Annotated in this window: 119 protein-coding genes, 4 tRNA genes and 1 pseudogene; 75 read left to right on the top strand and 49 right to left on the bottom strand. The window is 60.4% G+C overall.

Annotated elements, in window-relative coordinates; translation table 11 throughout:
- Positions 1–137: 137 nt before the first annotated feature.
- Entirely contained in the window at positions 138–1,430 is a 1,293-nt protein-coding gene (locus QN222_RS17050; protein WP_283963076.1) for a DNA polymerase IV, read from the bottom strand.
- 75 nt (positions 1,431–1,505) lie between these two features.
- Between QN222_RS17050 and QN222_RS17045 the strand changes: the two genes are divergently transcribed.
- Complete coding sequence (locus QN222_RS17045) at positions 1,506–2,093, top strand: GNAT family N-acetyltransferase (protein ID WP_283963075.1); 588 nt, start codon at positions 1,506–1,508, stop codon at positions 2,091–2,093.
- A gap of 83 nt (positions 2,094–2,176) precedes the next feature.
- Here QN222_RS17045 and QN222_RS17040 read toward each other — a convergent pair whose 3' ends face one another.
- Complete coding sequence (locus QN222_RS17040) at positions 2,177–2,833, bottom strand: hypothetical protein (protein WP_283963074.1); 657 nt, start codon at positions 2,831–2,833, stop codon at positions 2,177–2,179.
- Between the two features lie 2 nt (positions 2,834–2,835).
- Complete coding sequence (locus QN222_RS17035) at positions 2,836–3,108, bottom strand: DUF3572 domain-containing protein (RefSeq protein ID WP_283963073.1); 273 nt, start codon at positions 3,106–3,108, stop codon at positions 2,836–2,838.
- Positions 3,109–3,264: 156 nt separating this feature from the next.
- On the opposite strand from QN222_RS17035, the gene QN222_RS17030 reads away from it, so the two are divergent.
- Both QN222_RS17030 and QN222_RS17025 read left to right on the top strand, forming a co-directional pair.
- Positions 3,265–3,636 carry a response regulator gene (locus QN222_RS17030; RefSeq protein ID WP_037382972.1) on the top strand — a complete coding sequence of 124 codons (372 nt, stop codon included), beginning with the start codon at positions 3,265–3,267 and terminating at the stop codon, positions 3,634–3,636.
- A 17-nt stretch (positions 3,637–3,653) separates the two neighbouring features.
- Positions 3,654–5,021, top strand: a complete 1,368-nt coding sequence (locus QN222_RS17025) for a PleD family two-component system response regulator (RefSeq protein ID WP_283963072.1) — start codon at positions 3,654–3,656, stop codon at positions 5,019–5,021.
- A gap of 553 nt (positions 5,022–5,574) precedes the next feature.
- Here QN222_RS17025 and rpmG read toward each other — a convergent pair.
- The 10 genes from rpmG to QN222_RS16975 all read right to left on the bottom strand — a co-directional run bounded on the left by rpmG (position 5,575) and on the right by QN222_RS16975 (position 17,546).
- Complete coding sequence (rpmG, locus tag QN222_RS17020) at positions 5,575–5,742, bottom strand: 50S ribosomal protein L33 (protein WP_153436600.1); 168 nt, start codon at positions 5,740–5,742, stop codon at positions 5,575–5,577.
- Between the two features lie 93 nt (positions 5,743–5,835).
- Positions 5,836–7,020 (bottom strand): MFS transporter, encoded by a 1,185-nt coding sequence (locus QN222_RS17015; protein ID WP_283963071.1) that lies wholly within the window; start codon positions 7,018–7,020, stop codon positions 5,836–5,838.
- A 13-nt stretch (positions 7,021–7,033) separates the two neighbouring features.
- A complete protein-coding gene (locus QN222_RS17010) occupies positions 7,034–7,750 on the bottom strand; it encodes an NUDIX hydrolase (RefSeq protein WP_283963070.1) in 717 nt (238 codons plus the stop codon).
- Complete coding sequence (locus QN222_RS17005) at positions 7,747–8,202, bottom strand: DUF983 domain-containing protein (RefSeq protein ID WP_283963069.1); 456 nt, start codon at positions 8,200–8,202, stop codon at positions 7,747–7,749. Before QN222_RS17005 ends, QN222_RS17010 begins: the two co-directional genes overlap by 4 nt.
- A 41-nt stretch (positions 8,203–8,243) precedes the next feature.
- Positions 8,244–10,613: a ribonuclease R gene (gene rnr, locus QN222_RS17000; protein ID WP_283963068.1), complete on the bottom strand. Its 2,370-nt coding sequence runs from the start codon at positions 10,611–10,613 to the stop codon at positions 8,244–8,246.
- 2 nt (positions 10,614–10,615) lie between these two features.
- Positions 10,616–13,291, bottom strand: a complete 2,676-nt coding sequence (gene topA / locus QN222_RS16995; RefSeq protein WP_283963067.1) for a type I DNA topoisomerase — start codon at positions 13,289–13,291, stop codon at positions 10,616–10,618.
- A gap of 227 nt (positions 13,292–13,518) precedes the next feature.
- A complete protein-coding gene (gene dprA / locus QN222_RS16990; RefSeq protein WP_283963066.1) occupies positions 13,519–14,676 on the bottom strand; it encodes a DNA-processing protein DprA in 1,158 nt (385 codons plus the stop codon).
- Positions 14,673–15,284 carry a glycerol-3-phosphate 1-O-acyltransferase PlsY gene (plsY, locus tag QN222_RS16985; protein WP_283963065.1) on the bottom strand — a complete coding sequence of 204 codons (612 nt, stop codon included), beginning with the start codon at positions 15,282–15,284 and terminating at the stop codon, positions 14,673–14,675. The genes dprA and plsY overlap by 4 nt, the downstream gene beginning before the upstream one ends.
- Before the next feature lie 31 nt (positions 15,285–15,315).
- Complete coding sequence (locus tag QN222_RS16980; RefSeq protein WP_284005507.1) at positions 15,316–16,608, bottom strand: dihydroorotase; 1,293 nt, start codon at positions 16,606–16,608, stop codon at positions 15,316–15,318.
- Positions 16,605–17,546 (bottom strand): aspartate carbamoyltransferase catalytic subunit, encoded by a 942-nt coding sequence (locus tag QN222_RS16975; protein WP_283965919.1) that lies wholly within the window; start codon positions 17,544–17,546, stop codon positions 16,605–16,607. The genes QN222_RS16980 and QN222_RS16975 overlap by 4 nt, the downstream gene beginning before the upstream one ends.
- A 250-nt stretch (positions 17,547–17,796) precedes the next feature.
- Here QN222_RS16975 and QN222_RS16970 point away from each other — a divergent pair, with 250 nt between their 5' ends.
- On the top strand, positions 17,797–19,449 hold the full coding sequence (locus QN222_RS16970; protein WP_284005506.1) for an acyl-CoA dehydrogenase family protein: 1,653 nt from the start codon (positions 17,797–17,799) through the stop codon (positions 19,447–19,449).
- 194 nt (positions 19,450–19,643) lie between these two features.
- Here QN222_RS16970 and QN222_RS16965 read toward each other — a convergent pair whose 3' ends face one another.
- Positions 19,644–19,919 carry a hypothetical protein gene (locus QN222_RS16965; protein WP_283965920.1) on the bottom strand — a complete coding sequence of 92 codons (276 nt, stop codon included), beginning with the start codon at positions 19,917–19,919 and terminating at the stop codon, positions 19,644–19,646.
- An 11-nt stretch (positions 19,920–19,930) separates the two neighbouring features.
- Here QN222_RS16965 and QN222_RS16960 point away from each other — a divergent pair, with 11 nt between their 5' ends.
- A complete protein-coding gene (locus tag QN222_RS16960) occupies positions 19,931–20,563 on the top strand; it encodes a calcium-binding protein (RefSeq protein WP_283965921.1) in 633 nt (210 codons plus the stop codon).
- A 55-nt stretch (positions 20,564–20,618) separates the two neighbouring features.
- Here QN222_RS16960 and QN222_RS16955 read toward each other — a convergent pair whose 3' ends face one another.
- Positions 20,619–21,437, bottom strand: a complete 819-nt coding sequence (locus QN222_RS16955) for a hypothetical protein (RefSeq protein WP_283965922.1) — start codon at positions 21,435–21,437, stop codon at positions 20,619–20,621.
- A gap of 397 nt (positions 21,438–21,834) precedes the next feature.
- Here QN222_RS16955 and QN222_RS16950 point away from each other — a divergent pair, with 397 nt between their 5' ends.
- A complete protein-coding gene (locus tag QN222_RS16950; protein ID WP_283965923.1) occupies positions 21,835–21,978 on the top strand; it encodes a hypothetical protein in 144 nt (47 codons plus the stop codon).
- Entirely contained in the window at positions 21,975–22,313 is a 339-nt protein-coding gene (locus tag QN222_RS16945; RefSeq protein WP_284005505.1) for a DUF6105 family protein, read from the top strand. Before QN222_RS16950 ends, QN222_RS16945 begins: the two co-directional genes overlap by 4 nt.
- Here QN222_RS16945 and ruvX read toward each other — a convergent pair.
- The gene (ruvX, locus tag QN222_RS16940; protein ID WP_284005504.1) at positions 22,262–22,744 is read right to left on the bottom strand and encodes a Holliday junction resolvase RuvX; all 483 of its coding nucleotides are present in this window, start codon (positions 22,742–22,744) and stop codon (positions 22,262–22,264) included. The genes QN222_RS16945 and ruvX overlap by 52 nt on opposite strands.
- 151 nt (positions 22,745–22,895) lie before the next feature.
- On the opposite strand from ruvX, the gene QN222_RS16935 reads away from it, so the two are divergent.
- The 4 genes from QN222_RS16935 (at position 22,896) to QN222_RS16920 (ending at position 27,495) form a co-directional block, all read left to right on the top strand.
- Positions 22,896–23,600 carry a metal-dependent hydrolase gene (locus tag QN222_RS16935; RefSeq protein ID WP_283966027.1) on the top strand — a complete coding sequence of 235 codons (705 nt, stop codon included), beginning with the start codon at positions 22,896–22,898 and terminating at the stop codon, positions 23,598–23,600.
- A 105-nt stretch (positions 23,601–23,705) separates the two neighbouring features.
- A complete protein-coding gene (gene gatC, locus QN222_RS16930) occupies positions 23,706–23,993 on the top strand; it encodes an Asp-tRNA(Asn)/Glu-tRNA(Gln) amidotransferase subunit GatC (protein ID WP_283966028.1) in 288 nt (95 codons plus the stop codon).
- A gap of 50 nt (positions 23,994–24,043) precedes the next feature.
- A complete protein-coding gene (gene gatA / locus QN222_RS16925; RefSeq protein ID WP_284005503.1) occupies positions 24,044–25,522 on the top strand; it encodes an Asp-tRNA(Asn)/Glu-tRNA(Gln) amidotransferase subunit GatA in 1,479 nt (492 codons plus the stop codon).
- Positions 25,523–26,049: 527 nt separating this feature from the next.
- Positions 26,050–27,495, top strand: coding sequence for a diguanylate cyclase (locus QN222_RS16920; protein WP_283963391.1), 1,446 nt, complete (start codon positions 26,050–26,052; stop codon positions 27,493–27,495).
- A 75-nt stretch (positions 27,496–27,570) separates the two neighbouring features.
- On the opposite strand, the gene QN222_RS16915 is transcribed toward QN222_RS16920, so the two are convergent.
- Together QN222_RS16915 and QN222_RS16910 are read right to left on the bottom strand one after the other, a co-directional pair.
- Complete coding sequence (locus QN222_RS16915) at positions 27,571–27,825, bottom strand: YjhX family toxin (RefSeq protein ID WP_180940811.1); 255 nt, start codon at positions 27,823–27,825, stop codon at positions 27,571–27,573.
- A gap of 277 nt (positions 27,826–28,102) precedes the next feature.
- Entirely contained in the window at positions 28,103–30,256 is a 2,154-nt protein-coding gene (locus QN222_RS16910) for a DUF3857 domain-containing transglutaminase family protein (RefSeq protein ID WP_283963392.1), read from the bottom strand.
- A gap of 226 nt (positions 30,257–30,482) precedes the next feature.
- On the opposite strand from QN222_RS16910, the gene gatB reads away from it, so the two are divergent.
- The 5 genes from gatB (at position 30,483) to QN222_RS16885 (ending at position 34,300) form a co-directional block, all read left to right on the top strand.
- Entirely contained in the window at positions 30,483–31,985 is a 1,503-nt protein-coding gene (gatB, locus tag QN222_RS16905) for an Asp-tRNA(Asn)/Glu-tRNA(Gln) amidotransferase subunit GatB (protein ID WP_283963393.1), read from the top strand.
- 2 nt (positions 31,986–31,987) lie between these two features.
- Positions 31,988–32,485, top strand: coding sequence for a GNAT family N-acetyltransferase (locus QN222_RS16900; protein WP_283963394.1), 498 nt, complete (start codon positions 31,988–31,990; stop codon positions 32,483–32,485).
- 187 nt (positions 32,486–32,672) lie between these two features.
- Positions 32,673–33,137 (top strand): GNAT family N-acetyltransferase, encoded by a 465-nt coding sequence (locus QN222_RS16895; protein WP_283963395.1) that lies wholly within the window; start codon positions 32,673–32,675, stop codon positions 33,135–33,137.
- Positions 33,138–33,245: 108 nt separating this feature from the next.
- A complete protein-coding gene (locus QN222_RS16890) occupies positions 33,246–33,641 on the top strand; it encodes an NADH:ubiquinone oxidoreductase subunit NDUFA12 (RefSeq protein ID WP_283963396.1) in 396 nt (131 codons plus the stop codon).
- Between the two features lie 206 nt (positions 33,642–33,847).
- Positions 33,848–34,300, top strand: a complete 453-nt coding sequence (locus QN222_RS16885) for a DUF2155 domain-containing protein (protein WP_283963397.1) — start codon at positions 33,848–33,850, stop codon at positions 34,298–34,300.
- Between the two features lie 42 nt (positions 34,301–34,342).
- Here the strand turns inward: QN222_RS16885 and aat are convergent, their stop codons facing one another.
- From aat to QN222_RS16860, 5 genes are all read right to left on the bottom strand, one after another.
- Positions 34,343–34,957: a leucyl/phenylalanyl-tRNA--protein transferase gene (gene aat / locus QN222_RS16880; RefSeq protein WP_283963398.1), complete on the bottom strand. Its 615-nt coding sequence runs from the start codon at positions 34,955–34,957 to the stop codon at positions 34,343–34,345.
- A 9-nt stretch (positions 34,958–34,966) separates the two neighbouring features.
- On the bottom strand, positions 34,967–36,310 hold the full coding sequence (accC, locus tag QN222_RS16875; protein ID WP_283963399.1) for an acetyl-CoA carboxylase biotin carboxylase subunit: 1,344 nt from the start codon (positions 36,308–36,310) through the stop codon (positions 34,967–34,969).
- A 12-nt stretch (positions 36,311–36,322) separates the two neighbouring features.
- On the bottom strand, positions 36,323–36,799 hold the full coding sequence (gene accB, locus QN222_RS16870; protein WP_283963400.1) for an acetyl-CoA carboxylase biotin carboxyl carrier protein: 477 nt from the start codon (positions 36,797–36,799) through the stop codon (positions 36,323–36,325).
- Positions 36,800–36,823: 24 nt separating this feature from the next.
- Complete coding sequence (gene aroQ / locus QN222_RS16865; RefSeq protein WP_283963401.1) at positions 36,824–37,270, bottom strand: type II 3-dehydroquinate dehydratase; 447 nt, start codon at positions 37,268–37,270, stop codon at positions 36,824–36,826.
- Between the two features lie 156 nt (positions 37,271–37,426).
- Entirely contained in the window at positions 37,427–38,191 is a 765-nt protein-coding gene (locus tag QN222_RS16860; RefSeq protein WP_283963402.1) for a DsbA family protein, read from the bottom strand.
- Positions 38,192–38,505: 314 nt separating this feature from the next.
- Here QN222_RS16860 and QN222_RS16855 point away from each other — a divergent pair, with 314 nt between their 5' ends.
- A complete protein-coding gene (locus QN222_RS16855; protein ID WP_283963403.1) occupies positions 38,506–39,663 on the top strand; it encodes a pyridoxal phosphate-dependent aminotransferase in 1,158 nt (385 codons plus the stop codon).
- Positions 39,664–39,803: 140 nt separating this feature from the next.
- Here QN222_RS16855 and QN222_RS16850 read toward each other — a convergent pair whose 3' ends face one another.
- Positions 39,804–42,584 (bottom strand): ribonuclease E/G, encoded by a 2,781-nt coding sequence (locus QN222_RS16850; RefSeq protein ID WP_283963404.1) that lies wholly within the window; start codon positions 42,582–42,584, stop codon positions 39,804–39,806.
- Positions 42,585–43,403: 819 nt separating this feature from the next.
- Here QN222_RS16850 and QN222_RS16845 point away from each other — a divergent pair.
- The 3 genes from QN222_RS16845 to prfB all read left to right on the top strand — a co-directional run bounded on the left by QN222_RS16845 (position 43,404) and on the right by prfB (position 48,669).
- Complete coding sequence (locus tag QN222_RS16845; protein WP_283963405.1) at positions 43,404–44,561, top strand: N-acetylmuramoyl-L-alanine amidase; 1,158 nt, start codon at positions 43,404–43,406, stop codon at positions 44,559–44,561.
- Positions 44,562–44,930: 369 nt separating this feature from the next.
- Complete coding sequence (locus QN222_RS16840) at positions 44,931–47,384, top strand: penicillin-binding protein 1A (protein ID WP_283963406.1); 2,454 nt, start codon at positions 44,931–44,933, stop codon at positions 47,382–47,384.
- Positions 47,385–47,537: 153 nt separating this feature from the next.
- Positions 47,538–48,669 (top strand): peptide chain release factor 2 gene (gene prfB, locus QN222_RS16835; protein ID WP_283963407.1). Its coding sequence is split into 2 segments (ribosomal slippage): positions 47,538–47,606 and positions 47,608–48,669, totalling 1,131 coding nucleotides; the frame shifts between segments, so codons are not numbered across the junction.
- A gap of 68 nt (positions 48,670–48,737) precedes the next feature.
- On the opposite strand, the gene QN222_RS16830 is transcribed toward prfB, so the two are convergent.
- Together QN222_RS16830 and QN222_RS16825 are read right to left on the bottom strand one after the other, a co-directional pair.
- A complete protein-coding gene (locus QN222_RS16830) occupies positions 48,738–49,247 on the bottom strand; it encodes a hypothetical protein (protein WP_283963408.1) in 510 nt (169 codons plus the stop codon).
- Positions 49,248–49,359: 112 nt separating this feature from the next.
- Entirely contained in the window at positions 49,360–50,133 is a 774-nt protein-coding gene (locus QN222_RS16825) for an NAD kinase (protein WP_283963409.1), read from the bottom strand.
- A 153-nt stretch (positions 50,134–50,286) separates the two neighbouring features.
- Here QN222_RS16825 and QN222_RS16820 point away from each other — a divergent pair.
- The 4 genes from QN222_RS16820 to QN222_RS16805 all read left to right on the top strand — a co-directional run bounded on the left by QN222_RS16820 (position 50,287) and on the right by QN222_RS16805 (position 52,860).
- Positions 50,287–50,362, top strand: a tRNA-Thr gene (locus QN222_RS16820).
- A 120-nt stretch (positions 50,363–50,482) separates the two neighbouring features.
- A complete protein-coding gene (locus QN222_RS16815; protein ID WP_283963410.1) occupies positions 50,483–50,692 on the top strand; it encodes an XRE family transcriptional regulator in 210 nt (69 codons plus the stop codon).
- Positions 50,693–50,884: 192 nt separating this feature from the next.
- Positions 50,885–52,192 (top strand): hypothetical protein, encoded by a 1,308-nt coding sequence (locus tag QN222_RS16810; RefSeq protein WP_283963411.1) that lies wholly within the window; start codon positions 50,885–50,887, stop codon positions 52,190–52,192.
- Positions 52,193–52,227: 35 nt separating this feature from the next.
- On the top strand, positions 52,228–52,860 hold the full coding sequence (locus tag QN222_RS16805; protein ID WP_283963412.1) for a hypothetical protein: 633 nt from the start codon (positions 52,228–52,230) through the stop codon (positions 52,858–52,860).
- A gap of 215 nt (positions 52,861–53,075) precedes the next feature.
- On the opposite strand, the gene QN222_RS16800 is transcribed toward QN222_RS16805, so the two are convergent.
- The 11 genes from QN222_RS16800 to QN222_RS16750 all read right to left on the bottom strand — a co-directional run bounded on the left by QN222_RS16800 (position 53,076) and on the right by QN222_RS16750 (position 61,775).
- Complete coding sequence (locus QN222_RS16800; protein WP_283963413.1) at positions 53,076–53,288, bottom strand: hypothetical protein; 213 nt, start codon at positions 53,286–53,288, stop codon at positions 53,076–53,078.
- Entirely contained in the window at positions 53,285–53,707 is a 423-nt protein-coding gene (locus tag QN222_RS16795; RefSeq protein WP_283963414.1) for a hypothetical protein, read from the bottom strand. The genes QN222_RS16800 and QN222_RS16795 overlap by 4 nt, the downstream gene beginning before the upstream one ends.
- Before the next feature lie 12 nt (positions 53,708–53,719).
- A complete protein-coding gene (locus QN222_RS16790) occupies positions 53,720–54,766 on the bottom strand; it encodes a hypothetical protein (RefSeq protein WP_283963415.1) in 1,047 nt (348 codons plus the stop codon).
- Between the two features lie 588 nt (positions 54,767–55,354).
- Positions 55,355–55,591 carry a hypothetical protein gene (locus QN222_RS16785; protein ID WP_283963416.1) on the bottom strand — a complete coding sequence of 79 codons (237 nt, stop codon included), beginning with the start codon at positions 55,589–55,591 and terminating at the stop codon, positions 55,355–55,357.
- 532 nt (positions 55,592–56,123) lie between these two features.
- Positions 56,124–56,372: a hypothetical protein gene (locus QN222_RS16780; RefSeq protein ID WP_283963417.1), complete on the bottom strand. Its 249-nt coding sequence runs from the start codon at positions 56,370–56,372 to the stop codon at positions 56,124–56,126.
- Between the two features lie 95 nt (positions 56,373–56,467).
- Positions 56,468–57,676 carry a DUF3631 domain-containing protein gene (locus QN222_RS16775; RefSeq protein WP_283963418.1) on the bottom strand — a complete coding sequence of 403 codons (1,209 nt, stop codon included), beginning with the start codon at positions 57,674–57,676 and terminating at the stop codon, positions 56,468–56,470.
- The gene (locus tag QN222_RS16770) at positions 57,663–58,556 is read right to left on the bottom strand and encodes a toprim domain-containing protein (RefSeq protein WP_283963419.1); all 894 of its coding nucleotides are present in this window, start codon (positions 58,554–58,556) and stop codon (positions 57,663–57,665) included. Before QN222_RS16770 ends, QN222_RS16775 begins: the two co-directional genes overlap by 14 nt.
- On the bottom strand, positions 58,556–58,756 hold the full coding sequence (locus QN222_RS16765) for a hypothetical protein (protein ID WP_283963420.1): 201 nt from the start codon (positions 58,754–58,756) through the stop codon (positions 58,556–58,558). Before QN222_RS16765 ends, QN222_RS16770 begins: the two co-directional genes overlap by 1 nt.
- A 235-nt stretch (positions 58,757–58,991) precedes the next feature.
- Positions 58,992–59,210: a hypothetical protein gene (locus QN222_RS16760; RefSeq protein WP_283963421.1), complete on the bottom strand. Its 219-nt coding sequence runs from the start codon at positions 59,208–59,210 to the stop codon at positions 58,992–58,994.
- A gap of 174 nt (positions 59,211–59,384) precedes the next feature.
- Positions 59,385–60,584 carry an integrase family protein gene (locus QN222_RS16755; RefSeq protein ID WP_283963422.1) on the bottom strand — a complete coding sequence of 400 codons (1,200 nt, stop codon included), beginning with the start codon at positions 60,582–60,584 and terminating at the stop codon, positions 59,385–59,387.
- Positions 60,585–60,833: 249 nt separating this feature from the next.
- Positions 60,834–61,775, bottom strand: coding sequence for a LysR family transcriptional regulator (locus QN222_RS16750; RefSeq protein ID WP_283963423.1), 942 nt, complete (start codon positions 61,773–61,775; stop codon positions 60,834–60,836).
- 134 nt (positions 61,776–61,909) lie between these two features.
- Between QN222_RS16750 and QN222_RS16745 the strand changes: the two genes are divergently transcribed.
- Together QN222_RS16745 and QN222_RS16740 are read left to right on the top strand one after the other, a co-directional pair.
- Entirely contained in the window at positions 61,910–62,530 is a 621-nt protein-coding gene (locus QN222_RS16745) for an FMN-dependent NADH-azoreductase (protein WP_283963424.1), read from the top strand.
- Between the two features lie 109 nt (positions 62,531–62,639).
- The gene (locus QN222_RS16740; RefSeq protein ID WP_283963425.1) at positions 62,640–62,912 is read left to right on the top strand and encodes a hypothetical protein; all 273 of its coding nucleotides are present in this window, start codon (positions 62,640–62,642) and stop codon (positions 62,910–62,912) included.
- Positions 62,913–62,933: 21 nt separating this feature from the next.
- Here QN222_RS16740 and QN222_RS16735 read toward each other — a convergent pair whose 3' ends face one another.
- Complete coding sequence (locus QN222_RS16735; RefSeq protein WP_283963426.1) at positions 62,934–63,809, bottom strand: RNA methyltransferase; 876 nt, start codon at positions 63,807–63,809, stop codon at positions 62,934–62,936.
- Positions 63,810–64,023: 214 nt separating this feature from the next.
- On the opposite strand from QN222_RS16735, the gene QN222_RS16730 reads away from it, so the two are divergent.
- From QN222_RS16730 to rpoC, 14 genes are all read left to right on the top strand, one after another.
- Positions 64,024–64,108, top strand: a tRNA-Tyr gene (locus QN222_RS16730).
- A 23-nt stretch (positions 64,109–64,131) separates the two neighbouring features.
- Positions 64,132–64,205, top strand: a tRNA-Gly gene (locus tag QN222_RS16725).
- Between the two features lie 263 nt (positions 64,206–64,468).
- Positions 64,469–65,644: an elongation factor Tu gene (tuf, locus tag QN222_RS16720; protein WP_153442062.1), complete on the top strand. Its 1,176-nt coding sequence runs from the start codon at positions 64,469–64,471 to the stop codon at positions 65,642–65,644.
- 333 nt (positions 65,645–65,977) lie between these two features.
- Positions 65,978–66,640 carry a hypothetical protein gene (locus tag QN222_RS16715; protein WP_283963211.1) on the top strand — a complete coding sequence of 221 codons (663 nt, stop codon included), beginning with the start codon at positions 65,978–65,980 and terminating at the stop codon, positions 66,638–66,640.
- Between the two features lie 113 nt (positions 66,641–66,753).
- Positions 66,754–67,647 (top strand): NAD(P)-dependent oxidoreductase, encoded by an 894-nt coding sequence (locus QN222_RS16710; protein ID WP_283963210.1) that lies wholly within the window; start codon positions 66,754–66,756, stop codon positions 67,645–67,647.
- A 169-nt stretch (positions 67,648–67,816) separates the two neighbouring features.
- A tRNA-Trp gene (locus QN222_RS16705) sits at positions 67,817–67,892 on the top strand.
- Between the two features lie 199 nt (positions 67,893–68,091).
- Positions 68,092–68,292 (top strand): preprotein translocase subunit SecE, encoded by a 201-nt coding sequence (gene secE / locus QN222_RS16700; protein ID WP_136504339.1) that lies wholly within the window; start codon positions 68,092–68,094, stop codon positions 68,290–68,292.
- 16 nt (positions 68,293–68,308) lie between these two features.
- Positions 68,309–68,839 (top strand): transcription termination/antitermination protein NusG, encoded by a 531-nt coding sequence (gene nusG / locus QN222_RS16695; RefSeq protein WP_283963209.1) that lies wholly within the window; start codon positions 68,309–68,311, stop codon positions 68,837–68,839.
- A gap of 214 nt (positions 68,840–69,053) precedes the next feature.
- A complete protein-coding gene (rplK, locus tag QN222_RS16690) occupies positions 69,054–69,482 on the top strand; it encodes a 50S ribosomal protein L11 (protein ID WP_283963208.1) in 429 nt (142 codons plus the stop codon).
- 4 nt (positions 69,483–69,486) lie between these two features.
- The gene (gene rplA, locus QN222_RS16685; protein WP_180940837.1) at positions 69,487–70,185 is read left to right on the top strand and encodes a 50S ribosomal protein L1; all 699 of its coding nucleotides are present in this window, start codon (positions 69,487–69,489) and stop codon (positions 70,183–70,185) included.
- 327 nt (positions 70,186–70,512) lie between these two features.
- Positions 70,513–71,031 carry a 50S ribosomal protein L10 gene (gene rplJ, locus QN222_RS16680; RefSeq protein WP_136504343.1) on the top strand — a complete coding sequence of 173 codons (519 nt, stop codon included), beginning with the start codon at positions 70,513–70,515 and terminating at the stop codon, positions 71,029–71,031.
- Between the two features lie 58 nt (positions 71,032–71,089).
- Entirely contained in the window at positions 71,090–71,473 is a 384-nt protein-coding gene (gene rplL / locus QN222_RS16675) for a 50S ribosomal protein L7/L12 (protein WP_012707747.1), read from the top strand.
- Positions 71,474–71,738: 265 nt separating this feature from the next.
- Positions 71,739–75,881: a DNA-directed RNA polymerase subunit beta gene (gene rpoB, locus QN222_RS16670; RefSeq protein ID WP_180940838.1), complete on the top strand. Its 4,143-nt coding sequence runs from the start codon at positions 71,739–71,741 to the stop codon at positions 75,879–75,881.
- Positions 75,882–76,065: 184 nt separating this feature from the next.
- The gene (gene rpoC / locus QN222_RS16665; RefSeq protein WP_283963207.1) at positions 76,066–80,271 is read left to right on the top strand and encodes a DNA-directed RNA polymerase subunit beta'; all 4,206 of its coding nucleotides are present in this window, start codon (positions 76,066–76,068) and stop codon (positions 80,269–80,271) included.
- 113 nt (positions 80,272–80,384) lie between these two features.
- Here the strand turns inward: rpoC and QN222_RS16660 are convergent, their stop codons facing one another.
- Positions 80,385–80,681, bottom strand: a complete 297-nt coding sequence (locus QN222_RS16660) for a transcriptional regulator (RefSeq protein ID WP_153439692.1) — start codon at positions 80,679–80,681, stop codon at positions 80,385–80,387.
- A gap of 574 nt (positions 80,682–81,255) precedes the next feature.
- On the opposite strand from QN222_RS16660, the gene rpsL reads away from it, so the two are divergent.
- The 31 genes from rpsL to rplQ all read left to right on the top strand — a co-directional run bounded on the left by rpsL (position 81,256) and on the right by rplQ (position 100,413).
- On the top strand, positions 81,256–81,627 hold the full coding sequence (gene rpsL / locus QN222_RS16655; protein WP_003507760.1) for a 30S ribosomal protein S12: 372 nt from the start codon (positions 81,256–81,258) through the stop codon (positions 81,625–81,627).
- Positions 81,628–81,684: 57 nt separating this feature from the next.
- Positions 81,685–82,155 carry a 30S ribosomal protein S7 gene (gene rpsG / locus QN222_RS16650; RefSeq protein WP_153439690.1) on the top strand — a complete coding sequence of 157 codons (471 nt, stop codon included), beginning with the start codon at positions 81,685–81,687 and terminating at the stop codon, positions 82,153–82,155.
- A 30-nt stretch (positions 82,156–82,185) separates the two neighbouring features.
- A complete protein-coding gene (gene fusA, locus QN222_RS16645; RefSeq protein WP_283963206.1) occupies positions 82,186–84,285 on the top strand; it encodes an elongation factor G in 2,100 nt (699 codons plus the stop codon).
- 71 nt (positions 84,286–84,356) lie between these two features.
- Positions 84,357–85,532: an elongation factor Tu gene (tuf, locus tag QN222_RS16640; RefSeq protein WP_153442062.1), complete on the top strand. Its 1,176-nt coding sequence runs from the start codon at positions 84,357–84,359 to the stop codon at positions 85,530–85,532.
- 145 nt (positions 85,533–85,677) lie between these two features.
- Entirely contained in the window at positions 85,678–85,986 is a 309-nt protein-coding gene (rpsJ, locus tag QN222_RS16635; RefSeq protein ID WP_003507767.1) for a 30S ribosomal protein S10, read from the top strand.
- A gap of 121 nt (positions 85,987–86,107) precedes the next feature.
- Positions 86,108–86,794, top strand: a complete 687-nt coding sequence (gene rplC / locus QN222_RS16630; RefSeq protein ID WP_180940841.1) for a 50S ribosomal protein L3 — start codon at positions 86,108–86,110, stop codon at positions 86,792–86,794.
- A 12-nt stretch (positions 86,795–86,806) separates the two neighbouring features.
- Positions 86,807–87,427, top strand: coding sequence for a 50S ribosomal protein L4 (rplD, locus tag QN222_RS16625; protein ID WP_283963205.1), 621 nt, complete (start codon positions 86,807–86,809; stop codon positions 87,425–87,427).
- The gene (locus QN222_RS16620) at positions 87,424–87,717 is read left to right on the top strand and encodes a 50S ribosomal protein L23 (protein ID WP_012707756.1); all 294 of its coding nucleotides are present in this window, start codon (positions 87,424–87,426) and stop codon (positions 87,715–87,717) included. The genes rplD and QN222_RS16620 overlap by 4 nt, the downstream gene beginning before the upstream one ends.
- Positions 87,718–87,760: 43 nt before the next feature.
- A complete protein-coding gene (rplB, locus tag QN222_RS16615; protein ID WP_283963204.1) occupies positions 87,761–88,600 on the top strand; it encodes a 50S ribosomal protein L2 in 840 nt (279 codons plus the stop codon).
- A 15-nt stretch (positions 88,601–88,615) separates the two neighbouring features.
- Positions 88,616–88,894: a 30S ribosomal protein S19 gene (gene rpsS / locus QN222_RS16610; protein ID WP_018239488.1), complete on the top strand. Its 279-nt coding sequence runs from the start codon at positions 88,616–88,618 to the stop codon at positions 88,892–88,894.
- Positions 88,895–88,896: 2 nt separating this feature from the next.
- Positions 88,897–89,286, top strand: a complete 390-nt coding sequence (rplV, locus tag QN222_RS16605) for a 50S ribosomal protein L22 (RefSeq protein WP_136504353.1) — start codon at positions 88,897–88,899, stop codon at positions 89,284–89,286.
- On the top strand, positions 89,286–90,017 hold the full coding sequence (rpsC, locus tag QN222_RS16600) for a 30S ribosomal protein S3 (protein WP_180940843.1): 732 nt from the start codon (positions 89,286–89,288) through the stop codon (positions 90,015–90,017). The genes rplV and rpsC overlap by 1 nt, the downstream gene beginning before the upstream one ends.
- Before the next feature lie 38 nt (positions 90,018–90,055).
- The gene (gene rplP, locus QN222_RS16595) at positions 90,056–90,469 is read left to right on the top strand and encodes a 50S ribosomal protein L16 (protein WP_011975175.1); all 414 of its coding nucleotides are present in this window, start codon (positions 90,056–90,058) and stop codon (positions 90,467–90,469) included.
- A gap of 12 nt (positions 90,470–90,481) precedes the next feature.
- Complete coding sequence (gene rpmC, locus QN222_RS16590; RefSeq protein WP_173512613.1) at positions 90,482–90,682, top strand: 50S ribosomal protein L29; 201 nt, start codon at positions 90,482–90,484, stop codon at positions 90,680–90,682.
- A gap of 12 nt (positions 90,683–90,694) precedes the next feature.
- A complete protein-coding gene (gene rpsQ, locus QN222_RS16585; protein WP_283963203.1) occupies positions 90,695–90,931 on the top strand; it encodes a 30S ribosomal protein S17 in 237 nt (78 codons plus the stop codon).
- 178 nt (positions 90,932–91,109) lie between these two features.
- A complete protein-coding gene (gene rplN, locus QN222_RS16580) occupies positions 91,110–91,478 on the top strand; it encodes a 50S ribosomal protein L14 (RefSeq protein ID WP_012707761.1) in 369 nt (122 codons plus the stop codon).
- Positions 91,479–91,492: 14 nt separating this feature from the next.
- Complete coding sequence (gene rplX / locus QN222_RS16575; RefSeq protein WP_136504356.1) at positions 91,493–91,804, top strand: 50S ribosomal protein L24; 312 nt, start codon at positions 91,493–91,495, stop codon at positions 91,802–91,804.
- The gene (rplE, locus tag QN222_RS16570; protein WP_136504357.1) at positions 91,797–92,354 is read left to right on the top strand and encodes a 50S ribosomal protein L5; all 558 of its coding nucleotides are present in this window, start codon (positions 91,797–91,799) and stop codon (positions 92,352–92,354) included. The genes rplX and rplE overlap by 8 nt, the downstream gene beginning before the upstream one ends.
- 34 nt (positions 92,355–92,388) lie before the next feature.
- Positions 92,389–92,694, top strand: coding sequence for a 30S ribosomal protein S14 (gene rpsN, locus QN222_RS16565; RefSeq protein WP_153442056.1), 306 nt, complete (start codon positions 92,389–92,391; stop codon positions 92,692–92,694).
- Positions 92,695–92,706: 12 nt separating this feature from the next.
- Positions 92,707–93,105 (top strand): 30S ribosomal protein S8, encoded by a 399-nt coding sequence (gene rpsH, locus QN222_RS16560; RefSeq protein WP_136504358.1) that lies wholly within the window; start codon positions 92,707–92,709, stop codon positions 93,103–93,105.
- 40 nt (positions 93,106–93,145) lie between these two features.
- The gene (gene rplF / locus QN222_RS16555; RefSeq protein WP_136504359.1) at positions 93,146–93,679 is read left to right on the top strand and encodes a 50S ribosomal protein L6; all 534 of its coding nucleotides are present in this window, start codon (positions 93,146–93,148) and stop codon (positions 93,677–93,679) included.
- A gap of 12 nt (positions 93,680–93,691) precedes the next feature.
- A complete protein-coding gene (gene rplR, locus QN222_RS16550) occupies positions 93,692–94,054 on the top strand; it encodes a 50S ribosomal protein L18 (RefSeq protein ID WP_136504360.1) in 363 nt (120 codons plus the stop codon).
- Between the two features lie 133 nt (positions 94,055–94,187).
- Positions 94,188–94,757 (top strand): 30S ribosomal protein S5, encoded by a 570-nt coding sequence (gene rpsE / locus QN222_RS16545; protein WP_280659414.1) that lies wholly within the window; start codon positions 94,188–94,190, stop codon positions 94,755–94,757.
- Positions 94,758–94,769: 12 nt separating this feature from the next.
- On the top strand, positions 94,770–94,973 hold the full coding sequence (rpmD, locus tag QN222_RS16540; RefSeq protein WP_026617379.1) for a 50S ribosomal protein L30: 204 nt from the start codon (positions 94,770–94,772) through the stop codon (positions 94,971–94,973).
- A gap of 13 nt (positions 94,974–94,986) precedes the next feature.
- Positions 94,987–95,457, top strand: a complete 471-nt coding sequence (gene rplO / locus QN222_RS16535; RefSeq protein WP_283963202.1) for a 50S ribosomal protein L15 — start codon at positions 94,987–94,989, stop codon at positions 95,455–95,457.
- A gap of 234 nt (positions 95,458–95,691) precedes the next feature.
- Positions 95,692–97,032, top strand: coding sequence for a preprotein translocase subunit SecY (secY, locus tag QN222_RS16530; RefSeq protein ID WP_180940846.1), 1,341 nt, complete (start codon positions 95,692–95,694; stop codon positions 97,030–97,032).
- The gene (locus QN222_RS16525; protein ID WP_283963201.1) at positions 97,029–97,607 is read left to right on the top strand and encodes an adenylate kinase; all 579 of its coding nucleotides are present in this window, start codon (positions 97,029–97,031) and stop codon (positions 97,605–97,607) included. The genes secY and QN222_RS16525 overlap by 4 nt, the downstream gene beginning before the upstream one ends.
- Before the next feature lie 233 nt (positions 97,608–97,840).
- Entirely contained in the window at positions 97,841–98,209 is a 369-nt protein-coding gene (gene rpsM, locus QN222_RS16520) for a 30S ribosomal protein S13 (RefSeq protein WP_136504365.1), read from the top strand.
- Positions 98,210–98,437: 228 nt separating this feature from the next.
- Positions 98,438–98,827: a 30S ribosomal protein S11 gene (rpsK, locus tag QN222_RS16515; RefSeq protein ID WP_003536496.1), complete on the top strand. Its 390-nt coding sequence runs from the start codon at positions 98,438–98,440 to the stop codon at positions 98,825–98,827.
- A 103-nt stretch (positions 98,828–98,930) separates the two neighbouring features.
- On the top strand, positions 98,931–99,941 hold the full coding sequence (locus QN222_RS16510; protein WP_180940848.1) for a DNA-directed RNA polymerase subunit alpha: 1,011 nt from the start codon (positions 98,931–98,933) through the stop codon (positions 99,939–99,941).
- Between the two features lie 46 nt (positions 99,942–99,987).
- Entirely contained in the window at positions 99,988–100,413 is a 426-nt protein-coding gene (rplQ, locus tag QN222_RS16505) for a 50S ribosomal protein L17 (protein WP_136504367.1), read from the top strand.
- A 44-nt stretch (positions 100,414–100,457) separates the two neighbouring features.
- On the opposite strand, the gene msrQ is transcribed toward rplQ, so the two are convergent.
- Together msrQ and msrP are read right to left on the bottom strand one after the other, a co-directional pair.
- Positions 100,458–101,114 carry a protein-methionine-sulfoxide reductase heme-binding subunit MsrQ gene (msrQ, locus tag QN222_RS16500; protein ID WP_283963200.1) on the bottom strand — a complete coding sequence of 219 codons (657 nt, stop codon included), beginning with the start codon at positions 101,112–101,114 and terminating at the stop codon, positions 100,458–100,460.
- A gap of 2 nt (positions 101,115–101,116) precedes the next feature.
- Entirely contained in the window at positions 101,117–102,058 is a 942-nt protein-coding gene (gene msrP / locus QN222_RS16495) for a protein-methionine-sulfoxide reductase catalytic subunit MsrP (RefSeq protein WP_283963199.1), read from the bottom strand.
- Between the two features lie 184 nt (positions 102,059–102,242).
- Here msrP and QN222_RS16490 point away from each other — a divergent pair, with 184 nt between their 5' ends.
- From QN222_RS16490 to sugE, 3 genes are all read left to right on the top strand, one after another.
- Positions 102,243–103,640 (top strand): DegQ family serine endoprotease, encoded by a 1,398-nt coding sequence (locus QN222_RS16490; RefSeq protein WP_283963198.1) that lies wholly within the window; start codon positions 102,243–102,245, stop codon positions 103,638–103,640.
- Positions 103,637–104,947 carry a replication-associated recombination protein A gene (locus QN222_RS16485; protein ID WP_283963197.1) on the top strand — a complete coding sequence of 437 codons (1,311 nt, stop codon included), beginning with the start codon at positions 103,637–103,639 and terminating at the stop codon, positions 104,945–104,947. The genes QN222_RS16490 and QN222_RS16485 overlap by 4 nt, the downstream gene beginning before the upstream one ends.
- Before the next feature lie 160 nt (positions 104,948–105,107).
- The gene (gene sugE / locus QN222_RS16480; protein ID WP_283963196.1) at positions 105,108–105,422 is read left to right on the top strand and encodes a quaternary ammonium compound efflux SMR transporter SugE; all 315 of its coding nucleotides are present in this window, start codon (positions 105,108–105,110) and stop codon (positions 105,420–105,422) included.
- A gap of 48 nt (positions 105,423–105,470) precedes the next feature.
- Here the strand turns inward: sugE and QN222_RS16475 are convergent, their stop codons facing one another.
- The 4 genes from QN222_RS16475 to crcB form a co-directional block, all read right to left on the bottom strand.
- Positions 105,471–106,256 carry an ATP12 family chaperone protein gene (locus tag QN222_RS16475; RefSeq protein WP_283963195.1) on the bottom strand — a complete coding sequence of 262 codons (786 nt, stop codon included), beginning with the start codon at positions 106,254–106,256 and terminating at the stop codon, positions 105,471–105,473.
- The gene (locus tag QN222_RS16470) at positions 106,249–106,914 is read right to left on the bottom strand and encodes an HAD-IA family hydrolase (protein WP_283963194.1); all 666 of its coding nucleotides are present in this window, start codon (positions 106,912–106,914) and stop codon (positions 106,249–106,251) included. The genes QN222_RS16475 and QN222_RS16470 overlap by 8 nt, the downstream gene beginning before the upstream one ends.
- A complete protein-coding gene (locus tag QN222_RS16465) occupies positions 106,914–107,906 on the bottom strand; it encodes an RluA family pseudouridine synthase (RefSeq protein WP_284005502.1) in 993 nt (330 codons plus the stop codon). The genes QN222_RS16470 and QN222_RS16465 overlap by 1 nt, the downstream gene beginning before the upstream one ends.
- An 80-nt stretch (positions 107,907–107,986) precedes the next feature.
- Entirely contained in the window at positions 107,987–108,364 is a 378-nt protein-coding gene (gene crcB / locus QN222_RS16460) for a fluoride efflux transporter CrcB (protein ID WP_283963192.1), read from the bottom strand.
- Positions 108,365–108,504: 140 nt separating this feature from the next.
- Between crcB and QN222_RS16455 the strand changes: the two genes are divergently transcribed.
- Positions 108,505–108,816, top strand: coding sequence for a DUF1883 domain-containing protein (locus tag QN222_RS16455; protein WP_283963191.1), 312 nt, complete (start codon positions 108,505–108,507; stop codon positions 108,814–108,816).
- Positions 108,817–108,835: 19 nt separating this feature from the next.
- Here QN222_RS16455 and fghA read toward each other — a convergent pair whose 3' ends face one another.
- The 4 genes and pseudogenes from fghA to QN222_RS16435 form a co-directional block, all read right to left on the bottom strand.
- On the bottom strand, positions 108,836–109,669 hold the full coding sequence (gene fghA / locus QN222_RS16450; RefSeq protein WP_283963190.1) for an S-formylglutathione hydrolase: 834 nt from the start codon (positions 109,667–109,669) through the stop codon (positions 108,836–108,838).
- Positions 109,670–109,696: 27 nt separating this feature from the next.
- On the bottom strand, positions 109,697–110,344 hold the full coding sequence (locus QN222_RS16445; RefSeq protein WP_283963189.1) for a DUF1345 domain-containing protein: 648 nt from the start codon (positions 110,342–110,344) through the stop codon (positions 109,697–109,699).
- A 28-nt stretch (positions 110,345–110,372) separates the two neighbouring features.
- Positions 110,373–110,813, bottom strand: coding sequence for a YaiI/YqxD family protein (locus tag QN222_RS16440; protein WP_283963188.1), 441 nt, complete (start codon positions 110,811–110,813; stop codon positions 110,373–110,375).
- A 77-nt stretch (positions 110,814–110,890) separates the two neighbouring features.
- A pseudogene (locus QN222_RS16435) lies at positions 110,891–111,131 on the bottom strand (S-(hydroxymethyl)glutathione dehydrogenase); the annotation flags it as partial.

Raw genomic sequence — 111,131 nt, 5'->3', positions numbered from 1 at the left:
TCCGCCAATATTTAAGGAATTCAATCACTGCGAGCGGGCCTGCAGCGCCCATGCGTCTTTCAGACCCACAAAGGTCGCTGCAGCACTTTGCATTGCTGCATGTTTCGGCTCCGATTTAAGGAAACAGGCGGTCCGCGCTATTGATCGCGACGTCGGTGACCGAAGGTGTAGCCGGTCTCGACGGTCGTCTTGCCGAACTTGTCGCGCAGCTTGTTGATGGCGTCTTCGGCGGCCGCGCGCCTCGTCGCCGCCGGATCCACCAGATCCGGCGGGTCGGCAAGTCCGGGATCGGACAGGTCGCTGACGCCGATGCCAATCAGCCTGTATCGCGTGCCGTCAAGTTCCCTTTCCAGAAGCTGGAGGCCGGTGCGGAAGATACGATCCGCCAGACGTGTCGGGCTGTCGAGACGCCGATTGCGCGTGCGAAGCTTGAAGTCGGCGGTCTTGAGCTTGAGGACGACGGTTTGTCCGGCAAGCTCTGCCTTGCGCAGCCGCAGTGCCACCTGTTCGCTGAGCCGCCTCAGATGCGGCACCAGTTCTTCCGGGCGTGAGAGGTCGTCGTTGAACGTGTTTTCCGACGACACGCTCTTGGCTTCTCCGTCCGTCTCCACGGTCCGCTCGTCCTGGCCGCGCGACAGGCGGTAGAGCCTTTGGCCCATCGTGCCGTAGCGGCGCATCAGGTCGGCCTCCTCCATCATCTGCAATTGGCCGATCGTGCGGATGCCGTCGCGTTCGAGTGTCGCGGCAAAGGCCTTGCCGACGCCCCAGATCAGCGTCACCGGACGCTCCTTCAGGAAGTCGACGGCCTCGGCCTGACCGATAACGGAAAATCCTCGCGGCTTCTGCAGGTCGGAGGCGACCTTGGCGAGGAACTTGCAGTAGGACAGACCGACCGAGACGGTGATGCCGATCTCCTGCTCCACGCGCTTGGCAAGTCGGGCGAGTGTTCGGGCCGGCGGATCATGATGAAGCCGCTCGGTGCCGCTGAGATCGAGGAAGGCTTCGTCGATCGACAGTGGCTGCACAAGCGGCGTCAGTTCCAGCATCAGCGACCGCACCTCACGTCCGACGCGCGAATATTTCTCCATGTTAGGCTTGATTACGACCGCCTGCGGACAGGCTTCGAGCGCCTTGAACATCGGCATGGCGGAGCGGACACCGTGAATGCGGGCGATGTAGCAGGCGGTCGAAACGACGCCGCGTTTGCCGCCGCCGATGATCACCGGCTTGTCGGCAAGCTCCGGATCGTCACGTTTCTCGATCGAGGCATAGAAGGCGTCGCAGTCGATATGCGCGAGCGTCAGTTTGTAGAGTTCGGAGTGGCGAAGAAGCCGCGGGCTGCCGCAGGAGGAGCACCGTCGCGCCCCGGCAGCCTGCTCCTTGAGGCAGTCTCGGCAGAAGCCAGGAATCGATGCAGCGCTGTCGGGCATATCCGGAACAAATGTTGAACGCGGCGACTTTACGCTCTACGCTACTGAGTCTCAAGGCGGAGATCGGAGGCCGTTTTGGATATCACCCTTGAATTCGAACCGGTCACCGCGCGGCGCTGGCCGGACTTCGAGCAGCTCTTCGGCCGACAGGGCGCCTTCTGCGGCTGCTGGTGCGTCGCCCTGCGATTGCCGCACGCGATCCGCACCCGCATGTCCTCCGACGAGCGCAAGGGCTTCATCAAAGATCGGATCGCAACCGGACCACCACCTGGCATCCTCGGATATTACGAGGGCGCGCCGGTCGCCTGGGTACAGGTGGGCCCGCGCCATGACGTCCCGCAATTCAATTCGCCGCGCACGGTCTCGCGACCGCTTGACGATCATGAGGCCGAGGATCCATCGGTTTGGGCGCTGAGTTGCCTGTTCCTTCTGCCGCGCCTGCGCGGCAACGGCTTGAGCCATTGCCTGCTTGGCGCGGCGATCGACCACGCGCGGGCCGGGCATGCCCGCTTTCTCGACGCATGCCCGATCGACGACGCCAAGCAATCGAAGTCCGCGACGCTCTGCATCGGCTCCACGGCGATCTTTGACGGTGCCGGTTTCGAGACCGTTGCGCGGCGCAAGGACGGCAGACCACTGATGCGATTGGATTTGAGCCGATGAGCATAGTCGCTGCAAATCAGCGTGCATTGGCTTCGGCGGGCGACGCAGTGACGGCGCATCGACAGAGCCGCTTGAAGCGCGGCTCAGCTCCGTGGCGCCCAGCGTTGGAAGTGACCGCGGATCAGTGGCGCGGCCTCCGCCCAATCCGTAGCCGCATGGATGCCAAGACCGGGCACCGGGGCGAGAGCGCGAAATTCTGCATTCGCCATCAGGTTTATGAGAAGACAGGAAGGTGCGTGATCTCTTACCGAGTGGAGATTGCGCAGAATGTCGTCGATGAAGACAACAGGGAGTTCCCGGCCGCCGTGCAGCTGCTCGACAAGCGGGCCCTTGGGCTCCTCGGAGGCGAGCAGCGGATAGGGGAGGCCGACGGCGTCGAGCAGCGCGCGCCGTCTGGCCGCGTGCCGCGGTGGCATCGCGGTCAGAAACACGATGTCCGCCTCGGTGGAGAGTTCCGCAAGCGTCTTGACCACCTGCGCGGCCGGTGTCTGCCACTGCTCCTGCGCATCGTAGAAGGCGTCGAGCAGCGCCTGCACAGCGGCGTCGCCCGCTGCTTCGCCGTTTTTGAGATCGATGATGTTGCCGGTCAGGCGGAAAGAACGGGGCAACAGTCTGTGCTGTCGGCTTTCGAGGAAGAGTTTGAACGGTGTCAGAAACTCAAGGACGACTTCATCGACATCGCTGACGATCAGGGGCCTGTGCCCCAGACGGACGACGTCTTCGGGCCGGTCGGCGGCCATGCTCAACTGTCCTCGAAGTCCGACGCACCGGAGAGTAGGTGGTGCGCCCGGACAACCTCCTCCGGCCGCGTTTGCGTCGCAGTGCAAAAAGCCATCAGTGTCGGTTCGTGGTCCATCAGGAAAGCAATCAAGCCGCCCATGAAACCCGGCTCGCCGATTGCCGTGCGCAGTGAATCGGGATCGGTGCCGGTCAGGGCGAGGAAACGGGACAGAAGTTCCGGTTCGTTGGCGAGCCAAGCGAGGATGGCGATTGCTGTTTCGTCGGCGCTCTTCATGGTGTCGAACCTCTCGTCATCTTTCGCCCGAAATTACCTATTTTTCAACCAAATAGCGCTAGCCTTGCGACTGAGGAAATGGGCCGAGTCGTTGATTATGCAACATATATGCCCTCAGTGGACTTGCAAGGCGGCGGCGGACAGCAAGGTATCGACATGCCCAAACAGGTGATGATTGTTGAGGACAACGAGCTGAATATGAAGCTCTTCCGCGACCTGATTGAGGCCTCCGGCTATCAGACGATCCAGACGCGTAACGGCATGGAGGCGCTCGAGCTTGCGCGCAAGCACCGGCCTGACCTCATCCTGATGGACATCCAGTTGCCCGAGGTTTCCGGCTTGGAAGTCACGAAGTGGCTCAAGGAAGACGATGAGCTTCACGTCATTCCGGTCATCGCCGTGACCGCATTCGCCATGAAGGGCGATGAGGAGCGTATTCGCCAGGGCGGTTGCGAGGCCTATGTGTCCAAACCGATTTCGGTTCCGAAATTCATCGAAACAATCAAGACCTATCTGGGCGATGCCTGAGCGCCGGGAAAATTGAGATGACAGCGCGTATCCTCGTCGTCGATGACGTACCAGCCAATGTGAAGCTCCTGGAGGCGCGGCTGCTGGCGGAATATTTCGACGTCTTGACGGCTGGGGACGGGCAATCGGCCTTGGCGATCTGCGAAAAGACGCCCGTGGACCTGGTGCTGCTCGATATCATGATGCCGGGCATGGATGGGTTCGAGGTCTGCGAGAGGCTGAAGGCGAACAGCCGTACTGCGCATATTCCGGTGGTCATGGTGACGGCGCTCGACCAGCCTTCCGATCGTGTGCGTGGACTGAAGGCCGGGGCCGACGACTTCCTCACCAAGCCGGTCAACGACCTGCAACTGATGTCGCGCGTCAAAAGCCTGGTGCGGTTGAAGAATGTCAGCGACGAATTGCGCCTTCGCGCGCAAACGGCACATACGATCGGCCTGCAGGACCTCGCCCGCCCGGATCGCCCAGACGAGCCTGGCAACATTCTGCTGGTCGACGCGCGCGCCTCGTCCCAGGAGCGGCTTCTGCGCGCGCTGAAACCGATCGCCGACGTCTCGGTGATATCGGATCCTCAGGCGGCCTTGTTCGAGGCGGCCGAAAGCAATTTCGACCTCGTCATCGTCAACGCGAACTTCGACGACTACGATCCGCTGCGCCTGTGCTCGCAACTGCGTTCGCTGGAGCGCACACGCTTCATACCGATCCTGCTGGTCACCGAGCAGGGGCGTGACGAGATGGTCGTGCGCGCGCTCGAGCTTGGCGTAACGGACTATGTCATGCGGCCGGTCGATCCCAATGAGCTTGTGGCTCGCTCGCTGACTCAGATCCGCCGGAAACATTGCAATGACCGGCTGCGGGCGAGCGTCCAACAGACGATCGAGCTGGCGATCACCGACGATCTCACCGGCCTGCACAATCGCCGCTACCTGGACAATCATCTGAAGCTGCTGATGGACCGCGCCGCGGCCCGCGGTCGGCCGCTTTCCATCTGCATTACCGATATCGACCGCTTCAAACACATCAACGATACCTATGGCCACGACGCGGGCGACGAGGTCTTGCGCGAGTTTGCCAACCGCGTGCGTGCGACTGTCCGGGGTGCGGATCTCGCATGCCGGTTTGGTGGCGAGGAATTCGTGATCGTCATGCCGGACACGACCCCGGAAATGGCGGCAATCGTCGCCGAACGCCTTCGTCTGATGGTTGAGAGCCGAGCGTTCGCTATTCCCCAGGCTGATACGGTTCATTCCGTCACGGCCTCCCTCGGCATCTCCAGCCTGAGAGCGGAGGGCGACACGCCCGAAGCGTTGTTGAAGCGCGCCGATATGGCGCTCTATCAGGCCAAAAACAACGGGCGCAACAGGGTTGTGGCGACAGCCGCCTAACCTTGTGGGCAGCAAGTAAAGCGGTCACTCGACCGCGATTAGAATGCTCTTTTCAGGCTCTTGTTAAGTTTCTTTAAAGTTGTATTCTCCGCTGCGTCGCTGGTGCTGGGGCAAAGCATTTCCATAAGCGGCAGATTCGGCATTGTCCGAATATGAGACAGAATTAACCAAACGCCGAGCAACCTTGCTCCGGCGATTAAGAATTCGTTGATTTTTTTTTATTTTCAGGCAATGCTGATAAGCATGGAAGTGTGACTTCCATCACCAATCGGTTACCCCATGATGCTCAGGTCCGCCGCATCTCCTGGGTCGTGGGGTCGGTCGGCTGGTTCTCGATGCTCGCGGATTCCTCGTGCCGCAGTCGGAAGCCAGCCGACCCCCTTTCAAAACGCCGCTTCGCAAGAGGCGGCGTTTTTCGTTTCAGTTCAGCAAGATAGAGCTGCTCGGCGTTGCGGTTGGCGCCCTTTTTTGGAGCAGCCGTTGAAGACAACGAGCCAAAGAAAAAGCGCCGGACCTCGCGGCCCGGCGCTTTAAACAGACAGAAACGCTGATCTTACTTGATCTTGGTTTCCTTGAACTCGACGTGCTTCTTTGCAATCGGGTCGTACTTGGTCTTCGTCATCTTTTCCGTCATCGTACGGCTGTTCTTGGTGGTGACGTAGAAGAAACCCGTGTCGGCCGTCGACAGCAGCTTGATCTTGATGGTGGTAGCTTTCGCCATGGTCGTCCTGCCTTTATAAAAATGAAAGCCGTGGACAACCGGTTGCGGGCCACGGTCAAGGTTGGCGCGAAACTACAAATCGCGACCGAAAAGTCAAGACCGTTTTGGTTTCAAAACGATCCGGACCACCGAAAGCGCAACATAAAGCCCGAAGAATGCCGCGATCGCCCAGGCAAAACCGCTGTTGCCGGTAACGTCCATTGCGGCGCCGATCACCTGCGGGCCGGCAACGGTGCCGACGGCGTAGGAGAAAACGAACGCCGCGTTGGCTGCCGCAAGATCGGCGCCCTGAAGCCGGGAACCCAGATGGCTCAGACCAACTGTGTAGAGGCCCGAAACGCATCCGCCCCAGAACAACAGCACAAGGGCCATCAGGACCCAGTTTTCGACCAGCATCGGGAGACAGAGGGCGCCGATGAGGCCGATCAGCGTCATCGCCGAGAGGAGTGTCCGGCGGTCCTTCACGCGGTCGGAAAGCATCCCCAGCGGAATCTGGAAGATGAAGTTCCCGATTCCCATCACCGTCAGCAGCAGCGCCGCCTGCGATTCGGTAAAGCCTGCCCGCGTGCCGAAGATCGGGAACAGCGAGAGACCGCCCGATTCGACCGCGCCGAAAATGAAGACGGCCGCGGTTGCCGTGGGCACGAGGAACACATAGCGCATGAAATGGCGCTCGGGTTTCTCGTCGAGAACCGGACTTTCGTTGCGCGCCAGATAGATCGGTATGGCCGCAAGCAGGATCACGCCCGCGCCAACGGCGAAGGGCAATATGCCCTCGCTACCGAGAATCGAAAAGAGCAGGGGACCGCTCGCGAAACCGAGCGAAAGCACGGTGCCGTAGATACCGAGTACGAAACCGCGCCGGTTTGGAGGCGCCGTCGCGTTGATCCAGAATTCCGAGAGGATGAAAAGGACGGTGATCGCGCCGTGAAAGACGACACGCAAGGGGAACCAAAGCCAGAAATTCGTGATGTAGTAAAAGCCGAGCGCGCTCGCTGCGGCAAACACTATCGCCAGGAGCATTGTTGGCGCGACGCCATGACGGTGCGCGAACTTCGTCGTAAACGGGGCGGCCGCCATGGAAGCGAAGCCGGCCATTGCCGAGTTGAACCCAATCAGCGTCGAGGGGATTCCGCGCTTCTCCATGATGATGCTGAGCAGCGGCAGCCCCAGTCCGATGGCAATGCCGACCGCCGTGATTGCAGCAACGGCCGCAATCAGCGAAAGCCAGTGAATTTCGTCAACCGGTGCAGGCGTACCGGACGGCGGCTTTGACATTCGAAAAGAACCCTTAGAGGAGCATGCGGACGAAGCGCCCACGGCGCATGAAGTAAAACGGCACTGACCTTTCACGAGGAAGGGAGGAATCCGATTCGAGGCTGCTCCTCAGGTCCGCAAGGATCGTGGCGGTGATCTCCGGTATTTGGAGGGGTGGAAGGTTGTTCACATCGATCCACTGCAAATCCTGAAGCTCCCGGCTTTCCAGAATCATCGAAGCGTCGATGTCGGCCTCATCTGCGAAAACCGCGAAGAAACGTGTGTCGAACCGCCTCGAGTGTCCCGGAGGGGTAATGGCCCGAGCCATATAGCGTAAGTTTGCAAGATCGGGAAGGAAGGGAAGTCCGCCACTCGGTTCGAGGGCTGGCTTGCCGACGCGGACGCCGGCCTCCTCATAAAGCTCCCGCAAGGCGGCCAGAGCAAGCGCCCGCGCCCGTGCATCGGTCAGCGGCCGCCCTTCGACCGACTTCAGCAATTGCAGAACGGCGGGATGGAGATCGCCTGCAAAAGCCAGCCGATGGTCGGATGGATCGCGCCGGCCGCCGGGGAATACATAGAGGTCGGGCATGAAGGCATGGGCGCTGTGGCGCTTTCCCATCAGCACGCGAACGCGCGCGTCGGACCGGTCGAGGACCATGATGGAAGCGGCGTCCCGCGGCCTTACGGGCCGGCTCCCAGGGGCGGGGGATTGCGGCGAAGCTGCGCTGCCATCGCGGCGCTCCGACGTCATGCCGAGGCGTCTCGCGGCGGAAGGACGTCTTCCGGAGCAGCCTCCTTGCCGCCGAAACCATGCATCTTCAGGGCCCATTGCAGTCCAATGACGGCACCCTTGACCGGCTGCAGCAGTGCAACGGAGCTGACAAGCGTGACCGGTGCCCAGATCGCCAGATGCTGCCAGGTGGAAAGCGGCAGCACGAGGTCGGTCATCATATAGCCGGCGAGCACGGCGTGGCCGACGATCGTGACGACGATATAAGGCGGAAAGTCATCGGCGCGATGGTGATCCATGCGCTCGCCGCACGCAGCACAGGAATCGACAGACTTGATGAAGGCCCGGAAAAGGCGCGCATCGCCACAGGCAGGGCAGCGGCCGATCAGGCCGCGCTTGATCGAGCGCATGACGGGACGGTCTTCGTCCTTCATTCCCCCAAGACGTAGCTCGTCGGTGGCCGCAGTCTTCATACCGATATCCTTCATGTCCGACACCGCATCCCTGTCGGCTGCTATCGCCTGCCTCGCGGTGCCCGCGTTCCCGGTCGCTTGCGCGCACCGGGTCGCTCACGGCGGCCGGCCTTATGGAAAGAGCGTGTTGCGGTCGGCATCTTACGCCCCTCGCTCAGCATCTCGAAGCGGAGCGCACCGGCCAGCGGTACGGCCTCCTCCAATTTGACGCGCACCGGATCTCCGAGACGATAGCCGAGCCCGGATTTTTCGCCCGACAGGGCCTGATGGGCCTCGTCATAGATGTAATAATCGCGTCCGAGCGTAGATATAGGGATAAAGCCGTCGGCGCCATAGGCGGGGAGGGTGACAAAAAGTCCCGCCTTGGTGACGCCCGAGACCCGCCCGTCGAATTCCTCGCCGATGCGTCCGTTCAGGTGGTGCGCAATCAACCGATCGACCGTATCGCGCTCGGCCGCCATCGCACGCCGCTCGAATGTGGAAATCTCGGCGGCGATATCGTCAAGCGCACTTTCCTCTTGCGGCGTCGTGCCACCCGAGCCGAGGCCAAGCGCGGTGACCAGGGCGCGATGCACAACAAGATCGGCATAGCGGCGGATAGGGGAGGTGAAGTGTGCATACTTCATCAGGTTCAAGCCGAAATGGCCGATATTCTCCGGGCTGTAGATCGCCTGGCTTTGCGAGCGCAGCACCATTTCGTTGACCATGGTCTCGTAGGGTTTTCCCTCGGCTGTCGACAGGACGCCGTTGAAATGGTTCGAGCGCATGTTGCCGCCCTTGACGAGTGAGATGTCGAGCGTCGCCAGGAATTCGCGCAGCGTCTCCTGCTTTGCAAGCGACGGCTGGTCGTGAACGCGATAGATCAGCGCCTGCTGCTTCTGTTCCAGCGTCTCTGCCGCCGCGACATTCGCCTGGATCATCATTTCCTCGATCAGCTTGTGCGCGTCGAGGCGTTCCGGCACGAAGACGCGGTCGACGGTGCCGTCCGGCTTCAGGATGATCTTGCGCTCCGGCATGTTGAGCTCGAGCGGCTGGCGCCGGTCGCGTCCGCGCGTGAGTATGCGGTAGGCCTCCCAGAGCGGCTTGAGGATCGTTTCCAGGATCGGTCCGGTCTTGTCGTCCGGCGCCCCGTCGATCGCAGCTTGGGCCTGGTTGTAGGAAAGCTTGGCGGCGCTGCGCATCATGATGCGGTGAAACGTGTGTCCGGCCTTGCGGCCCTCTTTCGAAAAGCGCATCCGGACAGCGAGCGCGGGGCGGTCGACACCTTCCTTCAGCGAGCAGAGATCGTTGGAAATGCGCTCGGGCAGCATCGGCACGACACGGTCGGGAAAATAGACCGAATTCCCGCGCTTCAACGCTTCGAGGTCGAGTGCAGACTTCGGCTGGACATACCAGGAGACGTCGGCAATCGCGACAGTGACGATCACCCCGCCCGGATTGTCGGGCGAGGAATCGGGCTCCGCATAGACGGCGTCGTCATGGTCCTTGGCGTCCGCCGGATCGATGGTGATCAGCGGCAGCGGGCGCCAGTCCTCGCGGTGTTCCATCGTCGCAGGGCGTGCTGCCTCGGCCTCTTTCAGCACCCGCTCGGAAAAGACATAAGGAATTCCATGCGCGTGAATGGCGATCATCGAGATCGCCTTCTCCGATGCAACGGAGCCGACGACGTTCTGCACCTGCGCGCGCGGCAGGCCATACCGCCCGACGCGGGCAAGATGCACCTCCACAAGATCGCCATCCTGAGCGTTACCGGTGAAATCCGGGTCGACCAGGATCTCTTCGCCACGCTTGTCGATCGGCATCAGCCGCCCACCGCCGCCAGGAGTGGGGCGAAAGACGCCGAGCACGGCATCTTTGCGTTTGTCGAGAACCTTGATAATGCGGGCCGTATAGGCAGGGCCGCCGCGGTCCTTCGACGGAAATATCTTCGCCAGTACCCGATCGCCGAGACCGCCGACGGGTGCCTTGCCCTTTGCCTTGCCGACAGCGGATTGCCGGATGAGAACCGCGGGCGCGACGCCGTCGTCGTCCAGCCACTCCGCCGGTCGGCCGATCAATTCGCCATCGATGTCACGTATTGTGATGTCGAGGACCGTGACGGGTGGCAGACTACCGGGACGCACGAGCGATTTTCGCTTCTTCTCGACCAGCCCGTCCTCTTCCAGCGAGCGCAGCAGTGCCTTCAGTTCGACGCGTGCCTCTCCCTTCAGGCCGAAGGCCTTGGCGATTTCCCGCTTCGAGGCTTGCTGCGGATTCTCGGCGATGAAGCGCATCAGCACATCGCGCGGCGGAACCACGCCGTGAACGATCGTCTCCCTTTCGGCGGCAGGTGCCGCTTTGGCCGCGCGGCCGTTCTTCTTGCCTGCACCCTTGCCGGGCCGTTCGGTCGGGTCGCGCGGGATTCTGGTCAACGTCAGTCCTTCTTGGCCTTCGCGGCCGTTTTCGATTTCGCCTTGGCGGCGGTCTTCGGCTTGGCGGTTTTTGTTGCGCCGTTCGAGGCAGTCTTGGCGGTCTTTGCCGTCGTCGATTTCGCTTTGGTCGCCTTGCCCTTCGTCGCGCCGCCCTTGGCCGCGCGTTCGGCAATGAGCGCCAGCGCCTCTTCGACGGTCACGGATTGCGGATCCTTGCCCTTCGGCAGCGTGGCGTTGACCTTGCCCCAGTTGACATAGGGACCGAACCGCCCGTCGCGCACGGTGATCGCGCCTCCGTCGGGATGTTCGCCGAGTTCCTTGAGTGCGGCCGCGGCGCTACGTCCGCGGGAGCCGTTGGCGCCCTTCGACTGCTTGTCCGCGAGCACCGAGACCGCGCGGTTAAGCCCGATCGCGAAGACGTCCTCGATCGAGTCCAGGTTGGCGTAGGTGCCGTTGTGGAGCACGAAGGGTCCATAGCGGCCGAGACCGGTGGAGATCATCTTGCCGGTCTCCGGATGCGCGCCGATGTCGCGCGGCAGCGACAGCAGCGCGATGGCCTTTTCATGGTCGATCGATGCCGGCGTCCAGCCCTTCGGCAGGCTGGAGCGCTTTGCGTCCTTGCCTTCGCCGCGCTGGACATAGGGTCCGAAGCGGCCGCTGCGCAAAGTGATTTCCTCGCCGGTATGCGGATCCTTGCCGAGGCTCTGCGGCTCGTTCGATACCGACGCTTCCGCATCGCCGTTGCTTTCGGAGGAAAGCTGGCGCGTGTAGTTGCACTCCGGGTAATTGGAGCAGCCGACGAACGCACCGTATTTGCCGAGCTTCAGCGAGAGTTTTCCGGTCCCGCAGACCTGGCAGATGCGCGGATCGCTGCCGTCCTCGCGCTTAGGGAAGACGAGCGGCGCCAGTTCCTCGTTGAGGGCATCGAGCACGTTGGTGACGCGCAGTTCCTTGGTATCTTCGATCTGGGAGAAGAAGTCCTTCCAGAACTCGCGCAGGACGTCCTTCCAGTTGAGGTCGCCGGCGGAAATCTGATCGAGCTTCTCCTCCAGCGACGCCGTGAAATCATATTCCACATAACGCGTGAAGAAGCTCTCCAGGAAGGCAGTCACGAGACGGCCCTTGGCCTGGGGTACTAGCTTGCGCTTGTCGTTCGTCACATAGTCCCGGTCGAGGAGGGTCGTGACGGTTGCGGCATAGGTCGAAGGACGGCCGATGCCGAGTTCTTCCATCTTCTTGATCAGCGTCGCTTCCGAGTAGCGCGGCGGCGGCTCGGTGAAATGCTGGGTGGCGTTGATCTTCTGCTTGGCGAGATTCTCCCGCGCGTTGATCTCCGGCAGCCGGCCGCCCTCGTCACCGTCATCGGCCTGCTCACCATCTTCCTTCATGTCGGTGTAGGCGGCGATGAAGCCGTCGAAACGGATCACCGAACCGGTGGCCCTGAGGCCGGCCTTCTTGCCGCCGTTGTCGGCGATGATCTCGGCGGTCGTGCGCTCGATTTCGGCCGAAGCCATCTGGCTGGCGATGCCACGCTTCCAGACGAGGTCGTAAAGTTTGAGCATATCGCCGTCGAGGAAGCGGCGCACCTGGTCGGGTGTGCGGTTGAAATCCGTCGGACGAATGGCTTCGTGCGCTTCCTGGGCGTTTTTCGCCTTGGTGGAATAGAAGCGCGGCTTCTCCGGCAGGTACCGCTCGCCGAACTGGCTGCCGATGGCGCGGCGGGCGGCGTCGATTGCTTCCGGGGCCATCTGCACGCCATCGGTACGCATATAGGTGATGAGACCAACCGTCTCGCCACCGATGTCAACGCCCTCGTAAAGCTTCTGCGCCACCTGCATCGTGCGCGAGGCGGAAAACCCGAGCTTGGAAGAGGCGGCCTGCTGCAGCGTCGAGGTGGTGAAGGGCGGTGCCGGATTGCGCTTGACCGGCTTTGCTTCGACGCTCTCGACCACATAGCTCGCGCCATCGAGCAGCGCTTTCAGCCGATTGGCCTCGTCGCCATTGCCGATTGCTTTTGGCTGCAGGCGCTTGCCGTCGGCCGAGACGAGACGCGCTTCGAATTCGTCGCCGCGCGGCGTCTTCAGGAGTGCCGAAATATTCCAGTATTCCTCCGTGACGAAACGTTCGATTTCCGCTTCGCGATCGCAGACGAGACGCAGCGCCACCGATTGCACACGGCCGGCCGAGCGCGCGCCCGGCAATTTGCGCCAGAGGACGGGGGAAAGATTGAAGCCGACGAGGTAGTCGAGGGCGCGTCTGGCGAGATAGGCATCGACCAGCGAGATATCGATATCGCGAGGCTCGGCCATTGCATCGAGCACGGCCTTTTTCGTGATCGCGTTGAAGACAACCCGCCTCACCGGCTTGTCGCCGATGACCTTCTTCTTCTTGAGAAGATCCAGCACATGCCAGGAGATCGCCTCGCCCTCGCGATCCGGGTCGGTTGCGAGAATCAGGCCGTCCGACGATTTTACGGCGTCGGCGATGTCCTTCATGCGTTTCGCTGAAGCGCCGTCGACCTCCCAGGACATCTCGAAGTCTTCGTCCGGGCGCACCGATCCATCCTTGGCCGGCAGGTCCCGCACGTGGCCGAACGAAGCAAGCACCTTGTAGCCGGGGCCCAGGTACTTGTTGATCGTCTTGGCCTTGGAAGGCGATTCCACCACTACAACATTCATCGTCATTCTCTGAGACAATCTCTTTTGGCGAAGCGCAAATGCTGCGCGCCGGATGTTGACGCCACGAAATGGACAGGGATTCGGGCGCGGTCAAGGGGTTTCATGAAAATAGCAATATCGCCACAGAGTGCAACCAAACGGCAATTTCCGAGTTTCCTCAACCGAAGGTCGTTTCTTTCCGCGAGTTTGCGTGTGTTTCGACGGCGCGAGCCGCCGGTAATGACACATTATTCTTTGGGGAGAAGAGACACGAGGTTTGCCCCATGCCGGCAAAGCTGGCCCGCGAGATCCAGTTCCACAAGCACGAGGTGGACCTGCGAGGCAGAGAGCGCGGTGTGGCGGATGATATCGTCGATTTCGACCGGCGTCGGCCCGAGCGCTTCGATGATGCGGTTGCGCTCGCTATCGTCCGGTGCTGCCGCAGGTGCTGCCCGCGTGTTCTCAATCGTCGGCTCCTTGATGTCCAGGCGTGTCAGGAGGTCGTCGCGCGTGAGCGGCGCCAACGCCTCCAGAACGTCCGCTGAGGACGTCGTTACGGTCGCGCCCTGTTTCAAGAGATCGTTCGTGCCGTGGCAGCGCGGATCGAGTGGAGATCCCGGAACGGCGAAGACCAGTCTGCCGAAGTCGCCGGCATAGCGGGCGGTGATCAGCGACCCCGACCGATTGGCCGCCTCGACGATGGTGACGCCAAGGCTGACGCCGGCGATGAGCCGGTTTCGCCGCGGAAAATCACGCGCGCGGGGCTCCCAGCCAAAGGGCATTTCGCTGATCGCCAGTCCTTCGCCGGACGTGATCTCCTGCAACAGCCCGATATTTTCTGGCGGATAGGGCTGGTCGAGGCCGCCGGCAAGTGCGGCGATCGTGCCTGTCCGCAGGCTTGCACGATGGGCGGCGGTATCGATGCCACGGGCGAGCCCCGAGGTGATGACATAGCCTGCCGCCCCGGCATCGCGCGCAATCATCGCGGCGAACTTCGCGCCGCTCACGGACGCGTTGCGTGAACCGACGATGCCGAGGGAAGGGCGCGTCGCCGCCCGTACGTTGCCCTTCATGGCAATGAGCGGCGGAGCGCCGTCGATCTCTCTCAATGCTGGCGGATAGTCCGGCTCGCCGATCCCGACGAAGACGGCACCGAACCGGTGCGCCGCATCGAGTTCCCGTTCCGCGTCCGCGACGGTCGCAATGCGGAGTGTGCGCTCAGAGCCGCCGCGCCGGGAGAGGTCGGGCAGCGCTTCGAGCGCCGCCTCTGCCGTGCCGAAGTGATTGACCAGGTCCCGAAAGGTGGCGGGACCGACATTGTCGCTGCGAATAAGCCGCAACCAAGCGATTCTCTGCCGTTCCGTCAGCGCGATTCCTGCTCGTTGGGCGCTGACGTTCAACGTCATCCCTTTTCTCCGATCCGGCTCTCGGTGCCGCTCAGCAATCGCTGGATGTTGGCTCGATGCTTGATCCAGGTGATGACGGTCATGATCGCGAAGAGCAACGCCACTTTTCCGTATCCGGCCGCATAAAGCGCCACTGGCGTGATGGCCGTCGCCGTGAGCGCGCTCAGCGACGAGTAACGGGTGATCTTGGCGGTGGCGAGCCAGATCGCACCGAAGACGAGCACCATCACCGGTGCAAGGCCCAGCAACACGCCGATATAAGTTGCGACGCCCTTGCCGCCCTTGAACGAGAGCCAGACCGGATAGAGATGTCCGAGGAACGCGGCAAGGCCGGCGGCAACGCCAGCCTCGATGCCCCAGATCGAGGCGATGGCGGCAGCGGCTGTACCCTTGAGCGCATCGAGGAGCAGGGTCGCCGCGGCAAGCTTCTTGTTGCCGGTGCGAAGCACGTTCGTTGCACCGATGTTGCCCGAGCCTATCTTTCGGACATCACCGAGGCCTGCCATGCGCGTGAGAATGAGGCCGAAGGGGATCGACCCCAGAAGATAGCCGAAGACGAGACATGCGAATGTCGCGGGCAGCCCGAGCTGCCAGGATAATAGTTCCACCGGTTCCTCCCCCCGCCTAACAGCTCCGGTTTTACGCTGAATGCACCAGCTTGCCCGCAACATAAGTTTGGACGACCCGTCCGGTAAAGCGCGCATTTTCAAAAGGCGTGTTCTTCGAGCGGGAAACCAGCGCCTTTTCGTAGAGGATCCAGGGCTCTTCGAGGTCGAGAACGGTAATGTCGGCTTTGGCGCCCGGCTTCAGCGTGCCTGCATCGAGGCCGAAGATCGCGGCCGGGCGCGTGGACATCGCATCGATCAGCCGCATCAGCGGAACCTGGCCGCTGTGGTAGAGGCGAAGCGCGGCCGCTGCCAGCGTTTCAAGGCCGATCGCGCCGTCGGCGGCATCCGAGAAGGGCAGGCGCTTGGTGTCGACATCCTGCGGATCATGCGACGATACGATGATGTCGATCGTCCCGTTGGCAAGCGCCTCGGCCATGGCGACGCGATCGTCTTCGCCGCGCAGCGGAGGCGACAGCTTGAAGAAGGTCCGGTATTCGCCGATGTCGTTCTCGTTCAGCGTCAGATGGTTGATCGAGATGCCGCAGGTGACGTTGGTCCCGCGCTCCCGCGCGACGCGCACGGCCTCTGCCGACTCCGGTACGGAAATCTCGGCGGCGTGGTAGGCGGCCTTGGTCAATCCGGCGATGCGAAGGTCGCGTTCGAGCGGAATGATCTCCGCTTCGCGCGGCACGCCCGGAAGGCCGAGCCAGCTGGCGAGCAGGCCCTCGTTCATGACGCCGTTGGCGCCGAGATATTTGTCGCGAGCCTCAAGGGCGACGACCGCGCCGAACTCCCGCGCGTAGGTCATCGCGCGGCGCAGCACCAGCGTGTCGTGCACCGGTTGCCGACCGTTGGTGAAGCAGACGGCGCCGGCGTCGCGAAGCAGCCCGATTTCGGTCATCTCTTCCCCGAGCAGCCCCTTGGTAAGCGCTGCAGCCGGATGGACGTTGACAAGCGCCTTGTCGCGCGCGGTCTTCTGCACGAACTCGACGAGGGCGATTTCGTCGATGACCGGATCTGTATCCGGCATGGCGATGAACGAGGTGACGCCGCCAACCGCCGCGGCCCGGGAGGCGGACTCGATCGTCTCTCGGTGCTCGCTGCCGGGTTCGCCGACGAAGACACGCGCATCGACGAGGCCCGGGACTGCCGTAAGGCCGGCGCAGTCCTTAACGAAAGCGCCGTCCGGCGCGCCCTGGTTCTGGCCGTCGCTGCCGGCTGCCAGGATGCGGCCGTCGCTGCCGACGATGATCGTTCCCGCTTCGTCGAGGTTGCGCGAAGGATCGATAATGCGCAGGTTCTTCAGAACGAGTGGTCTGGTCATAGGCGCCGCCCCTGGTTCTGCGAGAGGAGAAGCGTTTCCATCACGGCCATGCGCACGGCAACGCCCATCTCCACCTGCTGTTCGATGACGCTCTGCGGACCGTCGGCGATTTCGGAAGCGATCTCCACGCCGCGGTTCATCGGGCCCGGGTGCATCACCAGCGCATCGTCCTTGGCCGCCTTCAGCTTTTCGGCGTCGAGGCCGTAATAATGGAAGTATTCGCGCACCGAGGGCACGAAGGAGCCAGCCATGCGCTCGCGCTGCAGCCGCAGCATCATGACGACATCCGCGTCCTTCAACCCTTCCGCCATCGAGTGGTAGACCTCGACGCCCATCTGCGCGATGCCGGAGGGGAGCAGCGTCGCCGGCGCGACAACGCGCACGCGCGCTCCCATCTGGTTGAGCAGCAGGATGTTGGACCGGGCGACGCGCGAGTGCAGGACGTCGCCGCAGATCGCGACGATGATCCGCGAGAGCTTGCCCTTGGCGCGGCGGATTGTCAGTGCGTCGAGGAGCGCCTGGGTCGGGTGCTCGTGCTGACCGTCGCCGGCATTGACGACCGAGCAGGAGACTTTCTGGGCAAGCAGTGCCGCAGCACCCGCCGAAGAGTGGCGCACGACCAGCACGTCGGGATGCATCGCGTTCAGCGTCATCGCCGTGTCGATCAGCGTCTCGCCTTTCTTCACCGAGGAATTGCCGACCGCCATGTTCATCACGTCGGCGCCGAGCCGCTTGCCCGCCAGTTCGAACGAGGACTGCGTCCGGGTCGAGGCTTCGAAGAAGAGATTGATCTGCGTCAGCCCGCGCAGCGAGGAGGTTTTCTTCTCCCTCTGCCGGGAGATCTTGACGGCTTCGTCGGCGCGATCGAGCAGGAGCGTGATCTCCTGTTCCGTGAGGCCCTTGATGCCGAGCAGGTGGCGATGCGGAAAAGTGATCATGAGCCGCCCTTGCACTCTCTACTGAATGTCTCCTTAAATCGACCTCGATTTAAGGAATAAGACATGCAGCAATTCAAAATGCTACAGCGACCTTTGCGCGTCTGATAAGACGCGGCACTGTAGATTGGCTCGCTCTATAAAGCGTGGTCCGGGGTCGGGCAAGCGGCGCGCCACCCCTTCCGCAGAAAACTTGCGTGGGCCTCAGGGCGCGCCTGTTTCGCGCCTGCGAAACTTGCGCTAGAACCGGCCCATGAATCAGATGAACCGGACTGAACAGAAACTCGCCGAGCTGAACCAGCCAAAACCCTGGTCCGGTGTCAATGCCTATCGCTCCGATCCTCTCGTCGTCGACATCACGTCGAGCATGCCGAAGACGTTGCGCGACGAATTCGACGTGCTCGGACGGTATGTCACCTCGCCGGAAGCGCAGGAACTCGCGCGCATGGCCAACGAGGGCGTGCCGAAGCTGAAGACCCACGGCCCCCGCGGCGAGCGCCTCGATGTCGTCGAGTTCCATCCGGCCTGGCACGCGCTGATGCGCCGGTCGATGACGACGGGTCTGCATTCTTCCGCCTGGGAGAACCTGGCGGATGAGAGGGGCCGGTCGCACAAGGCGAGGGCGATCCGCTTCTACCTGACGGCACAGCTTGAATGCGGCCATCTCTGCCCACTGACCATGACGAGTGCCTCGGTTGCCGCCATCACCGCGTCTCCGGCGGTCCAGAAGGAATGGGCGCCGAAGATCCTTTCGCGCAAATATGATTCCTCCAACCGCCCATGGATGCAGAAGAGCGCCGTCACCATCGGCATGGGCATGACGGAGAAGCAGGGCGGCACCGATGTCCGGGCCAACACCTCGACCGCGGAGCGCGTGGGGGAGGGCATCTACCGTCTGAACGGCCACAAGTGGTTCATGTCCGCACCGATGAGCGATGCTTTCGTGATGCTCGCCCAGACGCGCGACGGGCTCGGCTGCTTCCTGGTGCCGCGGCTGCTCGAGGACGGTTCTGCCAACGGACTGCGCTTCCAGCGCCTGAAGGACAAGCTCGGCAACCGTTCCAACGCGTCGTCGGAGGTCGAGTTTTCCGATACGTTCGGTTTCGTCCTCGGAACGCCCGACGCCGGCATCCGCACCATTCTCGACATGGTGACATTGACGCGGCTCGACTGCGCGCTCGCTTCCGCCGGCATGATGCGTGCCTCGCTCGCGGAAGCCGTGCACCACACCCGCGGTCGCAAGGTGTTTGGCAACGCACTGATCAGCCAGCCGATGATGACGCGCGTTCTGGCCGACATGGCGCTCGACGTCGCGGCGGCGAGCGCGCTGTCGTTCCGTCTGGCCGATGCCTTCGACAAAGCCCATGGCAGTGCCGAGGATGCCGCCTATGCCCGCATCATGACGCCGGTCGCGAAATACTGGTGCTGCAAGATCGCTCCCGGCTTGATCTATGAGGCGATGGAATGCCTCGGCGGCAACGGCTATGTCGAGGAGCGCGCGCTTGCCCGGCATTATCGCGAGGCGCCGGTCAACGCCATCTGGGAGGGATCCGGCAACGTCATGGCGCTCGACGTGCTGCGCGTGCTCGGGCGCCGCAAGGAGTTGTTCGAACAACTCTTCGGCATCTTCAGCCGCGATCTCGGCCCCTCCGGCCGCAAGACGATCGACGTTCTACGCGCGGCCATGTCGCTCTGCGAGCGCGACGAAGGCGCGGCCCGCATGCTGGTCGAGCAGCTTGCGCTCGCGGCGGCTGCCGCCGAACTCTATCGGCTCGGCGCGGGACGCATCGCCGACGCATTTCTGGAGTCGCGCCTCGCGGCCGGCTGGCGCTCGACCTACGGCATGCTCGATTCGCGCTTCGATTCCGCCTACGTGCTCGATCTGCTCTATCCGGCAGCAACGTAGCTGCCCATTCAGCAGGTTCAATGATCTACAGCGCCGTGCGTCTTGTCAGACGCGCAAAGGGCGCTTGTAGCGCTGTGAATTTCTGCATGTTTGAGGAAACATGCAGTAGGACGCCTGCGCACTGCTCTATTGCCCCCCACAGCAGCGCCCTTTTTGAGGCTAAGCGATCCCTCTCGCAACAACGCCATTTGCTCTCATAGAACGCGGCGGAAATCTTCGTCGGTGACCGATACGGCGTTGTGAGAAACGATACGTTTCAGCTCGCTGGAAGCGAGAGCGGAACCGTCGGCGGTGTCAACAACAATTGGGACATCTTCATTGGCGGCGGCGGAACCGACCGAATCTACGTCGCCCCAAAGTCCGGTTACTCCTGGACCGCCATCATGAACGGACCGGATAGCGTTGAAAGCATCGTGTTCAACACAAGCGGCGCGAAACCCGTTTATTTCGCCGGCAACGTGATTTTTCAAGCGTCACATCAATGACAGCCGGCGTTAAGATTTATGGTCGAGGCAACGACAACACGTTCACCGGTGGTGTCCTTGACGAATATGTCGAGGGGGATGCCGGCAACGACACGCTGCATGGCAACGGCGGCAACGATACGTTGTACGGTGATACGACCACTGATAATCCTTGGGTGGTAAGCTACACCGCTGCAGGTAATGACTGGCTTCATGGTGGCGATGGCAATGACCAAGTCAATGGTCAAGGTGGAAACGATCAGCTATTTGGTGATGCCGGGGACGATGATTTGTACGGTGGAGGAGGCACAGACCAGCTTCGTGGCGGTCAAGGTAGCGACGAGTTGTATGGTGACGCTGGCGATGATCTTCTCGACGGCAGCGACGGTGCCAACGTCTTATGGGGTGGAACTGGTATCGACACGTTCCAGTTCACATCTGCCGGTGATGAAAGCACGATTGAGGATTTCGAAATCGGCACGGAGAGATTGCAGTTCGATGTTAGCCTTGCTGATGATTTCAGCGACCTGACGATTGTTGACGATATAAATGGCAACGCGCACATCACCGTTGGTGATGTTGATATTACGCTGGTTGGGGTTGCATCCTCGTCCAACAGTTCCTTCATCGACTTCGGCCTATATGCATAGTGCGATCTGCCCCACCGTCAAAAAAGGCGGTGGGGCAACGGCTAAATGACACGCCTTAGATCTGTGCCACGTCCTTTTCGGTGTATTTACTCCGAACGCTTCCGTCTTCATTGTACGTCGCTAATGAGCCGTCCTCACCATAGCTGAGCATCTCTTGCCCATTGCTGTAGCGTAACTCAAAAGCTTCGATCTTCGCTTTGCCATCTCCATCATACGTGATCTTGAGGTCGCGGCCGAAAATTTCGGATAGGCGTGTTCTTGCTGCTGAAAGTCCGTCTGCGCCAATCTCCGACATTCTACGGTTCCCCTCATTAACCGTCTGAGCGTAATGAACCTCTTTCTGATACATCTTGTCGCTTGTGAAGTACTCTACTTCTCGATTGACCTTTGCTGCATCCTCGCCGTTAGCAATCCGGCTGGTACCCCACTCCGCATATTTAGCATTATATTCATCGCGAGGGAGTACGGTGTGATCCGGCTCGAGCCGGCGATTATATTGCCCAAGACTCCACACCGCTTGCCTTATGAACGCCTCGGCATTCTCCGCCGAAGTTTTGACCGGCGTGAATGCGATGAGTGGATCATCATCGTTGAAACTGTTGACGACCGCTGCGCTAGTTGCGCTCATGGTGGCCTTGGAGATCTCCGAAGAGACGGAGCCGCCGACCGCACGCGGAGCGTCGGCGACCTTCTCCGAAGCTTTCGCCTTCGCAGTCGCTGAGGCGACCGCGTCGGTTGTCGTGCTATTGGTTGTTGCCCGGCCGGAAACGATATCCAGAATGGCATCGGCCGCATTGCCGGATGCGTTCTGCGCGAAGGACGTGCTCTGGGTGAGGATAGTCAATGCAGCGGAATTTGCGGAAATTACCGTCATTACGGTACCCATCTCTCGTCCCGGGAGGACCTTCATGGGGGCCGGGATAATCGTGATGCAATCCGATATTCAGTTCGGCTGCGTGGAGATTCGCAACACAACCATGCGGGGAAACTCATTAAAGAAATGTAACCGCAGCCATGGTCGGAATAGCTACCTGACACACGAAACTCCAGCGCCTCGGCTGTTCCGCCGTTGTGGAAAGCCCACTCTCATGTCGGCCGTCTCCGTGGCCGAGGTTTCACGCAATCCTGCGGCGAGCCTCACACCACAAGCTGCCACTCGCTTGTGAATATTAACCTTAACAAATGGTTTACGTTGCGGGGGCGGGGCCAAGGGTGGAGACTGGCCGGGCAATCGAGGAAATCAGGAACGGAGCGGTTCGGTGAGAACTGGCTTGTTGATCATCATGATGATGTTTTTCGCGGGACTGCCGCTCGACATCGGGAGGCTGGCCGCCGCTCTTTTGGTGTTCGTGCTGGCCGAGCGAGCGCTCTATCCGCTGTTACGCCGGCAGGCCATGGAAAGGGGGAGCGCATGAAGTGGCTCCTGATCTTTTGGGCCGCCCCGGTCACGCTGCTGACCGGCTGGTACGGTCTTTCCTATTACGACATGAGCTTCGGCGTCTTCATGTTGACGCGTCAGGCGCATGACCTGGTGTTCGCGATCTATGGTCACGTGCTCGGAATTCCGCCCGAGACCATTCCGCCGCTCGTTGCGCGGGCGATGGTCGTCGACAGCGCCATCGTGTTTGCGCTTGTTGGCTTGAGGAAACGCCGCCAGATCGCCTCCTGGTACCGGCGACGTTTCGGCGCGCGGGCCGCTCAATCGCGAGAGGCGTTTGCGAGCGATGCCAATCTGTCGAGCGCTCCCTGAAGAATGAAGGAGGCGGCGGCGGAGTCGATGCGCTCGGCTCGCTTCTTCCGGGAAACGTCCATCTCGATCAGCACCCGCTCCGCCGCGACCGTCGAGAGCCGCTCATCCCAGAGCACGAAGGGAATATCCGTCTTCTCTCCCATGTTCCTGACGAAGGCGCGCGTCGCCTGGCAGCGCGGTCCCTCGGTTCCATCCATGTTGACGGGCAGGCCGATGACAAAGGCCGCGATCTTCTCCTTTGCCGCCACGGCCAGGAGCGCTTGCGCATCGACCCCGAACTTGACACGCCGGATCACATCGCGCGGCGTCGCGAAGCGCCGTCCGAGATCGGAGACCGACAGCCCGATCGTCTTGGTGCCAAGATCAAGGCCGGCAATTGCCTGGTTGGGCGGCAAGCATGCCGCCAGCTCTTCGATGGTAAGAATTGCCATGGGATTACCGATTCGATCTTTCCACTTGCTTCGTTTGATCCATATGCTGGTCCGACACATAAATCATCTGAGCGGTCCGCCTGACCTTTAAAAAACGATCACGCATGTTCGGTCGCTTCGCTCAAACTTACCGTGATCCAAGGAGAACGTCATGAAGATCAAATGGCTCGGCCATTCCGCCTTCCACGTCGAGACGGCGAAGGCCAAAATCCTGATCGATCCATTCTTCACCGGAAATCCGGCATTTCGTGAAACCGAGCGCAAGGCGGCAACCGCGGGCCTGACGCATATCCTGTTGACACATGGACACGGCGATCATGTCGGCGACACGGTTGCGATCGCCAAGGAAACCGGAGCCACGGTGGTTGGCAATTTCGACCTTTGCATGTGGCTTGGACGGCAGGGCGTATCGAAGATGGATCCGGGCAACACCGGTGGGACGATCCAGCTTGGCGCTTTCTCGGTCACCTTCGTCACCGCGCTTCATTCCTCGGCGCAGATCACCGAAGATGGCGTTTCCCATTCGCTCGGAAGTGCCGGCGGCCTGGTGCTTCACTTCGACGACGAGCCGACGCTCTATCATATGGGCGACACGGATATCTTTTCGGACATGGCGCTGGTCCACGAACTGCATGAGCCGGACATCGGCATCGTGCCGATCGGCGACCGCTTCACCATGGGCGGCGCGGTGGCCGCTCTCGCCTGCCAGCGTTTCTTCAAATTCAACACGGCCATCCCCTGTCACTATGGCTCGTTCCCGATCATCGACCAGACGCCGCAGACCTTCGTCGCCGGCATGGACGGTGCCTCGACGCTGGTCGCAACGCCTGAAGTCGGTGGCGTCGTCACTCTCTAGAGAACAACGGCGGCCTGTCGCGGAAGCTCTCGGCGACATTCGCCCGTTGCACGTTGTTCAACTCGTCTTTATAGCGGGGGAAACTTTGAGATACCGGAGACGATCATGTCCGTAGACCTTGCCACCGTAAAGCGCGTCGCGCGCCTTGCCCGCATTGCCGTCAGCGAAGAGGAAGCCGAACGGATGACGGGCGAGCTCAATGGCATTCTCGGCTTCGTCGAGCAGCTTTCCGAAGTGAATGTCGACGGTGTCGAGCCGATGACCTCGGTCACGCCGATGAACATGAAGAAGCGCACCGATGCCGTCGCCGACGGCGATAAGGCTGCGGACATCGTTGCCAATGCACCGAACTCGGACCGCAACTTCTTCCTCGTCCCGAAAGTGGTCGAGTAAGAAACCGCCTCCCGCCCCGACGTTTCTGATTGCGAAAGCCCGATTACACCATGACCCTTACAAGCCTCACGATCGCCGAAGCCCGCGCGAAGCTTTCCGCCAAGGAAATCACTGCGGTCGAATTGACGGATGCCTACATCGCCGCGATCGAGGCGGCCAATGACGCGATCAACGCCTATGTCGCCGTGACCCCGGAAAAGGCGCGCGAGATGGCGAAGGCCTCCGATGCCCGTATCGCAGCCGGCAAGGCTGGTGCTTTGGAAGGCATTCCGCTCGGCATCAAGGATCTCTTCGGCACCGACGGCGTCCATACGCAGGCCTGCAGCCACATTCTCGACGGCTTCAAGCCGCGCTACGAATCGACCGTCACCCAGAACCTTTGGAATGACGGCGCTGTCATGCTCGGCAAGCTCAACATGGACGAGTTCGCGATGGGCTCCTCCAACGAGACGTCCTACTACGGGCCGGTCAAGAACCCCTGGCGCGCCAAGAATTCCAACCTCGACCTCGTGCCCGGCGGTTCCTCCGGCGGCTCTGCGGCTGCGGTCGCGGCCCATCTGTGCGCTGGCGCCACGGCGACCGATACGGGCGGCTCCATTCGCCAGCCGGCCGCCTTCACCGGCACTGTCGGCATCAAGCCGACCTACGGCCGCTGCTCGCGTTGGGGCGTCGTCGCCTTTGCCTCCTCGCTCGACCAGGCTGGCCCGATCGCGCGCGACGTGCGCGATGCGGCGATCCTTTTGAAGTCGATGGCGAGCGTCGACGCGAAGGATACGACCTCGGTCGACTTGCCCGTGCCGGATTATGAGGCGTCGATCGGCAAGTCGATCAAGGGCATGAAGATCGGTATCCCGAAGGAATACCGCGTCGACGGCATGCCGGAGGAAATCGAGACGCTCTGGCAGCAGGGCATTGCCTGGCTGAAGGACGCCGGTGCCGAGATCGTCGACATCTCGCTGCCGCACACGAAATATGCGCTGCCGGCCTATTATATCGTCGCGCCCGCCGAGGCGTCGTCGAACCTCGCGCGCTATGACGGTGTCCGCTACGGCCTGCGCGTCGACGGCAAGGATATCATCGACATGTATGAGAAGACGCGCGCCGCGGGCTTCGGCCAGGAGGTCAAGCGCCGCATCATGATCGGCACCTATGTGCTCTCCGCCGGCTATTACGACGCCTATTACCTGCGCGCGCAGAAAGTCCGAACGCTGATCAAGCGAGACTTCGAGCTCGTTTTCGATGCAGGTGTCGACGCGATCCTGACACCGGCGACGCCGTCCTCGGCCTTTGGCATTGCGGACGAGGATCTCGCAGCCGATCCGGTGAAGATGTACCTGAACGACATCTTCACCGTGACGGTCAACATGGCGGGGCTGCCGGGCATCGCGGTGCCGGGCGGGCTAGATCGCAAGGGCCTTCCGCTAGGTCTGCAGCTGATCGGCAAGCCGTTCGAGGAGGAGACGCTGTTCAAGACGGCGCATGTCATCGAACAGGCTGCGGGCCGCTTCGCACCGTCCAAGTGGTGGTAAGGCGGGCTGGGCTGGCCAGGCTGCGGAAGAAATGATGGAGTGGGGCGGAATGGGACCGCTCCATGTTCCCCATCCGCCGTGTCCGTCAAAGCGACGTACGACTTCTTGCGGACATCGGCCTCAGGGCTTCGGAACAGGCCGTTTCCGGGCTCGCCGGTGCTGCGAAAGTCCTGCGCCTCGCGGAGCATTCGTCTGACACGTTCGTCACTCGTCATTGGCACCTACAGCGCCGCGCGTCTTATCAGACACGCAAAGGACCCTGTAGCACTTTGAATTGCTGCATGTTTCCTTAAATCGGCTCTGGTTTAAGGAAACAATATAGTGGTCCTTTGATCGAAGAAAGCGGCCGCATCCGCGGCTGGCGTCGCTCGAATCCCGCTTTCGCGAATGCTGCGTTTCCCAGATTGCATAGCTCCGAACGCCTTTATTCACACCTCGTTCACCACTCCTGAAATATTAGGGCTCGTGAAATTACGTAGCGACGTGGGGGACGCTCGTTGCAAGCATCTGAAAATAGTATTGAACGATTGACGTTTAATAAGTATTCCTTCCATCCGTTCCTGATTGTCTGTCTTGGACTGATCGTTTTCATCGCGTCTCTGCTCGGTATTTTCAGCCGACCGGTGGGAATGCTGGCTTCGATCTGGCCCGCAAACGCGATTTTGCTTGGCTTGATGCTGCGCAACCCGTCGCTGGCTTCGCCGGCGGGCTGGCTCTCGGCGGCAGCGGGCTACGTGATGGCCGACCTCGTCACCGGATCCGATTTTTGGCAGGCGATCGGTCTGAATACCGCCAACCTGGTCAGCGCGGGCCTCGGCTACGGCCTCTTCACGCGCCTCCGCGAGGAGGATCGGCGTCTGCGCCGGCCGCTTTCCGTCCTTTACATGTTCGCCGTGGCAACGGCGGCTGGTGTTTGCGCGTCCGCGGTCGGCGCCTGTGCCAGCGTGTTTTTTTTCGGTGAGCCCGCCTGGACTGCGTACCTTTCATGGCTGACAACGGACCTGGTCAACTACACAGTTGTGGTTCCGGTATTCCAGACCATGCCGTCTCTTGTTCGTAGATCACGAAGGGCGGCGTTTCTGAGGCATGGACAGGCACTGGCAGCACATCCGCTGCCCCTCATCCTTCTCGTGCTTTCCTGCAGTGCCGCTTTGATCGTCGGCGGTCCGGGCGCCATCGCCTTTCCCGTACCGGCGTTAATTTGGTGCGCGCTGAGCTATGGTCTCTTCGCGACCACGGCGTTGACGATGATCGTCAGCCTCTTGACACAGGTGGCCGTTGCCTCCGGCGCCTTGCGTCTTGGCGTCAGCGGCATTGCCGAAACGACGCTGACATCGACCCGGCTTGGAATAACCCTGCTTGCCCTCGGACCCTTGACGGTGGCGAGCGTCGACACGGCGCGCCGCAGTCTGATCGCCCGTCTTTCGCATGCGGTCGACTACGATTTTCTTACGCAGTGTCTGGCGCGCGGGGCTTTCATGGCGCGGGCGAGCAGCTTGATCGCGCGGCTGGAGAAAAGCGACGAGCCTGCCTATGCCATGATGATCGACATCGATCATTTCAAGGCGATCAACGATACCCATGGACACGCCGTCGGAGATCATGTCTTGCAGGTGGTGGCGCGGACCATCCGCGCCAACCTGCGGACCGATGATCTCTTCGGGCGGCTTGGCGGAGAGGAGTTCGCGATCGTGCTCGCGCGCCAATCTCCCCAGGACGCGAGGGATGTGGCCGAGCGCGTTTTGCGCGCCATACGATCGACGGCCATCGAATTTGCGCACGGCGGCAGGTTGAGCGTCACAGCCAGCATCGGCATCGCAACGGCGGCGCAGTCGGAGATGGGCCTGGCGCACCTGCTGTCGCAAGCCGATGTAGCCCTCTATGGCGCCAAGGCAGCGGGACGGGATCGCGTCGGCGAACCGGTTTCCTCCGCAGAAAGAGGGACCTTACTGGAGAAGACCGCCAAAATCTGAAGCCGGACGATGCACGCCGCATTCATTGAAGCCCCGGAGGTAGTAACCTCCGGGGTAGACGTGCACCCCGGCCGCTCAGCGGTTGTTGAGTTCCGATCTGACGAGATAGAGGCCTCGCTCGGTGATGCGGTAGGGCTTGCCACCCGAGGACTTGATCGCTCTTTTACGTTTCAGCTTGCGAAAAAGCTCGAGGTCGACGCCGGGAAAGACCCAGCCATCGCGCGTGAAGCAGCGGATTTCGGCGATTGCCTTGCCTTCGCGAGTGATTTCGATGCGGCCGCCCTGGGCCAGATAATGAAGAATGCGCTGTTCTGCGCGCGAAATATCCATGGTTTGAGTGTTCCGGAATGGCGTTCTTGAGAACGCAAGAAAACGTTCCGCAAATCGTCAGATGAGCGGGGTTGACGTTTCCGGCCCGTGCGCGCAGGTCATAGCAACTGCGGCAGGGCCCTTACCGGGACTCAGACTGAAAGAACATCAAGACTCCATTCGGAAGCCGATTCTTTTAGGAAATGGCCGCCCAGGCGTCAAGAAGCGACGGAGATTCCAGGTTCGTAGCAGCAGTGGCCTCTCTGCTAATGATCGCACTTCGCTTCTAGCCCCTTCGTCATCCCCTTTCCGCTGCAGAATCCAGATCCCGGAGCATAACGACGACCAGTGCCGCGACTACGACCCCAACCAAGAAAAGCACAGCGACTCCGATACCAAAAAGGCCGGCCATATTGGGGCTCGAACGATTGTTGCTGCCTGCATCGACGGGGTCGACATAGGTGAAATCGAAGGAGAATGCGGAGTTGCGTTCGATGTCGTCGGCGGCTTTCAGGTAGGCGCCGATCTCTTCAGGGGGAACTCGCCCCTCCAACATCCGAAAGCGCCATTCGACTTCGAACTCGGTCGGTATACTCGACCAGTGTAGCCTAAGTGAGACGCGCGGGTCGGGCACGTCTATATTTGCAGGCAGTGAGAAGCGCGCGTTGAGGTTCGACACGGTGACCTTGTGGCTCTTGAAAACCTGAGGTCCCAGCGCAATCGGTCCGGTACGGCCGATTGTGGTTGGCCTCGGCATGTCGCTAATGCCGATATCTGCTCGCAATGGGAAATTCTTGGCAAGGTCGTTGGCAAGGAGTGCCCCGGAGGGAAGTTCGTAGGCCTCCATTGTCGTGACGATGTTAAGGTCGCGGTCATCTCCGCTTTCGAGCATCGACGTGCTTTTAATGCCCGGGTACTGCCGGTTGTAATATTGAAGGTAGTCGTCGGCGAGCTTTGGCTTCGATGTGCTCGCAAGCTTACGCCGCATATTGTCGGCATCGCCGTGGCGGTAGATGGTGTTTACGGTCAGTACCAGGGGCTCGCCATCCCGCTTCGGAAACGCAAATCGCTCAGTGACGGACTGAGTAGGCTCTAACAGTTCCTTCTCCGGAAGCTTCTCGAGTACGGCTCCGGAAACAACCAGCGGCAATGCAAAGCCATAATCGGGCTGAACGATGTTCGCTGCGCGTCCGCCCTGCAGATAGTCGGTCGCGTCGAGCCACCAGACCCGTTCGCCTATCTTCGCTTTGACGATCGCGTGGTCGAAGACCTGAAGCGCAGGAACGGCATGTTCAAGCGCCCTGCCTTCATCGATATCGGTGAGAGCCGCCTCGGCTTCGACGCCCAGCCGCCGCAAGGCTGAAACGAGGAGTAGCGTTTTGTCCTTGCAGTCGCCGAAGCCGCTGGCCAGCACCGTTTCCGGACGGCGTGGCACATAGGATCCCGCTCCCATCGACAGGCTGACGTAGCGGATCTCGTCCTGGACTAGCCGCAATGCGGCGATGAGGCGATCCTCTAGCGAACCATGGCGGACTTCGATTTCAGTGAGCTTGGCCTCAAAATCGGCCGGAAAGCTCTCCGCCGGTTGATAGAAAGGAAGCACGGCATCGACGACGGGCTGCCAGTCGAACTCTGAAGATATCTGCACGAAGCCGAAATTAGGATAATCGACCGGCAGATTGTCCTGGAGTTTCACTGGCACAGGATTGGCCGTTTCCCACAAATAGGTCGTTTCGCCCCCGGCGTTTGTCACCCTTGGTTTCAGTCCTGTCCTGACCGCGCGTATGTTGAGCGGCTTTTCTGTAGGCCAGATGATCCGTTCCCTTGTAAGGGCGACGGGCTCACCCCATTCAGCCTGAAAGCGAGTAAACAAAAGATCCTTCGCCACTGTCGGGGTGACTTCATAGGTCGTGGAATAGTCCACGATATCGCCGACGCGCACATCGCTGAGATCGACATGCGCCGTGAGGCGACCGTCAAAAATGCCTCTCTCGGAATCCGTCTCCCGGCGGAATATCTCGAACTTCGCGTCACCGAGTTTGTCGATGACAACTCCGTCTCTAACGATCATCAGTCGGTTGAAGGAAAGCCTCTCGCGCGAAGGATCGAATTCGATATCCAGCCGTGCTCCGCGTTCCAAGCCGGGCCGGTCAGTCACTTTATAAGCCAGGCGCTCGAATACCGAATATCCGCCGCTTCTATACCGAATCTGCGTATCCGTCAGGAGGAAAGCGATTCCGTTCCTGATCTCGACGTTGCGTGCCGGGTCGAGCTCAGGAATGCCGACAATCTCCACCCATTTTTCGGCTGGCGTCTTGTGCACTTGTTCGTCCGCCTTGGCCGTCAAACCCGGGCCCAGCAGCGTCAAGATGAGAGCAAGAAGAAAAACGAACGATCTGCGACGCACCATTAACCGGACCCTTATGTTGAGCCGCTGCGCTCGTTCGGTCATGGAACGGCCACCAATCGATTGGTCCAGGCTGATAAGTCAATTCAGAATAGGCAGCGGCAGGATTTTCTAGAAGACAGCGGTACGAACGTCAAGGTTGCACAGGTTAGGTGTGCTGTATCGTTGCGAGCGTGCCGCCGGGGCGCGAGGTGCCTCACAAGCCTTGCACCGGAGGTCCAATTGCTCTACCGAGAAAGTTCGAAATTCAGGCTTCAAAGAAGAGCATGACATGAGCATTGTCGACGTCCGCACTCCCGATCCGAAACGCTTCATCCCCGGCGCCACCGGCGACTGGGAAGTCATCATCGGCATGGAAGTCCATGCTCAGGTGCTCAGCAATTCGAAGCTGTTCTCGGGGGCGTCGACGGAATTCGGCAATGCGCCCAATGCCAATGTCTCGCTGGTCGATGCCGCGATGCCGGGCATGTTGCCGGTCATCAACGAGGAGTGCGTGAGGCAGGCGGTTCGCACCGGTCTAGGCCTCAAGGCGAAGATCAACAATCGCTCGATCTTCGACCGGAAAAACTACTTTTATCCGGACCTGCCGCAGGGCTATCAGATCTCGCAGTACAAGGATCCGATCGTCGGCGAGGGCAAGATCATCATCTCCATCGGGCCGGATCGTCAGGGCCAATTCGAGGATGTCGAGATCGGCATCGAACGTCTGCATCTGGAGCAGGACGCCGGAAAATCGATGCACGACCAGCATCCCTCCATGTCGTTTGTCGACCTTAACCGCTCGGGCGTCGCCTTGATGGAAATCGTCTCGAAGCCGGACCTGCGGTCGTCGGACGAGGCGAAAGCCTATCTCACCAAGCTGCGTTCGATCGTACGCTACCTTGGTACCTGCGACGGCAACATGGACGAAGGTTCGATGCGGGCTGACGTCAACGTCTCGGTTCGCCGTCCGGGCGAGCCCTTCGGCACGCGCTGCGAGATCAAGAACGTCAACTCCATCCGCTTCGTCGGCCAGGCGATCGAATATGAAGCGCGTCGACAGATCGCGATCCTCGAGGATGGTGGCACGATCGATCAGGAGACGCGACTCTTCGACGCCAACAAGGGCGAGACGCGGTCGATGCGTTCGAAGGAAGAGGCGCACGACTATCGCTATTTCCCCGACCCGGACCTGCTGCCGCTCGAATTTGACGACGCCTTCGTCGAGGCTCTGAAAGCCGATCTTCCGGAACTGCCGGACGACAAGAAGGAACGTTTCGTCCGCGAGATGGGCCTTTCGGTCTACGATGCCTCGGTTCTCGTCTCGGAGAAGGCGATCGCCGACTATTTCGAGGCCGTCGCCGAAGGTCGAGATGGCAAGCTGGCCGCGAACTGGGTCATCAACGACCTGTTGGGTGCGTTGAACAAAGCCGGCAAAACCATTGAAGAGACTCCGGTTTCGCCCGCCCAGCTCGGCGGCATCATCGACCTCATCAAGGCCGAGACCATCTCCGGGAAGATCGCCAAGGACCTCTTTGAAATCATCTGGAACGAGGGTGGCGATCCGGCCGAAATCGTCGAAACGCGCGGCATGAAGCAGGTCACCGACACTGGTGCCATCGAAAAGGCAGTCGATGAAATCATCGCGGCCAATCCGGACCAGGTGGAAAAGGCCAAGGCGAAACCTTCGCTCGCCGGCTGGTTTGTCGGCCAGGTGATGAAGGCGACTGGCGGCAAGGCCAATCCGCAGGCCGTCCAGGCCCTCGTCAAGACCAAACTCGGCATCGAGGAGTAACGATGTTCTTCGTCCGCACGGCCAGCGAGCGCGACCTGGAAAAGGTCCGCGTCCTGCTGGCCGAGACGTGGCACGCGACCTACGACACGTTTTACGGCACCGACAAGGTCAATGAACTCACCGCCAGGTGGCATTCGGTCGACGCGCTGAGAAAGCGCCTGCAACGAAAGAATGCCGAATTCGTCGTTGCCGACAATGGTAGCGAGCTTGCCGGCATGGGGTATGCGGCGATGTCGGACGCGCTGGCGAAAACGGTCGTCCTTCACCAGCTTTACGTGCGCCCGAAATATCAGAGGCAGGGCATCGGCCGCGACATGTTCGCCGAACTCGAAACCTGTTTTCCCGATGCGGAGCGCATGCGGCTGGAAGTCGAGCCGCAGAACCTTCACGCTCTCGCGTTCTATCGGGCGCATGGTTTTGCCGAAGTCGGAAAGACCGCGAACTGTGGCGACGAGCAGTCGGGCGTGCCAGCGCTGATCCTTGAAAAGAGGCTTTCCTAGTGCCCGTTTCCTTAAATCGTAGCCGATTTAAGGATAAAAACATGTAGCTGCAGTATCCGCTACGCGTCTGATAAGACGCGCGGCGCTGTGGCTGCCGCGATCAATTGAGACGCGATGCACAGCGATTGTCATGAAACTGTTGCCTCCTGCTGATTGTTGCACGGCAGGGCGCACAGGAAAGCCGGAAATGACGATCGATCTTGAAATCCGACGAGCCGAGCGCGGCGACCTGCCTGCGATCATTGCCCTTTTTGCGAACGACCGGTTGGGCGGGCACGGTGATACGACCGAGCCGGAAGCCTTTGGCGATTATCTTGCCGCGTTCGAGGAGATCGGTCGATCGCCCCATCAGACGCTGTATGTGGCCCACCTCGATGGAGAGGTCGTCGGGACCTTTCAGACTGCGCTTCTGACATCGCTTCCCGGGCGTGGCAGTTCGAGCCTGGTTATCGAGGCCGTGCAAACGCGCGAAGACATGCGTGGCCGCGGCATCGGCGAACGCATGGTCCGCCACGCGATTGCCGAGGCGCGAGCGCGGGGAGCAGAAAAGGTCCAACTGACCTCGAACGCCCTGGGCGTCGACGCTCATCGCTTCTACGAGCGCCTTGGTTTCGAGCGCAGTCATTTCGGCTTCAAGATGCGGGTGAAATGACCGGCGGCAAAGCGGAATCACTGGACAAGGCAGGAGTGGCGGGGCATAAGCGGGAGCATGATATTGATGTCCGGCTGCCTTCCCAACGGCCGGTGAAGGAAGACACCCATGAAGCTTCTGCTGCAGATTTTCACCTGGTGGAACGAACAGACGATCGGTACGCGTTTTCATACCTGGCGCTTTGGCAAGCGCGTGGGTGAGGACGAATTCGGCAACGTCTACTATCAGGGCGGCACGGACTCCGAAGGCCGTACGCGGCGCTGGGTGATCTATAACGGCCCTGCCGAGGCGTCCGCCATCCCGGCTGGCTGGCACGGCTGGATGCATCACCGCACGGACGTTTCCCCTGCCGACGAGAAATACGTGCCGAGGGCGTGGCAGAAGCCGCACCGTGCGAACCCGACCGGCACGGCGCAGGCCTATCGCCCGAAGGGATCGATCGCCGGCGCCGGCGAGCGCCCACGCGTGACCGGCGACTACGACGCCTGGACGCCGCGCTCCTGAGTTGCGGTTTCATCCGCGCAGGATGTGAAGAACCCCGTCGATCACGGCGCAGCCACATTTCGGGTTTAGCGCCTGAGCCTGGAGCAGTTCCGGGGGAATCGGTTCGCCATCCGGAAAAGCGGAAAACGAAGAGTTCGAGTTGGTTGGTGTTTCAATCGGAAACGAACCGCTCCAGGAACGAATAGGAAGCGCGGGGGACTGGCGGAATGGCAGGTTTCTGTCTGCAGAATTTGATCAGCCTGGCGGCCCGTCGAGCAGGCCTTGCGCTCCTGATGGCGCTGCCGTTGATGTCCTCCACCGACCTTGCGCGGGCAACGCGTCTTAACAATTCCGTTGCGGTCTTTTCCGGTATCGACAAGATCACCGGCCGCATCACCACGTTCGACGTCTATATCGGCGAAACCGTGCAGTTCGGCGCGCTGCAGGTTACCCCACGCGTCTGCTACAGCCGTGACGACACTGAGGCGCCGAAGACGACGACTTTCGTGGAGGTCGACGAGATCACGCTTGACCGCAAGATCAGGCGCATCTTCACGGGCTGGATGTTCGCTGACAGCCCGGGCCTGAATGCGGTCGAGCACCCCGTCTACGACGTTTGGCTGCAATCCTGCAAGGCGACGTCCGACCTGCCGCCGCCGGACACGGCAGCGAAGCAATAATCTTCGGCGGCAATCGCTTGTCTGAGCTCCGATTGAGCGCGGTTAAAAGGCCAGGTCCCGCGAGGCCATCGCCTTTGCCAGCAAAATCTCGTACTCGGCTTTGGGCACATCGATTGCACCGAAGGATTTCAGGTGTTCCGTCGTGAACTGCGTGTCGAGGAGTTGAAATCCCTTCGCCCGCAGCCGTTCGACAAGATGGACGAGGCAAATCTTCGAGGCATCGCTGCGGAGCGAGAACATGCTCTCGCCGAAGAAGGCGGCGCCGAGCGAGACGCCATAGAGACCGCCGACGAGGGCGTTATCCTGCCACGCTTCGACGCTGTGGGCGTAACCCATTTGGTGAAGGGCCGCGTAGAGCGAACGGATCTTGTCGTTGATCCAGGTCGTCGGCCGGTCCGGCGCGGGCTTGGCGCATCCATCGATCACTGCTTCGAAAGCGGTGTTGTAGCGGATCTCGAACGGGCGCCGACGGATCGTCTTCGCCAGGCTGCGTGAAATGTGGAAGGCGTCGAGCGGTATGATCCCGCGTATTTCCGGCTCGACCCAGAAGAGTTCCGGGTCGTCGGCCGAGTCGGCCATCGGGAAGAGACCGATCGAATAGGCGCGCAGCAACATGTCCGGCGTTATGTCCGGTTGTTTGCTGCGCGTCCCTTTCAATTCTTTGTCCTATGCGGATGTTGCGGCCAGATGATGTTCTAGCCAGTGGATGTCGTAGTCACCGTTGGCGATGTCCTGATTGTTGATCAGGTCCTGGAACAGCGGCAGGGTCGTCTTGATGCCGTCGATGACGAACTCATCGAGCACGCGGCGAAGCCGCATCATGCACTCGACGCGCGTCCGGCCGTGGACGATCAGCTTGCCGATCAGACTGTCGTAATAGGGCGGAATGCGGTAGCCCTGATAGGCGCCGCTATCGACGCGCACGCCGAGGCCGCCCGGCGCATGGAAATGCGTGATCGTGCCCGGGGAGGGCACGAAGGTGCGCGGGTCCTCCGCATTGATGCGGCACTCGATCGCGTGGCCCGAGAAGACGACATCTTCCTGCTTGACAGAGAGACCGGCGCCGGAAGCGACGCGAATCTGCTCGTGCACGAGATCGATGCCCGTGATTGCTTCGGTAATCGGATGCTCCACCTGCAGTCGCGTGTTCATTTCGATGAAATAGAACTCGCCGTCCTCGTAGAGGAACTCGATCGTGCCGGCGCCGCGATATTTCAACTTTTTCATCGCATCGGCACAGACCTGGCCGATCTTCATACGCTGGTCGACGTTGAGGGCAGGGGAGTTGGCTTCTTCCCAGACCTTCTGATGACGGCGCTGCAGCGAGCAGTCGCGCTCGCCGAGATGGATCGCATTGCCTTCGCCGTCGCCGACGACCTGGACTTCGATATGGCGCGGCTTGCCGAGGAACTTTTCCATATAGACGGCGTCGTTGCCGAACGCTGCTGCCGCTTCGGAGCGCGCCGTTGCAACGGCATGCTCGAGGTCGGCTTCGGTTCTTGCGACCTTCATGCCGCGCCCGCCGCCGCCGGCCGTCGCCTTGATCAGTACCGGGAAGCCGATCTTGCGGGCGACTTCAAGCGCATTCTCCGGCTTCACTTCGCCATCGGAGCCCGGAACGACCGGAATGCCAAGCGCTTCCGCCGTCTTCTTGGCGGTGATCTTGTCGCCCATCAAGCGGATGTGCTCGGCCGTCGGACCGATGAAGGTGATGTCGTGCGCGTCGAGGATGTCCGCGAACTTGGCGTTCTCCGAGAGAAAGCCGTAGCCGGGATGCACGGCATCCGCGCCGGTGATTTCACAGGCGGCGACGATCTGATGAATATTGAGATAGCTCTCGCGTGACGGCGGCGGTCCGATGCAGACGCTTTCGTCCGCGAGACGAACATGCATCGCGTCGCTGTCAGCCGTCGAATGCACGGCAACGGTTGCGATGCCGAGCTCCTTGCAGGCACGCAGCACCCGCAGGGCGATTTCGCCGCGATTGGCAATGAGGATTTTCGAGATCATCGCCACCGTGCCTTACTCGATCACGATCAGGGGTTCGCCATATTCGACCGGGGCCGCGTCCTGAACGAGAATTTCGGTGACCTTGCCGGCGCGTGGTGCCGGAATCTGGTTCATCGTCTTCATCGCCTCGATGATCAGGATTGTCTGGCCTTCCTTGACCATTGCGCCGACTTCGATGAAGGGGCGGGCGCCCGGGGCCGGAGCCAGATAGGCCGTCCCGACCATGGGGGCGGTTACGGCATTCTTGGAGCTGCGGCCGCTCTCGGCAGCCGGCTGCGGTGCCACGCCGGGCTGTGCGACGGCGACCGGGGGCGGCGCTTGATAAGTGGGCATTGCCGGCATCGACATCGCGACGGGCGTTCCGTTGCGCGAAACGCGGATGCGCAAGTCTTCCTGCTCGACCTCAATCTCGGTCAGGTCGGTATCCTTGAGGATATTGGCGAGATCGCGGATCAGCGCCTGGTCGATACCCGGTTTCTTTTCAGCCATGGGAATATGAGCCTCGTGTTCTTCTTATTTCGACGTGTCCGTCAGGTTCTTTAGCGCATGCAGCGCCAGAATGTAACTCTGTGCGCCGAAGCCGCAGATCACGCCCTTGACGGCTGGCGCGATCATCGACTTGTGGCGGAATTCCTCGCGCGCATGGATATTGGAAAGATGCAGTTCCACCACGGGAACCGTAATCGCACGAATTGCGTCATGCATTGCAATCGACGTGTGGCCATAGGCGCCGGGGTTGATCGCAACGCCCGCGGCCTTGTCGCCGGCTTCGTGCAGCCAGTCGACAAGGGTGCCTTCGTGGTTCGATTGTCGGAAGTCGACGTCGAAGCCCAGCAACTTTCCCTCCGACTTGCACATGGCCTCGATATCGGAGAGCGTTTGGCCGCCATAAATGCCCGGTTCGCGCTTGCCGAGCGCGTTCAGGTTGGGGCCGTTCAGCACAAAAATCGTCGAGGGCATAAGGGATTCCGGTCCGATGATGGAGGGTTACCTATAGACTGATGGTCCCGCGAGGGAAAGCCCCTTGGGTTCCCGGGGAATTTGTCCACAAGTGATGGCGTTTGAGGGGAGCGCGACCTGGGGAAGGCCGCTTCACATTTTGCGGAGCTCGCGGGTTCAGCAGACGGTTTTCCCGCAGCTGCGCATGTTTTCCACCTTAGTGGAGATCTCGTCGGCCCCGACGGCCCCAAAGACGGCTTCGTTGCCGATCACATAGGATGGTGTGCCGGTGATGCCGAGTTCATTTGCGAGCGAATAGGCCTCGCGCACCGCAGGGTCCTGCGGCTCTTTTTCCATTTTCGCACGCAGTTGCTCTTCGGTGACGCCGAGTTTTGCCGCAACGGCAATCGCCGTTTCCTCTGTCGCCCGTTCCTCGCCGCCGAGCAGAGCCCGGTGGAAGTCACCGTATTTCTCGGGGGCGATCAGACGAAAAGCGGCGCTGACCTTGTGGGCGGCAAGGGAATCGGGTCCGAGGATCGGCAGCTCTTTCAGCACGAAACGGACGTTCTTGTCCGTCTTGAGGATCTGATCCATGTCTGAGAGCGCCCGTTTGCAGTAGCCGCAGTTGTAATCGTAGAATTCGACGATCGTCACATCACCGTCGGGATTGCCGAGCGTGACGTCGTATTTGGAGTGGAAGATCGTCTTGGTGTTTGTGGCGATCGCCGCTTCGGCCGCTTCTTGCTGCTTGGCGCGCTGCTTGGCCGAAAGCGCCTCCTGCACTTCGAGCATGACCTCCGGATTGGCGAGCAGATACTCCTTGATGAAGGCGCCGAACTCTTCTTTCTGCTTTGCATCGAGCGCGGCGGCCGTCTGCGGCAAGGCTACGCTGGCAGCAAGGGCAAGCAGCGTTCCGGCGGCAATCATCTTCTTGAAGGTCATTCTTTCCTCGTTGTCTTTCCGTACTCTGTCTGTCGTTCATTTCGCACGGTTGCGTCAATGTGCGTGTTTGAAAGACAACAATTTTACAACATTCGCGCACTCTCTTGATGCGAGCATAGGATGCGCCGCGGCGAAACGAAACGGCAAAATCGGCGGAAATGCGGCACTCTCGCACTTGTGAAGCGCGAAATGATCAGGCAAAGGGGCGCTGATACGGTCCCGCTTCTACAGCAAGGACGCTGTAGCACTTTGAATGGCGGCATGTTTCCTTAAATCGTCTACGATTCAGGGAAACATGCAGCAGAGGATTTGCATTGACACAGATGTCGAAACGCAGCGCCGTCGAGCCCTTTCATGCCATGGATGTGCTGGCGGAAGCCACGCGGCGGCGCGATGCCGGCCATCCAGTCATCTCGATGGCGGTGGGGCAACCCGTCCATCCAGCCCCGAAGGCGGCACTTGAAGCGGCAAGGCGCGCCCTCGAGCACGGCCGTCTAGGCTACACGGACGCACTCGGCACGCTGTCCTTGAAGACCGCGATTGCCCGCCACTATCACAGCCGCCATGGCATCACCCTCGATCCTCAGCGGATTGCAGTCACGACGGGCTCGTCGGCCGGCTTCAATCTAGCGTTCCTCGCGCTCTTCGATCCGGGCGATTGCGTTGCCATCGCGCGTCCGGGATATCCAGCCTATCGCAACATCTTGCAGGCGTTGGGTCTCATCGTCGTCGAGGTCGAGGCGGGCAGGGAGGCCGGCTTCACCCTGACGCCGGAAAGCCTCGCGCGCGCAGCCGAGCGCATCGGCAAGCCGCTCAAGGGCGTGCTTCTTGCAAGCCCGGCCAACCCCACGGGAACCGTGACGGGACGAGCCGGCCTCAAGGCGCTCGCGGACTATTGCCACGCCGAACGGATCACCTTCATTTCCGACGAGATCTACCACGGGCTGACGTTCGTCGGCGAAGAGGCCACCGCGCTCGAGGTGACCGACAACGTGGTCGTGATCAACTCCTTCTCGAAATACTATTGCATGACCGGTTGGCGGGTCGGCTGGATGGTGTTGCCCGAGGCGCAGGTACGCGGCTTCGAGCGCCTGGCACAGAGCCTCTATATTTCGCCGCCGGAGCTTTCCCAGATCGCCGCCGAGGCGGCGCTCGATGCGCATGAAGAGTTGGACGGCTACAAGGCAGCCTATGCCGCCAACCGGGAACTGCTGATGAAACGCCTGCCGCAAATCGGGCTTGCAATCGCCTCGCCGATGGATGGCGCCTTCTATGCCTATGTCGACGTCAGCCGCTTCACCAATGACAGCATGGCCTTTGCGCGGCGGATGCTGGCCGAGATCAACGTGGCGGCGACACCCGGTTTCGATTTCGATCCGGTGGAAGGGCACCGGACAATGCGGTTCTCCTATGCCGGTTCCGCAGCCGAGATGTCGGAGGCGATGGATCGTGTCGCCCGGTGGCTCGCCTGATCGACTCCACTTGAAGTCGTTATGGCCGCCCGCCGTGATTGCACCACTGCGATGAACGACATGCGTCAGTAGCCGTAGCAGGCAAAGAAAAAGGCCCGGAGCGAAACCGGGCCTTTCGTATGGTTCACGCGATCTTTGGCTCAGAAGAAGCCGCGACGTTGCCACCAGCCGCCCTTTTTCGGCTTCGGAGGCTCCTCGTCGTTGTTCTCCGTCTTGCTCGAAACATTCGAAGTGATGACCGGTTCGGACGCGATCGTCGCCAGATCACGATTGGCCCTCGCAGGCTTCACGCCTTCGAGATCGGCTTCGGCTTCTTCGACAGCCTCCGTTGCAGGATCTACTGGCTCCGGTTTCTCCTCGACTGCCGTCTGTGCCGCCTCGTCGGCGTTGGCATCGGCCTTGGCCGCCTTCTTGCGAGTACGCTTCGGCTTGGCCGGCTTCACTTCTTCCGCCACTGTCTCCACGGATGCAGCCTCGGCCGAAACCGCGTCCGCGGCTACCGGTTCAGCTTCTACCGCTCCTTCCACGGCGGCGTCTTCGCCGGCAGCCTCCGCGGCGAGATCGCCGGCGGTTTCGCCTTCGGTCGTTTCCAGCTTGTTGCGGCGGCCGCCACGCTTGCCGCGGCGACGACGCTTGCGCTTGTCGCCATCCTCCGCTGTTTCGGCAGCCTCCGGAGCGTGTTCCTCGTCCTCGGCCTCTTCGGCTTCACCGGCCGCACTCTCCAGCGTCTCGTCAGCTTCGGCTACGACGGCTTCCGGCGTCTGGCCGCCCTTGCCGCGGCGACGACGACGGCGCTTGCGCTTGCGGCCGCCTTGTTCGTCGGCCTGCTGCGCCCTTGCCTGCTCCGGACGCTCGGCAGCGGTCTCTTCCGCTTCCTCCTCGTCCAGATCGTCCTCGATCACGACGTCTTCGTCTTCCGGTTCCGGTTCGAAATGCAGAAGCTGCTCGATCTTGACCGGATTCTCGACCGGCTCGCCGCGGTCGATCGCGAAATGCTGCGCGCCGACATGGGCATCGGCCTCGATGATGATCGAGACGCCGAAGCGCTGTTCGTAATCCATGATCGTGCCGCGCTTCTGATTGAGCAGGTACAGCGCGATTTCCGGGATCGTGCGCACGGTGATGTCGTGCGTCGTGTTCTTGAGCAGATACTCCTCGATGCCGCGCAACACGTGCAGCGCGACGGACGACTGCGAGCGGACGTGACCGGTGCCGTTGCAGTGCGGGCAGGTCTGCATCGTGCTTTCAAGAACCGAGGCACGGATGCGCTGGCGCGACATTTCGAGCAGGCCGAAATGCGAGATCCGGCCGACCTGGATGCGCGCCCGATCGTTCTTGAGGCAGTCCTTGAGCTTCTTCTCGACCGCGCGGTTGTTGCGCTTCTCCTCCATGTCGATGAAGTCGATGACGACAAGCCCGGCGAGGTCGCGCAGACGCAATTGCCGCGCCACTTCCTCAGCAGCCTCCAGGTTCGTCTGGAGGGCGGTATCCTCGATCGAGTGCTCGCGCGTCGACCGGCCGGAGTTGACGTCGATCGAAACGAGCGCTTCGGTCTGGTTGATGATGATATAGCCGCCCGACTTCAGCGTGACCTGCGGCTGCAGCATGCGATCGAGCTGTGCCTCGATGCCAGAACGCGAGAAGATCGGATGCACGTCGCGATAGGGCTGCACGACCTTCGCATGGCTCGGCATCAGCATCTTCATGAAGCCCTTGGCTTCCTTGTAGCCTTCCTCGCCGGAAACGATGATCTCGCTGATGTCCTTGTTGTAGAGATCGCGGATCGAACGCTTGATCAGGCTGCCTTCCTCGTAGACGAGGCAAGGCGCGGTCGAATTCAGTGTCAGCGTGCGGACGTTTTCCCACAGGCGCATCAGATATTCGAAGTCGCGCTTGATCTCGACCTTGGTGCGGTTCGCTCCGGCCGTGCGCAGGATCACGCCCATGCCCTGGGGCACTTCGAGGCCGCGGGCGATTTCTTTGAGCCGCTTGCGGTCCTGGAGGTTGGTGATCTTGCGGGAAATGCCGCCGCCACGCGCTGTGTTCGGCATCAGAACCGAATAGCGACCCGCAAGCGAAAGGTAGGTGGTGAGCGCAGCACCCTTGTTGCCGCGTTCTTCCTTGGCAACCTGGACCAGCAGGATCTGCCGGCGCTTGATCACTTCCTGAATGCGATATTGCTTGCGGGGCTTGCGGACGTGGCGGTCCGGCACCTCTTCCATGGCGTCTTCGGCGCCGACGGATTCGATTATTTCCTTTTCGCCGTCATGAGTGTCGTCGTCGTCATCATCATCGTCGCGACGACGGCGCGCGTCGACATCTTCGGAAATCGAATCGGTGTCGACCATGGCGGCCATCTCGCCGCTACCACCCTCTTCGCCGGCGTCCTGGCTCTCGGCCGCCTCAGAAGCCTCTTCGACAGCCTTCGCCTTGGTGCGACGGGCGCGCTTCGGCTTTGCCTTCGCCTTCGCCTTCTCGACGACGGCTTCGGCTTCCGCCGGCGCCTCGGAGGCTGCTTCGACAACCTCGGACACCTCGGCAACCTCTGCAACGGTTTCGTGCTCGGCTTCGACCGGTGACGGCCTCTGCTCGCTTGCCGTCTCGACCGGCTCGACGTCGTCGTCGCGGCGGGCCTCTTCGGCCTCAGCCTTCAAAAGAGCCTGACGATCGGCGAGGGGGATCTGATAATAGTCCGGATGGATTTCGGCGAAGGCCAGAAACCCGTGGCGGTTGCCGCCGTAGTCAACGAAGGCGGCCTGGAGCGAAGGCTCCACCCTGGTCACCTTGGCCAGGTAAATATTGCCGCGGATCTGCTTCTTATGTTCCGATTCGAAGTCGAATTCTTCTATGCGGTTCCCGCGAACGACAACGACGCGCGTCTCCTCTGCGTGAGACGCATCGATAAGCATTTTCTCTGCCATCTAAGCTGTGCTCCTCGGCGCAACAGTGAAACGGCAGACAGGCCTGCTTCCTTGGGAAGGCTGTCAAACACGTCGAAAGCTGCGCCGGATGTGAAAGGTCCTGTTTGGTGCAGGCGATGGTGCAGCAGCCAGACGGCAGCCGGAACGGTGACGTCCCGGGGCCTCTTTACTTCTGACCGATACTGCTGAGTCACATCAAAGACCAAACAAGAATGCCAATGTCCTGGACCTCCAAGGGGAGGCCCGATGAATGCGCCCGCTTGCGGGCATCTGGTGAAAAACACCGTCAAGAACTCCGGCCACCGCCGGAAATTTGCGATCCAGTATACGGGGAGGAAATGCAGCGACGGCGGATGAACACCTGCGGCCGCGTAAGGCATGATACGGTTGCAACCGGCAGTTCCGGCTCGATCATTCCTGGCGCCAAGCTCTGGAAAAGCTCCGGCTGCCCGGCCGACGATTCTATCCCGTCAACACTTTCTCCTTGTGACGCTTTTATGGTTTCTATGTCACATTGGCAAGGGAAAAGCCTTTGCCGCCACAATATTGATCGATTCGCTTGCCCCGGTGAAATTGATAGATAAGGAACGCATTCGCGCCAGCGAGTCGCGCTGCGACGGGGCCATCATGAGGATTTTGTCAAGATTTGGTTAACCATGAGGGTTCATTGGTTGAGGGGTTGATGGTTTTGTCGGAAGGCAGGCCGCGTTATCTGAGGAAATTTGTGGGGAGCCCGGAGTGATGCCTTCGGCGAAACGTTTGCGATCTGTGACGTTATGGCGTCGCTCTCTGCGCGCAGCCGCCTTTGCATTTGCTGCGATGACCGCCACTGCGGCCGACATGCGGGCCGCCGAACCACTGCTGGTCTTCGGTGCCCGGATCGCTGGTGATGATGCCCGAACGCGCATCGTGGTCGAATTCGACCGCAAGCCGGAATTCTCCATCCATTATGTCGCAAATCCGGTCCGCGTCATCGTCGACCTGCCGGAGACGTCCTTCGGACTGAAGCCGGAGAGCCTCGAACCACGCGGGCTTTTCGACGCCATCCGCTATGGGGGAATGGGGGTCGGCACGTCGCGGCTCGTCTTGTCCGCCAAGGGGCCGGTGGAAGTCAGCCATGCGGAGGTGAAGCCGGAAGAGGACGGCAAGAGCTTCCGGCTCGTCCTTGATGCCGAGAAGATCGACCAGGCCCGTTTCGACGAACTTCTCGGCGGCCAGCAATGGTCGGGAACGACGCGTGCGGTAAAGACCGATCGGCCGGTTGCCGCGGTGAAGGATCCCGGCGCCTTTGTCATTGCCGTCGACGCCGGCCATGGCGGGATCGATACGGGCGCAATCGGCAACGTCACCAAGACCGAGGAAAAGCACGTGACGCTCGCCTTCGCGGAGGAACTGGTCGCGACGCTCAAGCGCGAAGCCGGCGTCGAGGCATTCCTGACCCGCGACCGCGACGAGTTCCTGTCGCTGCCGCAGCGTGTGCAGGTCGCACGGCAAAAGGGCGCCAACCTGTTCATCTCCGTTCACGCCGACACGCTGAAACAGAAGGACATTCGCGGGGCCACGGTCTATACCATTTCCGACAAGGCATCCGACCATCTCGCAGCCAGTTTGGCCGAACGCGAAAACCTGTCCGACGAGATCGCCGGAATACCGCTGCAAAGCGAACCGGCGGAAGTGGCGGACATCCTGATCGATCTCACGCGACGCGAAACCCAGGCCTTCTCGGTCAATCTCGCGCGCACCGTCGTTTCGTCCTTCGAGGGGCAGATCAAGCTGATCAACAATCCCCATCGTCACGCGGGTTTCCGTGTCCTGCAGGCGCCGGACGTGCCGTCCATCCTGCTCGAGCTCGGCTTCCTTTCGAATAAGGACGATGAGAAGCAACTGCTCGATCCGGAATGGCGCAAGAAGGTGTCGGCTCTGCTTGCGGTGGCCGTTCGACGCTATCGCGAGACGGCGGTCGCAAACGGCGGCTAGTCAATTCCGGGTTCCGCACAATCGGCGGGAGCCCCACGGCGTATGGGAAGTGATTTGTGTCGCCCGGGTAACAGCTATATGCTTTTCAACAGGATGCGCACGGGATAATCGGAAACCAGCCCTATTTTACTCACATTCCGGGGCACTTAGGAAAAAGGTGCCCGGATTTGTTGGGGAACAGTGTTGATGCTTGACCTTCCTCGCCATATGAGGGAGCGGCAGAAACGCGTAGCCGCAATACCAGACGATTTCTGACGAAGAGTTTTGGCGAGGTCGATTTCGTTTGCGAGAACACGAAGCCTTCGGGCCTTCGCATCATCCGACGACGACCTGGCAATGGGACGATAATTAGGTACCGGTATCTGACTGATGATCAGACTGATTGGATATTTTTTCGGCATTGGTGCGTTTCTGCTGCTTGGCGTTGCTGCGGCCGTCGCGATCTACCTTGGCGCCATCACCAAGGATCTGCCGGACTACGAGGTATTGGCGAATTACGCGCCGCCGGTAACCACGCGCTTTCACGCCGGCAATGGCGCTTTGATGGCCGAATATGCACGCGAGCGGCGCCTCTATCTGCCGATCCAGGCGATCCCGGACCGCGTCAAGGCGGCCTTCATTTCCGCCGAAGACAAAAATTTCTACCAGCATCCCGGTGTTGACATCACCGGTCTTTTCCGCGCCATCGCCGTCAACCTGCAGAACTTCGGCTCCGGCCGGCGCCCGGTCGGCGCTTCGACGATTACCCAGCAGGTGGCGAAGAACTTCCTGCTGACCTCCGACCAGACCATCGATCGCAAGATCAAGGAAGCGATCCTCTCCTTCCGCATCGAGCAGGCCTACAGCAAGGATCGAATCCTCGAGCTCTACCTCAACGAAATCTTCTTCGGCCTGAACTCCTACGGGATTGCCGGCGCCGCGCTGACCTATTTCGACAAGTCGGTGACCGAACTGACCGTGGCCGAAACCGCCTATCTCGCTGCATTGCCGAAAGGGCCGGCCAACTATCATCCGTTCCGCAAGACGGAAGCCGCGATCGAGCGCCGCAACTGGGTGATCGACCGGATGGTGGAAAACGGCTACGTGACCAAGGCGGACGGCGAAGATTCGAAGAAGCAGCCGCTTGGGGTCACCCCGCGTCGCGGCGGCGCTCACCTGTTCGCGTCCGACTTCTTCGCCGAGGAAGTGCGCCGTCAGATCATCCAGAAGTATGGCGACAACGCTCTTTACGAAGGCGGCCTTTCGGTGCGCACGTCACTTGATCCGCATCTGCAGATCGTGGCGCGCAAGGCGCTGCAGGACGGGCTGTTGAACTATGACGAGCGCCGCGGCTTCCATGGCCCGATCAAGACCATCGAGATCGGCGGCGACTGGGGCGAGCCGCTCGGCAAGATCACTGGCCTGAGCGATGTGCCAGAATGGAAGCTGGCGGTTGTCCTTTCGGTCGATACGGAAGGCGCTGAGATCGGCATCCAGCCGGAGAAGGAAGCATCCGGCAAGATTGTTCCGGAGCGCGCGACAGGGCACATCTCGGCAAAGAACATGCAGTGGGCGTACCGTTCCGCCGGTGGCCAACGCAAGACCGCCAAGTCGCCGGAAGGCGTGCTCGGCCCGGGTGATGTCGTCTATGTGGAACCGACCGGCCAAGACGGCGAATATCGGCTGCGCCAGCCGCCGAAGGTGCAGGGTGGGCTGGTTGCGATGGATCCGCATACCGGCCGCGTGCTGGCGATGGTCGGCGGTTTTTCCTACGGCCAATCGGAGTTCAACCGTGCGACGCAAGCGATGCGCCAGCCCGGTTCGTCGTTCAAGCCCTTCGTCTACGCGGCCGCGCTCGACAACGGCTACACGCCGGCTTCGGTTATCCTCGATGCGCCCATTGAGATCGTTGCCGGCGGCCAGGTCTGGCGCCCCGAAAACTATGGCGGCGGCTCTGCCGGTCCTTCGACCCTGCGTCTAGGCATCGAGAAATCGCGCAACCTGATGACCGTGCGCCTTGCCAACGACATGGGCATGAACATCGTTGCCGAATATGCCGAACGTTTCGGAATCTATGACAAGATGGCGCCGCTGCTTTCGATGTCGCTCGGCTCGGGCGAGACCACAGTGTTGCGCCTGGTTTCGGCCTATGCGGTCATCGCCAATGGCGGCAAGCAGATTAAGCCGTCGCTGATCGACCGGATCCAGGACCGTTATGGCAAGACCATCTTCCGCCACGAGGATCGGACTTGTGACAACTGCAACGCCGACGACTGGGACAGCCAGGATGAGCCGGTGCTGACGGACAACCGTGAGCAGGTCCTCGATCCGATGACGTCCTACCAGATCACATCGATGATGGAAGGCGTTATCACGCGCGGTACCGCGGCCGGCAAGATCAAGCTCGATCGTCCGATTGCCGGCAAGACCGGGACGACGAACGACGAGAAGGATGCCTGGTTCGTGGGTTATACGCCCGATCTGGTGGCCGGCCTCTATCTTGGTTTCGATGATCCGGCGCCGCTCGGTCGCGGGGCGACCGGCGGCAGTCTTTCGGCGCCGATCTTCAACGCCTTCATCCAGGAGGCGGTCAAGGGCACGCGTCCCAGCAAGTTCGTGGTGCCGGAAGGCATGAGCCTCATTCCTGTCAACCGAAAGACAGGCATGGCAGCTGTCGAAGGCGAGCCGGATACGATCATCGAAGCCTTCAAGCCGGGCACGGGCCCCGCCGATTCCTTCTCGGTCATCGGCGGTCTCGACCAATATGTGCCGCCGGAGGAGATCCTGAGGAACTCGCCGCAGGCCAACCAGGCGGTGACCTCCGGCTCGAACGGCCTGTTCTGATCCTTTCCATCCGATGCATGTCGCCCAAAAGTGTGCTGCGGTTTTGGGATAACGACATGCACAGAGAAGAAGCGCCGCCCGTCGCCTTTACATCGGCGGCGGGCGTCGCTATTTGACGCTCACGTTTTTTACCGGTTCACAAGAAGCAGGATCATGCGAAGCGAAATCGAGAATATTGTCGACGAAATCAAGCAGGCCATAAGCCTGCTGAGGAGGCATCTTTGACTGGGATCAGGCGGTAAGACGACTGGACTGGTTGAACAACAAGGCGGAGGATCCGTCGCTCTGGAACGATGCCGCCGAGGCGCAGAAGCTGATGCGCGAGCGCCAACAACTCGACGACGGCATAAACGGTCTGCGCCGGTTCGAGCAGCAGCTTAACGACAATATCGAGCTGATCGAACTCGGCGAGGAAGAAGGCGACGCAGCCATCGTTGCGGACGCCGAGGAAGCGCTGAGAGAACTGCGCAACGAGGCCGCGAAGAAGCAGGTCGAGGCCATGCTTTCCGGCGAGGCGGATCAGAACGACACCTATCTCGAAGTCCATTCGGGCGCCGGCGGCACGGAAAGCCAGGACTGGGCGAACATGTTGCTGCGCATGTACACCCGCTGGGCCGAGCGCCAAGGCTATAAGGTGGAACTCATGGAAATCCAGGACGGGGAAGAGGCCGGCATCAAGTCCGCCACGCTCCTCGTCAAGGGCCACAATGCCTATGGCTGGCTGAAGACGGAGTCGGGCGTGCACCGGCTTGTCCGTATCTCGCCCTACGACAGCAATGCCCGGCGGCATACGTCGTTCTCATCCATCTGGGTCTACCCGGTCGTCGACGATTCGATTCAGATCGATATCAACGAAGGCGACTGCCGGATCGATACATACCGTTCCTCGGGTGCCGGTGGCCAGCACGTCAACACGACCGATTCCGCCGTGCGCATCACGCACATGCCGAGCGGTATCGTGGTGCAGTGCCAGCAGGAGCGCTCGCAGCACAAGAACCGGGCCAAGGCCTGGGACATGCTGCGCGCGCGGCTTTACGAGGCCGAGCTCAAGAAGCGCGAGGAAGCGGCAAATGCCGAGGCGGCCTCCAAGACCGAGATCGGCTGGGGTCACCAGATCCGTTCCTATGTTCTGCAGCCCTACCAGTTGGTGAAGGACTTGCGGACCGGCGTCGAGAGCACGAGCCCCGGCGATGTGCTCGACGGCGAATTGAACGACTTCATGGAGGCGGCTCTGGCCCACCGTGTGCAGGGCGGTGCGGATGCCGTTGTCGACGACCTGAACTAAAGCAATTCCAGGAGACTGGATCATTGGAGGCCGGGTGCTTGCGCCCGGCCTTCTTTATCATGGCGGTGTCAGTTTGTTGCACGCTCAATCTTGATGTCACCGACGTCGTCGATCACCACTGTCCAGGACTCCGGTTCCTTGGCCGAAGGGTCCGTCTTCAGATAGACGGTTGCGAACATCCCCGGTTGCGGGGTGATGCCGGTCGATGTTTCCGGCCGAATGTCGGTGACATAGGGTTTCAATGCGGTGAATTCTTCCAGCTCCGCCGACGAAACCACTTCGGGGCCGGCGGGTGTCGAGGCAATTTGCTGAAGATGCACCTGAGCGGTGCCGTCGCTCTGGCGAACGGCAATGAGCTTGTAATAGCCACGCTTCCCGCCCGAGCTTCCCTGCGAACCGGAGGGAGCGCCACCGGTATTCTCCTCCTCACCATCCTGCGAAAGCGCGGCACCGCTTTCTTCCCAATAACCGGTGCTGGTCACGAAGGTAATGTTCGAGGGAAGGATGGCGGATTCCTGCGCCCGCAAGTTGCTTGCGGGAAGGGCGAGGTAAAGCGCGAGAAGCAGGGTCTTATACATCGGTCGACGCATCCTCCAGAAATGCCTGATCAGCGGGGGACCAGCGGCTACCGTTTTGGACCATATCACATCCGTCTTGCAACGTGTGATTTCAATTGGGCAACGTGTGATTTCAATTGGAGAATTGCTCGGCCAGAATGCGGTCGGACCAGGAATGATCCGGGTCGGAGAGGATGCGGGCGGTCAGTTTTTCCGATTCGGCAATCCGAACCTTGACGACCGACTTTACCTCCTGGTGATCGGCGACCGCGTTGACCGGGCGCTTGTCCGCCTCGAGGATCTCGATCTCGACGGTGACGTGATTGGGCAGCAGCGCGCCGCGCCAGCGCCGCGGGCGGAACGGGCTGACGGGTGTCAGCGCCAGCAGCGGCGCTTCCAGCGGCAGGATCGGTCCGTGCGCGGACAGGTTGTAAGCCGTCGAGCCCGCCGGCGTCGCCAGGAGAAGGCCGTCGCAGGTCAGTTCCTCAAGCCTCGTTTTACCGTCGATGATGACCTTCAGTTTGGCGGCCTGGTAGGATTGGCGGAACAGGTAGACTTCGTTGATCGCCAATGCCGTGAAGATATTGCCGTTGACGTCGGTCGTCTGCATCTCCAGGGGGTGAAAGGCATTCTCGACAGCCCTTTCGATGCGCCGATGCAGGTCTTCCGTGCTGTAGCGGTTCATCAGAAAGCCGACCGAGCCACGGTTCATGCCGTAGACGAGCTTACCGGTGTTCATCGTCTTGTGCAGCGTATGCAGCATGAAGCCGTCACCGCCGAGCGCGACGATCACGTCGGCTTCTTCCGCTTCGTGGTTGCCATAAATGGCCTTGAGATCCTTGGCCGCCTTTTGCGCCTCTTCTGCCGGAGAGGCGAGGAAGGCGAGTGTGTTGAACTTGCGGGCCATGAAACTCAGTCCGTCGTCTTGAAGGGCAGGGCGGTTGTATTGCTAACCCCATTTTCTGGCACGGCCTTGCCGCGAACGCACCCGAAAAATTGGGAGAAGTCGCATTTTTGCTTTACACGGATTCAGAATATGATAACTCCCAGCGCGGAAAGTGCCCTTATAGCTCAGTTGGTAGAGCGGCTGATTTGTAATCAGTAGGTCGGGAGTTCGAGTCTCTCTGGGGGCACCAAAACGCCTCACAAAATCAATACGATAGAAAACCGGAAGCGAAACGGTTGGTTTTCAAGTGTATTTTTTCGCGAGTTTTTTCGCGAACTTCTCCACAAAAAGGTGGCATATTGGCGTGGTTATGCGCCAGTCGACACCCGCCGAACGGTTCGAGGCAATGATCGAGGCCTTGCGCCGCAACGGCATGAGCTATGGCGAGATCAGCCGGGAAAGCGGCGTCGGGCGCTCCACCTGCTGGCGCGGCGGCAACGGCGAGATCCGCCAGCCCTCGCACCAATGCTTCGAACGGATCGAGCGCGTCTATCAGGCGCGATGCCGGGAGACAAAATGAGCTGCATCCGGGCCGTGCTGAGGGTGTCCAAGGCAGTTCCTAATCCCAGATAACGTGTAGCGACATCCTCACCCAATTAAACTTGTCCACAGAAATCCAAATGATTCTGGTTCGCACCACCTAGCGTTGAGGTGCTTTGGGCGAACGAGGCTGCTAGAGGTTTCCCATGGCATTGCAGGTTGGGGAACCGAGATGACGACGCTAAATGAATCCGCCAAGTGCTTCGATGAACTCGCCGCGCGCATTGAAAAAGTATGGTGCGCTGTCGTTCCCAAGGACAAGACCTTCCTAGAGGTGCAAGGTTGGCCGCACATCGCTCTTACACCAGAGGATGCGGCACTTTTGGCAAAAGACATCGCCACTCGAATTAGAAAGCAAGGAGAAGATCTTAATCCCGACTACTGGGAGCAGATGGCATCCCAAGCCAAGCAGATTACATTCGCCAACTTTAGCAGCGATCCCAACCAGGTATCTAAGTCGACCTTCGACTTTCTCACACTCTGTTCACTAAACCTCCCGACCCGGCCCGCCGATGTGAATTGGGACAAGGTGAAATCTCAATCATATATCCCCCGAGAATTATCCAGACGTATCACCAGCATGGAAGGGCGGCTTAAAGCCCTTGAGCCAAGAGCCGAAACTGTCCAGGCAAAAATCGAGGCTATTGAGGCAGCTCACGATGCGGCAGATCGCCTTCCAACGGATATGGAGGAGCTACGTCGAAGCAATTCGGAGCTTCGACTGCTGTTGTCAGAGGCCACAAAAAATGCTGGCGAGATTGAACGTAACTTGGGCTTGGTAGGCAAAGCCACAACAGAAATTGAACGGTTTCACGCGGAGACGGCCACACTCGTACAAAAGTGTAATGAAAACTATAGGATCACTACTTCCGCCGGCCTCGCCGCCGCGTTCGACCAACGCTCAAAAACCCTGAGCAAGACAGCATGGGTCTGGGTCGCAATTCTCGCCGTGGCACTAGTTAGTGCGGTAGTCATCGGATCTAGTCGCCTCGACAGCATTAAAGGTCTTTTGACCCAAAGCACCCCAACCTCATTGATCATTCTAAACATCTTGGTGGCCATTGTTGGCGTGGGCGGTCCAGTCTGGTTGGCTTGGCTTGCGACCAGAAACATCGGCCAAAGCTTCAAGCTGTCCGAGGACTATGCCTTCAAGGCATCGATCTCAAAAGCCTACGAAGGCTATCGGAAGGAAGCTGTGAACCTCGATGTGGAGTTCGCGAAACGTCTATTTGGGTCGGCTTTAACTCGTCTTGACGAAGCCCCGAGCCGCTTCATCTCTGAGCGAGACCACAATTCTCCTATGGAAGCACTTCTGGATAGCCCCGCAATCAAGGCTTTCATCGAGGCATTCCCGGAGGTCAGGGAGAAACTGGCGTCGTTCGTCGTCGAGCAGAAAGGACTTCTGGTGGAAAAGGCGGTCTCTACTCTTCGGGAATCGAGAAAGGTAAGGGGCGCACCCGAAGCTAAAGAGGAAAGTTAGGGCCCTTAAGGGATCAGAAATATGAAGGCCGACCCATGCAGTTTTCATCAAAAATTCTTGATACCTATTTCGCCCCCTACATCTCTGAATTGCAGTCAGCGATTGTACCCGAGATCCCTGCTGCAGTAGATCAGCGTCTCTCCTTTGCTTTTAATCATGAGCTTGGAGCGAAGCGTTTCAAGCGAATTGCTCATTTAGCCACCATTGGCGCTGCAATGAGCCATCACGTGACCTCAAATCGGGCGTATCTCAGTGCAAGAGAGGGTGTTCACGCTTATCTCGCGGCCCTCCCAGAGCATAACCAGCTTCACAGCTTAACAAAGGCCATATCGCACTTCGAGACCTGCATACTTCACTGCCACATATCGGCCCTTTGCCTTCACAACATTCACGTCGCCTTAGATCAGAATGCGGATGCGCGAATATACAATGATCCTGACTATGAAAAGCTACGGATATTGAACAATCGCATAAAGCATTTCGATGAGGATCTGCGTAAGGGCCTCAGTGGCGAAACGCCAGTCCAAACGTATGCTATATGGCTGACCGAGACGGAAATCCGTTGCCGTGATGACGGTGTTACCTATAGCGACCTTGCACGGATATTGGTCGAACACGACCAATATCTGCGTTACTTGGCTTCGGACTTTTTCGAGTTAGGCCATTAATCGCTCGTTGCGGTAACTAGATATCGGGCCGTAGTAGCAATTCAACGACTACTCACGGCGGTTATCGTTAAGAACTGAGCACGCTTATCAGTTCGAGCCTAACGCCCACGCTCCGCCGACTCCTTGGCTATCCCCAACTGATGTAAGCTCCCACGGCGCTCCAAAAGCGTCGGATCACCCAGTGATGACGTTGGTCGTCGGCGTGCATGCCGCCGCTACGAACAGGCGCGAAATCTCAGGCACGCTTTGCCCGACTGGAGATCGCACGAAATTGTGCAATCGATGTCTGATATCGGATAGATCCTCGCCGCCAGCTCCTGCAACTGAACTGCCAGCGCGGCCAGCGCCTGATCGATAGGAATGTCGTTGTATTGCAGGCTCATAGGAAGCCCTGCGGTTGTTCCTGCCAATTGATGTCCAGCCTTCATATCGCCCTCAATCCCTTGCGCTCGCGGAGCAGCTGGCGAAGTTCCTCAAGCTGTTGCTTCGTCGCTTCCACCTCGCGTTCGAGCGTCACGACGCGGGCGCGGATCTTGTCATCGATCGAGCGTTCGAGCATGTCGCGATGCTCGCGGCTGACTTTGCGCAGCTGCTGCAGTTCCTCGCGCATCTCCTCGCGCAAACTGTCGCGTTCCTTGCCGAACTTCTGGCCGACATACTCGCCGAACTTGCGCATGACGCGTGCGCTGACGGCGCGATGCACTGCCTCGGCTGGTTCGATATGCGACGCTGGCGTCGCATTTGCCACCTTACGCGCGAGTTTCCGCCGCGCGGCCTCAAGTTCCAGTCGAAGACGGCGCTCATCGAAGGTTTCGCCGTCCGTGCGGTATGTTCCCTGCTCTGCCACCGCGATCCTCCTTCACCATGCCAGCGGTTCAGTGAAAGTGCTCGCGCCTTGCCGGACGTACCACGAAACCGGAAGGCTGCATTTCAGCGACGCCGCGTCCGTCTGCCAGAGCGAGCGCGTCGGCGCGGTCGCCACCACCGCCCCGACCGCATCCTGCGTTTGTTCAACCAATGTTGCCTCGCGCGAAACCTTGAACGTCGGCTGGCCGCCGAAACCGATAATGAGGCCGTCGCGGTCGAGCCCGATGATCCTGTCGTCCGGAACGCTCGAACTGCTCAAGACCAGACTGTCGAAGCCGAGAAGGCTGCCCGACGCCGCAAGGCCCACGCGCCGCGCCGGAGAAACGATGAAGATTGGATCGGCGGGACTGCCAAGCGCCGCGGTCAGATTCCGGACGTCCTCGGCGAAGGATGCACCTGGCGCAACCGGCATCAAATTATAGAGGACGCCAGCCGGTGCTCTTACCGTTGCCGCTTGATCGCCGAGAAAAGTTCCGTCGAGGCAAGCCCCGACCGCATCGCCGAGGATTTTGCGCAGCAACGCCTCGACACTCGGCGCGCTTCGTTCGGCGAGTTCTTCGCTGAACGTCGAAAGAACCTTGATCGAGTAAGGCCGAAGCGACGCGGCGCTAACCTCGCCGACCGCGACGCCAATTGCTTCGCCTTCGGCGACGAACGAGGCGAGGGCGCTTCCCGCGAGAACGGCGCGCATGTTTCCGCTCAAGGGGAAGCTGTGGCTGCGCAAGGCGATGGACGGAAAGGCGAAGATGTTCGAGCCGAGCGACACGACGAAATCGGCGGTGACGCTCGACACCAGTTCCGCCGCCCATCCCGGCGTTGTCGTGTTCGCTGGCGCAACTGCCGCCTTCGTCTGCCACGTCGCGGCGAGATCGTGGCGTTTCAGGTGGCCGAAGATCGCCGCCGCCGCCATCGCGACGAAGGCGTCGCCGCTTGGCCCGCCCGGCGTCCGGTCGCGCTTGCGCAGCTGGCGGGAAATGCCGACGCAAAGCTGCTTGAGATCGACGAGGCGGGTTTCGAGTTCGGCGAGGCTGGTAGCCATAAAAAACCTCCTGCCGGGAAGGAACGGTGGGAGGCGGTATCGTCTCTTGCTGGCCGATCAGCGTCTTCCACGGCAAGCGGATCATAACATGATTGTTTCGGAAGCGAAATGATTTGGCAATGGGGGCAAGCAAAAGGCCCCGGAGTTGGATGCCGGGGCCTTCGTCCATATGGATGGCAATCTAGCCTTGCTGAACCGTCGCGCTGCTTTCGCCTCGCCTAACCTTGCCAGCCTTGCCTTGCCGTGCCTTGTCAGATCCCGCACGTAGGGCGGGTAGTCGCGGCCTTTCTTGGGTTCTGGCTCTGGTCACTGGCCCAATGGGCGCTCGACGCTCTAGCACTCGCTACCGCTGGCGAAAGGAAGCCGTCTCTCGCGACGCGATTGATTATGCCGAAGCTGGAACGGAGAAAAAGGCAGCTAGGTTGACCTACCCGGATAAAAGCAAAACTGTTTCAGCCTTGTGGTACTCCGATATGCCATCTCACAAGCAACTTGGTAGTTGCCGAGGCGGTCGCGGAACGATCTTACTACCGGTCCAGGCTTGATGCCGCAGTGGCAGTGCAATCGCGGTGCCAACTGGGAGAGTTACTACAAAGCTTCCCAAATGAAGCTTCCTCCGGCAACGAACAGGAAGAATACCATCGTCGCAAGGCCGATTTTCGTGATCACGTGCGGATCATACTCCATGCCTTCGATATGCGCAGGGGCCCCGAAGAACTCCACTTTCCCTCCCCATGCGATCAAGGCACCTAGCACGGCAACCCCCAAATACGGCTGGTGGAGGAAAACTGCTATGAGGAAGCAGACGGTGAGCGCGCTGGCCATTATTGTTCCGTGCTTGAACCGAAATGGCTTGCCGCGGCCCTGATAGGAATACCCGATGCTATTAATCACGTGCAGGAGGCCGATGACCGCAAGTGCTCCCCATGGGGACTTTATAAATTCGATCAGGAACGTGCCTCCTCGGCTTCAGTATTTTCAGCTTGTGGTAGAGTGACTATCACGCCTGAGTGCAAACGGTAGTGGCACCGATATTGTTGGTTAGCGAGCGGTTTCGCGGCAGTCCCGGCGGGGTCGCGCCAGTTCAGCGGTGGGTTGTAGCAGGGCTGAATATCGCAATTTTGTATAGACAAAGGGCTGAATTTTCATTTCCCGAAATCGCGCGCGACTGGGGGCCGCCGGTTTCGACCAGGTGGCCGAGGATTCCGAAACCGTCCCCCCGGCCATGGCCCCCGTGTCCTCAGGCAGACTTGCGCTTGCCTTGGGCAAGCATCAAGGCCGACCGTACGGCATCATCGATGTCGCTGACCAACCGATCATGCAATTCCGTCATCGTCGTTTCCTCCTTCGTTCGCCGTCAGAACGGTATGTCGGCATGGGTAAGTAACCGTTCGCGCATGAGCCGTTCGATGCGCTCGTTCACGTCCTGAGGCGCGCCGAGGAACTTGAAGTACCTGCCGACGAAAGCCGCATGATCGGCGGCCAGCTGTTCCTTGTCTCGCTCGTCGAAAGGAAGCCAGTCTCGGCCGATCTGGCCAAGGAAGTTCCAGCCCAGCTTCACATGGAAGTCATCGAGCATTCGCTGGTACATGTTCGCGTCGTCCATTTCCCTTCCTCCTTCATCGCCCAATCAGCGGCTCGGGCGGTGCCGTTCGAGTAAGCGGCGGTAGCGGCGGTAGCGGCTTCTTAGAGAAAGGCGCGCTATGACAGGTAGCGCTTCCAAGCATCATGGAAGTCCTCCTTCCGATACCCCTTTAGTACGCTACTGTTGCTACTACTAGTTGAACTATAGTCAGCTTCGTAAGTCTGAGCGTCAGAAGCGTCCAGCCTGACGTTACGGGAAGCGATCCCGTACATCTTCAACATTGCAGCTAACTTATTGGCAGTTAATGGTTTTCCCTTCAAGTCGCTCCATGGCGACTCGGGGAAGTCGTCACACAACCTCTCGATGAGTCGCTTCGTCGCGATCTTCTCGGTCGTCTCTCCGAAGACGTCCCGGATATCTGACAGAAGCTGAACGCCCAAACTGCGCGCTTTATCCTTAGAAGCCGCTACCAGCGCTACCGCGCTACCTCGCGCCCTGTCCGGCCAGTCCTTTCCAGCCTTGTCGGCGACGGCAAGTAGCGCTTCCCATACGTCCGCGTTGCGGTCGAAAACGCTACCCGGCATCTCCGGGATATAGCCTTCCATTTCCGCCATGATTTCCTTCGCCCATTGTTCCAGCCGCTCGCCGAGCGCCCTGGCTTGCGGTTCATGGAAGCGGCAGCGATAGGGTTCTATCGTTTCGTCCGCGGCGCGCTTGCGCATCGGGATGATGACAGAGCGCGTAAGGAGGGTTTCCGGCAAATGGCCGAGGCCAGCCAACGCAACGGCGCAATAGGCGGGAAACTCCTCGGTGATGATCTTCTTTCCCTTGAGCGCGCATCGCCCGGAAACAGCCCCGCGCCGATGCCCGGCATTGAGCAGCGCTCGGATCTCCTCGTTGTCCTTCTTCACCCTCGGTCCGAAAACGGTGTCGATTTCATCGTAAAGCAGCGTCGGTCGATCCTCGCTGCCGATCTTGCGGAACAGATAAGCGGGTGTGACGGTCGCCGCTTGCAGCGGGTTCGGCACCATCGGCGCGGTCAGTTCGAGCGAGCGCGTCTTGCCGCTTCCCGCCTCCGGTGAAATGAAGGCGATGCGCGGCGTCGACTCCCAACAATCCATGAACCAGCAATGCGCGATCCAGAGCGTATGCGCGACGAGTGCATGCTCGTCGGGATAGACGACGAAGCGGGCGAGGAAGGCGGCGATATCGTCGAGCAGCGCCGCCCCGTCGATTTTCGCCTTCGGCTTGTAGATATGGACGATGTTGCCGTCGCTGTCCGGTTTGATCTCGTCCGGTTCCCGCGGATCGTCATGCTTCGCCATAGTCGCGGCCTTCCTCACATCGCATGAAAATCACTACGCGTCTGCCAGCCTCGGCCCATCGCGCGGCGCAGCGCTTCGCCGCCTCAAGCCCGCGCCCGGATGCGTCGTTGTCCGCGAAGACGGTCAATTGCCTGACGCGTTCGAGAACAGGAAAGGCTTCGATCGCGCCCGCCGAGCCGAGCGCCCAAACGCTTGTGCCGCGCTCGAAAAGTTTGAGGCCGGTTTCGACGCCTTCACAGATCGCCAGACTGCCCAAGACGCGCTCGTCCGGTGTGATCTTGACGGCACATCCGCCGGTCGGTCCGAGCATCGCCTTGCGGTGCCCGCGTCCCCATATGCGATGGATCGCCGTAACCGGCGGATCGAGGAACGGGTCGTCCGGGATCTCCGTCAGGATCGGTTCGAAGGCGACGAGCATCGCCGGTCCGGCGGGCAGATCCGGGCGCGGGCAATGCGGATGGAAACGGAAGGTGCGGCGTCTGACATAGTCTTCGTCGGGAAGCTCGATGCCGCGAAGGCGCAGGTAGCTTTCCGCCCAGGTGTGGCGCGCATCGATCGATTGCCGCCACAGCGCCGCGGCAAGCGCCTGTTTGCGCCGCCGGGACTCCTCGTCGCGCCGCCTTGCCTCGGCGAACTTGCGATCGATGGCGGCGCGTTCGGCTGGTTCCAAATGTCGCGTTGACGCGGAATTTGCGACGGCAAAGCCGGAAACACCGCAGCGGGCGCAGCAATAGGAAATGCCGTGATCGAGCTGCCAGAGGCGCATCACGCGGCGTTTGCGGTTGGAAGGATCGCGGCGGTTCGGCCCGCACTCCGGACAGGCGACATCGGCTTGCATGCGGTTTGCGAGCATCGATTGAAGCGCGGCGTGATCCATCATCACCGCTCCTCGTCGTCGAGGACGATCCGCCCGAAAACCGTGTATTTCTCGAACCACCAATACCAGACGCGCCAGTCCGGTGCCGGCGGTGCCGGACGCGTGCCGAAACCGCCGTCTGGATCTTCGAAATACCGGTCGCGGGTGCAGCTGGCTTCAATCGTTCCGTTGGAAATCCGGATTGCTTCGTGCCACTCGCGCATCATCCGTCCTCCTGTCGGATCGGGACGAGGCGGTTTGCCTTTGAGGCAAGCTGGTCGGGCGCGTTTGTCCGGGAAGCGTGGCGGGAGCGAAGCCCGCCCGCCATGTCAGCTTGCGCTCTTGGCCGAAAGGCCGGGAAGGTTTAGATTTGAGGGGATGATCATGGTTTCCCTGAAGCCTTCTTGGTTATCAACGGTTGCGCCGTCGGTCCCCTAAAACCGGCGGCGTTTCATGTTTTCACTCTGCCGCCTCTTGCGCGCGCATACGGTCGATGTCCTCGTCGAGTTCGTCGGCCCACCAGTAAACCCGCGACTGCATGCAGTTGCCGTTCTTGTACGGCGGACGGATGATCCCTTCCCGGATCAGCCGGTTGAGATCCCACGTGCTGCCAACGATGCCCGAAGCGATGACGTGTTTCTTGCGGACTTTCACAATACCGGGAAAATACCTTGACATGAAAAACCCTCCGGATTTTGCCGCGCCGGTATATTTTGAAACGCTTTAGGAGGATTTCAACAAAAAAATAACAATATGATAAGTAAACAAATATGCAGATCTGAAGATATAGCTTTTCCTGTCAGGAAAACAACAGGATGCGTTAGTAAATCTCCAGATCTGCAAATTAATATTTCAGGCTTTTTTCGCCTTTGCCTTGAGTATGCCGTCGAGCTTGTCGGCCCATACCGCCAGCGCCTTGGCCTTGGCCTTGGCCATCGTGCCGTGCAGGTAGTGTCCGTCCGCCCCTTCGATGGCGTGGTTCATGCACGCGGAAATGACGTCACGGTGAAACAGCGGCATGTCATCCGCGTCCGTCATGTCTTGCAACGTCGTCGTGATCGTTCGTCTGAGATCGTGATGACGCCAGCCGGTGACGCCGCAAAGCTCGTCCAGTTCCACCTTGAACTTCGAGATCCCGCCAAGCTCGCCCTTCTTGCCGGGAAAGGCGAACTCGCCAGCCTTGCCGGTTCCAAGCTGATCGAGCGCCAGTTGCGGCAGCTTGAGCAGATGCTCACGCGCGCTCTTGTTGTCCTCCTCGGTCTGTCGCCAGCGGCCATCGATGATCGTGCCGTGCTTGATCGCGGCGGCTTCGGAAATACGCGCCGGAACCACCATGAGAAACCGGACGAGTCTGCCGTAGGCCTTGCCCTCGGCGCTTTCCATTTTCAGGCAAGCGTTCCAGATTGCCAGCAGTTCGGCGTCGTCGAGCACATGTTTCCTTTTGACGAGTCCCGGCCCCGCGCGGGTGATCGCCGGGATGAAGTTCACCGAGATCATGTCTTCTTTGGCAAACCAGTCCATCGGCGTCGACAGATAGGCAAGCATGCGGTCGCTCATCTGCGGCGCGTTCTTTGCCACCTTGTCGCGCACCTTCCGGACATCGGCTTTCGTCAGATCGCGCAACGGCAGCTTGAGGTAATCGGCGAAGTTCCTGCGGATGGTGCGCAGCGCCTCGTCGAGCGTTTTCAGGCCCCGGCCACCTTTCTTGCGGCGCATCTTTTCGTACTTGTCGAGCGCGTCCTCGAACGTGATGCCACCCTGTTTCGGATGCGGCGGCGTTTCGTCCGTGACGGGCACGCCCGCCTCGACGCGGTTGAGGATTTCCCGCGCCTTCTCGCGGGCGGTGCCAAGCCCCATGCTCGTCGATCCTTCCGGCGCGTTCGGGACGTAGTGGCCGATGGTGTCGGTTTCCTGTTTGCCGCCCGCGCCGACATAACGCAGCGTCCAGGTGCGCCGCTTCTTGCCGACGCGCAGCGACAAGCCCGGAACGATGTGATCTTTGTGGACGCCCTCCGGAAGCGTATCGAGAGCTGCCGCGTTGAGTTTTTTCATGGGTGCGAAACCTACTGATTGGCCGATTTTTTTCGCGAGATTTTCGCGAGCCATACCTTTAACATACCATTTCAAAGGAAACTATAGGGTTCTAAAATAGGTAATAAAATCAGTGCATTGTAATAAATTAAGTTCTTGAAAATAAACGATTTGAGACTGATTTGTAATCAGTAGGTCGGGAGTTCGAGTCTCTCTGGGGGCACCATTTTTCAACGGCTTAGCTGCATTCCCCCCTCATTCAGCTTCTGATCAGATGTCGAACAATGCCGCCGGTCTCGGGTCGAATTCGACGCAGCGCGCCATGGCAGTGAACAGGTTCTCGGCGAGATAGTCGATCAGGGCGCGCGTTGCGGGGAGCAGGCCGCGCCGGGACGGGAAGACGAGGTGGACCATGACATCGCCGGATGTCCATTCCGGCAGGACCGGAGCGAGGACGCCCGTGCGGAAGGCGCGTTCGCAGATATGGTCCGGCAACAGCGCTATTCCCATGCCCTCGATCGCGGCGCGCTCAAGAATGAGGAAATCGCTGCAGCCGATGATCGGCCGGTGGGCTATTTCGGTTGCTGTTCCGTCGGCATGGAACAGCCGCCAGGTGTCGTTGGTATGTTGCTCGTTCGTCGAAAGCGTCGGCATCTGGGCAAGATTGTCGATGGTGATGCCGTTGAGACGGGCGAGAAGCGTCGGGCTTGCTGCAAGCCGCTGGCGCACGGTGCCGAACTGGCGCACGATCAATTGATTGTCGGTGTCAAGCTGTTCGCGAGCCCGCAGAGCGACATCGATTCGCTCTTCGACCAGATCGAGGCGCCTGTTGGTCGTCGTGATCAGCAAGCGAACGCCGGGATATCGGCGATGAAAGCCCGGCAGGATGTCAGCCAGCATCGGCGTGAAGCCAAACGGACAGCCGAGCCGGACGATCCCTGTCGGTTCGGCGCGCACTGCCGCGATTTCGGCCTCGGCCGCTTCGACGCCGTCCAGCAATCCCTGGCAATGCTCGTAGAAGACGGTCCCGATTTCGGTCATGCGCAGCTTGCGCGTCGAGCGCTCGAGCAGACGGACGCCAAGTTGTTCTTCCAGGCGCGCGACATGCTTGCTGAGCTTCGATTTTGGGATGTTGAGGTCTCGCGCTGCAGCGCTGAAGCCGTTGTTTCTTACGACGGCCGCGAAAAGAGCGATGTCATTAAGGTCCTGCATTCCTGTCTCCGGAGGCCTTCTTACCCATGGATTGTTTCTATCAGGAAACAGAATGTCAAATATCTGCGCACTTATCCTGCGATTGTTTTCCGATCATATGAGGGACACCGCAACGCAACATAAAGGTGCCTCCCATGAAAGTCCTTCACATCGACTCCGGCATTCTCGGAGAACATTCGGTTTCCCGTCGCCTGACGGCGGCGATCGTCTCGCAGATCAAGGCCGACCGGCCGGATGCCGAGATCACCTATCGCGACCTGGTCGCCAACGGTGTTCAGCACCTCACCGGTTCGCAGATCATGGCCCCGGCCGATCTTGGTGGCGTGGAGCCGGTTCTCGCCGCCGACGTTCAGAGCGGTCGCCGCATGCTGGAAGAATTCCTGGCCGCCGACACGGTCGTCATCGGTGCGCCCATGTACAACTTCTCCATTCCGAGCCAACTCAAGGCCTGGATCGATCGCCTCGCCGTCGCCGGCAAGACCTTCCGCTACACTGAAGCTGGCCCGGAAGGGCTCGCAAAGGGCAAGAAGCTCATCATCGCCTCGACGCGCGGCGGACATTATTCCGCTGGCCCGGCCGCAGCCATGGACCATCAGGAGAGCTACCTGAGGACGGTTTTCGGCTTCTTCGGCATCACCGACGTGGAATTCGTGCGGGCCGAGGGCCTCAATCTCGGTGACGATTCGAAGCAGTTCGCGATTGCCGAGGCCGAAAAAGTAATCACGGCCGGCAACGTCCTTCGCCTGGCGAGCTAAGACATTCATCTGGACCGTGAAATATCGGTTCGTTGCGGAGAATGCCGGCTGTGAAAGCAGCCGGCATTCTCCGTTTTTATTGGCCGTCATTTCGCGCTAATATCCGCCCATGAAACATCTGTGCGCGATGCCGGTTGCAACGCTGTCGCTGGCGGCGATCTTGGCCGCCGGAAGCGTTCTTGCGGCCCCGCCCGACGCGCGCTGTACCTGCCGCAATCGTGACGGATCGAAATACGAGCTTGGGCAAACCGCCTGCATCAGGGTAGGCGGCATTTCCTATCTGGCGCGCTGCGAAATGAACCTCAACGTGAGCACCTGGAAGAAATTGCGGGACGGATGCCCGACCGCTCAGATCGGAACGGCGGACATGCGCCTTGATTGAATTTGATTGAAGCCCGGGCGCCTAAATCTTCAAGAATTGTCTGGCCGCATACATGGCAATCGCCGCAGCGTTCGAGACGTTCAGCGATTTGATTGCTCCCGGCATGTCGAGCCGGGCAAGCGCGCTTACCGTCTGACGCGTCTTCTGCCGCAATCCCTTGCCCTCCGACCCCAATACGAGGGCAATCCTGTCGCCGGCGAAGGTACCTTCTAGCGGTTCCGGGCCTTCCGAATCGAGACCGATCGTCAGAAAGCCGAGCTTGTGCAGTTCGTCTATCGCATCGGCGAGGTTGGTGATCTGGATGTAAGGGATCAGTTCCAGCGCGCCGGAAGCGGATTTTGCCAGGACACCCGACTCGGTCGGGCTGTGGCGCATCGTGGTGATGAGTGCGCCGGCATCGAAGGCGACCGCGGAGCGCATGATTGCGCCGACATTGTGGGGATCGGTCACCTGGTCGAGCACTAGAATCAGCGGGCAGTCGCGCAGCGCTTCGAGTCTGCGGTGCGGCAACGGCCGCGTTTCGAGCATCACGCCCTGGTGGATGGCGTCCGGGCCGAGAATCCTGTCCAGATCCTGCGGCGTTACCACCTCGGTCGGGAAGGGAAGCGCAGACAGGTCGCCGAGTTCCAGCCGGGCAGCCGCGTTCTGGGTTACCGAGAGACGAACGATTTTCCGTTCCGGATTGTCGAGGGCGGCGCGAACCGTATGCAGACCATAAAGAAGCACCTGCTCGGGTGCCAGCGCCGGAGGCTTCCAATCGGCAGGCATCTTCTTGCGCTTGTCCTGCCTGGGCGTGGGGATCTCGCCACGCTCGCGCCGGGCGTCGCGGTGGGCGCGCCGGAGATTGGCATAATGGGTGTCCTTGGCGCTCTTGTCGCCGCTCTTGTCCTTGCTCATGTGCGTCTTATAGTGACGTTCGATCGCCGTTGGAAACGCTTTCGGCAATCTTCGCCTGCACCGCTGTGGAGAAATTCTGAAATTTTGCGTTTCGCCGTGTTGACAGGACGGAGGAGGGCGGTCATATACCCGGCGCAGATCGCGAGGCGGCAGCAAACGTCGCCGCTTCCTTTACGATCTCAAATGCTTGGTCGATTGATCCCGACAGAATAATGGAGGGATGCCCGAGTGGTTAAAGGGGACGGACTGTAAATCCGTTGGCTCAGCCTACGTTGGTTCAAATCCAACTCCCTCCACCATTCTGCTTCTGGATCGAAGGCCCGCGGGTATAGCTCAATGGTAGAGCAGCAGCCTTCCAAGCTGAATACGCGGGTTCGATTCCCGCTACCCGCTCCAGCTTTATTCCAGCATCGCCAAGACAGCTCAGGCAGCACTTCAAGTAAGCGTCACATGTCGATGATTGTGCTTGTGTTCGCGCGTCTAAAGGGCCGCCGCGCTGACATCCGGCGCGTCGTTCGATCCCGAGGCGCCGAACGGCTGTGCAGCACCATCCCGGCGCACACAATTAAGTCTTGCGCAAATCCCGCGAAACCCTTAAACGGCTCGACAAACCGGCCCGGCCGGCTGATCCATCTTATTTGACCACAGGAAACGTACCCATGGCAAAGAGCAAATTTGAGCGCAACAAGCCGCACGTTAACATTGGCACGATTGGCCACGTTGACCATGGCAAGACGTCGCTGACGGCAGCGATCACGAAGTACTTCGGCGAGTTCAAGGCGTATGACCAGATCGACGCTGCGCCGGAAGAAAAGGCCCGTGGTATCACCATTTCGACGGCGCACGTCGAATACGAGACGCCGAACCGTCACTACGCGCACGTCGACTGCCCCGGCCACGCCGACTATGTCAAGAACATGATCACCGGCGCGGCGCAGATGGACGGCGCGATCCTGGTTGTTTCGGCTGCCGACGGCCCGATGCCGCAGACCCGCGAGCACATCCTGCTCGCCCGCCAGGTCGGCGTTCCGGCAATCGTCGTGTTCCTGAACAAGGTCGACCAGGTTGACGACGCCGAGCTCCTCGAACTCGTCGAACTCGAAGTTCGCGAACTGCTGTCGTCCTACGAATTCCCGGGCGACGACATTCCGATCATCAAGGGCTCGGCGCTCGCCGCGCTTGAAGATTCCGACAAGAAGATCGGCGAAGATGCGATCCGCGAGCTGATGGCAGCGGTTGACGCCTACATCCCGACGCCGGAGCGTCCGATCGACCTGCCGTTCCTGATGCCGATCGAAGACGTGTTCTCGATCTCGGGCCGCGGCACGGTTGTGACCGGTCGCGTCGAGCGCGGCATCATCAAGGTCGGTGAGGAAGTCGAGATCGTCGGCATCCGTCCGACGACGAAGACGACCTGCACGGGCGTTGAAATGTTCCGCAAGCTGCTCGACCAGGGCCAGGCCGGCGACAACATCGGCGCGCTGCTGCGCGGTGTCGACCGCAACGGCGTCGAGCGCGGCCAGATCCTGTGCAAGCCGGGTTCGGTCACGCCGCACACGAAGTTCAAGGCGGAAGCCTACATCCTGACGAAGGAAGAAGGTGGCCGTCATACGCCGTTCTTCACCAACTACCGTCCGCAGTTCTACTTCCGCACGACGGACGTGACCGGCATCGTGACGCTGCCGGAAGGCACGGAAATGGTGATGCCGGGCGACAACGTGACGGTTGACGTCGAGCTGATCGTGCCGATCGCGATGGAAGAAAAGCTGCGCTTCGCGATCCGCGAAGGCGGCCGCACCGTCGGCGCCGGCATCGTCGCATCGATCATCAAGTAATGATCGCAAAGACGATGCTGTCAGCTGCCGACGGCAGCAGGGAAGGTGCAAATGGCGCGCAAGCGCGATTTGCACGCGGCGCCGGCGTCGTCGCTTCGATCATCAAGTAATCCCGGCTAGTCCGGATTTCGAGAGCCCCCGCAGGCAACTGCGGGGGCTCTCTGCTTTGGGTGATCAACGCATCTGCTTCGGAGCCGATGTATGCAACAGGGCTCGCGGGATCCAATGCGCGCGGTCGCCGATGAGCATAAGGTCGTCACAGATCTGCATTATCTTCCGAACCTGACGATTTTGCCGGAATGGCAACGGTTGTGACCGAGGATCGGAATTCCAATGAAAAGACGTATTGCTACGCGCCTCGCTGCGGTCGGCATCGCGTTTGTTTGTGTCGGGCCTTCTCCGCGAACAGCGTCAGCTGCCGATGATGCCCCGCTTATCTGGGCGCCCGCAAAGACTGGGATCAATGCCTACAGGCTGCGGCTCGGCGTGCGTTTCCCCTGGCGCTGGGATACGACTGCAGGGGCCGAGTTCTCGATGGGGGCGGCGCAGTCGGGGAAGATCACTCCGCCGGCCGCGCCGGTGCGGCTCTGGGGTGCGCTTTCGCGCAGGACCGGGCGCGCGGCTACCCGCTCCTCGCAACTCAGCCTGGACTTCAACGCCTTGAGTGGCGCCGGCAATGTAGGCGCCGCCACCGCGCGCACATGGATGGTTACGCCGACCGTCGATGCCGAGGTCCACCGCAGCATTGCCCTTCAGTGCAATACCTATGAGAACAGTTGCGCCAAGCCGCGGTTGACGCAAACGGCCAAGCTGGCGTCTCCGGCGACCCGGACGTCAGTTGTCGCGCAGGGTGAGCTTTCCACCGACGGTGTCAACAGCGTGAGCCGCATCGGCTTCGAACAGAAGTTCGGCAATCTGCAGCTCGGCGCAGCTGTCGTCGATCCGCTGCTGGCGCCACGCAGTGTGTTCGACATTCGCTATAGCCTGAGATGGTGAGGTAACGAACGCCGGCCACAGTGTGGTGCTTGGTGTCGGGGTATTGCGCAACGTGGACCATCTTGTGCAAAGGCACAAAGCGCCTAACTATTATTTTTTTGCGGGGAGGAGTTATGAAGAAGCGGATTCTCTTTACCGGCGGCGCAGGCAAGGCCGGACGGCATGCCGTGCCTTATCTGGTTGATGCGGGTTACGAGGTGCACAATGTCGACCTTGTTCCGCTCGACAGCCCCGGTGTCACCAACCTGGTCGCCGACATCACCGACAGCGGCCAGATGTTCAATGCGCTCTCCATGCATCGGGACTTTCCCGATCTCGATCAAGGGCCGCGACCCTTCGATGCGGTCGTGCACTTTGCCGCCATTCCGCGCATCCTCATCAAGCCGGACAATGAGACTTTCCGGGTCAACGTTATGGGCACCTACAACGTGATCGAAGCGGCGGTGAAACTCGGTATCCGCAAGATCATCGTTGCCTCGAGCGAGACGACTTATGGCGTCTGCTTTGCGGAGGGCCATCGCGATTTCCACCATTTCCCGCTCGAGGAGGACTACGACGTCAACCCGATGGACTCCTACGGTCTTTCCAAGGTGGTGAACGAGAAGACGGCTCGCGCCTTTGCGGAGCGCTCGGGGTTCGACATCTACGCGTTGCGTATTGGCAATGTGATCGAGCCGCATGAATATGCGAACTTCCCGCACTACTTCGCCAATCCTGAAATCCGGAAAAGGATTGCCTGGAGCTATATCGACGCACGTGACCTCGGCCAGATCGTCAAGCTCTGTGTAGAGAAGGACGGCCTCGGCTTTGCGATATTCAACGCTGCGAACGACACCGTCTCAGCCGATACGCCTTCCCGTGAACTCGCCAAGCGGTTTTATCCGAATGTTCCCTTCAAAAGAGAGATCGGTGAGTTCGAAGGCCTTCTCTCGAACAGGAAGATTCGCGAGGTCCTCGGGTTCAAGGAGGAACATGACTGGCGAAAATACGTAGAGGTGGAGAACTGAAGCGTCGTGACCGTCTGCGGCGTCGACAATGTCCCAGGCGGTCTGCGAAATTTTCTTGGAACTTTTTTCCCTTTTGTCGCAAATGCGCTTGAAAGCGTCCGGCAAACTGAATAAGAAGCCGCAGACTTGAGACGCGCGCGGGCCTTTTGGCCGGTCGGCGTCTCGGTTTAGGGGTATAGCTCAGTTGGTAGAGCGGCGGTCTCCAAAACCGCAGGTCGGGGGTTCGAGCCCCTCTGCCCCTGCCAGTTTCGTCATTCTTGCCTCATCGTCGGAATTCGGCCAGAATGAAAAGAGTAGGGCGGCGCGGCCGTCTTTTTATATTCACAAAAAAGACTGATTGGCTCTTGTGGTTTTCGGAATCGGTCTTTATGTAGGGTCCAAACAGACACGCGGTGCGTGGGGCTGAATCATCGGCTTTACGCGCCGTAATGGCGTGAGCATTTTATGGCATCCAAAACGAATCCGTTCACGTTTCTGCAGCAGGTTCGCTCTGAAACGTCAAAAGTGACTTGGCCTTCACGGCGCGAGACGATGATCTCGACGCTGATGGTCTTCGTCATGGTCTCTTTTGCCGCCGCCTTTTTCTTTGGTGCGGACCAGTTGATGGGCTGGCTGATGAGCCTCGTCCTCAACGTTGGCGCTTGATTGGGTGGAGAGTAGCATGGCTGCGCGCTGGTATATCGTTCACGCCTATTCGAATTTCGAAAAGAAGGTCGCCGAGTCGATCGAGGAGAAGGCCAAGCAGAAGGGTCTGGATCACCTTTTCGAGAAGATTCTCGTTCCGACCGAAAAGGTCGTCGAGATTCGCCGCGGCCGCAAGGTCGACTCGGAGCGCAAGTTCTTTCCGGGTTACGTGCTTGTTCGCGCCAATCTGACCGATGAGGCCTATCACCTCATCAAGAATACGCCGAAGGTCACCGGGTTCCTCGGGACCGACAGCAAGCCCGTTCCGATTCCGGATCATGAGGCCGAGCGGATTCTTGGTCAGGTCCAGGAAGGCGTTGATCGTCCGAAGCCGTCGATTTCGTTCGAGATCGGCGAACAGGTCCGGGTATCGGATGGTCCGTTCGCTTCCTTCAACGGCATCGTTCAGGATGTTGATGAAGAGCGGTCGCGTTTGAAGGTCGAGGTTTCGATCTTTGGTCGCGCGACCCCTGTCGAGCTGGAATATGGCCAGGTCGAAAAGGTCTGAAAAACGCAGGTTTTAAAAGGATGGAACGGGTCGATTGGCCTGTTCCGGCGGAGTGATCCGCATGCGCGTGGGAGGTGTCCGGTCTTAGCCGGGTCGGTTTATCCGCACCACGCAACCGCAGCCGCCGGCCGAAGGGCCGGCAAACAGCCGGGTAACCGGCTCAACAGTTCCTCTTCCGGCTTGATCGTGAAGGGGCATTCAGAGGCAGAGAGAAATGGCTAAGAAAGTTGCAGGCCAGCTCAAGCTGCAGGTGAAGGCCGGCTCGGCAAATCCGTCGCCGCCGATCGGTCCTGCGCTTGGTCAGCGTGGCATTAACATCATGGAATTCTGCAAGGCGTTCAATGCCGCCACGCAGGAAATGGAAAAGGGTATGCCGATTCCGGTCGTCATTACCTATTACCAGGACAAGTCCTTCACCTTCATCATGAAGCAGCCGCCGGTCAGCTACTTCCTGAAGCGCGAAGCAAAGATCCAGTCGGGCTCGAAGACCCCGGGCAAGGCCAAGGCCGGCTCGATCTCCAAGGCTCAGATCCGCACGATCGCAGAGGCCAAGATGAAAGACCTCAACGCGGCCGATGTTGAAGGCGCAATGGCAATGGTCGAGGGCTCTGCCCGCTCCATGGGCCTGGAAGTGACGGGCTAAAACCATGACGAAGATTGCAAAGCGTGTACAGAAGTCCCGCGAGGGCATCGATCCGGCGAAGATCTACGGCCTCGTTGAAGCCGTAACGCTGGTCAAGGAACGTGCGACGGCAAAGTTCGATGAGACCATCGAAGTCGCCATGAACCTTGGCGTCGATCCGCGCCACGCCGACCAGATGGTCCGCGGCGTTGTCAACCTGCCGAACGGCACCGGTCGTTCGGTTCGCGTCGCCGTTTTCGCGCGCGGCGCCAAGGCTGACGAGGCCAAGGCTGCCGGTGCCGACGTTATCGGCGCCGAAGACCTCGTTGAGATCGTCCAGGGCGGCAAGATCGATTTCGATCGCTGCATCGCCACGCCGGACATGATGCCGCTCGTCGGTCGTCTCGGTAAGGTTCTCGGCCCGCGCGGCATGATGCCGAACCCGAAGGTTGGCACAGTCACCATGGATGTTGCGGCTGCCGTCAAGGCCTCCAAGGGTGGTGCGGTCGAGTTCCGCGTCGAAAAGGCTGGCATCGTCCATGCCGGCGTCGGCAAGGCATCCTTCGATGCCAAGGCGCTGGAAGAAAACATCCGCGCCTTCGCCGATGCCGTGATCAAGGCAAAGCCGACCGGTGCCAAGGGTAACTACGTCAAGCGCGTAGCGATCTCCTCGACCATGGGGCCGGGCCTCAAGATCGATCCCGCGACCCTCAGCGTCGCCTGATAGTTTCCGGGCTTCGGCCCGAAACCGAATTTCCGGCCTTTCGGGCCGGAAATTTCCGGACCTAGTCCGGAACTCCTGTCCGAGATTGCGGGTGGTTTTACCTTAATCACCATTGCCCGCATGAGACGGGTAAGATCTGAATTTTGAACAACGCTTCTGGCGTCGAAATTCGGTTCGAACCTCGCTTGCCTTGTGTCAGACCCGGCTCTCCCGGGAACGCCAAGGGACAGGATCCTTAAGCGTTGCTTGGGATCGAGCATGATCCCGGGTGACAAAGGCAAACCCGGCAGGGCTGCTTCAAGCAACCCTGTCAACTGGAGACAGACAGTGGAAAGAGCGGAAAAACGCGAATTCGTCACGGAGCTGAACGAAGTCTTCAAGGCTTCCGGTTCGGTTGTCGTGGCCCACTATGCTGGTGTCACAGTTGCGCAGATGAACGACTTCCGTTCGAAGATGCGCGCTGCTGGCGGCACCGTCAAAGTCGCGAAAAACCGCCTGGCCAAGATCGCTCTTCAGGGCACGGAGTCTGAAGGGATGACCGATCTCTTCAAGGGCCAAACGCTGATCGCTTACAGCGCCGACCCGATCACGGCTCCGAAGGTCGTCGTGGATTTCGCCAAGACCAACGACAAGCTCGTTGTGCTCGGCGGCGCCATGGGGACAACCACGCTCAACCCCGAAGCAGTCAAGTCGCTTGCGACCCTGCCTTCGCTGGACGAGCTGCGCGCGAAGCTGCTGGGCCTTCTCAATGCCCCGGCAACCCGCGTCGCGACGGTTGTCGCAGCACCGGCAAGCCAGCTTGCCCGCGTGTTCTCGGCCTATGCCAAGAAGGACGAAGCCGCCTGAGGCGGAATTTCGCTGTTGTATTTAAAACCAGTTCGAACCGAACAAAAGGAAAAGTAAAATGGCTGATCTCGCAAAGATCGTTGAAGACCTCTCCTCGCTGACCGTCCTGGAAGCTGCTGAGCTTTCCAAGCTGCTCGAAGAGAAGTGGGGCGTTTCTGCCGCTGCTCCGGTGGCCGTTGCTGCTGCTGGCGGCGCTGCCGGCGGTGCTGCTGCCGCTGCTGAAGAAGAAAAGACCGAGTTCGACGTCATCCTGACGGATGCCGGCGCGAACAAGATCAACGTCATCAAGGAAGTCCGCGCCATCACCGGCCTCGGCCTCAAGGAAGCCAAGGACCTCGTCGAAGGCGCTCCGAAGGCTGTCAAGGAAGCTGTTTCCAAGGCTGAAGCTGCTGACCTCAAGAAGAAGCTCGAAGACGCTGGCGCCAAGGTTGACGTCAAGTAATTCGACGAAATGCAAAGGAGGGGTGGCCGTCTGGCCGCCTCTCTTTGACCGTTTTTAGAACATATTACCCAAAAGCCTGTCGAAAACGGCTTTTGGGTAATGGGTTCTTCAAGAGGATGGTCTCGAACGGAAGGCAGCACAGCAATCCGCGCTGCGCGTTTTCCGGAAGTTGGACGAGATTGAACAACTCATTGATTGACGGGGTCGACTGGCCATCGGTTCCCGTCCGTTGCAGGCCCGGATGCAAGATTGACAAGGAGCGACGATGGCTCAGACCCTTTCGTTTAACGGTCGCAGGCGCGTACGCAAGTTTTTTGGTAAAATTCCAGAAGTCGCGGAGATGCCGAACCTGATCGAGGTTCAGAAGGCGTCCTACGACCAATTTCTTATGGTTGAAGAGCCTAAGGGCGGACGCCCGGATGAGGGCCTTCAAGCCGTTTTCAAGTCGGTATTTCCGATCAAGGATTTCTCGGGCGCTTCCATGCTCGAATTCGTGTCCTACGAGTTCGAACCGCCGAAGTTCGACGTAGAAGAATGCCGCCAGCGCGACCTGACCTATGCGGCGCCGCTGAAGGTAACGCTGCGTCTGATCGTGTTCGATATTGACGAGGACACCGGCGCAAAGTCGATCAAGGACATCAAGGAACAGAACGTCTACATGGGCGACATGCCGCTCATGACGGACAATGGTACCTTCATCGTCAACGGCACCGAGCGCGTCATCGTCTCGCAGATGCATCGCTCGCCGGGCGTGTTCTTCGATCACGACAAGGGCAAGAGCCATTCGTCCGGCAAGCTGCTCTTTGCCGCGCGCGTCATTCCGTATCGCGGCTCGTGGCTCGACATCGAATTCGACGCCAAGGACATCGTGCATGCCCGTATCGACCGTCGGCGCAAGCTTCCGGTGACGTCGCTGTTGATGGCGCTCGGCATGGACGGCGAAGAGATCCTCGACACCTTCTATACGAAGTCGCTCTACCAGCGCGACGGCGAAGGCTGGCGCGTGCCGTTCCAGCCGGATGCCCTGAAGGGTCAGAAGGCGATCACCGACATGATCGACGCCGATACCGGCGAAGTCGTCGTTGAAGCCGGCAAGAAGCTTACGCCGCGCCTGCTCCGCCAGTTGCAGGAGAAGGGTCTGAAGGCTCTCAAGGCCACCGACGACGATCTCTACGGCAACTACCTCGCCGAGGACGTCGTCAACTACGGTACGGGTGAGATCTATCTCGAAGCCGGCGACGAGATCGACGAGAAGACGCTTCCCGTTATCCTTTCGGCAGGCTTCGACGAGATCCCGGTTCTCGACATCGACCACATCAATGTCGGTGCCTACATCCGCAACACGCTTGCCGCCGACAAGAACGAGAACCGCCAGGATGCGCTGTTCGACATCTATCGCGTCATGCGCCCGGGCGAACCGCCGACCATGGATTCTGCCGAAGCCATGTTCAACACGCTGTTCTTCGATGCCGAGCGCTACGATCTCTCGGCCGTCGGCCGCGTGAAGATGAACATGCGTCTCGACCTCGACGTTCCGGACACCGTCCGCACGCTCCGCAAGGAAGACATTCTTGCGGTCGTCAAGATGCTCGTCGAGCTGCGTGACGGCAAGGGCGAGATCGACGACATCGACAACCTCGGCAACCGCCGCGTTCGCTCGGTCGGCGAGCTCATGGAGAACCAGTATCGCCTGGGCCTCCTGCGCATGGAGCGCGCGATCAAGGAACGCATGTCCTCGATCGAGATCGACACGGTCATGCCGCAGGATCTGATCAACGCGAAGCCGGCTGCTGCCGCTGTTCGCGAGTTCTTCGGCTCGTCGCAGCTGTCGCAGTTCATGGACCAGGTGAACCCGCTTTCGGAAATCACCCACAAGCGTCGTCTTTCGGCTCTTGGCCCGGGTGGTCTGACCCGCGAACGTGCGGGCTTCGAAGTGCGCGACGTCCACCCGACCCATTACGGCCGCATCTGCCCGATCGAAACGCCGGAAGGCCCGAACATCGGTCTGATCAACTCGCTGGCAACCTTCGCCCGCGTCAACAAGTACGGCTTCATCGAGAGCCCGTACCGCAAGATCGTCGACGGCAAGGTCACCAGCGACGTCGTCTATCTGTCGGCGATGGAAGAGGCGAAATATCATGTGGCGCAGGCAAACTCGCCCTTGAACGGCGACAACTCGTTCGCTGAAGAATTCGTCGTCTGCCGTCATGCCGGCGAAGTTATGCTGGCTCCGCGCGACAACATCAACCTGATGGACGTCTCGCCGAAGCAGCTCGTGTCCGTCGCGGCGGCTCTCATCCCGTTCCTCGAGAACGACGACGCCAACCGCGCGCTGATGGGCTCGAACATGCAGCGCCAGGCCGTGCCGCTGCTCAGGGCGGAAGCGCCCTTCGTCGGCACCGGCATGGAGCCGGTCGTCGCTCGCGACTCCGGTGCTGCGATCGCCGCCCGCCGCGGCGGTGTCGTCGACCAGGTCGATGCCACGCGTATCGTTATCCGCGCCACCGAAGACCTCGATCCGTCGAAGTCCGGCGTCGATATCTATCGCCTGCAGAAGTTCCAGCGTTCGAACCAGAACACCTGCGTCAACCAGCGTCCGCTGGTCACCGTCGGTGACGTTCTGAACAAGGGCGACATCATCGCGGACGGTCCTTCGACCGACCTCGGCGATCTGGCGCTCGGCCGCAACGCGCTCGTCGCGTTCATGCCGTGGAACGGCTACAACTACGAAGACTCGATCCTGCTTTCCGAGCGGATCGTGCGCGACGACGTGTTCACCTCCATCCACATCGAAGAATTCGAGGTGATGGCGCGCGACACCAAGCTTGGTCCGGAAGAAATCACCCGCGACATTCCGAACGTCTCGGAAGAAGCGTTGAAGAACCTCGACGAAGCCGGTATCGTTTACATCGGTGCCGAAGTTCAGCCGGGCGACATCCTCGTCGGCAAGATCACGCCGAAGGGCGAAAGCCCGATGACGCCGGAAGAAAAGCTTCTGCGCGCCATCTTCGGTGAGAAGGCCTCGGATGTCCGTGACACGTCCATGCGCATGCCGCCGGGCACCTTCGGCACGGTCGTCGAAGTGCGCGTCTTCAACCGCCACGGCGTGGAGAAGGACGAACGCGCGATGGCGATCGAGCGCGAGGAGATCGAACGCCTCGCCAAAGACCGCGACGACGAACAGGCGATCCTCGACCGCAACGTCTATGCACGTCTGGTAGACATGCTGCGCGGTCACGTCGCCGTGGCTGGCCCGAAGGGCTTCAAGAAGGGTACCGAGCTTTCGAACGCCGTCGTCAGCGAATATCCGCGCTCGCAGTGGTGGATGTTCGCCGTCGAGGACGAAAAGGCTCAGGGCGAGATCGAAGCGCTCCGCGCCCAGTACGACGAATCCAAGTCGCGCCTTGAACAGCGCTTCATGGACAAGGTCGAGAAGGTCCAGCGCGGCGATGAAATGCCCCCGGGCGTGATGAAGATGGTCAAGGTCTTCGTCGCGGTGAAGCGCAAGATCCAGCCGGGCGACAAGATGGCCGGCCGTCACGGCAACAAGGGTGTCGTGTCGCGCATCGTGCCGATCGAAGACATGCCGTTCCTGGAAGACGGCACTCATGTCGACGTGGTGCTGAACCCGCTCGGCGTGCCGTCGCGCATGAACGTCGGCCAGATCCTCGAAACCCATCTCGGCTGGGCTTGCGCCGGCATGGGCAAGAAGATCGGTGCGATGCTGGATGCGTATCACGAGAACGGCGACATCGCGCCGCTTCGCGCAACGATCGATGATGTCATCGGATCGGGGCCGAAGGGCGAGCCGATCAAGCAGTACGACGACGAGTCCGTGGTTCGGCTTGCCGAGCAGACCCGCCGCGGCGTATCGATCGCAACGCCGGTCTTCGACGGTGCTGTCGAGGCCGACGTGAACGAGATGCTGAACAAGGCTGGTCTCAAGGTGACCGGGCAGTCGACGCTCTTCGACGGCCGTACCGGCGAACCTTTCGACCGTCAGGTGACCGTGGGCTACATCTACATGCTGAAGCTCAACCACCTGGTGGACGACAAGATCCACGCCCGTTCGATCGGTCCTTACTCGCTCGTCACCCAGCAGCCGCTGGGCGGCAAGGCGCAGTTCGGCGGTCAGCGCTTCGGCGAAATGGAGGTCTGGGCGCTGGAAGCTTACGGCGCCGCCTACACGCTGCAGGAAATGCTCACGGTCAAGTCGGACGACGTTGCTGGCCGCACCAAGGTCTATGAAGCGATCGTCCGTGGCGACGACACCTTCGAGGCGGGCATTCCGGAGAGCTTCAACGTTCTCGTCAAGGAAATGCGCTCGCTGGGCCTCAGCGTCGAACTCGAAAACTCGAAAGTCGACGACCTCAGCACCGCGGCGCAACTGCCGGACGCAGCAGAGTAGGACGACATCAGGTGCGTGCCGCGTCAGGCACGCACCGTTTCCGCCGCTGGGCAGTTTATTGTCCGTGGCAGGAACAGGGCCGCACCCGATGCGGTTTTAGCTGTTTATAGGGCAGGGGCCGGCGCCCGGGATTTGCCGGCACCCCCGCCAAGCTCAGGGCGTAATGCCCGCAAAGGAGACAGGCATGAACCAAGAGGTCATGAATCTTTTCAATCCGCAGGTGCCTGCACAGACTTTCGATTCCATCCGGATTTCGATCGCCTCGCCGGAGAAGATTCTTTCCTGGTCTTACGGTGAGATCAAGAAGCCGGAGACGATCAACTATCGTACCTTCAAGCCGGAACGCGACGGTCTGTTCTGCGCGCGCATCTTCGGTCCGATCAAGGATTACGAATGCTTGTGCGGCAAGTACAAGCGCATGAAGTACAAGGGCATTATCTGCGAAAAGTGCGGCGTCGAAGTTACGCTGTCGCGTGTTCGCCGCGAGCGCATGGGCCACATCGAGCTCGCCGCGCCGGTTGCCCATATCTGGTTCCTGAAGTCGCTGCCGAGCCGCATCGCCACGCTGCTCGACATGACGCTGAAGGATATCGAGCGCGTCCTTTATTTCGAAAACTACATCGTCACCGAACCGGGCCTGACTTCGCTCAAGGAGAACCAGCTCCTAAGCGAAGAAGAATATATGCTCGCCGTTGACGAGTTCGGCGAAGACCAGTTCACCGCGATGATCGGCGCCGAGGCGATCTACGAGATGCTCGCTTCGATGAATCTCGAGAAGATCGCCGGCGACCTGCGCTCGGAAATGGCCGAGACGACCTCGGATCTGAAGCAGAAGAAGCTGATGAAGCGGCTGAAGATCGTCGAGAACTTCATGGAATCCGGCAACCGTCCGGAATGGATGATCATGAAGGTCGTTCCGGTGATCCCACCGGATCTGCGCCCGCTCGTGCCGCTCGACGGCGGCCGTTTCGCGACGTCGGATCTGAACGATCTCTATCGCCGCGTGATCAACCGTAACAACCGTCTGAAGCGGCTGATCGAACTGCGCGCGCCGGGCATCATCATCCGCAACGAAAAGCGCATGCTGCAGGAGTCCGTCGATGCGCTGTTCGACAACGGCCGCCGCGGCCGCGTCATCACCGGCGCCAACAAGCGTCCGCTGAAGTCGCTCTCCGATATGCTGAAGGGCAAGCAGGGCCGGTTCCGTCAGAACCTGCTCGGCAAGCGCGTCGACTATTCCGGCCGCTCGGTCATCGTGACCGGCCCGGAACTCAAGCTGCATCAGTGCGGCCTGCCGAAGAAGATGGCGCTCGAACTCTTCAAGCCGTTCATCTACGCCCGCCTCGACGCCAAGGGTTATTCCTCGACCGTCAAGCAGGCCAAGAAGCTTGTCGAAAAGGAAAAGCCGGAAGTCTGGGATATCCTCGATGAGGTCATCCGCGAGCATCCGGTTCTCCTGAACCGCGCGCCGACGCTGCACCGCCTGGGCATCCAGGCCTTCGAACCGATCCTGGTCGAAGGCAAGGCGATCCAGTTGCATCCGCTCGTCTGCACCGCCTTCAACGCCGACTTCGACGGCGACCAGATGGCCGTTCACGTGCCGCTGTCGCTCGAAGCCCAGCTTGAAGCGCGCGTCCTGATGATGTCGACGAACAACATCCTGCATCCGGCAAACGGTGCACCGATCATCGTTCCGTCGCAGGACATGGTTCTCGGCCTCTACTATCTGTCGATCATGAACCAGAATGAGCCGGGCGAAGGCATGGCTTTCTCCGACATGGGCGAGCTGCACCATGCTCTGGAAACCAAGGCTGTGACGCTGCATGCGAAGATCCGCGGTCGTTACAAGACCGTCGATGCCGAGGGCAAGCCGGTTTCGAAGATCTATGAAACGACGCCCGGTCGCATGATCATCGGCGAGCTTCTGCCGAAGAACCCGAACATCCCGTTCGACATCTGCAACCAGGAGATGACGAAGAAGAACATCTCCAAGATGATCGACACCGTCTACCGCCATTGCGGCCAGAAGGACACGGTCATCTTCTGCGACCGGATCATGCAGCTCGGCTTCTCGCACGCATGCCGCGCCGGCATTTCGTTCGGCAAGGACGACATGGTGATTCCGGACACCAAGGTGAAGATCGTCGGCGATACCGAAGCGCTCGTGAAGGAATACGAGCAGCAGTACAACGACGGCCTCATCACCCAGGGCGAGAAGTACAACAAGGTTGTCGACGCCTGGGGCAAGGCAACCGAAAAGGTCGCCGAAGAGATGATGGCGCGCATCAAGGCGGTCGAGTTCGACGATAACGGCCGCCAGAAGCCGATGAACTCGATCTACATGATGTCGCACTCGGGTGCTCGTGGTTCGCCGAACCAGATGCGCCAGCTGGGCGGCATGCGCGGCCTCATGGCCAAGCCGTCGGGCGAAATCATCGAAACGCCGATCATTTCGAACTTCAAGGAAGGCCTGACCGTGAACGAGTACTTCAACTCGACACACGGTGCCCGTAAGGGTCTGGCGGACACGGCCTTGAAGACTGCAAACTCGGGTTACCTGACCCGTCGTCTCGTCGACGTCGCGCAGGACTGCATCGTCACGCATACGGATTGCGGCACCGACAAGGGCCTCACCATGACGGCGATCGTTGACGCTGGTCAGGTCGTTGCCTCGCTCGGCCAGCGCATCCTGGGCCGTACCGCGCTCGACAACATCGACAACCCGGTTACCGGCGAGCGCATCGTCGATGCCGGCAAGATGATCTTGGAAGCCGATGTCGTCGAGATCGAGAAGGCCGGCATTCAGTCCGTTCGCATCCGTTCGGCGCTGACCTGCGAGATCCAGACCGGCGTCTGCGGCGTCTGCTACGGTCGCGACCTTGCTCGCGGTACGCCTGTCAACATGGGCGAGGCGGTCGGCGTCATCGCGGCGCAGTCGATCGGTGAGCCGGGCACGCAGCTGACCATGCGTACGTTCCACCTGGGTGGCACGGCAACCGTTGTTGACCAGTCGTTCCTGGAAGCGTCCTACGAAGGCACGGTTCAGATCAAGAACCGCAACATGCTGCGCAACTCCGATGGCGCACTTGTTGCCATGGGTCGTAACATGGCGATCCAGATCCTGGACGAACGCGGTGTCGAGCGGTCCTCGCAGCGTGTCGCCTATGGTTCGAAGATCTTTGTCGACGATGGCGACAAGGTGAAGCGCGGCCAGCGTCTCGCCGAATGGGACCCCTACACCCGTCCGATGATGACGGAAGTCGAAGGTACCGTTCAGTTCGAGGACGTGGTCGACGGCATCTCCGTGCTCGAAGCGACCGACGAATCGACCGGCATCACCAAGCGCCAGGTTATCGACTGGCGTTCGACGCCGCGCGGCACCGACCTCAAGCCGGCAATCGTCATCAAGGACAAGAACGGCGCCATCGCCAAGCTGTCGCGCGGTGGCGAAGCTCGCTTCATGCTCTCGGTTGACGCGATCCTCTCGGTTGAGCCGGGGCAGAAGGTCAGCCAGGGCGACGTGCTTGCCCGTTCGCCGCTCGAAAGCGCCAAGACCAAGGACATCACCGGTGGTCTGCCGCGCGTTGCCGAACTGTTCGAGGCTCGTCGTCCGAAGGATCACGCCATCATCGCAGAGATCGATGGTACGGTCCGCTTCGGTCGCGACTACAAGAACAAGCGTCGCGTGCTGATCGAGCCGGCGGAAGACGGTGTCGAGCCGGTCGAATACCTGATCCCGAAGGGCAAGCCCTTCCATCTTCAGGATGGCGACTACATCGAGAAGGGCGACTACATTCTCGATGGCAACCCGGCGCCGCACGACATTCTGGCGATCAAGGGCGTGGAAGCACTGGCTTCCTACCTCGTGAACGAAATCCAGGAAGTCTACCGTCTGCAGGGCGTTGTCATTAACGACAAGCACATCGAAGTCATCGTCCGTCAGATGCTGCAGAAGGTCGAAATCACCGATGCTGGTGACTCGAGCTATATCGTCGGCGACAACGTCGACCGCATCGAGCTCGAGGACGTCAACGATGCGCTGCTCGCCGAAGGCAAGAAACCGGCCTTTGGCGATCCGGTTCTGCTCGGCATCACCAAGGCATCGCTGCAGACGCCGTCCTTCATCTCGGCCGCTTCGTTCCAGGAAACCACCAAGGTCCTGACCGAGGCCGCAGTTGCCGGCAAGATGGATGGTCTGCAGGGGCTCAAGGAAAACGTCATCGTCGGCCGCCTCATCCCGGCCGGTACCGGCGGCACCATGACGCAGATCCGCCGCATCGCCACGGCGCGCGACGAGATGATCCTCGAAGAGCGCCGGAAGGGCACGGGTGCGGATGCCGCGACCCCGATGCTCGCCGACATGGCGAACGAGAACGCCGCGGCCGAATAACCGCAGGGGGAGGGCGCCACCAGCGCCCGTCCTTTCAAAAACAAAGAAGCCGCCCTGAGCGATCGGGGCGGCTTCTTGTTTCTGGCAGCGCGTTCAGATCGCGCGCCGCTCGGTTAGGCGAAGCGGATGATCGCTACCTCGCCCTCGAGCGCGCCCTGGTAGGCAGAGGCGTGCGGCTCTTCGTCCGGGATATCCGTCAAGGTTCCGATCTGGTCGAGATCTGCCTGAAGGAAGCCTTCTTCGGCCAAGGCGTTGAGCGCCTCGCGCACGGCGGTGTCGTCGTCGGGCGCCCTGAGCATCACATGGATGTCGATACCCTCGTCGTCGCCGTCGGCTTCGTAGGCCTTGCCAATGATGATGAAAACCAGCGGTTCGTCTGGCATGTTGTCGTTGTCCGGCGTAACGGGCATGATATGTCCTTTCGAGTTTCGACGATCTTAGCGTGCTTTTCGACTGCGCGCGAAAGAAATAGGAAAATTAGGAAAGCGAAGAGAGAATCAGCCGACTGGCTTCGCCGGCCCGTGATCGTGGAAAACGTTCAGAAAGAAGTTGCTGATTCCTTAATTGCGAAGGACAATACCTGCGTTAAGGCGCCATGTTTGCGATCGCCTCCGGACCGAGCTGCTGCCAAAGCCTTGTTTTCCAGGCATGGCAGGGCTGTGCAGGCCAGAATATTTCTTAATTGCCCTTGACGGATGGCCCCGAAATCAGTACACCCCGCCGCATCGGAGCCCATGTGAGGCTGGCTGGTTCGGAACGTCGCGTTCTGGAGTTCGCCTCAAACAAGGTTCGAAACGCACGCTGAAGACAAAAATGCTGCACGCAAGACGCGCGAAATAGTGCGTCCTCTGCTTTTGGTGGGGCCATCTGCGAAAAGGCGGATCGGCCCTCGTTTTGCGCATTTCATAGGCGTTCGGGACCGCCGGCGACGGCAACGATCCGCCCGAAAGGGTAATGAGACAAGATTTTGCAAGGGATGGTTACATGCCTACCGTAAACCAGCTGATCCGCAAGCCGCGTCAGGCACAGGTAAAGCGCAACAAGGTTCCTGCTCTGCAGGAAAACCCGCAGAAGCGCGGCGTTTGCACCCGCGTCTACACGACGACCCCGAAGAAACCGAACTCGGCTCTGCGTAAGGTTGCAAAGATCCGCCTGACGAACGGCTTCGAGGTTATCGGCTACATTCCGGGCGAAGGTCACAACCTGCAAGAGCACTCCGTGGTCATGATCCGCGGCGGCCGCGTAAAGGACCTTCCGGGTGTTCGTTACCACATCATCCGTGGCGTTCTCGATACGCAGGGTGTGAAGAACCGCAAGCAGCGCCGCTCCAAGTACGGCGCGAAGCGTCCGAAATAACATCGCAACCGGCGCCATTTCGCTGGTCAAGTTTTTAAAAGTTGAGAGACGAGAAGTATGTCCCGACGTCACAGAGCAGAAAAGCGTGAGATCAACCCGGATCCGAAGTTCGGTGATCTGGTTGTCACGAAGTTCATGAACGCAATCATGCTGCACGGCAAGAAGTCCGTTGCTGAAAGCATTGTCTATGGTGCTTTCGATGCGGTCCAGTCGAAGCTGAAGCAGGAGCCGATCGCCGTGTTCCATTCCGCGCTCGACAACATTGCTCCGCACGTTGAAGTGCGTTCGCGCCGCGTCGGTGGTGCTACCTATCAGGTTCCGGTCGATGTCCGTCCGGAGCGTCGCCAGGCCCTCGCCATTCGTTGGCTGATTGCGGCCGCACGCAAGCGCAACGAAACGACCATGGTCGATCGCCTCTGCGGCGAACTCATGGACGCAGCGAACAACCGTGGCAGCGCCGTGAAGAAGCGCGAAGACACCCACAAGATGGCTGATGCCAACCGTGCGTTCTCGCACTACCGTTGGTAATCACGAACAGGTCCTGAAAGGCAGTCTCTCATGGCTCGCGAATATAAAATCGAAGATTACCGAAATTTCGGTATCATGGCGCACATCGACGCCGGCAAGACGACGACGACCGAGCGCATCCTCTACTACACCGGCAAGTCCCACAAGATCGGCGAAGTCCACGACGGCGCCGCAACGATGGACTGGATGGAGCAGGAGCAGGAGCGCGGCATCACGATCACGTCTGCTGCCACCACGACCTTCTGGAAGGGCCGTGACGGCAAGACGCGCCGCTTCAACATCATCGACACCCCCGGCCACGTTGACTTCACCATCGAAGTCGAGCGTTCGCTGCGCGTTCTCGACGGTGCTATCGCACTGCTCGATGCCAACGCTGGCGTTGAGCCGCAGACCGAAACCGTCTGGCGTCAGGCTGAGAAGTATCATGTCCCGCGCATGATCTTCTGCAACAAGATGGACAAGACCGGTGCGGACTTCTACCGCTCCGTCGAAATGATCAAGAGCCGTCTCGGCGCAACGGCCGTCGTCATGCAGCTGCCGATCGGCGCTGAAAGCGAATTCAAGGGCGTTGTCGATCTGATCGAGATGAATGCTCTCGTCTGGCGCGATGAATCGCTCGGCGCCCAGTGGGACGTCGTCGAGATTCCGGCCGACATGAAGGAAAAGGCTGAAGAGTACCGCGAAAAGCTGATCGAGACCGTTGTCGAGATCGACGAAGCGGCAATGGAAGCCTACCTCGAAGGCAACTACCCGGACAACGACAAGATCCGCGAACTGGTTCGTCGCGGCACGATCGACGTGAAGTTCCACCCGATGTTCTGCGGCACGGCCTTCAAGAACAAGGGCGTTCAGCCCTTGCTCGACGCTGTCGTCGACTACCTGCCGTCCCCGATCGATATTCCGGCGATCAAGGGCATCGACGTCAAGACCGAAGGTGAAATCACCCGTAAGGCTGACGACAACGAGCCGCTCTCGATGCTGGCGTTCAAGATCATGAACGACCCCTTCGTCGGTTCGCTGACCTTCGCCCGCATCTATTCCGGCAAGCTCGAAAAGGGCACGTCGGTCATGAATACGGTCAAGGAAAAGCGCGAGCGCGTCGGCCGTATGCTGCAGATGCACTCGAACTCGCGTGAAGACATCGAAGAAGCCTTCGCTGGCGACATCGTTGCTCTGGCAGGCCTCAAGGAAACCACCACGGGCGACACGCTGTGCGATCCGCTGAAGCCGGTTATCCTCGAGCGCATGGAATTCCCCGAGCCGGTGATCCAGATCGCGATCGAGCCGAAGACCAAGGGCGACCAGGAAAAGATGGGCCTCGCGCTCAACCGCCTGGCGGCTGAAGACCCGTCCTTCCGCGTCAAGACCGACGAGGAATCCGGCCAGACGATCATCGCCGGCATGGGCGAACTTCACCTGGACATCATCGTCGACCGCATGCGTCGCGAGTTCAAGGTCGAGGCTTCGGTCGGTGCTCCGCAGGTTGCTTACCGTGAAACGATCACGCGTCAGCACGAAGAAGACTACACGCACAAGAAGCAGTCCGGTGGTACCGGCCAGTTCGCGCGCGTCAAGATCGTCTTCGAACCGAACCCGGAAGGCGAAGATTTCGTGTTCGAATCCAAGATCGTCGGTGGTGCTGTTCCGAAGGAATACATCCCGGGCGTTCAGAAGGGTATCGAAAGCGTTCTGTCCTCGGGCCCGCTCGCTGGCTTCCCGATGCTGGGTGTCAAGGCGACGCTCATCGACGGCGCGTTCCACGACGTCGACTCGTCCGTCCTGGCGTTCGAAATCGCTTCGCGTGCCTGCTTCCGTGAAGCAGCAAAGAAGGCCGGTGCTCAGCTCCTCGAGCCGATCATGAAGGTCGAGGTTGTCACGCCGGAAGATTACGTCGGTGACGTGATTGGTGACCTGAACTCCCGCCGTGGCCAGATCCAGGGTCAGGAATCTCGCGGTGTTGCCGTGGTGATCAATGCCCACGTGCCGCTCGCGAATATGTTCAAGTACGTGGACAACCTGCGCTCGATGTCGCAGGGCCGCGCTCAGTACACGATGCTGTTCGATCACTACGCGCCGGTTCCGTCGAACGTCGCGCAGGAAATCCAGGCGAAGTATTCCGGTCAGAAGTGACCGGAATAGCCTCGCGCTGAAACAGAATGAAAAGATTTCCCCTCTAGGGGACAGAAAACGGAGAGCCGGAAATGGCAAAGAGCAAATTTGAGCGCAACAAGCCGCACGTTAACATTGGCACGATTGGCCACGTTGACCATGGCAAGACGTCGCTGACGGCAGCGATCACGAAGTACTTCGGCGAGTTCAAGGCGTATGACCAGATCGACGCTGCGCCGGAAGAAAAGGCCCGTGGTATCACCATTTCGACGGCGCACGTCGAATACGAGACGCCGAACCGTCACTACGCGCACGTCGACTGCCCCGGCCACGCCGACTATGTCAAGAACATGATCACCGGCGCGGCGCAGATGGACGGCGCGATCCTGGTTGTTTCGGCTGCCGACGGCCCGATGCCGCAGACCCGCGAGCACATCCTGCTCGCCCGCCAGGTCGGCGTTCCGGCAATCGTCGTGTTCCTGAACAAGGTCGACCAGGTTGACGACGCCGAGCTCCTCGAACTCGTCGAACTCGAAGTTCGCGAACTGCTGTCGTCCTACGAATTCCCGGGCGACGACATTCCGATCATCAAGGGCTCGGCGCTCGCCGCGCTTGAAGATTCCGACAAGAAGATCGGCGAAGATGCGATCCGCGAGCTGATGGCAGCGGTTGACGCCTACATCCCGACGCCGGAGCGTCCGATCGACCTGCCGTTCCTGATGCCGATCGAAGACGTGTTCTCGATCTCGGGCCGCGGCACGGTTGTGACCGGTCGCGTCGAGCGCGGCATCATCAAGGTCGGTGAGGAAGTCGAGATCGTCGGCATCCGTCCGACGACGAAGACGACCTGCACGGGCGTTGAAATGTTCCGCAAGCTGCTCGACCAGGGCCAGGCCGGCGACAACATCGGCGCGCTGCTGCGCGGTGTCGACCGCAACGGCGTCGAGCGCGGCCAGATCCTGTGCAAGCCGGGTTCGGTCACGCCGCACACGAAGTTCAAGGCGGAAGCCTACATCCTGACGAAGGAAGAAGGTGGCCGTCATACGCCGTTCTTCACCAACTACCGTCCGCAGTTCTACTTCCGCACGACGGACGTGACCGGCATCGTGACGCTGCCGGAAGGCACGGAAATGGTGATGCCGGGCGACAACGTGACGGTTGACGTCGAGCTGATCGTGCCGATCGCGATGGAAGAAAAGCTCCGCTTCGCGATCCGCGAAGGCGGCCGCACCGTCGGCGCCGGCATCGTCGCCTCGATCATCAAGTAACAAGAAAACGGCTTGGCCGTTTCGGCAGGGACATGGTCTCCCATGTCCCTGCGATTTTTGAAAGAAGCGGCAGAGCGTAACGAATTCAGAAGTTTAAGTGTGTGCCTTCAAGGGCATACCGGAAACACGAGCAAGGACAAGTCGAATGAACGGCCAGAATATCCGCATCCGCCTCAAGGCGTTTGATCACCGGATCCTCGATGCCTCCACGCGCGAAATCGTGTCGACGGCCAAGCGCACCGGTGCGAGTGTGCGCGGGCCCGTGCCGCTTCCGACCCGGATTGAGAAATTCACGGTCAACCGGTCGCCGCACGTCGACAAGAAGAGCCGCGAACAGTTTGAGATGCGCACGCACAAGCGTCTTCTCGATATCGTTGATCCGACCCCTCAGACGGTTGATGCGCTGATGAAGCTCGATCTGGCCGCTGGTGTCGACGTCGAGATCAAGCTCTAAGGTCCGGCGCAAGCCGAAATAACAAGGAAGGTACGTGGAGTTTTCCAACGGCTTCCAGGAACAGGAAACCGGAAGGTGCAAGAGGCACCGGACGGGAACCCTAAACAAGAGGCGTGAACCGATGCGTTCAGGTGTGATTGCACAGAAGGTGGGAATGACCCGCGTCTACAACGACGCCGGCGAGCATATCCCGGTAACAGTATTGCGGCTGGAGAACTGCCAGGTAGTGGCCCACCGCACGGAAGAGAAGAACGGTTATACCGCAGTTCAGCTGGGTGCCGGCCGTTCCAAGGTCAAGAATACGCCGAAGGCCATGCGCGGCCATTTTGCCGCTGCAAACGTCGAGCCGAAGGCGAAGCTCGTCGAGTTCCGCGTTTCCGCGGACAACATGATCGACGTCGGCTCCGAGCTGACGGCCAGCCACTTCGTCGCAGGCCAGCTCGTCGACGTCACCGGTACGACGATCGGTAAGGGCTTCGCCGGCGCCATCAAGCGCCACAACTTTGGCGGTCTGCGCGCCACGCACGGCGTTTCCGTATCGCACCGCTCGCATGGTTCTACCGGCTCCAACCAGGATCCGGGCCGTGTTTGGAAGGGCAAGCGCATGGCCGGCCACATGGGCCAGACGCGCGTTACCACCCAGAACCTGGAAGTCGTATCGACGGACGAAGACCGCGGCCTGATCCTGGTCAAGGGTGCAGTCCCCGGCTCCAAGGGTGCCTGGATTGTCGTTCGCGACGCAGTCAAGTCCGGCACCCCGGAAGGCGCTCCGCGCCCGGCCGGCGTGCGCGCCGAAGCATCGAAGTAAGGGAGCCGAATAATGGATCTCACCGTCAAAACCCTCGAGGGCAAGGACGCGGGAAAGGTTTCCCTTTCTGACGCCATTTTCGGCCTCGAACCCCGTGAAGACATCATTGCCCGCGTCGTTCGCTGGCAGCTCGCCAAGAAGCAGCAGGGCACGCACAAGGCCAAGGGCCGCGCGGAAGTCTCCCGCACCGGCGCCAAGATGTACAAGCAGAAGGGTACGGGCCGTGCCCGCCACCACTCCGCTCGTGCTCCGCAGTTCCGCGGCGGTGGCAAGGCGCATGGCCCGGTTGTCCGCAGCCACGCTCATGACCTCCCGAAGAAGGTCCGGGCGCTCGGCTTGCGCCATGCGCTCTCGGCTAAGCTGAAGGCAGAAGAGATCATCGTCGTTGACGATCTCGTTGCCAAGGAAGCAAAGACGAAGGCTCTCGCCGGCGTATTCGCGTCGCTCGGCCTTACCAACGCTCTGATCATCGGCGGTGCCGAAATCGAGAGCAACTTCAAGCTCGCAGCCCAGAACATCCCGAACGTGGACGTTCTGCCGGTTCAGGGCATCAACGTTTACGACATTCTGCGCCGCGGCAAGCTCGTGCTTTCCAAGGCTGCCGTAGAAGCTCTGGAGGAGCGGTTCAAATGACGGATCTTCGCCACTATGACGTGATCGTGTCTCCCTCGATCACCGAAAAGTCGACGCTGGTTTCCGAACAGAACCAAGTCGTCTTCAACGTCGCCAAAGGCGCTTCGAAGCCTGAGATCAAGGCTGCTGTCGAAGCCCTGTTCGGCGTCAAGGTCACGGCCGTGAACACGCTCGTCCGCAAGGGCAAGTTGAAGCGTTTCCGCGGTTTTGCCGGGAAGCAGAAGGACGTGAAGAAGGCGATCATCACGCTCGCCGAAGGTCAGTCCATCGACGTCTCCACCGGTCTCTAACGGATAGGCCCATTAGGGTAAAAACCCAAAAGGGAACAAGAAAATGGCATTGAAAAATTTCAATCCGACGACCCCGAGCCAGCGTCAGCTGGTCATCGTAGACCGGGCCGGCCTCTACAAGGGCAAGCCGGTCAAGGCGTTGACCCAGGGCCTGTCCTCCAAGGGCGGTCGCAACAACCTCGGTCGTATCACCGTCCGGTTCCAGGGTGGCGGTCACAAGCGGACCTACCGCCTGGTCGACTTCAAGCGTCGCAAGTTCGACGTTGAAGGCACGGTCGAGCGGCTGGAATATGACCCGAACCGCACCGCGTTCATCGCGCTCGTGAACTACGCCGATGGCGAACAGGCCTACATCCTCGCTCCGCAGCGCCTTGCTGCCGGCGACAAGGTCATCGCTTCGGAAAAGTCCGCCGTCGACGTCAAGCCCGGCAACACGATGCCGCTGCAGTTCATCCCGGTCGGTTCCATCATCCATAACGTGGAAATGAAGCCGGGTAAGGGTGGTCAGATCGCCCGCTCGGCCGGCACCTACGCTCAGCTCGTAGGCCGCGACCAGGGCATGGCTATCCTTCGCCTGAACTCGGGCGAGCAGCGCCTGGTGCACGGTTCTTGCCTTGCTTCGATCGGCGCTGTATCGAACCCCGATCACGGCAACATCAATGATGGTAAGGCTGGTCGTTCGCGTTGGCGCGGCAAGCGCCCGCACGTTCGCGGTGTCGTCATGAACCCGGTTGACCACCCGCACGGCGGTGGTGAAGGCCGTACCTCGGGTGGTCGTCACCCGGTTACTCCGTGGGGCAAGCCCACGAAGGGTAAGCGTACGCGCTCCAACAAGTCGACCGACAAGTTCATCATGCGCTCGCGTCACCAGAAGAAGAAGTAAGAGAGGAAGTCTCGAATGACTCGTTCAGTATGGAAAGGTCCGTTCGTTGACGGTTATCTTCTCAAGAAGGCTGAGAAGGTCCGGGAAGGCGGCCGTAACGAAGTGATCAAGATCTGGAGCCGGCGCTCCACGATCCTTCCGCAGTTTGTCGGCCTCACCTTCGGCGTCTACAACGGCAGCAAGCACGTCCCGGTCAGCGTCAACGAAGACATGGTCGGACATAAGTTTGGCGAATTCTCTCCGACCCGGACCTACTACGGTCATGGCGCGGACAAGAAGGCAAAGAGGAAGTAACAATGGGCAAGGCAAAAGCCGAACGCCGGCTGAAGGATAATGAGGCGCAGGCAATTGCGCGCACGATCCGCGTCAGCCCCCAGAAGCTCAACCTCGTTGCCGCGATGATCCGCGGCAAGAAGGTTGACCGCGCTCTGGCCGAACTCGAGTTCTCGCGCAAGCGCATCGCGGATACGGTCAAGAAGACGCTTGAATCTGCGATCGCAAACGCTGAGAACAACCACGATCTCGACGTTGATTCGCTCATCGTCGCTGAAGCTTATGTTGGCAAGTCGATCGTGATGAAGCGCTTCCACGCTCGTGGTCGCGGCCGTGCATCGCGCGTCGAAAAGCCGTTCTCGCACTTGACGATCGTCGTTCGTGAAGTGGAAGCCAAAGGGGAGGCCGCATAATGGGCCAGAAGATTAATCCGATCGGTTTCCGTCTCGGCATCAACCGGACCTGGGACAGCCGTTGGTTCGCTGACAACGCTGAATACGGTCAGCTGCTTCACGAAGACCTGAAGATCCGTGCCTACCTGATGGAAGAGCTGAAGGCAGCCGGTATCGCCAAGGTGGTGATCGAGCGTCCGCACAAGAAGTGCCGGGTGACGATCCACTCTGCACGTCCGGGCCTGATCATCGGCAAGAAGGGCGCCGACATCGAGAAGCTGCGCAGGAAGCTTTCGGAGATGACCAACTCCGAAACGCACCTCAACATCGTTGAAGTGCGCAAGCCGGAAGTTGACGCAACCCTCGTTGCCCAGTCGATCGCCCAGCAGCTCGAGCGCCGCGTGGCTTTCCGCCGTGCGATGAAGCGCGCTGTTCAGTCGGCCATGCGTCTTGGCGCCGAAGGCATCAAGATCACCTGCGCCGGTCGTCTCGGCGGTGCGGAAATCGCACGTACCGAATGGTACCGCGAAGGCCGCGTTCCGCTGCACACTCTGCGTGCGGACATCGACTACGGCACGGCCGAAGCGGAAACCGCTTTTGGTATCTGCGGCATCAAGGTCTGGATCTTCAAGGGCGAAATCCTTGAGCACGATCCGATGGCTTCCGAGCGTCGCGCGACCGAGAGTGACAACCAGGGCCCTGGCAGCCGTGATCGCGATCGCGATCGTGACCGCCGTCGTGAAAACGCGTAACATTCGCGTTTGGCAGCCAATATCGGAGAAGTAAAAAAATGTTGCAGCCAAAGCGTACGAAGTATCGCAAGCAGTTCAAGGGCCGCATCAAGGGCGTCGCCAAGGGCGGTTCTGATCTCGCCTTCGGCGAATTCGGCCTGAAGGCTCAGGAGCCGAACCGTGTCAACGCCCGTGAGATCGAAGCGGCTCGCCGCGCGATCACCCGCCACATGAAGCGCGCCGGCCGCGTTTGGATCCGTGTGTTCCCGGACGTTCCGGTCACCGCCAAGCCGACCGAAGTCCGCATGGGTAAGGGTAAGGGTTCGGTCGAATACTGGGCATGCAAGGTCAAGCCCGGCCGTATGATGTTCGAGATCGATGGTGTCAGCGAAGAACTCGCCCGTGAGGCACTTCGTCTTGGCGCTGCCAAGCTCTCTGTCAAGACGCGCTTCGTGCAGCGTATCGCAGAGTAAGGAGTGAAGCTCATGAAAGCCGCAGATGTTCGCGCTCTGAGCGCCGACCAACTCAACGAAGAGCTTGCCAAGCTGAAGAAGGAGCAGTTCAACCTGCGCTTCCAGAAGGCAACCGGCCAGCTCGAGAAGTCTTCGCGTGTCAACGAAGTCCGCAAGGACATCGCACGCATTAAAACAATTGCCCGCCAGAAGGCGGCAGAAGCCAAGGCCTAAGGACCAGAAAATATGCCGAAACGCATTCTGCAGGGCACCGTCGTCAGCGACAAGAACGACAAGACCGTCGTCGTCAGGGTCGAGCGCCGCTTTGCGCACCCGATCCTCCAGAAGACCGTTCGCCGTTCGAAGAAATACAAGGCTCACGACGAGAACAACCAGTACAAGGTCGGTGACGTCGTTTCCATCGAGGAATGCGCGCCGATCTCCAAGGATAAGCGCTGGACGGTGGTTTCCGTCCAGGCTTGATTTCTGCAGGTTTTGTCCGCGAGACCCTTGCGTCTCGGGCAAATATCTGTATGAAGCACGCAATTAAAGCTGAGGAACGCTCGAGTCCGGGCGTTCTTTTGCTTTGAGATGAGCACAATAAGCCGGGCGAGGGGGTTTCGACCCAACCGGCCTGGTAACAACAAGAAGGCGACCTGACATGATTCAGATGCAAACAAACCTCGACGTGGCGGATAATTCCGGCGCACGTCGTGTCATGTGCATCAAGGTGCTGGGCGGCTCCAAGCGCAAGTATGCGTCGATCGGCGACATCATTGTCGTTTCGATCAAGGAAGCCATTCCGCGCGGCCGCGTGAAGAAGGGTGACGTCATGAAGGCTGTTGTCGTTCGCACTGCGAAGGACATCCGCCGTCCGGATGGCAGCGTCATCCGCTTCGACACCAACGCAGCCGTTCTTATCGATAACAAGAAAGAGCCGATCGGCACCCGTATCTTCGGACCGGTTCCGCGCGAACTCCGCGCCAAGAACCACATGAAGATCATCTCGCTGGCTCCGGAAGTACTCTAAGGGAGCGTTGAGAGATGCAAAAGATTCGCAAAGGCGACAAGGTTGTCGTTCTCACCGGTAAGGACAAGGGCCGTACCGGCGAAGTAATCCAGGTCATGCCGAAGGAAGACCGGGCTGTCGTGCGTGGCGTCAACATGGTGAAGCGTCACCAGCGCCAGACCCAGAGCCAGGAAGCGGGCATCATCAACAAGGAAGCCCCGATCCATCTTTCGAACATCGCGGTCGCCGATCCGAAGGACGGCAAGCCGACCCGCGTCGGCTTCAAGATCGAAGGTGACAAGAAGGTCCGCGTGGCCAAGCGTTCGGGAGTAGTGATCGATGGCTAAGACCGCTTATGAGCCGCGGCTCAAGAAGGAATATGTAGAGCGCATCCGCAAGGCGATGCAGGAGAAGTTCTCCTACGCCAACGAAATGCAGATCCCGCGCCTCGACAAGATCGTCATCAACATGGGTGTTGGCGAAGCAACTGGCGACTCCAAGAAGCCGACCGTTGCTGCTGCCGACCTCGCTGCGATTGCTGGCCAGAAGCCGGTGATCACCCGCGCTCGCAACTCCATCGCCGGCTTCAAGGTCCGCGAAGGCATGCCGATTGGCGCCAAGGTTACCCTGCGCGGCGTTCGGATGTACGAGTTCCTGGATCGTCTCGTGAACATCGCTCTTCCGCGCGTTCGCGACTTCCGTGGCCTCAATCCGAAGTCCTTCGATGGTCGTGGCAACTTCGCCATGGGCATCAAGGAGCACATTGTGTTCCCTGAGATCAACTACGACAAGGTTGATCAGATGTGGGGCATGGACATCATCGTTTGCACGACGGCAACTAACGACGACGAAGCTCGCGCTCTGCTCACAGAGTTCAACTTCCCGTTCCGTCAGTAATCCGTAACGACAAGCGTAAAGAAGGATAACTGTTATGGCGAAAACGAGCGCAGTTGAAAAGAACAAGCGCCGCCGCAAACTGGTTGCCGGGCAAGCGTCCAAGCGCGCTGCATTGAAGGCGATCATCATGAACCAGTCTCTGCCGATCGAAGAGCGGTTCAAGGCAACCCTCAAGCTGGCTGAACTGCCGCGTGATGGCTCCAAGACCCGCATCCGCAACCGCTGCGAAGTGACCGGCCGTCCGCGTGCCTACTATCGCAAACTTCGTATGTCGCGTATTGCGCTTCGCGAACTGGGCAACCTCGGCAAGGTGCCGGGCGTCGTCAAGTCGAGCTGGTAAGGAGACGGGCACATGGCAATGACTGATCCCTTGGGCGATATGCTCACCCGTATCCGCAACGGCGCTGCGCGCCGCAAGTCCAGCGTTTCGACGCCGGCTTCCAAGCTCCGCGCACGCGTTCTGGATGTTCTTCAGGCCGAAGGCTACATCCGCGGATATTCCGAAGTCGAATTCGGCAACGGCAAGTCCGAGCTGAACATCGAACTGAAATACTACGAAGGCTCGTCCGTGATCCGCGAGATCGCACGCGTCTCCAAGCCGGGCCGCCGGGTCTATGTCTCGGTCAAGTCCATTCCGCAGGTCGCGAACGGCCTCGGCATCACCATCCTTTCGACCCCGAAGGGCGTGATGGCCGATCATCAGGCACGCGAACAGAATGTTGGTGGCGAGGTTCTTTGCTCGGTCTTCTAAGGCCGGGCAGGATCTCCATAGCGAACAGACAGGTATAAAAATGTCTCGTATCGGTAAGAAACCCGTTCAAGTTCCGGCAGGCGTCACGGCTAGCGTTGATGGCCAGAAGGTAACGGCGAAGGGTCCGAAGGGCGAACTGTTCTTCGTCGCAAACGACGAAGTCTCGGTGAAGCTCGAAAACAATGCGGTTGTCGTTCAGCCGCTCAATGAGAGCAAGGATGCTCGTTCGAAGTGGGGCATGTCCCGCACGATGATCGAGAACATCTTCAAGGGCGTGAAGGATGGCTACGAGCGCAAGCTCGAGATCAACGGCGTCGGTTACCGCGCATCGATGCAGGGCAAGAACCTGCAGCTGGCGCTCGGCTTCAGCCACGACGTGGTCTACCAGACTCCGGAAGGCATCACGATCGCTGTGCCGAAGCCGACGGAAATCGTCGTCACCGGCATCAACAAGCAGCAGGTCGGCCAGGTTGCCGCGGAAATCCGCGAATACCGCGGCCCCGAGCCCTACAAGGGCAAGGGCGTCAAGTATGCCGAAGAGCGGATTGTCCGCAAAGAAGGCAAGAAGAAGTAAGGATCACGCGAAATGGCTAGCAGGAAAGATACTCTTGTGCGTCGCGCCAGCCGCGTGCGCCGTCAAATCAAGGCGGTCGCCAATGGCCGCCCGCGCCTGTCGGTTCATCGCTCGTCGAAGAACATCTATGCGCAGATCATCGATGATGTTGCCGGCAAGACGCTTGCTTCCGCATCGACCCTCGACACGGATCTGCGGTCTTCGCTGAAGACCGGCGCTGATACCGCGGCCGCTACGGCTGTCGGCAAGCTCCTCGCAGAGCGTGCATCCAAGGCGGGCGTCAAGGACGTTGTCTTTGACCGTGGCGCCTTCATCTACCACGGCCGCATCAAGGCGCTGGCCGAGGCAGCTCGCGAAGGCGGCCTGAACTTCTAAGGTTCACCGCCCGGGCAGCAACGCTCGGGCGGCATCCGGCTTCGTAATACCCCGGCCGCTTCGATTTCGAAGGAAGTGAAGCGGCCTTCGTCAATCTGCCGATTGCACCCGGAAAAGAAAAAGGAAAAGGACAATGGCACAAGAAAGAAGAGGCTCTCGCGAAGATCGCCAGAGCCGCGAAGAGCGCGACAGCGAATTTGTCGATAAGCTCGTCGCAATCAACCGCGTCGCCAAGGTGGTGAAGGGCGGTCGTCGTTTCGGTTTCGCAGCTCTCGTCGTCGTCGGCGACCAGAAGGGCCGCGTTGGCTTCGGTCATGGCAAGGCGCGCGAAGTGCCGGAAGCTATCCGCAAGGCAACGGAAGCCGCCAAGCGCGACCTGATCTTCGTCCCGCTGCGTGGTGGCCGCACATTGCATCACGACGTCCATGGCCGTCACGGCGCCGGCAAGGTGCTGCTGCGTTCGGCCAAGGCCGGTACCGGTATCATCGCTGGCGGTCCGATGCGCGCCGTCTTTGAAACGCTCGGTGTTCACGACGTCGTCGCCAAGTCGACCGGTTCGTCGAACCCTTACAACATGGTTCGCGCGACGTTCGACGCGCTCAAGAACCAGATGCACCCGAAGGACATCGCGGCACAGCGCGGCATGAAGTACGCCACGCTCCAGGCCCGCCGCGTTTCCGCCGGCGTTGCTTCCGAAGAATAAGGGAGCTGACTGATGGCTAAGAAAGAAGTTGCCAAGAAGACGGTTACCGTCGAGCAGATCGGTAGCCCCATTCGCCGTCCGGCCGTACAGCGTCAGACGCTCATCGGCCTGGGCCTCAACAAGATGCACCGGGTTCGCACGCTGGAAGACACTCCGGCCGTTCGCGGCATGATCCGGGCCGTCCAGCACCTCGTTCGCGTCGTCGACGAGAAGTGAGGGGGATCCAGAAATGAAACTGAATGAAATCAAGGACAACGAAGGCTCGACCAAGAACCGCAAGCGTCTTGGCCGTGGTATCGGTTCCGGCTCCGGCAAGACCGCCGGCCGCGGTGTGAAGGGTCAGAAGGCTCGTTCGGGCGTTGCCATCAACGGCTTCGAAGGCGGTCAGATGCCTATCTACCGTCGGCTGCCGAAGCGCGGCTTCAACAACATCTTCGCTTGGGAGTTCGTTGTCGTGTCGCTCGGCCGCATCCAGGCTGCCGTCGACGCCAAGAAGCTCGACGCTTCGAAGACCGTCGATGCTGCTGCGCTCAAGGCTGCCGGCGTTATCCGCCGCGAGAAGGACGGTGTTCGCGTTCTCTCTGACGGCGAACTGAAGGCCAAGGTCTCGCTCGAAGTTGCCGGCGCGTCCAAGTCGGCGATCGAGAAGATCGAAAAGGCCGGCGGTTCGATCAAGCTGCTTGCAGCAGCCGCAGAATAATGTGACTGATGAACCGCCCGGGGTGCTTCACTCCGGGCGGTTTTGCTCCCATATGTGAGCCTCACGTTCGAGGCGGCGAATCGCTCGCTGTATCGGACATAACGGAAACCACGGTGAGGCATCCGATTGCAGCGACAATCGCCTCGCGTCCGGTTTTCAAGAACGAAGACTTTCTCTTTCCGGAACTGACCGGGTTTTCCCGCTGATTCCGAAATTTGGTACGCGGAGAATCGCATGGCTTCTGCAGCGGAACAGCTTGCCTCGAACCTGAATTTTTCAACTTTCGCAAAGGCGGAGGATCTGAAAAAGCGTCTTTGGTTCACCCTTGGCGCGCTTCTGGTTTATCGCCTTGGCACCTATATCCCGCTGCCCGGCCTCAACCCGGATGCGTTCGCTCAGGCCTTCCAGGGCCAGAGCGGCGGTATCCTTGGCCTCTTCAACATGTTCTCTGGCGGCGCGGTCGAGCGCATGGCGATCTTCGCGCTCGGCATCATGCCCTACATTTCCGCTTCGATCATCGTGCAGCTCATGACTTCGGTCGTGCCGGCGCTCGAGCAGTTGAAGAAGGAAGGCGAGCAGGGCCGCAAGATCATCAACCAGTACACCCGCTATGGCACGGTGCTCCTTGGCGCGATGCAGGCCTACGGCATTTCCATTGGGCTGGAGAGCGGCAACGGCCTGGTCATCGATCCGGGCTGGTTCTTCCGCATTTCCACCGTGATCTCGTTGCTCGGCGGTACGATGTTCCTGATGTGGCTCGGCGAGCAGATCACGTCGCGCGGCATCGGCAACGGCATTTCGCTGATCATTTTCGCCGGCATCGTCGCGCATCTGCCGACGGCACTCGCCGGAACGCTCGAACTCGGCCGAACTGGGGCGCTTTCGACGCCGCTCATTCTCGCCATCATCGTCATGGTCGTGGCGGTGATTGCGCTGATCGTCTTCGTCGAGCGTGCTCAGCGCCGGCTGCTGATCCAGTACCCGAAGCGCCAGGTGGGCAACCGGATGTTCCAGGGCGATACGTCACACCTGCCGCTGAAGCTCAACACCTCTGGCGTCATTCCGGCGATCTTCGCGTCTTCGCTGCTGCTGTTGCCGGCGACGCTGGCTGGCTTCGCCAACACGGCGACACTGCCCGGCTGGGCGACGGCAATCGTCAGCGCGCTCGGTCATGGCCAGCCGCTCTACATGCTGTTCTACGGCGGCATGATCGCCTTCTTCGCCTTCTTCTACACCGCGATCGTGTTCAATCCGAAGGACACTGCGGACAATCTGAAGAAGCACGGCGGCTTTATTCCGGGCATTCGCCCGGGCGAACGGACCGCCGAATACATCGACTTCGTGCTGACGCGCATCACGGTGATCGGCGCCATCTACCTGATCTTCGTGTGCATCCTGCCTGAAATCCTAATCTCGCAGACCGGCGTGCCGTTCTACCTTGGTGGTACGTCGCTTTTGATTGTTGTCAGCGTGACCCTTGATACGGTAGCACAGATCCAGGGTCACCTCATTGCTCAGCAATATGAGGGGCTGATCAAGAAGTCGAAGCTGCGCGGAGGAAAGAGGGGACGATGAGATTGATTTTTTTGGGACCGCCGGGCGCTGGCAAGGGTACACAGGCCAAGCTTCTGACGGAGAGATACGGCATTCCGCAGCTTTCCACAGGTGACATGCTGCGGGCGGCCGTGGCTCAGGCGACCGAAGTGGGCAAGCGGGCGAAGGCCGTCATGGATGCCGGCCAGCTCGTGTCCGACGAGATCGTCAATGAAATCGTCTCTGACCGTATCGATGCGCCGGACTGCGCCAAGGGTTTTATCCTCGACGGCTATCCGCGCACCGTGCCGCAAGCCAAAGCGCTTGACCGGATGCTCGAAAGCAAGGGCTTGAAGCTCGATGCCGTCATCGAGCTGAAAGTCGACGAGGCAGCTCTTGTCCGGCGGATGGAGAATCGCGTAGCGGAAACCGTCGCCGCCGGCGGCACCGTTCGCTCCGACGACAATCCGGAAGCCTTCAAGCGTCGCTTGACGGAATATCGCGAGAAGACGGCGCCATTGTCGGAATACTATGCCGGTACCGGTCAATTGAAGACTGTGGACGGCATGGCGGACGTGGACACCGTAACCGCCGAAATCGAGAAGATTCTGGCCTAGACATTCGTCTTTGCCAAAATGGAACCGCCGGGGGAGTTGACTTTTCCGGCCGATTCCTCCAAAGACAGCGTCAACTCGCGACATGAGAAGCGATCGGCGCGGTCTTCAAAGCAATGAAGTCCGGGTACGGTCGTTTTTGACGTGTCTCGAACCTCAATTAACGTGCGGCTCTTCGAGGTCGCGTAACGAAGCACCTATTGCCGGATGGCAACTGGAACGCAAGGAGAATAGACGTGGCACGTATCGCTGGCGTCAACATCCCGACGGCAAAGCGCGTCGTCATCGCGCTGACCTACATTCACGGGATCGGCCCGAAATTCGCGCAGGAAATCATCGAAAAGGTCGGCATCCCGTCTGATCGTCGCGTACACCAGCTGACGGACGCTGAAGTTCTTCAGATCCGTGAAACGATCGACCGCGATTACCAGGTCGAGGGTGACCTGCGTCGCGAGACTGCGATGAACATCAAGCGCCTGATGGACCTCGGCTGCTACCGTGGCCTTCGCCATCGTCGCGGTCTGCCGGTGCGCGGTCAGCGCACGCACACCAACGCCCGCACCCGCAAGGGTCCGGCAAAGGCGATCGCCGGCAAGAAGAAGTAATTTCCCGAAAAGGGAAGGCGGGAGGCTGGCGTCGTGCGCCGGCCTCCTTTTGCAGTTTGGGAAGGCGCTTCGCCTGACCGTCGCATACCGGGATCGGTATCGCGAATCTCCGTCGGGCCGGCGTGCTGGCTCGGCAAGAAGTGAAGATGCAGGGCAGGGGACGAACAATCCTTTTCCCGGTGGAGCCGCTGGAATTACGGCGGTGCAGAGATCTAAGAAAGGGATCCAATGGCCAAGGAAGCCACCCGCGTTCGCCGCCGCGAGCGCAAGAACATCACGTCTGGCGTCGCACACGTCAATTCGTCGTTCAACAACACGATGATCACCATCACCGACGCGCAGGGCAATGCAATCGCCTGGTCGTCCGCCGGTGCGAAGGGTTTCAAGGGTTCGCGTAAGTCGACCCCGTTTGCCGCTCAGATTGCCGCTGAAGACTGCGCCAAGAAGGCCCAGGAACACGGCATGAAGTCGCTGGAAGTGGAAGTTTGCGGTCCGGGTTCGGGTCGTGAATCGGCACTTCGCGCGCTGCAGGCTGCGGGCTTCATGATCACCTCGATCCGCGATGTGACCCCGATCCCGCACAACGGCTGCCGCCCGCGCAAGAAGCGCCGCGTCTGATCATATGCATTCAACATCCCGGTGAGAGCGTCCAGGCGCTCTCCCGGTCTTCGGGGCTCGGTTGTCACGATTGGATGGTGGCAACGAACGGAAGGCAGAAAACATGATCCAGAAAAATTGGCAGGAATTGATCAAGCCGAACAAGGTGGAGTTCGCCTCCTCCGGCCGCACCAGGGCAACGCTGGTCGCGGAACCGCTTGAACGCGGCTTTGGTCTGACGCTCGGCAACGCGCTTCGCCGCGTGCTCTTGTCGTCGCTGCGCGGTGCTGCCGTCACCGCAGTGCAGATCGACGGCGTGCTGCACGAGTTCTCCTCTATCCCGGGCGTCCGGGAAGACGTGACGGACATCGTGCTCAACATCAAGGAAATCGCCATCAAGATGGATGGCGACGACGCAAAGCGCATGGTCGTGCGCAAGCAGGGCCCGGGCGTTGTAACGGCCGGTGACATCCAGACGGTTGGCGACATCGAAATCCTCAACCCGAACCATGTGATCTGCACGCTCGACGAGGGCGCCGAGATCCGCATGGAGTTCACCGTCAACAACGGCAAGGGCTACGTGCCGGCTGACCGCAACCGCTCGGAAGATGCCCCGATTGGCCTCATCCCGGTCGACAGCCTGTACTCGCCGGTCAAGAAGGTCTCCTACAAGGTGGAAAACACCCGTGAAGGCCAGGTTCTCGACTATGACAAGCTGACGATGTCCATCGAAACGGATGGCTCTGTCACCGGTGAAGATGCGATCGCCTTTGCGGCCCGCATCCTTCAGGACCAACTGTCGGTCTTCGTCAACTTCGACGAGCCGCAGAAGGAAGCAGAGGAAGAGGCAGTCACCGAACTCGCCTTCAACCCGGCGCTTCTCAAGAAGGTCGACGAACTGGAGCTTTCGGTCCGTTCGGCCAACTGCCTGAAGAACGACAACATCGTCTATATCGGCGACCTCATTCAGAAGACCGAAGCAGAAATGCTCCGCACGCCGAATTTTGGTCGCAAGTCGCTCAACGAAATCAAGGAAGTTCTCGCTTCCATGGGCCTGCACCTCGGCATGGAAGTGCCGTCCTGGCCGCCTGAGAACATCGAAGATCTCGCCAAGCGTTACGAAGACCAATACTAACCGTTTTAGACTGCGGGCGGATGCCTGCAAGTGAAGGAGAATAGCCATGCGCCACGGTAAAGCCGGCCGCAAGCTGAATAGAACCGCCAGCCACCGCAAGGCAATGTTTGCCAACATGGCAGCTTCGCTGATCGAACACGAGCAGATCGTGACGACCCTGCCGAAGGCGAAGGAAATCCGTCCGATCGTCGAAAAGCTTGTCACGCTCGGCAAGCGCGGCGACCTGCATGCCCGCCGTCAGGCGATCTCGCAGATCCGCGACGTTGCCGTTGTATCGAAGCTGTTCGACACGATCGCGTCGCGTTATGCCACCCGTAACGGCGGCTACCTGCGCATCATGAAGGCAGGCTTCCGCCACGGCGACAACGCCGCTCTCGCCGTCATCGAGTTCGTTGACCGCGATGTCGATGCCAAGGGCGCGAAGGACCGCGCTCGTGTTGCAGCCGAAGCTGAAGCAGCTGAAGCAGCCTGATCGGCAATCCAAGCGATCAAGAAATTAGAGCGGCCGGGTAATCGTCACCCGGCCGCTTTTTCTGTTGCGGGACGTCCTGAAACTACTTGCTGGCGCCTCCAGCGAAGGAAGCGTGTTCGGATGGTTCGCCAGGCGAGCAGCAGGGCGACGAGGCCGATGTAAAGCATTTGCTCCGGCCCCACGACCTTCACCGCCATGGCGAAATGGAGAGCACCGGCGGCCGCGATCACATAGACCAGCCGATGGAGGCTGTTCCATCGCTGCCCGAGCCGGCGGATCGACCAATTGTTCGACGTGATCGCGAGGGGAACCAGCATTACGAGCGCGGCCATGCCGATGGTTATGAACGGCCGGCGGGCGATATCGGCGATGATCGGCTGGATGCGCAGCGTCTGGTCCAGCACCATATAGGCCAGGAAGTGCATCAGCACGTAGTAGAAGGCGAGCAGGCCGAGGGCGCGGCGGTATCTCAACCAGTTTATCGCGAAGAGGTCGCGGATCGGCGTGATCGTCAGCGTCGCGACGAGGAAGCGAAGCGCCCAAAGGCCAAGAAAGTGCTCAAACTCCTTGACGGCGTTACCGGGCAGTTGTCCGGTTGCGCCAAGGTAGAAAGCCGATATTGCCGGGCAGAAGCCGAGCGCATAGAGCACCCAGACAGAAGGGCCATGGAAGCGTTTCGGCAAAGTGGGGAGGGCAGCCATCGTCAGAAGTTCGCCTTCAGATCCATACCGGCGTAGAGGCTGGCGACCTCGTCTCCATAACCGTTGAAGGGCAGCGTATCGCGTCGGTTGGCGCCGAAGAAGCCGCCTTCGCCAATGCGGGTCTCAGTCGCCTGGCTCCAGCGCGGGTGATCGACGGCCGGGTTCACATTGGCATAGAAGCCGTATTCGTTCGAAGCAGCGAGGTTCCAGGTGCAAGGCGGAGGCGTCTCGGTCAGCGAGATTCGCACGATCGATTTGATTCCCTTGAAGCCGTATTTCCAGGGCACCACCAACCGGATCGGCGCGCCGTTCTGGTTCGGAAGCGTCTTGCCGTAGAGGCCGACCGAAAGGATCGCCAGTGGGTGCCGCGCCTCGTCGAGCCTCAGGCCTTCGCGATAGGGCCATTCCAGCGGCTGGAAATAGCCGGTCTGGCCGGGCATTTCTTCGGGCCGGACGACGGTCTCGAAGGCGACATATTTGGCGCTGCCAAGCGGTTCGACCTTGTCGAGAAGGGCGGCCAGCGGAAAGCCGATCCACGGGATGACCATGGACCAGGCTTCGACACAGCGCATGCGATAGATCCGCTCTTCAAGCGGGAAGGCCAGAAGTTCCTCAAGCCCGAATTCCTTCGGTTTGCCGACCAGGCCGTCGACCTTTACCGTCCAGGGCGAAGGCTTGAAGCTTGCCGAATTGGCGGAGGGATCGCCCTTGCCTGTGCCGAATTCGTAGAAGTTGTTGTAGCTCGTCGCGTCTTCCTCGGACGTCATGGCATCATCAAGCTTATAAGGGCTCGGCGATGCCTTGAGGGCGGCCGCAGCAGCGGCCGTCGCCCCACCCAAAACCAGGCCCCCGACAGCCGTCGCCAGAAATGTTCTTCGATTGAGGAAGAGGCGTTCGGGCGTGATCTCGGACTCTGCGATATGCGGCGGGCGGTAGGCGGCCATGGAACTTCCTCGGTAAGGATCGGCGTTTATGAGCATTCAGATGAGCAAAGTTTCAATCACTGGAAAAGGTGCGGGAAACCACGTTTTCGTGTGTCGTCCGTGAGCGTTAGTCTGTTCAGCCGTTTGCCTTTTTTCTTGCGAAATCCTATCTGATCGTAGCGGCAACGAAAGGGAGAAATGATACATGATCTTTGGCCGTCGAGCGCTGGTGACACTTGTCCTTGCCGTTGCAATGTCCGTCCCTGCGGTCGCGCAGGACGCCAAGGCCGTGCCCGAATCCCGTGCCGAGATGCAGCTTTCCTTCGCGCCATTGGTCAAGCAGACGGCGAATGCCGTGGTAAACGTCTATGCCGAGCGGGTCGTCGAGCGGCGATCGATTTTTTCCGGAGATCCGTTCTTCGAGGAGTTCTTCGGCCAGCGGATGCCGAACAGAAGCGAAAAGCAATCGTCGCTCGGATCCGGCGTGATCGTTGGTCGAAACGGGCTCGTCGTTACCAATAACCACGTTATCGAGGGGGCAGACGACATCAAGGTCGCGCTCGCTGACGGTCGCGAGCTCCCCTGCAAGATCATGCTCAAGGACGACCGCGTTGATCTTGCCGTCCTGAAGATCCAGTCGGACGGGCCATTCGAGATCATTCCGATCGGCGATTCCGACGCTGTCGAGGTGGGTGATCTGGTGCTGGCGATGGGCAATCCCTTTGGCGTCGGCCAAACGGTGACGAGCGGCATCGTATCGGCGCTCGCCCGCAACCAGATTACCTCCGGGGATTTCGGCTTTTTCATCCAGACCGACGCCGCGATCAATCCCGGCAATTCCGGCGGTGGCCTGATCGACATGAAGGGCCAACTGATCGGCATCAATACCGCGATCTTTTCGAGAGGCGGCGGCTCCAACGGCGTTGGCTTCGCGATTCCCGCCAATCTGGTCAAGGCCTTTGTCGCCTCCGCGGAGGGCGGCGGCGGCTCGTTCGTCCGTCCGTTCATCGGCGCCACCTTTGAACCGGTCACGTCTGAGGTGGCGGAGGCGCTCGGTCTGGATCGGGCGCGTGGCGCGCTGGTGACGGCCGTCGCTGCCGACGGCCCGGCCGCGGCCGCCGGTATCAAGCCGGGGCAGGTTGTTACCGCGGTCAATGGCATTGCCGTCGAGCATCCGGACGCGCTCGGCTATCGTCTGACGACCGTTGGGGTTGGTCATGAAGCGCGTGTGACGATTTCCGAAAACGGAAAGACGCATGACGTCGTCCTCAAGCTCGAGCAGGCACCGGAGACTTCGCCGCGCGACGAGCGTCTGATCGAGGGGCGCAATCCGTTTGCCGGTGCTGTCGTGGCAAATCTCTCCCCGCGGCTGGCCGAAGAGTTGCGTATGCCGACATCGTTACGAGGTGTCGTCGTGACCGAGATCAACCGAGGCTCGCCCGCAGCCCGCATCGGCCTTGAGCCGAAGGACATTGTGCGGTCGGTCAATGGAACGGAAATCGATACGTCGAAGACGCTGGAGAGCGTCACGGCCGAGGACGCATCCCTGTGGCGAGTCGAGATCGAGCGGGACGGCCAGATCATCAGACAGTTTTTCAAATGAGCGATTTGTTTTCACCCACCGAACCACCGGAAATGGCATCGGCGAGGCCACTCGCCGACAGGCTGCGGCCGCGCACGCTTGCCGAAGTCACCGGGCAGGAGCATTTGACCGGCGAAGATGGTGCTCTTACCCGGATGATAGCGTCCGGTTCGTTGGGTTCGATGATCTTCTGGGGGCCGCCGGGGACGGGCAAGACGACCGTGGCGCGCCTGCTGTCCGGGGAGGCCGGCCTCGCCTTCGAGCAGATCTCAGCGATCTTCTCCGGCGTCGCGGACCTCAAGAAAGTGTTCGATTCTGCGCGTGCCAGACGGATGTCAGGCCGCCAGACGCTACTGTTCGTCGACGAGATCCATCGTTTCAATCGCGCCCAGCAGGATAGTTTCCTGCCGGTGATGGAAGACGGAACGGTGATCCTGGTCGGTGCGACGACCGAGAACCCGTCTTTCGAGCTCAACGCCGCACTCCTGTCACGCGCGCGTGTCCTGACCTTCAAGCCGCATGACGAGGCGAGCCTGGAGGAGCTCCTACGACGCGCCGAGGAGGCAGAGGGCAAGCCTCTACCGCTCGACGAGGATGCCCGCGCCAGTCTGCTGCGCATGGCGGACGGCGACGGGCGTGCCGCGCTGACGCTCGCCGAAGAAGTCTGGCGCGCGGCGCGCCGGGATGAAATCTTCGATGCCAATGCCCTGCAGAACATCGTCCAGCGCCGCGCGCCCGTGTACGACAAGGGGCAGGATGGGCACTACAATTTGATCTCGGCGCTTCATAAGTCCGTTCGTGGCTCCGATCCCGATGCCGCACTCTATTATCTCTGTCGCATGTTCGATGCCGGGGAGGACCCGCTTTATATCGGCAGGCGGCTGGTCCGCATGGCCGTCGAGGACATCGGTCTTGCCGATCCCCAGGCATTGGTGATCTGCAACGCCGCCAAGGATGCCTATGACTATCTCGGCTCGCCGGAAGGCGAGCTTGCGCTGGCCGAAGCCTGTGTCTACATCGCAACGGCGCCGAAGTCGAACGCGGTCTACACGGCCTACAAGTCGGCGATGCGGGCGGCGAAGGAAAACGGCTCGTTGCTGCCGCCGAAACATATTCTGAACGCTCCGACAAAGCTCATGAAGGGCGAGGGTTACGGCGAGGGATATCGTTACGATCACGATGAGCCGGACGCATTTTCGGGGCAGGATTATTTTCCGGAGAAGATGGGCCGAAAGACCTTCTACGATCCACCAGAGCGCGGCTTCGAACGCGAGCTGCGCAAGCGGCTTGAATGGTGGGCGAAACTTCGGCGCGAGCGAAACTCTTGAGGAGGGATTTGTCTCCTGCGCAAGGCAGGCTTTCCGGGAAGCGCCTTGCTACCAGCAGGCTTGCGTGGCATAGACAGCGTATTGCAGACGGCTGCACGGGATCGATCTTGTTGTCCCGAACATCCGCGGGGACGGCCTCGCTCCAGAACAGGAGTCTGAAATGGCCTGGATCACCCTTCTGCTTGCCGGCCTTCTCGAAATTGGCTGGGCGATCGGTCTCAAATATACGGATGGTTTTACGCGGTTCACACCGACGGTGCTGACGGTCGGATCGATGATTCTGAGCGTCGTGCTTCTTGGTATTGCTGTTCGTTCGCTGCCGCTCGGCACGGCCTATGCCGTATGGACCGGTATTGGCACTGTCGGCACCGTCGTGCTCGGCATTTTCCTGTTTGCCGAGCCGGCGACGTTCATTCGCCTCGGCTGCATCGGCCTGATTGTTGCCGGCATCGCCGGTCTCAAGCTTTTCGCCTAACCAAGCGTGAATTACCTGTCGTTAGGGCAGGTAAATCCTTGGTCGACGCTATTTCAAGGCGTCGAGCGCCGTTGCGGCCGCCTGCATTTCCTGCCGCCGGTTTTCCCGGCGCTGGAAGGCTTCCTCATCGGTTCCCCAATGTTCGATCTGCCAGTCCTCGTCGACATGAGCGGCACTCCAGGCTTCCTCTGCCGTTAGCCGTCCCATGGCGAAGGCGAGCGCGAGCAGCGCGGATCCGGTGAGTGTCGTCAACGTGTGCAAGCAGGTAAGTCCGAGCGGCGTCGCGAAAGCGCGCAGACCCTCGGCATAGGCCGAGATTGCTTCTCGGGGCTGCTCCTGGTGGATCACGCCTTCGATCAGAATGAAACGGGCGCCGAGCGACTGGGCGGCCCAGTCGAGGATCGGGTTCCAGAGCTCGTTCTGGCGTGCGACCAGACCCTCGGGACTGTCGGCACGATAGCAAAGGAGGTCACTGCCGGCGAAACGCAGGATATCCTCGAACACTGCGCGGTGATCGAGCGCCACGCCATCGATGGCGGTGTTGACAATGCGCGTGATCGGCATGGCCGCCGGATCGATGACCTCGGACTGTGCATCCCACTCGGCCGCCAGCAGGTCTGCAAGCTTGCGGGTCGGAACCGCAAGCGGATGTTTTGCCGGCGTGCGTACCCTACGGCCGTCAAGCAGCACGGTCTGACCGCCGTCGTCCGCAGTATCGATGCTTACTTCCTTGTAGAAGCGCTTCGCCAGCGGCTTTTGCATCTGGATTTGTGCACGCCGTACGGGATCTTCATGGCTCAACGCGCCGCTCAATTCATCGCGTATATCAGGCATGGTTGCGCTCCATCCATTCGATTATGTCTCCCGGCACGTGGGCCACGTGGTCGGCGCCGGCTTCGATCAGGGCCGGCACGCTTGCGTAACCCCAGGCAACCCCGAGTGCATGCGCGCCCGCCGCCTTCGCCATCTGCATATCGTAGATGGCGTCGCCGACGACGATCGTGTCCTTCGCGTCAACGCCCGCCTCCGCACAGCATTCCATGACCATGGCCGGGTGCGGTTTGGACGGGCAATCGTCGGCGGTCCGGGAAACGAAGAAGATCTTGTCGAAGCCATGGGTAGCCGAGATATGGGTGAGGCCCCGCCGCGATTTTCCGGTAACGGCGCCGATCAGCAATTCATCGCGCGCGGCGAGCGTCTGCAACATCTCGGCAATGCCGGGAAACAGTGCTTCCTGAAAGCCCGCTTCAGCCCGCACCGAAGCGAAGATCTCCTTGTAATGTGCCGTCATTGTGACCGCATGACCGTCGACATGTTCACGGCGCAACAGGCGGGCGATCGCGATGTCGAGCGTCAAGCCGATGATCGCCTTGGTCGCCTCGGTCGTCGGGCGGGGATGGTCGAAGGCCTCAAAAGTGCGGGCCATTACTTCATGGATCAGCCCGACGCTGTCGACCAGCGTCCCGTCGCAGTCAAATAGGGCGAGTTTCATCAGCCTTCCTCGTCGGCGGCGTTCTCGTCGAAGCCGAGCAGGTTCCAACTCTGCACCATATGAGGGGGCAGGGGGGCCGTGACTTTCAGTCGACCGCCGTTCGGATGCGGAATATCGATATGACGGGCGTGCAAATGCAGCCGATTCTGGATGCCGCCGGGGAAGGTCCAGTTGATGTCCGCCTCGAAGTATTTCGGATCGCCGATGATCGGGTGGCCGATGTGGGCGGCGTGGACGCGGAGTTGGTGCGTGCGGCCGGTGTAGGGCTCCATTTCGAGCCAGGCAAGATTCTGTCCAGCCTGCTCGACGATGCGATAGTAGGAAATCGCGTGGTCCGCGCCCTCGTCGCCGTGTTTGGCGATCCGCATGCGGTCGCCGTCCGGCGTTTGTTCCTTGACGAGCCAGGTGGAAATGCGGTCCTCGCGCTTGCGCGGCACGCCCTTGACCAGGGCCCAATAGGTCTTCTTGGTGTCGCGCTCACGAAAGGCGGCGGTCAGTTGCTGTGCAGCCCCGCGCGTACGGGCAACGACGAGGACGCCCGACGTGTCACGGTCGAGACGGTGCACCAGTCGCGGTTTTTCACCCTTCTGGTTCGTCCACGCTTCGAGCATCTTGTCGATATGGCGGCTGACGCCGGAACCGCCTTGCACCGCAAGGCCGGCGGGCTTGTTGAGCACGATCACCTTGGCGTCTTCGTGGAGCACCATGCGTGACAGCAGTTCGCCATCAGGCGAATGGCGCAGGTCCCGACCGCCGATCGGGCCCGTCTTCGTGTCCTTGGCATCGACGCCCAGAGGCGGAATGCGGATCGTCTGGCCCGGCTGCACACGCGTATCCGATTTTGCGCGGGCGCCATCGACGCGGATCTGGCCGGAACGCAGCAACTTCTGCAGCGGTCCGAATCCGAGTCCGGGAAAATGCACCTTGAACCAGCGGTCGAGGCGCATTCCCGCCTCGTCGCCGTCCACTTGCCTGTGTTCTATGCCTGCCATCTGCAAAATCCTGTTCTTCTACAGCGCCGCGCGTCTTATCAGACGCGCAAAGGACGCTGTAGCACTTTGAATTGCTGGCTTTAGACCATTGCGCGCATCAGGGCCAGTCCGGCGAAGACCGCAAGAATGGAAAGAACGACGCTTGCCAGAATGTAGGCGATACCGAGCGCCGGCTGGCCGTGCTCCAGCAGTGTTATCGCGTCCAGCGAAAAGGCGGAGAATGTGGTGTAGCCCCCAAGCACGCCCGTGATCAGGAAAACGCGCATTTCCGGAGACGCCCCCATCTTGTGCATGATCAACTCCGCCAGGAAACCGATCAGGAACGAGCCGCTGACATTGACCGACAAGGTGCCCCAGGGAAAGGCGGGGCCGAGCCGATGGAGCGCCCAGAGGCCGACGAGATAACGTAGCACGGAGCCCAGCGCGCCACCGGCGCCGACGAGCAGGATATGGAACATGAAGCCGATTTCCGTTGGGGCTGAAACGAAAATGATGATGCGAGACGAGGGCGCTTCGCGACAGGTGCAAAACCATTCGTTAAGCGGCGCTCGCTAGCATTGTGAGAAAAGTCTTATGTAAGTTTCCGGTCCGGGTGGCGATGATAAAACGAGCATTGAACTATACGCATTACGACCTCAAGGAACAAAGGGCCGGCACGACGATCGAAGTGACGCTGTCCGCCGTCGCCAACGTCCGGCTGATGACCGCCGACAACTTCACCCGATACAGGGAGACATTGAAGCATCAGTTTCTTGGCGGCGTGGCGCGAAAATCGCCGTTTCGCATGATGATCCCAGACACCGCCCATTGGCATCTCGTCATCGACATGGAAGGTCACCACGGGCTTGCTCGGTCGAGCGTCCGCTTGGTCGATACGGCTGGCCAGCCACGCTTCCAATCCATGCCGTGACTACAGCGCTGCGCGTCTTTCAGCCGAGCCGCTCGGCATGCCACTTCAGATGATCGTCCATGAAGGTCGATATGAAGTAGTAGGAATGGTCGTAACGCTCATGCATCCGGAGCGTCAGCCCGATGCCGGTTCCCTTTGCCGCCTCCTCGAACAGCCAGGGGCGCAAGCCATTCTCAAGAAATCCGTCCGCCTTGCCCTGGTCGATCAGGAACTCCGGGAAGCGTGCCCCGTCCCTGACCAACGCACAGGCATCATACTGGCGCCAGTTGGATTTGTCTGGGCCGAGGTATTTTTCGAAGGCGCCGACTGACCAGTCGGCCGTCGACGGCTCCACGATCGGCGCAAAGGCCGAGCAGCTCTTGAACCGCTCCGGGTTCTTGAGAGCAATCGTCATCGCTCCATGCCCGCCCATCGAATGGCCGAAGATGCCCTGGCGGCTCATATCCATGCGGAAATGCTGGCTGGCGAAGGCGGGTAGCTCCTCGGTGATGTACGTGTACATCTGATAATGTTCGGCCCAGGGCGTTTCCGTTGCGTCGAGATAGAAGCCGGCGCCCTTGCCCATTTGCCAATTGGTCAGTTCGTCCGGCACGTCGCTGCCACGTGGGCTTGTATCCGGGCAGACGATGATGAGGCCGAGCTCCGAGGCCATGCGGCGGTATTCTCCCTTTTCCATCACGTTCGCGTGGGTGCAGGTGAGGCCGGACAGGTACCATAGAACAGGGCGCGGCTCGCTGATCGCCTGTGGCGGCACATAGACGGCAAAGGTCATTTCGCCCTTACAGGCAGCCGAATCATGGGAGAAGACGCCCTGCATGCCGCCAAAGGCTGTGTTTTGCGAGATAACTTTCATGAGAGTCTCCTTGAAATGGATCAGGCGTCAGCCAGCCAACTGGACGGCTGCATTGACGGCCGCTGCGACCAGCACGGTGTTGAAGAAGAAGGAAACGACGGCATGCGCCAGATTGATCCGACGCATCGCCGTTGTGGTGATCGCCACATCCGATGTCTGTGCAGTCATGCCGATGACGAAGGCAAAATAGAGAAAGTCATAACCGCAGGGCATGTCCGTTTCCGGAAACATCAGTCCACGTGCTGGTTGCATCGGCTGGCGGCTTTCATCGGCCAACCAATAGACGTGCGCGTAATGCATTGCCGCCATGGTGTGGATCGTCGCCCAGCCGAGTCCCACCGAAGCAAAGGCGAGGGGCAGTTCGAAGGCAGTGCCCTGATCCTGTCGATTGAGCGCAAGGAAAAGCGATAGCAGCGAGACGGCAGCCGCAGCAAGCGTGACGAGGAAAATCACCACTTCCGGTTCGTCGGTGCTATGCGCGTGATGTTCGAGATAGGTGCCGGTCAAGCGCCTGAGCCGCACGACCGCCTTCATGAGATAAACACAGAAGAAAGTGATCGCCGCGATTTCCACGGAGAAACGTGGAGCGGCCACCAGCGAGACCGGCAGGCTTACCAAGGCGCAACAAAGCGCAGTGTAGAATGGCCAATGTCGCAGCCGTGTCGTCCGTGTCATAGAGCAGCCCCTATGGATCCTCGCGCGCTCATCTTTTGGCTTGACGGCAAAGCCGGTCAAGCGTGACCAGGAAGGCTGAGCGATCCTTTGGTGTGAAGGCTGCATTATAGCCTTTGCTTTCGCCGGTTTCCCTTAAGTGTGCGCCGAGGTCGCGCATGGCCGAGGCCATGCCGATGTTGCTCTTGTCGAAGAGCCGGCCGGTCGGTCCGGTGACGAGAGCACCAGCGGCAACGCAGCGTGCGGCGAGCGGGACGTCCGCCGTAACCACGATGTCGCCTTCTCCTGCGCGTTCGGCAATCCAATTGTCGGCCGCGTCGAAGCCTGCCGAAACGATGACGTTGTGCACCATCGGGTCTCGCGACGGGCGCAGGCCGGAATTGGCGACGAACGTCACCTCGAAGCCGTGGCGCTCCGCTACCTTCAGGATTTCCGCCTTCACAGGACAGGCGTCGGCATCGACGAAGATCATCTCGTACACATCTCCTAACAGTCAAAAAGCACCGGAATTCAATCGATTCCGGTGCTTTTTTGATCAAGGCCGGCGGCTCAGTAGATCACGACGCTCCTGATGCTTTCGCCGGAATGCATCAGCTCAAAACCCTTGTTGATGTCGTCGAGCGGCAGCGTGTGGGTGATCATCGGGTCGATTGCGATCTTGCCCTCCATGTACCAGTCGACGATCTTCGGTACGTCGGTGCGCCCGCGCGCGCCGCCGAAGGCGGTGCCCATCCAGGTGCGGCCGGTGACCAGCTGGAACGGCCGGGTGGCTATCTCCTGGCCGGCGCCG

Origin of the sequence: Sinorhizobium sp. 6-70 (assembly GCF_030124375.1) — a bacterium.
GTDB lineage: Bacteria > Pseudomonadota > Alphaproteobacteria > Rhizobiales > Rhizobiaceae > Sinorhizobium.
Note: the sequence above shows the minus strand (reverse complement) of the source record. Positions and strands in the feature narration are given on the sequence as shown.

Bases quoted from the DNA above. Each gene is read 5' to 3' on its own strand.
- QN222_RS16935 (WP_283966027.1), top strand. From the start codon at position 22,896: ATGAAGATCAAATGGCTCGGCCATTCCGCCTTCCACGTCGAGACGGCG.
- QN222_RS16815 (WP_283963410.1), top strand. From the start codon at position 50,483: ATGCGCCAGTCGACACCCGCCGAACGGTTCGAGGCAATGATCGAGGCC.
- QN222_RS16780 (WP_283963417.1), bottom strand. From the start codon at position 56,372: ATGGACGACGCGAACATGTACCAGCGAATGCTCGATGACTTCCATGTG.
- QN222_RS16760 (WP_283963421.1), bottom strand. From the start codon at position 59,210: ATGTCAAGGTATTTTCCCGGTATTGTGAAAGTCCGCAAGAAACACGTC.
- QN222_RS16465 (WP_284005502.1), bottom strand. From the start codon at position 107,906: ATGGCAGGCATAGAACACAGGCAAGTGGACGGCGACGAGGCGGGAATG.
- QN222_RS16960 (WP_283965921.1), top strand. From the start codon at position 19,931: ATGACAGCCGGCGTTAAGATTTATGGTCGAGGCAACGACAACACGTTC.
- rpmD (WP_026617379.1), top strand. From the start codon at position 94,770: ATGGCTAAGAAAGAAGTTGCCAAGAAGACGGTTACCGTCGAGCAGATC.
- QN222_RS16455 (WP_283963191.1), top strand. From the start codon at position 108,505: ATGATAAAACGAGCATTGAACTATACGCATTACGACCTCAAGGAACAA.
- rplE (WP_136504357.1), top strand. From the start codon at position 91,797: ATGGCTAAGACCGCTTATGAGCCGCGGCTCAAGAAGGAATATGTAGAG.
- rplV (WP_136504353.1), top strand. From the start codon at position 88,897: ATGGGCAAGGCAAAAGCCGAACGCCGGCTGAAGGATAATGAGGCGCAG.
- rpsE (WP_280659414.1), top strand. From the start codon at position 94,188: ATGGCACAAGAAAGAAGAGGCTCTCGCGAAGATCGCCAGAGCCGCGAA.
- QN222_RS17010 (WP_283963070.1), bottom strand. From the start codon at position 7,750: ATGACGTCGGAGCGCCGCGATGGCAGCGCAGCTTCGCCGCAATCCCCC.
- rpsC (WP_180940843.1), top strand. From the start codon at position 89,286: ATGGGCCAGAAGATTAATCCGATCGGTTTCCGTCTCGGCATCAACCGG.
- rpmG (WP_153436600.1), bottom strand. From the start codon at position 5,742: ATGGCGAAAGCTACCACCATCAAGATCAAGCTGCTGTCGACGGCCGAC.
- QN222_RS16980 (WP_284005507.1), bottom strand. From the start codon at position 16,608: ATGACCAGACCACTCGTTCTGAAGAACCTGCGCATTATCGATCCTTCG.
- QN222_RS16805 (WP_283963412.1), top strand. From the start codon at position 52,228: ATGCAGTTTTCATCAAAAATTCTTGATACCTATTTCGCCCCCTACATC.
- QN222_RS17050 (WP_283963076.1), bottom strand. From the start codon at position 1,430: ATGCCCGACAGCGCTGCATCGATTCCTGGCTTCTGCCGAGACTGCCTC.
- QN222_RS16765 (WP_283963420.1), bottom strand. From the start codon at position 58,756: ATGCGCGAGTGGCACGAAGCAATCCGGATTTCCAACGGAACGATTGAA.
- msrQ (WP_283963200.1), bottom strand. From the start codon at position 101,114: ATGGCTGCCCTCCCCACTTTGCCGAAACGCTTCCATGGCCCTTCTGTC.
- QN222_RS16510 (WP_180940848.1), top strand. From the start codon at position 98,931: ATGATCCAGAAAAATTGGCAGGAATTGATCAAGCCGAACAAGGTGGAG.
- QN222_RS16775 (WP_283963418.1), bottom strand. From the start codon at position 57,676: ATGGCGAAGCATGACGATCCGCGGGAACCGGACGAGATCAAACCGGAC.
- QN222_RS16750 (WP_283963423.1), bottom strand. From the start codon at position 61,775: ATGCAGGACCTTAATGACATCGCTCTTTTCGCGGCCGTCGTAAGAAAC.
- gatB (WP_283963393.1), top strand. From the start codon at position 30,483: ATGAGCATTGTCGACGTCCGCACTCCCGATCCGAAACGCTTCATCCCC.
- rpsN (WP_153442056.1), top strand. From the start codon at position 92,389: ATGGCGAAAACGAGCGCAGTTGAAAAGAACAAGCGCCGCCGCAAACTG.
- nusG (WP_283963209.1), top strand. From the start codon at position 68,309: ATGGCTGCGCGCTGGTATATCGTTCACGCCTATTCGAATTTCGAAAAG.
- rpsH (WP_136504358.1), top strand. From the start codon at position 92,707: ATGGCAATGACTGATCCCTTGGGCGATATGCTCACCCGTATCCGCAAC.
- msrP (WP_283963199.1), bottom strand. From the start codon at position 102,058: ATGGCCGCCTACCGCCCGCCGCATATCGCAGAGTCCGAGATCACGCCC.
- QN222_RS17015 (WP_283963071.1), bottom strand. From the start codon at position 7,020: ATGTCAAAGCCGCCGTCCGGTACGCCTGCACCGGTTGACGAAATTCAC.
- QN222_RS16790 (WP_283963415.1), bottom strand. From the start codon at position 54,766: ATGGCTACCAGCCTCGCCGAACTCGAAACCCGCCTCGTCGATCTCAAG.
- rplO (WP_283963202.1), top strand. From the start codon at position 94,987: ATGAAACTGAATGAAATCAAGGACAACGAAGGCTCGACCAAGAACCGC.
- QN222_RS16715 (WP_283963211.1), top strand. From the start codon at position 65,978: ATGAAAAGACGTATTGCTACGCGCCTCGCTGCGGTCGGCATCGCGTTT.
- rpoC (WP_283963207.1), top strand. From the start codon at position 76,066: ATGAACCAAGAGGTCATGAATCTTTTCAATCCGCAGGTGCCTGCACAG.
- rpsJ (WP_003507767.1), top strand. From the start codon at position 85,678: ATGAACGGCCAGAATATCCGCATCCGCCTCAAGGCGTTTGATCACCGG.
- rpoB (WP_180940838.1), top strand. From the start codon at position 71,739: ATGGCTCAGACCCTTTCGTTTAACGGTCGCAGGCGCGTACGCAAGTTT.
- rpsG (WP_153439690.1), top strand. From the start codon at position 81,685: ATGTCCCGACGTCACAGAGCAGAAAAGCGTGAGATCAACCCGGATCCG.
- QN222_RS16475 (WP_283963195.1), bottom strand. From the start codon at position 106,256: ATGCCTGATATACGCGATGAATTGAGCGGCGCGTTGAGCCATGAAGAT.
- rpsL (WP_003507760.1), top strand. From the start codon at position 81,256: ATGCCTACCGTAAACCAGCTGATCCGCAAGCCGCGTCAGGCACAGGTA.
- QN222_RS16770 (WP_283963419.1), bottom strand. From the start codon at position 58,556: ATGATGGATCACGCCGCGCTTCAATCGATGCTCGCAAACCGCATGCAA.
- QN222_RS16660 (WP_153439692.1), bottom strand. From the start codon at position 80,681: ATGCCCGTTACGCCGGACAACGACAACATGCCAGACGAACCGCTGGTT.
- topA (WP_283963067.1), bottom strand. From the start codon at position 13,291: ATGAATGTTGTAGTGGTGGAATCGCCTTCCAAGGCCAAGACGATCAAC.
- QN222_RS16970 (WP_284005506.1), top strand. From the start codon at position 17,797: ATGAATCAGATGAACCGGACTGAACAGAAACTCGCCGAGCTGAACCAG.
- QN222_RS16485 (WP_283963197.1), top strand. From the start codon at position 103,637: ATGAGCGATTTGTTTTCACCCACCGAACCACCGGAAATGGCATCGGCG.
- gatA (WP_284005503.1), top strand. From the start codon at position 24,044: ATGACCCTTACAAGCCTCACGATCGCCGAAGCCCGCGCGAAGCTTTCC.
- rpmC (WP_173512613.1), top strand. From the start codon at position 90,482: ATGAAAGCCGCAGATGTTCGCGCTCTGAGCGCCGACCAACTCAACGAA.
- QN222_RS16975 (WP_283965919.1), bottom strand. From the start codon at position 17,546: ATGATCACTTTTCCGCATCGCCACCTGCTCGGCATCAAGGGCCTCACG.
- fghA (WP_283963190.1), bottom strand. From the start codon at position 109,669: ATGAAAGTTATCTCGCAAAACACAGCCTTTGGCGGCATGCAGGGCGTC.
- tuf (WP_153442062.1), top strand. From the start codon at position 84,357: ATGGCAAAGAGCAAATTTGAGCGCAACAAGCCGCACGTTAACATTGGC.
- accC (WP_283963399.1), bottom strand. From the start codon at position 36,310: ATGATCTCGAAAATCCTCATTGCCAATCGCGGCGAAATCGCCCTGCGG.
- QN222_RS16890 (WP_283963396.1), top strand. From the start codon at position 33,246: ATGAAGCTTCTGCTGCAGATTTTCACCTGGTGGAACGAACAGACGATC.
- QN222_RS16845 (WP_283963405.1), top strand. From the start codon at position 43,404: ATGACCGCCACTGCGGCCGACATGCGGGCCGCCGAACCACTGCTGGTC.
- rplR (WP_136504360.1), top strand. From the start codon at position 93,692: ATGGCTAGCAGGAAAGATACTCTTGTGCGTCGCGCCAGCCGCGTGCGC.
- rplD (WP_283963205.1), top strand. From the start codon at position 86,807: ATGGATCTCACCGTCAAAACCCTCGAGGGCAAGGACGCGGGAAAGGTT.
- QN222_RS16955 (WP_283965922.1), bottom strand. From the start codon at position 21,437: ATGACGGTAATTTCCGCAAATTCCGCTGCATTGACTATCCTCACCCAG.
- accB (WP_283963400.1), bottom strand. From the start codon at position 36,799: ATGGCTGAAAAGAAACCGGGTATCGACCAGGCGCTGATCCGCGATCTC.
- QN222_RS17030 (WP_037382972.1), top strand. From the start codon at position 3,265: ATGCCCAAACAGGTGATGATTGTTGAGGACAACGAGCTGAATATGAAG.
- rplP (WP_011975175.1), top strand. From the start codon at position 90,056: ATGTTGCAGCCAAAGCGTACGAAGTATCGCAAGCAGTTCAAGGGCCGC.
- rplC (WP_180940841.1), top strand. From the start codon at position 86,108: ATGCGTTCAGGTGTGATTGCACAGAAGGTGGGAATGACCCGCGTCTAC.
- QN222_RS16490 (WP_283963198.1), top strand. From the start codon at position 102,243: ATGATCTTTGGCCGTCGAGCGCTGGTGACACTTGTCCTTGCCGTTGCA.
- QN222_RS16445 (WP_283963189.1), bottom strand. From the start codon at position 110,344: ATGACACGGACGACACGGCTGCGACATTGGCCATTCTACACTGCGCTT.
- rpsQ (WP_283963203.1), top strand. From the start codon at position 90,695: ATGCCGAAACGCATTCTGCAGGGCACCGTCGTCAGCGACAAGAACGAC.
- secE (WP_136504339.1), top strand. From the start codon at position 68,092: ATGGCATCCAAAACGAATCCGTTCACGTTTCTGCAGCAGGTTCGCTCT.
- rplF (WP_136504359.1), top strand. From the start codon at position 93,146: ATGTCTCGTATCGGTAAGAAACCCGTTCAAGTTCCGGCAGGCGTCACG.
- QN222_RS16470 (WP_283963194.1), bottom strand. From the start codon at position 106,914: ATGAAACTCGCCCTATTTGACTGCGACGGGACGCTGGTCGACAGCGTC.
- rpsS (WP_018239488.1), top strand. From the start codon at position 88,616: ATGACTCGTTCAGTATGGAAAGGTCCGTTCGTTGACGGTTATCTTCTC.
- QN222_RS16740 (WP_283963425.1), top strand. From the start codon at position 62,640: ATGAAACATCTGTGCGCGATGCCGGTTGCAACGCTGTCGCTGGCGGCG.
- rplA (WP_180940837.1), top strand. From the start codon at position 69,487: ATGACGAAGATTGCAAAGCGTGTACAGAAGTCCCGCGAGGGCATCGAT.
- QN222_RS17005 (WP_283963069.1), bottom strand. From the start codon at position 8,202: ATGAAGACTGCGGCCACCGACGAGCTACGTCTTGGGGGAATGAAGGAC.
- aroQ (WP_283963401.1), bottom strand. From the start codon at position 37,270: ATGCCCTCGACGATTTTTGTGCTGAACGGCCCCAACCTGAACGCGCTC.
- QN222_RS16620 (WP_012707756.1), top strand. From the start codon at position 87,424: ATGACGGATCTTCGCCACTATGACGTGATCGTGTCTCCCTCGATCACC.
- QN222_RS16900 (WP_283963394.1), top strand. From the start codon at position 31,988: ATGTTCTTCGTCCGCACGGCCAGCGAGCGCGACCTGGAAAAGGTCCGC.
- rplN (WP_012707761.1), top strand. From the start codon at position 91,110: ATGATTCAGATGCAAACAAACCTCGACGTGGCGGATAATTCCGGCGCA.
- QN222_RS16745 (WP_283963424.1), top strand. From the start codon at position 61,910: ATGAAAGTCCTTCACATCGACTCCGGCATTCTCGGAGAACATTCGGTT.
- QN222_RS16785 (WP_283963416.1), bottom strand. From the start codon at position 55,591: ATGGCCAGCGCGCTCACCGTCTGCTTCCTCATAGCAGTTTTCCTCCAC.
- QN222_RS16710 (WP_283963210.1), top strand. From the start codon at position 66,754: ATGAAGAAGCGGATTCTCTTTACCGGCGGCGCAGGCAAGGCCGGACGG.
- QN222_RS17040 (WP_283963074.1), bottom strand. From the start codon at position 2,833: ATGGCCGCCGACCGGCCCGAAGACGTCGTCCGTCTGGGGCACAGGCCC.
- QN222_RS17035 (WP_283963073.1), bottom strand. From the start codon at position 3,108: ATGAAGAGCGCCGACGAAACAGCAATCGCCATCCTCGCTTGGCTCGCC.
- QN222_RS16945 (WP_284005505.1), top strand. From the start codon at position 21,975: ATGAAGTGGCTCCTGATCTTTTGGGCCGCCCCGGTCACGCTGCTGACC.
- rplQ (WP_136504367.1), top strand. From the start codon at position 99,988: ATGCGCCACGGTAAAGCCGGCCGCAAGCTGAATAGAACCGCCAGCCAC.
- QN222_RS16525 (WP_283963201.1), top strand. From the start codon at position 97,029: ATGAGATTGATTTTTTTGGGACCGCCGGGCGCTGGCAAGGGTACACAG.
- rplB (WP_283963204.1), top strand. From the start codon at position 87,761: ATGGCATTGAAAAATTTCAATCCGACGACCCCGAGCCAGCGTCAGCTG.
- rpsK (WP_003536496.1), top strand. From the start codon at position 98,438: ATGGCCAAGGAAGCCACCCGCGTTCGCCGCCGCGAGCGCAAGAACATC.
- QN222_RS16440 (WP_283963188.1), bottom strand. From the start codon at position 110,813: ATGATCTTCGTCGATGCCGACGCCTGTCCTGTGAAGGCGGAAATCCTG.
- QN222_RS16860 (WP_283963402.1), bottom strand. From the start codon at position 38,191: ATGACCTTCAAGAAGATGATTGCCGCCGGAACGCTGCTTGCCCTTGCT.
- dprA (WP_283963066.1), bottom strand. From the start codon at position 14,676: ATGACGTTGAACGTCAGCGCCCAACGAGCAGGAATCGCGCTGACGGAA.
- QN222_RS16895 (WP_283963395.1), top strand. From the start codon at position 32,673: ATGACGATCGATCTTGAAATCCGACGAGCCGAGCGCGGCGACCTGCCT.
- QN222_RS16850 (WP_283963404.1), bottom strand. From the start codon at position 42,584: ATGGCAGAGAAAATGCTTATCGATGCGTCTCACGCAGAGGAGACGCGC.
- QN222_RS16910 (WP_283963392.1), bottom strand. From the start codon at position 30,256: ATGACCGAACGAGCGCAGCGGCTCAACATAAGGGTCCGGTTAATGGTG.
- QN222_RS16810 (WP_283963411.1), top strand. From the start codon at position 50,885: ATGACGACGCTAAATGAATCCGCCAAGTGCTTCGATGAACTCGCCGCG.
- QN222_RS16800 (WP_283963413.1), bottom strand. From the start codon at position 53,288: ATGAAGGCTGGACATCAATTGGCAGGAACAACCGCAGGGCTTCCTATG.
- QN222_RS16825 (WP_283963409.1), bottom strand. From the start codon at position 50,133: ATGGCCCGCAAGTTCAACACACTCGCCTTCCTCGCCTCTCCGGCAGAA.
- ruvX (WP_284005504.1), bottom strand. From the start codon at position 22,744: ATGGCAATTCTTACCATCGAAGAGCTGGCGGCATGCTTGCCGCCCAAC.
- tuf (WP_153442062.1), top strand. From the start codon at position 64,469: ATGGCAAAGAGCAAATTTGAGCGCAACAAGCCGCACGTTAACATTGGC.
- QN222_RS16885 (WP_283963397.1), top strand. From the start codon at position 33,848: ATGGCAGGTTTCTGTCTGCAGAATTTGATCAGCCTGGCGGCCCGTCGA.
- gatC (WP_283966028.1), top strand. From the start codon at position 23,706: ATGTCCGTAGACCTTGCCACCGTAAAGCGCGTCGCGCGCCTTGCCCGC.
- fusA (WP_283963206.1), top strand. From the start codon at position 82,186: ATGGCTCGCGAATATAAAATCGAAGATTACCGAAATTTCGGTATCATG.
- QN222_RS16755 (WP_283963422.1), bottom strand. From the start codon at position 60,584: ATGAAAAAACTCAACGCGGCAGCTCTCGATACGCTTCCGGAGGGCGTC.
- sugE (WP_283963196.1), top strand. From the start codon at position 105,108: ATGGCCTGGATCACCCTTCTGCTTGCCGGCCTTCTCGAAATTGGCTGG.
- QN222_RS16735 (WP_283963426.1), bottom strand. From the start codon at position 63,809: ATGAGCAAGGACAAGAGCGGCGACAAGAGCGCCAAGGACACCCATTAT.
- QN222_RS17025 (WP_283963072.1), top strand. From the start codon at position 3,654: ATGACAGCGCGTATCCTCGTCGTCGATGACGTACCAGCCAATGTGAAG.
- secY (WP_180940846.1), top strand. From the start codon at position 95,692: ATGGCTTCTGCAGCGGAACAGCTTGCCTCGAACCTGAATTTTTCAACT.
- QN222_RS16915 (WP_180940811.1), bottom strand. From the start codon at position 27,825: ATGGATATTTCGCGCGCAGAACAGCGCATTCTTCATTATCTGGCCCAG.
- rplL (WP_012707747.1), top strand. From the start codon at position 71,090: ATGGCTGATCTCGCAAAGATCGTTGAAGACCTCTCCTCGCTGACCGTC.
- QN222_RS16830 (WP_283963408.1), bottom strand. From the start codon at position 49,247: ATGTATAAGACCCTGCTTCTCGCGCTTTACCTCGCCCTTCCCGCAAGC.
- crcB (WP_283963192.1), bottom strand. From the start codon at position 108,364: ATGTTCCATATCCTGCTCGTCGGCGCCGGTGGCGCGCTGGGCTCCGTG.
- rplK (WP_283963208.1), top strand. From the start codon at position 69,054: ATGGCTAAGAAAGTTGCAGGCCAGCTCAAGCTGCAGGTGAAGGCCGGC.
- QN222_RS16840 (WP_283963406.1), top strand. From the start codon at position 44,931: ATGATCAGACTGATTGGATATTTTTTCGGCATTGGTGCGTTTCTGCTG.
- rplX (WP_136504356.1), top strand. From the start codon at position 91,493: ATGCAAAAGATTCGCAAAGGCGACAAGGTTGTCGTTCTCACCGGTAAG.